This window comes from Rhodococcus sp. PSi06, from assembly GCF_054960675.1.
Window position 1 is genome coordinate 113465 of the sequence record NZ_JBHNYO010000008.1, and the last position, 113793, is coordinate 227257.

108 protein-coding genes and 1 tRNA gene (2 of these 109 only partly in view) are annotated in these 113793 nt (G+C 64.4%); 56 read left to right on the top strand and 53 right to left on the bottom strand.

Going from position 1 to position 113793, the window contains the following annotated elements; translation table 11 throughout:
* Both ACFI9K_RS12340 and ACFI9K_RS12345 read left to right on the top strand, forming a co-directional pair.
* A protein-coding gene (locus ACFI9K_RS12340) for an ABC transporter substrate-binding protein (protein ID WP_462663761.1) crosses the window boundary here: on the top strand, nucleotides 1-295 show its end. 767 nt of this gene lie to the left of the window's left edge; only the last 295 of its 1062 coding nucleotides appear in the window; the start codon falls outside the window, past its left edge; it ends in the stop codon at nucleotides 293-295.
* Nucleotides 296-304: 9 nt separating this feature from the next.
* Nucleotides 305-1192 carry a siderophore-interacting protein gene (locus ACFI9K_RS12345; protein ID WP_462663762.1) on the top strand — a complete coding sequence of 296 codons (888 nt, stop codon included), beginning with the start codon at nucleotides 305-307 and terminating at the stop codon, nucleotides 1190-1192.
* Between the two features lie 15 nt (nucleotides 1193-1207).
* Here the strand turns inward: ACFI9K_RS12345 and ACFI9K_RS12350 are convergent, their stop codons facing one another.
* Nucleotides 1208-1819: a TetR/AcrR family transcriptional regulator gene (locus ACFI9K_RS12350; RefSeq protein ID WP_462663763.1), complete on the bottom strand. Its 612-nt coding sequence runs from the start codon at nucleotides 1817-1819 to the stop codon at nucleotides 1208-1210.
* 137 nt (nucleotides 1820-1956) lie between these two features.
* On the opposite strand from ACFI9K_RS12350, the gene ACFI9K_RS12355 reads away from it, so the two are divergent.
* The 4 genes from ACFI9K_RS12355 to ACFI9K_RS12370 are packed head-to-tail and all read left to right on the top strand — an operon-like array spanning nucleotide 1957 to nucleotide 5439.
* The gene (locus tag ACFI9K_RS12355; RefSeq protein ID WP_462663764.1) at nucleotides 1957-3384 is read left to right on the top strand and encodes a flavin monoamine oxidase family protein; all 1428 of its coding nucleotides are present in this window, start codon (nucleotides 1957-1959) and stop codon (nucleotides 3382-3384) included.
* Nucleotides 3366-3845 (top strand): SRPBCC family protein, encoded by a 480-nt coding sequence (locus ACFI9K_RS12360; RefSeq protein ID WP_462663765.1) that lies wholly within the window; start codon nucleotides 3366-3368, stop codon nucleotides 3843-3845. The genes ACFI9K_RS12355 and ACFI9K_RS12360 overlap by 19 nt, the downstream gene beginning before the upstream one ends.
* Nucleotides 3842-4777 carry a carbohydrate kinase family protein gene (locus tag ACFI9K_RS12365; protein ID WP_462663766.1) on the top strand — a complete coding sequence of 312 codons (936 nt, stop codon included), beginning with the start codon at nucleotides 3842-3844 and terminating at the stop codon, nucleotides 4775-4777. The genes ACFI9K_RS12360 and ACFI9K_RS12365 overlap by 4 nt, the downstream gene beginning before the upstream one ends.
* A complete protein-coding gene (locus ACFI9K_RS12370) occupies nucleotides 4777-5439 on the top strand; it encodes a class II aldolase/adducin family protein (protein WP_462663767.1) in 663 nt (220 codons plus the stop codon). The genes ACFI9K_RS12365 and ACFI9K_RS12370 overlap by 1 nt, the downstream gene beginning before the upstream one ends.
* A 91-nt stretch (nucleotides 5440-5530) precedes the next feature.
* Here ACFI9K_RS12370 and ACFI9K_RS12375 read toward each other — a convergent pair whose 3' ends face one another.
* Nucleotides 5531-6271, bottom strand: a complete 741-nt coding sequence (locus tag ACFI9K_RS12375) for an SDR family oxidoreductase (RefSeq protein WP_462663768.1) — start codon at nucleotides 6269-6271, stop codon at nucleotides 5531-5533.
* A gap of 106 nt (nucleotides 6272-6377) precedes the next feature.
* Nucleotides 6378-7241, bottom strand: a complete 864-nt coding sequence (locus tag ACFI9K_RS12380) for an RNA polymerase sigma-70 factor (RefSeq protein WP_462663769.1) — start codon at nucleotides 7239-7241, stop codon at nucleotides 6378-6380.
* A gap of 47 nt (nucleotides 7242-7288) precedes the next feature.
* Here ACFI9K_RS12380 and ACFI9K_RS12385 point away from each other — a divergent pair, with 47 nt between their 5' ends.
* Together ACFI9K_RS12385 and ACFI9K_RS12390 are read left to right on the top strand one after the other, a co-directional pair.
* Complete coding sequence (locus ACFI9K_RS12385; RefSeq protein WP_462663770.1) at nucleotides 7289-8041, top strand: IclR family transcriptional regulator; 753 nt, start codon at nucleotides 7289-7291, stop codon at nucleotides 8039-8041.
* A 66-nt stretch (nucleotides 8042-8107) separates the two neighbouring features.
* Complete coding sequence (locus ACFI9K_RS12390; RefSeq protein WP_462663771.1) at nucleotides 8108-9283, top strand: 4-hydroxybenzoate 3-monooxygenase; 1176 nt, start codon at nucleotides 8108-8110, stop codon at nucleotides 9281-9283.
* Between the two features lie 48 nt (nucleotides 9284-9331).
* On the opposite strand, the gene ACFI9K_RS12395 is transcribed toward ACFI9K_RS12390, so the two are convergent.
* The 6 genes from ACFI9K_RS12395 to benA form a co-directional block, all read right to left on the bottom strand.
* Nucleotides 9332-10591: a benzoate/H(+) symporter BenE family transporter gene (locus ACFI9K_RS12395; protein ID WP_462663772.1), complete on the bottom strand. Its 1260-nt coding sequence runs from the start codon at nucleotides 10589-10591 to the stop codon at nucleotides 9332-9334.
* Nucleotides 10588-11937 (bottom strand): MFS transporter, encoded by a 1350-nt coding sequence (locus ACFI9K_RS12400; protein WP_462663773.1) that lies wholly within the window; start codon nucleotides 11935-11937, stop codon nucleotides 10588-10590. The genes ACFI9K_RS12395 and ACFI9K_RS12400 overlap by 4 nt, the downstream gene beginning before the upstream one ends.
* 153 nt (nucleotides 11938-12090) lie before the next feature.
* The gene (locus ACFI9K_RS12405) at nucleotides 12091-14784 is read right to left on the bottom strand and encodes a helix-turn-helix transcriptional regulator (protein WP_462663774.1); all 2694 of its coding nucleotides are present in this window, start codon (nucleotides 14782-14784) and stop codon (nucleotides 12091-12093) included.
* A 60-nt stretch (nucleotides 14785-14844) separates the two neighbouring features.
* Entirely contained in the window at nucleotides 14845-17541 is a 2697-nt protein-coding gene (gene benC / locus ACFI9K_RS12410) for a benzoate 1,2-dioxygenase electron transfer component BenC (RefSeq protein ID WP_462663775.1), read from the bottom strand.
* A gap of 30 nt (nucleotides 17542-17571) precedes the next feature.
* The gene (gene benB / locus ACFI9K_RS12415; RefSeq protein WP_462663776.1) at nucleotides 17572-18111 is read right to left on the bottom strand and encodes a benzoate 1,2-dioxygenase small subunit; all 540 of its coding nucleotides are present in this window, start codon (nucleotides 18109-18111) and stop codon (nucleotides 17572-17574) included.
* Nucleotide 18112: 1 nt separating this feature from the next.
* The gene (gene benA, locus ACFI9K_RS12420; protein WP_462663777.1) at nucleotides 18113-19498 is read right to left on the bottom strand and encodes a benzoate 1,2-dioxygenase large subunit; all 1386 of its coding nucleotides are present in this window, start codon (nucleotides 19496-19498) and stop codon (nucleotides 18113-18115) included.
* Nucleotides 19499-19705: 207 nt separating this feature from the next.
* Between benA and ACFI9K_RS12425 the strand changes: the two genes are divergently transcribed.
* The 6 genes from ACFI9K_RS12425 to ACFI9K_RS12450 all read left to right on the top strand — a co-directional run bounded on the left by ACFI9K_RS12425 (nucleotide 19706) and on the right by ACFI9K_RS12450 (nucleotide 25799).
* Complete coding sequence (locus tag ACFI9K_RS12425; RefSeq protein ID WP_462663778.1) at nucleotides 19706-20635, top strand: LysR family transcriptional regulator; 930 nt, start codon at nucleotides 19706-19708, stop codon at nucleotides 20633-20635.
* Nucleotides 20632-21735, top strand: a complete 1104-nt coding sequence (locus tag ACFI9K_RS12430) for a mandelate racemase/muconate lactonizing enzyme family protein (RefSeq protein WP_462663779.1) — start codon at nucleotides 20632-20634, stop codon at nucleotides 21733-21735. Before ACFI9K_RS12425 ends, ACFI9K_RS12430 begins: the two co-directional genes overlap by 4 nt.
* Before the next feature lie 38 nt (nucleotides 21736-21773).
* Nucleotides 21774-22640, top strand: a complete 867-nt coding sequence (gene catA / locus ACFI9K_RS12435) for a catechol 1,2-dioxygenase (RefSeq protein ID WP_462663780.1) — start codon at nucleotides 21774-21776, stop codon at nucleotides 22638-22640.
* Nucleotides 22641-22645: 5 nt separating this feature from the next.
* A complete protein-coding gene (catC, locus tag ACFI9K_RS12440; RefSeq protein WP_462663781.1) occupies nucleotides 22646-22930 on the top strand; it encodes a muconolactone Delta-isomerase in 285 nt (94 codons plus the stop codon).
* Nucleotides 22931-23068: 138 nt separating this feature from the next.
* Nucleotides 23069-24271, top strand: a complete 1203-nt coding sequence (locus ACFI9K_RS12445) for an MFS transporter (RefSeq protein WP_462663782.1) — start codon at nucleotides 23069-23071, stop codon at nucleotides 24269-24271.
* A gap of 43 nt (nucleotides 24272-24314) precedes the next feature.
* Complete coding sequence (locus ACFI9K_RS12450) at nucleotides 24315-25799, top strand: amidase (protein ID WP_462663783.1); 1485 nt, start codon at nucleotides 24315-24317, stop codon at nucleotides 25797-25799.
* Here the strand turns inward: ACFI9K_RS12450 and ACFI9K_RS12455 are convergent.
* On the bottom strand, nucleotides 25796-26848 hold the full coding sequence (locus ACFI9K_RS12455; RefSeq protein ID WP_462663784.1) for an NAD(P)H-binding protein: 1053 nt from the start codon (nucleotides 26846-26848) through the stop codon (nucleotides 25796-25798). The genes ACFI9K_RS12450 and ACFI9K_RS12455 overlap by 4 nt on opposite strands.
* A gap of 87 nt (nucleotides 26849-26935) precedes the next feature.
* Between ACFI9K_RS12455 and ACFI9K_RS12460 the strand changes: the two genes are divergently transcribed.
* Both ACFI9K_RS12460 and ACFI9K_RS12465 read left to right on the top strand, forming a co-directional pair.
* On the top strand, nucleotides 26936-27736 hold the full coding sequence (locus ACFI9K_RS12460) for an alpha/beta fold hydrolase (protein WP_462663785.1): 801 nt from the start codon (nucleotides 26936-26938) through the stop codon (nucleotides 27734-27736).
* Nucleotides 27736-28881 (top strand): SpoIIE family protein phosphatase, encoded by a 1146-nt coding sequence (locus tag ACFI9K_RS12465; protein WP_462663882.1) that lies wholly within the window; start codon nucleotides 27736-27738, stop codon nucleotides 28879-28881. The genes ACFI9K_RS12460 and ACFI9K_RS12465 overlap by 1 nt, the downstream gene beginning before the upstream one ends.
* Here the strand turns inward: ACFI9K_RS12465 and ACFI9K_RS12470 are convergent.
* From ACFI9K_RS12470 to ACFI9K_RS12480, 3 genes are all read right to left on the bottom strand, one after another.
* Nucleotides 28858-29214, bottom strand: a complete 357-nt coding sequence (locus ACFI9K_RS12470) for an STAS domain-containing protein (RefSeq protein ID WP_462663786.1) — start codon at nucleotides 29212-29214, stop codon at nucleotides 28858-28860. The genes ACFI9K_RS12465 and ACFI9K_RS12470 overlap by 24 nt on opposite strands.
* Nucleotides 29215-29281: 67 nt before the next feature.
* Nucleotides 29282-30613: an MCE family protein gene (locus ACFI9K_RS12475; RefSeq protein WP_462663787.1), complete on the bottom strand. Its 1332-nt coding sequence runs from the start codon at nucleotides 30611-30613 to the stop codon at nucleotides 29282-29284.
* Between the two features lie 243 nt (nucleotides 30614-30856).
* The gene (locus ACFI9K_RS12480; RefSeq protein ID WP_462663788.1) at nucleotides 30857-31840 is read right to left on the bottom strand and encodes a sugar-binding transcriptional regulator; all 984 of its coding nucleotides are present in this window, start codon (nucleotides 31838-31840) and stop codon (nucleotides 30857-30859) included.
* Between the two features lie 122 nt (nucleotides 31841-31962).
* On the opposite strand from ACFI9K_RS12480, the gene ACFI9K_RS12485 reads away from it, so the two are divergent.
* Genes ACFI9K_RS12485 through ACFI9K_RS12495 form a run of 3 tightly spaced genes read left to right on the top strand, consistent with a single transcriptional unit; the run spans nucleotide 31963 to nucleotide 36034 of the window.
* On the top strand, nucleotides 31963-32817 hold the full coding sequence (locus tag ACFI9K_RS12485; protein WP_462663789.1) for an MIP/aquaporin family protein: 855 nt from the start codon (nucleotides 31963-31965) through the stop codon (nucleotides 32815-32817).
* Nucleotides 32814-34331, top strand: a complete 1518-nt coding sequence (gene glpK, locus ACFI9K_RS12490; RefSeq protein ID WP_462663790.1) for a glycerol kinase GlpK — start codon at nucleotides 32814-32816, stop codon at nucleotides 34329-34331. Before ACFI9K_RS12485 ends, glpK begins: the two co-directional genes overlap by 4 nt.
* Nucleotides 34328-36034, top strand: coding sequence for a glycerol-3-phosphate dehydrogenase/oxidase (locus ACFI9K_RS12495; RefSeq protein WP_462663791.1), 1707 nt, complete (start codon nucleotides 34328-34330; stop codon nucleotides 36032-36034). Before glpK ends, ACFI9K_RS12495 begins: the two co-directional genes overlap by 4 nt.
* A gap of 263 nt (nucleotides 36035-36297) precedes the next feature.
* Here the strand turns inward: ACFI9K_RS12495 and glgX are convergent, their stop codons facing one another.
* On the bottom strand, nucleotides 36298-38340 hold the full coding sequence (gene glgX, locus ACFI9K_RS12500) for a glycogen debranching protein GlgX (protein ID WP_462663792.1): 2043 nt from the start codon (nucleotides 38338-38340) through the stop codon (nucleotides 36298-36300).
* A 123-nt stretch (nucleotides 38341-38463) separates the two neighbouring features.
* On the opposite strand from glgX, the gene ACFI9K_RS12505 reads away from it, so the two are divergent.
* Nucleotides 38464-40845, top strand: a complete 2382-nt coding sequence (locus ACFI9K_RS12505) for a response regulator (RefSeq protein ID WP_462663793.1) — start codon at nucleotides 38464-38466, stop codon at nucleotides 40843-40845.
* Here the strand turns inward: ACFI9K_RS12505 and ACFI9K_RS12510 are convergent.
* Both ACFI9K_RS12510 and ACFI9K_RS12515 read right to left on the bottom strand, forming a co-directional pair.
* Nucleotides 40839-41219 carry a DUF5313 family protein gene (locus ACFI9K_RS12510; RefSeq protein ID WP_462663794.1) on the bottom strand — a complete coding sequence of 127 codons (381 nt, stop codon included), beginning with the start codon at nucleotides 41217-41219 and terminating at the stop codon, nucleotides 40839-40841. The two genes, ACFI9K_RS12505 and ACFI9K_RS12510, sit on opposite strands and share 7 nt — an antisense overlap.
* A complete protein-coding gene (locus ACFI9K_RS12515; RefSeq protein WP_462663795.1) occupies nucleotides 41216-41668 on the bottom strand; it encodes a MarR family winged helix-turn-helix transcriptional regulator in 453 nt (150 codons plus the stop codon). The genes ACFI9K_RS12510 and ACFI9K_RS12515 overlap by 4 nt, the downstream gene beginning before the upstream one ends.
* 246 nt (nucleotides 41669-41914) lie before the next feature.
* On the opposite strand from ACFI9K_RS12515, the gene ACFI9K_RS12520 reads away from it, so the two are divergent.
* Complete coding sequence (locus tag ACFI9K_RS12520) at nucleotides 41915-42889, top strand: alpha/beta hydrolase (protein ID WP_462663796.1); 975 nt, start codon at nucleotides 41915-41917, stop codon at nucleotides 42887-42889.
* A gap of 9 nt (nucleotides 42890-42898) precedes the next feature.
* Here ACFI9K_RS12520 and paaK read toward each other — a convergent pair whose 3' ends face one another.
* The 10 genes from paaK to ACFI9K_RS12570 form a co-directional block, all read right to left on the bottom strand.
* On the bottom strand, nucleotides 42899-44206 hold the full coding sequence (gene paaK, locus ACFI9K_RS12525; protein ID WP_462663797.1) for a phenylacetate--CoA ligase PaaK: 1308 nt from the start codon (nucleotides 44204-44206) through the stop codon (nucleotides 42899-42901).
* Nucleotides 44207-44222: 16 nt separating this feature from the next.
* The gene (gene paaE, locus ACFI9K_RS12530) at nucleotides 44223-45317 is read right to left on the bottom strand and encodes a 1,2-phenylacetyl-CoA epoxidase subunit PaaE (RefSeq protein ID WP_462663798.1); all 1095 of its coding nucleotides are present in this window, start codon (nucleotides 45315-45317) and stop codon (nucleotides 44223-44225) included.
* Complete coding sequence (gene paaD, locus ACFI9K_RS12535) at nucleotides 45317-45814, bottom strand: 1,2-phenylacetyl-CoA epoxidase subunit PaaD (protein ID WP_462663883.1); 498 nt, start codon at nucleotides 45812-45814, stop codon at nucleotides 45317-45319. The genes paaE and paaD overlap by 1 nt, the downstream gene beginning before the upstream one ends.
* Nucleotides 45815-45819: 5 nt before the next feature.
* The gene (gene paaC, locus ACFI9K_RS12540; RefSeq protein WP_462663799.1) at nucleotides 45820-46737 is read right to left on the bottom strand and encodes a 1,2-phenylacetyl-CoA epoxidase subunit PaaC; all 918 of its coding nucleotides are present in this window, start codon (nucleotides 46735-46737) and stop codon (nucleotides 45820-45822) included.
* Nucleotides 46738-46780: 43 nt separating this feature from the next.
* On the bottom strand, nucleotides 46781-47158 hold the full coding sequence (gene paaB / locus ACFI9K_RS12545; RefSeq protein WP_462663800.1) for a 1,2-phenylacetyl-CoA epoxidase subunit PaaB: 378 nt from the start codon (nucleotides 47156-47158) through the stop codon (nucleotides 46781-46783).
* Complete coding sequence (gene paaA, locus ACFI9K_RS12550; RefSeq protein ID WP_462663801.1) at nucleotides 47155-48102, bottom strand: 1,2-phenylacetyl-CoA epoxidase subunit PaaA; 948 nt, start codon at nucleotides 48100-48102, stop codon at nucleotides 47155-47157. The genes paaB and paaA overlap by 4 nt, the downstream gene beginning before the upstream one ends.
* Nucleotides 48103-48255: 153 nt before the next feature.
* Nucleotides 48256-49026, bottom strand: coding sequence for an enoyl-CoA hydratase-related protein (locus tag ACFI9K_RS12555; RefSeq protein WP_462663802.1), 771 nt, complete (start codon nucleotides 49024-49026; stop codon nucleotides 48256-48258).
* Nucleotides 49023-49874, bottom strand: a complete 852-nt coding sequence (locus ACFI9K_RS12560) for a 3-hydroxyacyl-CoA dehydrogenase family protein (RefSeq protein WP_462663803.1) — start codon at nucleotides 49872-49874, stop codon at nucleotides 49023-49025. Before ACFI9K_RS12560 ends, ACFI9K_RS12555 begins: the two co-directional genes overlap by 4 nt.
* Nucleotides 49871-50593: an enoyl-CoA hydratase/isomerase family protein gene (locus tag ACFI9K_RS12565; RefSeq protein ID WP_462663804.1), complete on the bottom strand. Its 723-nt coding sequence runs from the start codon at nucleotides 50591-50593 to the stop codon at nucleotides 49871-49873. The genes ACFI9K_RS12560 and ACFI9K_RS12565 overlap by 4 nt, the downstream gene beginning before the upstream one ends.
* Nucleotides 50590-51789, bottom strand: a complete 1200-nt coding sequence (locus tag ACFI9K_RS12570; protein ID WP_462663805.1) for a thiolase family protein — start codon at nucleotides 51787-51789, stop codon at nucleotides 50590-50592. Before ACFI9K_RS12570 ends, ACFI9K_RS12565 begins: the two co-directional genes overlap by 4 nt.
* Nucleotides 51790-51900: 111 nt before the next feature.
* Here ACFI9K_RS12570 and ACFI9K_RS12575 point away from each other — a divergent pair, with 111 nt between their 5' ends.
* From ACFI9K_RS12575 to ACFI9K_RS12595, 5 genes are all read left to right on the top strand, one after another.
* Nucleotides 51901-52512, top strand: coding sequence for a TetR/AcrR family transcriptional regulator (locus ACFI9K_RS12575; RefSeq protein WP_032380646.1), 612 nt, complete (start codon nucleotides 51901-51903; stop codon nucleotides 52510-52512).
* A gap of 76 nt (nucleotides 52513-52588) precedes the next feature.
* Nucleotides 52589-54616 (top strand): phenylacetic acid degradation bifunctional protein PaaZ, encoded by a 2028-nt coding sequence (gene paaZ, locus ACFI9K_RS12580; RefSeq protein ID WP_462663806.1) that lies wholly within the window; start codon nucleotides 52589-52591, stop codon nucleotides 54614-54616.
* Nucleotides 54613-54930 carry an EthD family reductase gene (locus ACFI9K_RS12585; RefSeq protein WP_462663807.1) on the top strand — a complete coding sequence of 106 codons (318 nt, stop codon included), beginning with the start codon at nucleotides 54613-54615 and terminating at the stop codon, nucleotides 54928-54930. Before paaZ ends, ACFI9K_RS12585 begins: the two co-directional genes overlap by 4 nt.
* A gap of 23 nt (nucleotides 54931-54953) precedes the next feature.
* Complete coding sequence (gene paaI / locus ACFI9K_RS12590) at nucleotides 54954-55322, top strand: hydroxyphenylacetyl-CoA thioesterase PaaI (protein WP_462663884.1); 369 nt, start codon at nucleotides 54954-54956, stop codon at nucleotides 55320-55322.
* A 29-nt stretch (nucleotides 55323-55351) separates the two neighbouring features.
* Nucleotides 55352-56461: a PucR family transcriptional regulator gene (locus tag ACFI9K_RS12595; RefSeq protein ID WP_462663808.1), complete on the top strand. Its 1110-nt coding sequence runs from the start codon at nucleotides 55352-55354 to the stop codon at nucleotides 56459-56461.
* Here ACFI9K_RS12595 and ACFI9K_RS12600 read toward each other — a convergent pair.
* Nucleotides 56445-57854, bottom strand: coding sequence for an FAD-binding oxidoreductase (locus tag ACFI9K_RS12600; RefSeq protein WP_462663809.1), 1410 nt, complete (start codon nucleotides 57852-57854; stop codon nucleotides 56445-56447). The two genes, ACFI9K_RS12595 and ACFI9K_RS12600, sit on opposite strands and share 17 nt — an antisense overlap.
* 283 nt (nucleotides 57855-58137) lie before the next feature.
* Here ACFI9K_RS12600 and ACFI9K_RS12605 point away from each other — a divergent pair, with 283 nt between their 5' ends.
* Together ACFI9K_RS12605 and ACFI9K_RS12610 are read left to right on the top strand one after the other, a co-directional pair.
* Nucleotides 58138-59439 (top strand): MFS transporter, encoded by a 1302-nt coding sequence (locus tag ACFI9K_RS12605; protein ID WP_462663810.1) that lies wholly within the window; start codon nucleotides 58138-58140, stop codon nucleotides 59437-59439.
* A 264-nt stretch (nucleotides 59440-59703) separates the two neighbouring features.
* Nucleotides 59704-61335, top strand: a complete 1632-nt coding sequence (locus ACFI9K_RS12610; protein WP_462663811.1) for a tannase/feruloyl esterase family alpha/beta hydrolase — start codon at nucleotides 59704-59706, stop codon at nucleotides 61333-61335.
* 277 nt (nucleotides 61336-61612) lie between these two features.
* Here the strand turns inward: ACFI9K_RS12610 and lpdA are convergent, their stop codons facing one another.
* The 4 genes from lpdA to pdhA are packed head-to-tail and all read right to left on the bottom strand — an operon-like array spanning nucleotide 61613 to nucleotide 66355.
* Entirely contained in the window at nucleotides 61613-62980 is a 1368-nt protein-coding gene (gene lpdA / locus ACFI9K_RS12615) for a dihydrolipoyl dehydrogenase (RefSeq protein WP_462663812.1), read from the bottom strand.
* Complete coding sequence (locus ACFI9K_RS12620) at nucleotides 62977-64242, bottom strand: dihydrolipoamide acetyltransferase family protein (RefSeq protein WP_462663813.1); 1266 nt, start codon at nucleotides 64240-64242, stop codon at nucleotides 62977-62979. Before ACFI9K_RS12620 ends, lpdA begins: the two co-directional genes overlap by 4 nt.
* Nucleotides 64239-65243, bottom strand: coding sequence for an alpha-ketoacid dehydrogenase subunit beta (locus ACFI9K_RS12625; RefSeq protein ID WP_222095481.1), 1005 nt, complete (start codon nucleotides 65241-65243; stop codon nucleotides 64239-64241). Before ACFI9K_RS12625 ends, ACFI9K_RS12620 begins: the two co-directional genes overlap by 4 nt.
* Entirely contained in the window at nucleotides 65240-66355 is a 1116-nt protein-coding gene (pdhA, locus tag ACFI9K_RS12630; RefSeq protein WP_462663814.1) for a pyruvate dehydrogenase (acetyl-transferring) E1 component subunit alpha, read from the bottom strand. Before pdhA ends, ACFI9K_RS12625 begins: the two co-directional genes overlap by 4 nt.
* Before the next feature lie 158 nt (nucleotides 66356-66513).
* Here pdhA and ACFI9K_RS12635 point away from each other — a divergent pair, with 158 nt between their 5' ends.
* Nucleotides 66514-66999 carry an Lrp/AsnC family transcriptional regulator gene (locus ACFI9K_RS12635; protein ID WP_462663815.1) on the top strand — a complete coding sequence of 162 codons (486 nt, stop codon included), beginning with the start codon at nucleotides 66514-66516 and terminating at the stop codon, nucleotides 66997-66999.
* A 28-nt stretch (nucleotides 67000-67027) separates the two neighbouring features.
* Here ACFI9K_RS12635 and hppD read toward each other — a convergent pair whose 3' ends face one another.
* Nucleotides 67028-68233 (bottom strand): 4-hydroxyphenylpyruvate dioxygenase, encoded by a 1206-nt coding sequence (gene hppD, locus ACFI9K_RS12640; RefSeq protein ID WP_462663816.1) that lies wholly within the window; start codon nucleotides 68231-68233, stop codon nucleotides 67028-67030.
* Nucleotides 68234-68394: 161 nt separating this feature from the next.
* On the opposite strand from hppD, the gene ACFI9K_RS12645 reads away from it, so the two are divergent.
* Complete coding sequence (locus tag ACFI9K_RS12645; protein WP_462663817.1) at nucleotides 68395-68907, top strand: Lrp/AsnC family transcriptional regulator; 513 nt, start codon at nucleotides 68395-68397, stop codon at nucleotides 68905-68907.
* Nucleotides 68908-68913: 6 nt separating this feature from the next.
* On the opposite strand, the gene fahA is transcribed toward ACFI9K_RS12645, so the two are convergent.
* The 3 genes from fahA to ACFI9K_RS12660 are packed head-to-tail and all read right to left on the bottom strand — an operon-like array spanning nucleotide 68914 to nucleotide 72075.
* On the bottom strand, nucleotides 68914-70080 hold the full coding sequence (gene fahA / locus ACFI9K_RS12650; protein WP_462663818.1) for a fumarylacetoacetase: 1167 nt from the start codon (nucleotides 70078-70080) through the stop codon (nucleotides 68914-68916).
* 16 nt (nucleotides 70081-70096) lie between these two features.
* Nucleotides 70097-70885 (bottom strand): hypothetical protein, encoded by a 789-nt coding sequence (locus ACFI9K_RS12655; protein WP_462663819.1) that lies wholly within the window; start codon nucleotides 70883-70885, stop codon nucleotides 70097-70099.
* Entirely contained in the window at nucleotides 70882-72075 is a 1194-nt protein-coding gene (locus ACFI9K_RS12660) for a homogentisate 1,2-dioxygenase (protein WP_462663820.1), read from the bottom strand. Before ACFI9K_RS12660 ends, ACFI9K_RS12655 begins: the two co-directional genes overlap by 4 nt.
* Nucleotides 72076-72220: 145 nt before the next feature.
* Here ACFI9K_RS12660 and ACFI9K_RS12665 point away from each other — a divergent pair, with 145 nt between their 5' ends.
* Nucleotides 72221-72430 (top strand): hypothetical protein, encoded by a 210-nt coding sequence (locus ACFI9K_RS12665; protein ID WP_462663821.1) that lies wholly within the window; start codon nucleotides 72221-72223, stop codon nucleotides 72428-72430.
* On the opposite strand, the gene ACFI9K_RS12670 is transcribed toward ACFI9K_RS12665, so the two are convergent.
* On the bottom strand, nucleotides 72402-72803 hold the full coding sequence (locus ACFI9K_RS12670; RefSeq protein ID WP_462663822.1) for a GAF domain-containing protein: 402 nt from the start codon (nucleotides 72801-72803) through the stop codon (nucleotides 72402-72404). The genes ACFI9K_RS12665 and ACFI9K_RS12670 overlap by 29 nt on opposite strands.
* Before the next feature lie 156 nt (nucleotides 72804-72959).
* On the opposite strand from ACFI9K_RS12670, the gene ACFI9K_RS12675 reads away from it, so the two are divergent.
* Together ACFI9K_RS12675 and ACFI9K_RS12680 are read left to right on the top strand one after the other, a co-directional pair.
* On the top strand, nucleotides 72960-73841 hold the full coding sequence (locus ACFI9K_RS12675) for a dioxygenase family protein (protein ID WP_462663823.1): 882 nt from the start codon (nucleotides 72960-72962) through the stop codon (nucleotides 73839-73841).
* A 23-nt stretch (nucleotides 73842-73864) separates the two neighbouring features.
* Nucleotides 73865-74974 (top strand): CaiB/BaiF CoA transferase family protein, encoded by a 1110-nt coding sequence (locus ACFI9K_RS12680; protein WP_462663824.1) that lies wholly within the window; start codon nucleotides 73865-73867, stop codon nucleotides 74972-74974.
* On the opposite strand, the gene ACFI9K_RS12685 is transcribed toward ACFI9K_RS12680, so the two are convergent.
* Both ACFI9K_RS12685 and ACFI9K_RS12690 read right to left on the bottom strand, forming a co-directional pair.
* Entirely contained in the window at nucleotides 74971-75699 is a 729-nt protein-coding gene (locus ACFI9K_RS12685; RefSeq protein WP_462663825.1) for an SIMPL domain-containing protein, read from the bottom strand. The two genes, ACFI9K_RS12680 and ACFI9K_RS12685, sit on opposite strands and share 4 nt — an antisense overlap.
* Nucleotides 75700-75737: 38 nt before the next feature.
* On the bottom strand, nucleotides 75738-76289 hold the full coding sequence (locus tag ACFI9K_RS12690; RefSeq protein WP_462663826.1) for a YceI family protein: 552 nt from the start codon (nucleotides 76287-76289) through the stop codon (nucleotides 75738-75740).
* Nucleotides 76290-76374: 85 nt separating this feature from the next.
* Here ACFI9K_RS12690 and dhaL point away from each other — a divergent pair, with 85 nt between their 5' ends.
* Nucleotides 76375-78024: a dihydroxyacetone kinase subunit DhaL gene (dhaL, locus tag ACFI9K_RS12695; RefSeq protein ID WP_462663827.1), complete on the top strand. Its 1650-nt coding sequence runs from the start codon at nucleotides 76375-76377 to the stop codon at nucleotides 78022-78024.
* On the opposite strand, the gene ACFI9K_RS12700 is transcribed toward dhaL, so the two are convergent.
* The 5 genes from ACFI9K_RS12700 to ACFI9K_RS12720 form a co-directional block, all read right to left on the bottom strand.
* Nucleotides 78017-78502: a GAF domain-containing protein gene (locus tag ACFI9K_RS12700; RefSeq protein ID WP_222095494.1), complete on the bottom strand. Its 486-nt coding sequence runs from the start codon at nucleotides 78500-78502 to the stop codon at nucleotides 78017-78019. The genes dhaL and ACFI9K_RS12700 overlap by 8 nt on opposite strands.
* Complete coding sequence (locus ACFI9K_RS12705) at nucleotides 78478-79167, bottom strand: DUF998 domain-containing protein (RefSeq protein ID WP_462663828.1); 690 nt, start codon at nucleotides 79165-79167, stop codon at nucleotides 78478-78480. Before ACFI9K_RS12705 ends, ACFI9K_RS12700 begins: the two co-directional genes overlap by 25 nt.
* 9 nt (nucleotides 79168-79176) lie before the next feature.
* Nucleotides 79177-80043 carry a hypothetical protein gene (locus ACFI9K_RS12710; RefSeq protein ID WP_462663829.1) on the bottom strand — a complete coding sequence of 289 codons (867 nt, stop codon included), beginning with the start codon at nucleotides 80041-80043 and terminating at the stop codon, nucleotides 79177-79179.
* Entirely contained in the window at nucleotides 80040-81368 is a 1329-nt protein-coding gene (locus ACFI9K_RS12715) for an ISL3-like element ISPfr2 family transposase (RefSeq protein ID WP_462663830.1), read from the bottom strand. The genes ACFI9K_RS12710 and ACFI9K_RS12715 overlap by 4 nt, the downstream gene beginning before the upstream one ends.
* A gap of 955 nt (nucleotides 81369-82323) precedes the next feature.
* Nucleotides 82324-82635, bottom strand: a complete 312-nt coding sequence (locus ACFI9K_RS12720) for a putative quinol monooxygenase (RefSeq protein ID WP_006247389.1) — start codon at nucleotides 82633-82635, stop codon at nucleotides 82324-82326.
* A 107-nt stretch (nucleotides 82636-82742) separates the two neighbouring features.
* On the opposite strand from ACFI9K_RS12720, the gene ACFI9K_RS12725 reads away from it, so the two are divergent.
* Nucleotides 82743-83684 (top strand): GlxA family transcriptional regulator, encoded by a 942-nt coding sequence (locus tag ACFI9K_RS12725; RefSeq protein ID WP_027504856.1) that lies wholly within the window; start codon nucleotides 82743-82745, stop codon nucleotides 83682-83684.
* Between the two features lie 306 nt (nucleotides 83685-83990).
* Here the strand turns inward: ACFI9K_RS12725 and ACFI9K_RS12730 are convergent, their stop codons facing one another.
* The 3 genes from ACFI9K_RS12730 to ACFI9K_RS12740 form a co-directional block, all read right to left on the bottom strand.
* Nucleotides 83991-84206 carry a hypothetical protein gene (locus ACFI9K_RS12730; protein WP_462663831.1) on the bottom strand — a complete coding sequence of 72 codons (216 nt, stop codon included), beginning with the start codon at nucleotides 84204-84206 and terminating at the stop codon, nucleotides 83991-83993.
* Between the two features lie 130 nt (nucleotides 84207-84336).
* Nucleotides 84337-84753, bottom strand: a complete 417-nt coding sequence (locus ACFI9K_RS12735; protein ID WP_462663832.1) for a very short patch repair endonuclease — start codon at nucleotides 84751-84753, stop codon at nucleotides 84337-84339.
* Complete coding sequence (locus ACFI9K_RS12740) at nucleotides 84750-85898, bottom strand: DNA cytosine methyltransferase (RefSeq protein WP_462663885.1); 1149 nt, start codon at nucleotides 85896-85898, stop codon at nucleotides 84750-84752. The genes ACFI9K_RS12735 and ACFI9K_RS12740 overlap by 4 nt, the downstream gene beginning before the upstream one ends.
* A 176-nt stretch (nucleotides 85899-86074) precedes the next feature.
* Between ACFI9K_RS12740 and ACFI9K_RS12745 the strand changes: the two genes are divergently transcribed.
* The 3 genes from ACFI9K_RS12745 to ACFI9K_RS12755 are packed head-to-tail and all read left to right on the top strand — an operon-like array spanning nucleotide 86075 to nucleotide 90105.
* Nucleotides 86075-87868 (top strand): ABC transporter ATP-binding protein, encoded by a 1794-nt coding sequence (locus tag ACFI9K_RS12745; RefSeq protein WP_462663833.1) that lies wholly within the window; start codon nucleotides 86075-86077, stop codon nucleotides 87866-87868.
* Nucleotides 87861-89684, top strand: a complete 1824-nt coding sequence (locus ACFI9K_RS12750; RefSeq protein ID WP_462663834.1) for an ABC transporter ATP-binding protein — start codon at nucleotides 87861-87863, stop codon at nucleotides 89682-89684. Before ACFI9K_RS12745 ends, ACFI9K_RS12750 begins: the two co-directional genes overlap by 8 nt.
* A gap of 40 nt (nucleotides 89685-89724) precedes the next feature.
* Nucleotides 89725-90105, top strand: coding sequence for a hypothetical protein (locus tag ACFI9K_RS12755; protein WP_462663835.1), 381 nt, complete (start codon nucleotides 89725-89727; stop codon nucleotides 90103-90105).
* Here the strand turns inward: ACFI9K_RS12755 and ACFI9K_RS12760 are convergent, their stop codons facing one another.
* Entirely contained in the window at nucleotides 90106-90447 is a 342-nt protein-coding gene (locus ACFI9K_RS12760) for a hypothetical protein (protein ID WP_462663836.1), read from the bottom strand.
* Nucleotides 90448-90635: 188 nt separating this feature from the next.
* On the opposite strand from ACFI9K_RS12760, the gene ACFI9K_RS12765 reads away from it, so the two are divergent.
* Nucleotides 90636-91151, top strand: coding sequence for a putative glycolipid-binding domain-containing protein (locus ACFI9K_RS12765; protein ID WP_462663886.1), 516 nt, complete (start codon nucleotides 90636-90638; stop codon nucleotides 91149-91151).
* Here ACFI9K_RS12765 and ACFI9K_RS12770 read toward each other — a convergent pair.
* Nucleotides 91124-92095 (bottom strand): prephenate dehydrogenase, encoded by a 972-nt coding sequence (locus ACFI9K_RS12770; protein ID WP_462663887.1) that lies wholly within the window; start codon nucleotides 92093-92095, stop codon nucleotides 91124-91126. The two genes, ACFI9K_RS12765 and ACFI9K_RS12770, sit on opposite strands and share 28 nt — an antisense overlap.
* 63 nt (nucleotides 92096-92158) lie before the next feature.
* Here ACFI9K_RS12770 and ACFI9K_RS12775 point away from each other — a divergent pair, with 63 nt between their 5' ends.
* The 8 genes from ACFI9K_RS12775 to ACFI9K_RS12810 all read left to right on the top strand — a co-directional run bounded on the left by ACFI9K_RS12775 (nucleotide 92159) and on the right by ACFI9K_RS12810 (nucleotide 96816).
* Nucleotides 92159-92698 (top strand): tRNA adenosine deaminase-associated protein, encoded by a 540-nt coding sequence (locus tag ACFI9K_RS12775; protein ID WP_222095501.1) that lies wholly within the window; start codon nucleotides 92159-92161, stop codon nucleotides 92696-92698.
* Nucleotides 92699-92701: 3 nt separating this feature from the next.
* Nucleotides 92702-93157: a nucleoside deaminase gene (locus ACFI9K_RS12780; protein WP_462663837.1), complete on the top strand. Its 456-nt coding sequence runs from the start codon at nucleotides 92702-92704 to the stop codon at nucleotides 93155-93157.
* 92 nt (nucleotides 93158-93249) lie between these two features.
* Entirely contained in the window at nucleotides 93250-93447 is a 198-nt protein-coding gene (locus ACFI9K_RS12785) for a CsbD family protein (protein ID WP_462663838.1), read from the top strand.
* 50 nt (nucleotides 93448-93497) lie between these two features.
* Nucleotides 93498-93588: transfer RNA gene (locus ACFI9K_RS12790), tRNA-Ser, on the top strand.
* A gap of 200 nt (nucleotides 93589-93788) precedes the next feature.
* On the top strand, nucleotides 93789-94085 hold the full coding sequence (locus tag ACFI9K_RS12795; RefSeq protein ID WP_462663839.1) for a hypothetical protein: 297 nt from the start codon (nucleotides 93789-93791) through the stop codon (nucleotides 94083-94085).
* On the top strand, nucleotides 94082-95797 hold the full coding sequence (locus ACFI9K_RS12800) for an alpha/beta hydrolase (RefSeq protein ID WP_462663840.1): 1716 nt from the start codon (nucleotides 94082-94084) through the stop codon (nucleotides 95795-95797). The genes ACFI9K_RS12795 and ACFI9K_RS12800 overlap by 4 nt, the downstream gene beginning before the upstream one ends.
* 95 nt (nucleotides 95798-95892) lie before the next feature.
* On the top strand, nucleotides 95893-96408 hold the full coding sequence (locus ACFI9K_RS12805) for an LppA family lipoprotein (protein WP_462663841.1): 516 nt from the start codon (nucleotides 95893-95895) through the stop codon (nucleotides 96406-96408).
* 30 nt (nucleotides 96409-96438) lie between these two features.
* A complete protein-coding gene (locus ACFI9K_RS12810) occupies nucleotides 96439-96816 on the top strand; it encodes a hypothetical protein (RefSeq protein WP_462663888.1) in 378 nt (125 codons plus the stop codon).
* A 16-nt stretch (nucleotides 96817-96832) separates the two neighbouring features.
* On the opposite strand, the gene ACFI9K_RS12815 is transcribed toward ACFI9K_RS12810, so the two are convergent.
* The 3 genes from ACFI9K_RS12815 to ACFI9K_RS12825 are packed head-to-tail and all read right to left on the bottom strand — an operon-like array spanning nucleotide 96833 to nucleotide 99251.
* Nucleotides 96833-97306, bottom strand: coding sequence for a hypothetical protein (locus tag ACFI9K_RS12815; RefSeq protein WP_462663842.1), 474 nt, complete (start codon nucleotides 97304-97306; stop codon nucleotides 96833-96835).
* Between the two features lie 23 nt (nucleotides 97307-97329).
* Nucleotides 97330-98244: an alpha/beta hydrolase family protein gene (locus tag ACFI9K_RS12820; protein WP_462663843.1), complete on the bottom strand. Its 915-nt coding sequence runs from the start codon at nucleotides 98242-98244 to the stop codon at nucleotides 97330-97332.
* Nucleotides 98241-99251 (bottom strand): PHP domain-containing protein, encoded by a 1011-nt coding sequence (locus ACFI9K_RS12825; protein WP_462663844.1) that lies wholly within the window; start codon nucleotides 99249-99251, stop codon nucleotides 98241-98243. Before ACFI9K_RS12825 ends, ACFI9K_RS12820 begins: the two co-directional genes overlap by 4 nt.
* Nucleotides 99252-99371: 120 nt before the next feature.
* Here ACFI9K_RS12825 and ACFI9K_RS12830 point away from each other — a divergent pair, with 120 nt between their 5' ends.
* Nucleotides 99372-100061 (top strand): YceI family protein, encoded by a 690-nt coding sequence (locus ACFI9K_RS12830; RefSeq protein WP_462663845.1) that lies wholly within the window; start codon nucleotides 99372-99374, stop codon nucleotides 100059-100061.
* Here ACFI9K_RS12830 and ACFI9K_RS12835 read toward each other — a convergent pair.
* The gene (locus ACFI9K_RS12835; RefSeq protein WP_462663846.1) at nucleotides 100042-100947 is read right to left on the bottom strand and encodes a sterol desaturase family protein; all 906 of its coding nucleotides are present in this window, start codon (nucleotides 100945-100947) and stop codon (nucleotides 100042-100044) included. The genes ACFI9K_RS12830 and ACFI9K_RS12835 overlap by 20 nt on opposite strands.
* Nucleotides 100948-101090: 143 nt before the next feature.
* Here ACFI9K_RS12835 and ACFI9K_RS12840 point away from each other — a divergent pair, with 143 nt between their 5' ends.
* The 7 genes from ACFI9K_RS12840 (at nucleotide 101091) to tgt (ending at nucleotide 110397) form a co-directional block, all read left to right on the top strand.
* Nucleotides 101091-101726, top strand: coding sequence for an SOUL family heme-binding protein (locus tag ACFI9K_RS12840; RefSeq protein ID WP_462663847.1), 636 nt, complete (start codon nucleotides 101091-101093; stop codon nucleotides 101724-101726).
* Between the two features lie 61 nt (nucleotides 101727-101787).
* Nucleotides 101788-102246: an RrF2 family transcriptional regulator gene (locus tag ACFI9K_RS12845; protein WP_462663848.1), complete on the top strand. Its 459-nt coding sequence runs from the start codon at nucleotides 101788-101790 to the stop codon at nucleotides 102244-102246.
* Nucleotides 102247-102332: 86 nt separating this feature from the next.
* Complete coding sequence (locus tag ACFI9K_RS12850; protein ID WP_462663849.1) at nucleotides 102333-103001, top strand: acyl-CoA-like ligand-binding transcription factor; 669 nt, start codon at nucleotides 102333-102335, stop codon at nucleotides 102999-103001.
* Nucleotides 103002-103003: 2 nt separating this feature from the next.
* Nucleotides 103004-105292: an MMPL family transporter gene (locus ACFI9K_RS12855; RefSeq protein ID WP_462663850.1), complete on the top strand. Its 2289-nt coding sequence runs from the start codon at nucleotides 103004-103006 to the stop codon at nucleotides 105290-105292.
* Nucleotides 105293-105385: 93 nt separating this feature from the next.
* Nucleotides 105386-107119, top strand: coding sequence for an ABC transporter ATP-binding protein (locus tag ACFI9K_RS12860; protein WP_462663851.1), 1734 nt, complete (start codon nucleotides 105386-105388; stop codon nucleotides 107117-107119).
* A complete protein-coding gene (locus ACFI9K_RS12865; protein ID WP_462663852.1) occupies nucleotides 107116-109071 on the top strand; it encodes an ABC transporter ATP-binding protein in 1956 nt (651 codons plus the stop codon). The genes ACFI9K_RS12860 and ACFI9K_RS12865 overlap by 4 nt, the downstream gene beginning before the upstream one ends.
* An 87-nt stretch (nucleotides 109072-109158) precedes the next feature.
* A complete protein-coding gene (tgt, locus tag ACFI9K_RS12870; RefSeq protein WP_462663853.1) occupies nucleotides 109159-110397 on the top strand; it encodes a tRNA guanosine(34) transglycosylase Tgt in 1239 nt (412 codons plus the stop codon).
* Here the strand turns inward: tgt and ACFI9K_RS12875 are convergent.
* Nucleotides 110351-111007 (bottom strand): pyridoxamine 5'-phosphate oxidase family protein, encoded by a 657-nt coding sequence (locus ACFI9K_RS12875; protein WP_462663889.1) that lies wholly within the window; start codon nucleotides 111005-111007, stop codon nucleotides 110351-110353. The genes tgt and ACFI9K_RS12875 overlap by 47 nt on opposite strands.
* Nucleotides 111008-111191: 184 nt before the next feature.
* Between ACFI9K_RS12875 and ACFI9K_RS12880 the strand changes: the two genes are divergently transcribed.
* On the top strand, nucleotides 111192-113793 hold the 5' portion of the coding sequence (locus ACFI9K_RS12880; RefSeq protein WP_462663854.1) for an amino acid adenylation domain-containing protein. 1727 nt of this gene lie beyond the right edge of the window; 2602 of the gene's 4329 nt are visible here — the first part of the coding sequence; it begins with the start codon at nucleotides 111192-111194; its stop codon lies beyond the right edge, outside the window.

The following is a 113793-nucleotide window of genomic DNA, read 5'->3' on the forward strand; positions in this document are numbered from 1 at the left end:
AATGGCGCAGCCGGAGGGTCAGCAGGATCCGAGTGTGTTCCGCATCGATATCACGGACGAAACACTGAACATTCTGGCGTACGCCGACACCGTGTTCGTCTACACGGACGAGGGGGCAACGGCCGAACGAGACGCGATCAGCAGCGCACCGCTGTGGTCGACACTGCCTGCTGTACAGCAGGATCGGGTGCATTGGGTGTCGGCAAGCGCGTGGAACTCGTCCGATCCCATCGGCCTCGGCCTGATCCTCGACGACATCGAAACGTTGTTCGTCGAGCCGGCCGAGCAGAGCTGACGCCTCGTCATGGCCGGCCGACGTGATGAGGGCGGATACCTCACCGCACGAGTGGTCGAGTCGATTCGATTGTCGCCGTCGCTGATTCGTGTCGTGTTCGATTGTTCCGATGCGCGTGGGTTCGAGTCGAGCGGTGTGCCCGACGAGATAGTGCACCTGTACTTCCCCGCAGACGGAGAGACTGCACCGCCCGAGATGACCCGTCGCAACGGAGTTCTCGCTCATCATGACGGCGTGGGTCGTGAGTGCCGCAATTACACCGTCAGGCGTTGGGACGGGGACCGGATCACGATCGACTTCGTGGATCATGTCGGCGGGGTGGCCGCGGACTGGGCCCGCTCGGCCGAACCGGGTACGGCGCTGGGGATGTGGGGAACTCGGTCGTGGTACGAGCCGCCCGCCGATGCGGAGTGGATGTTGTTCATCGCCGATCTACCAGGTCTACCGGCCCTCTGCCGTGCACTCGAGCAGTTGCCGGCCGGCCTGCGAGCACACGCGATCATCGAGGTGGCTCACGACGGCGACGTGCTGGACGTTCGGTCGGCGGCCTCGGTGACGATGGACTGGCGGGTGGCCGGAAACGGCCGCGCCCCTTCTGCATTGCCCGATGCCGTTCGCGCGTACGAGATACCGGCGGGCAGCGGTTACGTCTGGTTCGGCGGGGAAGCCTCGGCAGGCAGAGCTGTGCGCAAGTACATGCGCGGTGACGTCGGCATACCCGCGAAGCGACTGGCCATCGTCGGCTACTGGCGTGACGACAAAGAGCCATGGCTCGAGCGCTACGAACGCGTCGCCGATTTATTGATAGACGATTACGAGCGAATCGCGGCCACCGGAATGGGTGAGGCCGAGGCCGAGCTCCACTGGGACGAAATTCTCGAGCGCGCCGGTTTGTAGCACCGCGGACGGGAGTCAGGGCGTTCGATCGTACGAATCGAGGACCCGAAACAGTGCGTCGCGCAATGCGGTTCGATTACCGCCCGGTGTGGGCCTGGCGATCTCGTGCAGGGTGTAGCCGTCGATCAAAGCCAGGAAATGTCGAGCCGGTAGATGTGGTTCCGGTATGCCGAATGCCCCGAGTGCGGCCTCGGCCGCCTCCTCGATCATCCGCATGATTCGGTGCACTGAATCCGCCAGCTCGGGCCGTCTGCGCACGGCAAGGTACGCCTCGAACTGGACGAGGGAGTCGTCGTCCTCGGGGGAGGACAGCAGCGAGACCAGGTCCATGATCGCGTCGGCGAGATCGTCGCGAGTGAGCCCACCGGCGTGGGCAACGTCGAGTAGAGCGGTGACCTTTGCCGTCACGTTCTCGGCGATGCGGGTGATCGCTGCGTCGATCAGTTCACCGACCGAGCCGAAGAAATAGCTGGTGGTCGACGGCGGGAAGCCGGCGGCGTCGGCTACGGACCGAAACGAGACGCGTTCGAGTCCGCGTGTTCCGATCACGCCGATGGCGGCGTCGACCAGGGCGTCACGGCGCTCCTGGCCACGTGCGTATCGCGTCTTCCGGCGCTCGTCGGTCATTGCTACAACGTAGCGGGGATGCTCTCGCCGACCGCGATCGCAATGCTGCCCAGCAGGCACTTTCGGTGAAATCTGGCCTATCGGCCAATATTCAGTTACTGTCGCCGCTACATCGAGCAGCCAGGAAAGGGGCACCTATGACCGACATTTCGGAAGCCTCGCGTGTGGACGTGGTGGTCGTCGGCGCAGGACTCGCCGGTCTGACCGCAGCGAGGGAACTGACGGCAGCGGGCCTGACCGTCCAGGTTCTGGAAGCCCGAGATCGGGTGGGCGGGAGGACGGTCAACCATACGATCGGCGGAGACTCCGTGGTGGAGGCCGGTGGGCAGTTCGTCGGCCCGACGCAGGACCATATCCTTCGCCTTGCCGCCTCGGTCGGCGTCGCCACGTTTCCCGCCCACGACATCGGATCGAGCATCTACATCAAGAACGGACGCGCCCGACGCTTCGACGGCGGGGTCCCGCCGGACCTGGCGGCACTTCCGGACGTCGGGATGCTGGTGGCGCGAATCGATCGGGCCGCCGGGCAGATTCCCGTGCACAGGCCGTGGGCGGCACCCCGTGCGATCGAGTGGGACACCCAGACTCTCGCCACCTGGGCCCGGAGGCACGCGGCCACCGACGGTGGAGTGGAGCTACTCGACATCCTGCTCGGTTCGGTGTTCGGTGGCACATCTGCCGACGTGTCGGCGCTCTTCGGCCTGGCGTACATCGCCGGGGCGGGCAACGAGTACACCCCCGGCACCGTCGACCGGTTGATGAGTGTCGCTGGGGGAGCGCAGCAGTGGCGGTTTCTCGGTGGCTCGCAGGCGATCTGCATGGAAATGGCGTCGCGACTCGGTGATTCGGTCCGCCTCGATACTCCCGTGCGCCGCGTGGAGCAGTATCCGGATCGCGTGGTGGTGCACAGTGATACCGAATCGTGGGTGGCCCGATCGGTCGTCGTCGCGATTCCTCCGGTTCTGGCCGTCCGAATCGACTGGAGCCCTGCGCTGCCCGCGCCTCAAGAAGCACTGTTCCAGCGGATGAACTTCGGCGGATTGGCCAAGTGTGAGGCCGTGTATCCCGAACCGTTCTGGCGGGCGAGCGGGTTGTCAGGACAGGCGCTTTTCCGTGACAGCGACGTGCCGGTGTCCTCGATGTTCGACAACTCGCCTCCCGACGGAAGTCAGGGCGTGCTGATGGGATTCGTCGGTACTTGGGGCGCACGCTATCGAGGAGGTCGAAACTGGTCCGAGGGCAATGAATCCGAGCGACGTGGTGAGGTTCTTCGGGCATTCGCGTCCGCGGTCGGGCCGCGTGCACTGGAACCGACCGAATGGATCGAACTGGACTGGACCCGCGAGCAATGGACGTTGGGTGGGCCCACCGCGGTGTTGACTCCCGGCGTCTTGACCGGGCTTGGCCGGTGGCGCGACGCCGCGTTCGGCCGGGTGCGGTGGGCCGGTGCCGAACACTCCGACTATTGGAACGGATACATGGACGGTGCCGTGCGATCGGGTGAAAAGGCCGCAGCAGAAATACTTTCGACCGAAGGAGAACTCTCGTGGAACAACGCTTCGTAGTCTCGGCCCATCGCACGCTGTCGGTGAGCCCGGAGGAGGTCTGGGCGCTGACCAGTGACACCAGTCGCTACGCGGAGTGGGTCACCGACGTTCGGGCCGTCACCACGCATCACGGCACCGCGCGCACGGGCGGTGTCTACACCGAGGAGTTGGCGACGCTCGGTCGCTTCACCAGTCACGCTACATGGACGGTTCGGCACCTGGAACCGAACCGACTGCGGATCGATTCGGGCGAAGGATTCGCCCCTCTAGCCAACGTGACCAACGTATTTCGGTTCGCACCGCTCAGTGGCGCAACCTCCACCGCGATGACCTTCGAGTTCTGGTTCGATGTGGCTCCGGGCTGGCTGGGACGTATTGTCCGGCCGATCGCGACCGCCGGGATGTCCGCACGATTCGACGTCTCGATGTGCAACCTCGAGGCGCTGATCCTTTCCGAGCGAACCGCGTCGATCCGATGAGAGAACCCGCGGAAGTCCTCACTCTCGGGGTGCACGTACTCGACACTCTGGTTCGTCCGGTGACCGAGATACCCGACGGTCAGCAGGCCGTACTGGCGGAGCAGATCGCGATGTCGGCCGCGGGCACCGCCGCGGGAACGGCGCTGGTGCTGTCCCGACTGGGTGCTGCGGTACACACCGCGGGAGTCGTCGGTAATGATTCGGCAGGCGCGTTTCTCCTGCAGCTTCTCGCCGACGACGGAGTGGACGTCTCCCTGGTGCATCGGATGGGCGGGGTGCAGACGTCGGCGTCGGTGTTACCGATTCGCCCGGATGGCTCGCGACCGGCCTTGCATGTGATCGGGGCCAATGGCTATCTGTCTCAGCATGTTCCGTGGAACATGTTTCACAACGTCGATTTCCTTCACCTCGGCGGACCCGAGTTCTTCGGACCGGACACCGCGCGCGACATCGTGCGCCGCGCCCATGAGGACGGCGTCGTCGTCACCGTCGACAGCCTGGCACCGTCCGTTCCCGAGGGACTCGGTGCGTTCGCACCCGCGCTGCCGTACGTCGACTACCTACTGCCGAACGACGAGCAGGTCCTCGGCTGGACCGGCTGTGCGACCCTCGAGGAGGGGTGCCGTCAACTGCTCGAACTGGGTGCGTCCTGCGTCGTTGCCACTGCCGGTGCGTCGCCCACCCTCGTCGTCACGGCCGAGGAAGTCGTCGAGGTCCCCGCGTATTCCGTCGACGTGGTGGACACCAGTGGATGCGGAGATGCGTTCTCGGCGGGCTTCGTTCGTGGCCTGTCCCTGAGCATGAGCGTCGTTGAGTCAGCGGAACTGGGCAATGCGACCGCGGCGCAAGTGGCGCAGGGTCTCGGCACAGATTTCGGCACCTATGACCTCGACTTCGTTCGGAAGTTCGCACGCACGTGCAGGACCATCTGATGCCGGCCGACACCGGCGAACTCCGGGAGTCCGTCGCGGCGATCGCCCGGCAGCTGGGCCGACGGGGTCTGGTTCTCGGAACTGCCGGCAACGTCAGCGCACGTGTGGGTGATGTGGTGGCGGTGACGGCGACCGGTCTGCGGCTGGCCGACGCCACGATCGAGGACATCACGCTCGTCGGGATGGACGGCGTCGTGCGCGCAGGTGCGAGTGAACCGACATCGGAACTGGGCCTGCACCTGGGCATCTACGCGTCGTCCGAGGTTCGGGCGGTGGTTCACGCGCATTCCTCGGCCGCCGTTGCCGTTTCCCTCGTCGCGGACGAATTGCCGCCCGTGCATTACGCGCAGCTGGCACTCGGCGGCAGGGTCCCGGTGGTGCCGTTCGCGCCGTTCGGTACCGCCGAGCTCGCGGACGCGGTGGTGGCGGCGCTGCGTTCGAGGTCGGCGGTGATCATGGCCCACCACGGGTCGGTGACCACCGGACACGATCTCGGTTCGGCGCTGTCGAACATCGAACTGCTCGAATGGCTTTGCGGGGTATACCTATCGGCCGCGTCGGTGGCACGCCCGCGTGCTCTGACCGACGAACAACTCGATGCGACGCTCAACGAGGTGGTGCGTCGAAACTATGGAACCCCGGCACCTGCGCGCACAGACTGACCGAGCGAAGAGGTGACGACAGCCCTGCCGAACTCGAAGTTATGGATGATTCTCGGCTGGAATATGTCCATAACGTCGAGTTCGGCAAGAATCAGGACTCGAGCCAGGCTGCGAAGGTAGTAGTGGACAGCTCGGCCCCATCGCCTGGAACCAGCTCGCGGTCGTGCAACAGTGTGCCGAAGTACTGAGCCTGATCGTCGGCGACGACGGTTCTGCTGTCGCCGCGTGCCTTCAATCCTCGCTCCACGAATTCGTTGAGCCCGAACGCTTCCGGGCCGCCGATTTCGATCGTCTCGTTGCGCGGTGCCTCGAGCGCGACACGAGCGACAACGGTCGACACGTCGTGTGCCGCGATCGGCTGGACGAGACCCGAGCTCAACCGGACTTCGTCGCCCGTCGTCGCGCCCTGTGCGATGGCGGAGAAGAACTCGAAGAACTGCGTTGCGCGCACGAGGGTGTACGGAACCGACGATGCGCGAATCAGGTTCTCTTGGGCCACCTTTGCGCGTAGATAGCCGCTGGCGGGCAAACGGTCGTTGCCGACCACGGACAGTGCAACGTGGTGCTGCACGCCCGCACTCGCTTCGGCTGCGAGGATGTTGGTGGTCGCGCGTGTGAAGAAATCCAACACGGCCGCGTCCTCGAACGAGGGTGAGTTGGACACGTCGACCACGACACTCGCACCGACGAGGACATCGGCCAGGCCCTCACCGGTCAGAGTATTCACACCGGACTTGGGCGACGCCGCTATCGCATCGTGACCGTGCTCGGTCAACATGGTCACAACCGCCGAACCTATGAGGCCGGTTCCGCCGATGACAACGATCTTCATGAGAATCCTCTCTTTGCCGCAGGAAGGGAGCCCGCGAGACGAGCCGGTCAACTCTTGTTTGCTGCCGGTCACAGTGTTGACAGGACAGCGCTCCGATCTGTGACACCTAGCGCGACAGCGCGTTCAGCTTGTCCGGATTCATCACCCACAGGACGGTGCCGATGCCGTGCTCGGATGCGTCGATGGTCATCAGCGTGGTCACCGTCGACTCACGCACGATCAGTACGGCAGCCTTTCCGTTGACCTCGGTGAACGACGTCGTGGCTCCCGTCCAGAAGTGCGAGGAGAACGCCGCGACGAATGCGGCGACTCGGCTGCGTCCGACAATCGGTATTCGGGCTGCAGCCTTCACCTTGCCGCCGCCGTCGGACAAGCTCACCACGTCGTGCGCCAGGATCTTCTCCAGAGCGGCCAGGTCACCTTCCTTGGCTGCGGCGAGAAAGGCGTCGAGCAGTCGACGATGGCGGTCGGAGTCGACAGGCGTCGGACGTGCGTCGGCCAGGTGCTTGCGGGCACGCGTCACCAGTTGACGCGCGTTGGCTTCGGTCGTCTCCACTATGTCGGCAATCTGGCCGTACGGATAGTCGAATGCTTCCCGGAGAACGTAGGCGGCTCGCTCACGGGCCGGAAGCCGTTCCAGCACAACGAGAACAGCGAGCTCGACCGTGGCGTCGTTGTCTGCCACCGTCGCCGGATCGGCTCGGGTGTCGATCGGTTCGGGCAGCCAGGGGCCGACGTACGACTCCCGCCGCACCCGCGCCGACTGCGTGACGTTGATGGCCAAGCGTGTCGTGACGGTGGTGAGGAAGGCGAGTGAATTACGGACGGTGGTGCGGTCGGTGGCGTGCCACTTCAGCCAGACGTCCTGCACCACATCCTCGGCCTCGGCGGCGCTGCCCAGCATGCGATAGGCAATCCCGAACAATCGCGGGCGAGCCAGCTCGAATGCAGCGGTGCCGTCGTCGGTCATCGGCGTGGTCTCACTCTCTGTCTCGTGGGGACACTATCGTCCATGAGGTGGCTGGTAATGCTCGAGACCCCGGAGTCTCGGTGGCCGCGCGGCTGCTGGCCTTGCTCGGTGTGTTCGATGAGACGACCCCTGCACTGACACTGACCGAACTGGCCGACGGTGCCGGTCTGCCCATTGCCACAGCGCATCGGATGGTGCGCGAACTGGTGGAATGGGGCGCACTCGTTCGCGCAGAGGACGGTCGCTACGTCGTCGGTCGGCGGTTGTGGAAACTGGGCATGCTCGCCCCCGATCAGTCCGATCTTCGCGACATCGCGTCACCGTTTCTGCACGACATCTATGGAGCCACGCTCGCGACCGTGCACCTGGCCATCCGCGACGGGGACGAGGTCCTCTATCTCGACCGGTTGGCCGGCCACGCATCGGTTCCGGCAGTCAGTCGCGTCGGTGCTCGGCTGCCCCTGCACGCCACCGGCGTCGGCAAGGTGTTGCTGGCGTACGCGCCGAGGGATGTACAGGAGCGAGTCATGCACTCGCTGAATCGCATCACCGCGTACACGGTGACTCAGCCCGGTCAACTCGAGAACGAACTGCGCCGAGTGCGTCGCGAGGGCTTTGCGCAGACGGTCGAGGAGATGACCCTCGGTGCGTGTTCGGTGGCGGTGCCCGTGCGTGCCGGTGAAGACCGCGTGGTTGCCGCTCTGGGAATCGTGGTCCCGAAGCTGGGCCGCGATCGGGTGAAACTGGTTGCTGCGCTCGCTGTTGCGGCCCGCGGGATCGGACGAAGTCTGGGCGCATAGTTCAACCCTTCCACTCAGTGGAAGGAAAGCCTTGTAAGGGTCGAGATCCCAGGGTCTACTTCCCGCATGCGTACACAGGTTGCCATCATCGGTGCAGGGCCCGCGGGTCTGTTGCTGTCCCACCTGCTCGGCGAGCAGGGAATCGACTCGATCCTGATCGAGTCACGTACCCAGGTATACGTGCTGTCTCGAATTCGAGCCGGAATTCTCGAGCACTCCACGGTTCAGTTGCTCGACGAACACGGACTCGGTGAGCGACTGCACCGCGAGGGCCACGAGCACCGGGGCATCTACCTGCAGTGGCCGGAAGAGCGGCACCACATCGACTTTCGTGAACTGGTCGATCGGACCGTCTGGGTGTACGGGCAGACGGAGGTCACCAAGGATCTCGTGGCAGCACGCGAAAAGGCCGGCCAGCAGATCTACTACGACGTCTCCGACACGGCATTGCACGACGTCGAATCGGACGCACCGTACGTCACCTTCACCGACGCGTCGGGCAATGCGATGCGCATCGACGCGAATGTCATTGCCGGATGCGACGGTTCGTTCGGGCCGAGCCGGGCTGCCATGCCCGATGCGGTGCGTAATACCTGGGAACGTACATACCCCTTCTCCTGGCTCGGTGTGCTCGCGGACGTCGCACCCTCGACCGACGAACTGATCTACGCCTGGCATCAGGACGGATTCGCGATGCACTCGATGCGGTCGTCGACGGTCAGTCGGCTCTACCTGCAGGTGCCGAACGGCACCGACATCGACACGTGGTCCGACGACCGCATCTGGGATGCCTTGGCGGTACGCCTCGGACACGGCCAGGACGGATGGGAGCTGACACCAGGCCCCATCACCGAGAAGAGCGTGCTGCCGATGCGCAGTTACGTGCAGACCCCGATGCGGCACGGAAATCTATTCCTGGCGGGGGATGCCGCGCACATCGTGCCGCCGACCGGAGCGAAGGGCCTCAACCTTGCTGTCGCCGATGTCGCTATGCTCGCACCGGCTATGGCGCAGAAGCTGAAGGGCAACGATTCCCGAGCGGCCGACAGCTACAGCGACACCGCACTTCGACGCGTCTGGCGTTGCACCCACTTCTCGTGGTGGATGACGACAATGCTGCACATCGGCGACGACCCCTTCGACGCGCAACTGCAGCTCTCCCAGCTGAAGTGGGTGGCGTCCAGCGAAGCGGGTGCCATGGGACTGGCGGAGAACTACGCCGGTCTGCCGATCGGGTTCTGACGTAGTGCGCTGCCGAACTCGAAGTTATGGACGCAATCTGCCCGCAATTCATCCACAACTTCGAGTTCGGCGGTCCAGCACGTAGGTGACGGCGACGCCGGCGACCAGTCCCCAGAACGGAGCCCCGAGGCCCCCGACGTCGATGCCCGAGATGGTGACCAGCAACGTGATCAGGGGCGCGAGCACCGGGCGGCCGGTCGAGTCGGAGAACGCAGCAGTGAAGGCACCGCGCAGCGCCTCGAGCATGGCCAGACCTGCGAGGGCGGCAATGAATGTTGCGGGTACCACGGCCACGCCACGTACCAGCAGTGGTGCCAGGAGACCCACCACGACGGCCAGTGCGCCGCAGGTCATTCCGGCCGTGTACTGCCGCGCCCGCTCACCGACGGCAACGAGCAAGGAGTTGGTGGGGCCGGCGAGACACGTCGATACCGCTCCCAGCGGAGCGACGAGAAGCGACCCGATCCCGCACGCGATCGTGACCACGGTCATCGGTGGTCGATGGCCCGCAGCAGTCAGTACCGCAGCACCCTGACCGTTCTGCACCGCGATCACCGTGATGGCGAGCGGTATCACCAACTGCGCCAGTGCCGCGCCACTGAACGTCGGCGCGACGAGCTCCGGCAGACCGATCAGAGGTAGCTCTGCCGCAGGGCCGCTCACTGGGGCGAAACCGCCTGTGACCACGAGCGCGGCGAGACCGGCAACCAATGCCGCGAGCACCGGCGGTATCCGTGTCGACCACCTACCAGATCGGGTCAGCGCAATCCATGCCACGACCATGGCACCTGCCACGATCACGTTGGACGAAACAGACTGCACCAGTCCGGTTCCGAACGACAGGAATGCGCCGGCGACCATCGCCATCACGACGCTGTGCGGCAGGAAAGCCATCAGTTTCGTGACCATCCCGGTGGCTCCCAGAACGATGATGAGGGCTCCGGTAGCGAGGTAGGCCCCGACGACTTCCGGCCAGGTCAGCGTGGCCAACGACTGACCGACCAGAACAGTGCCCGGAATCGTCCAGAAGAAGCTCAGCGGCATCCGGTAGACCCAGCTCGTCAGCACGGTGAGGATGCCGTTGAGCACGAACACCCCGAAGACCCACGACGCGGTCTGCTCGGCAGTGAGTGAACCCGCTGCCGCGGCTCCCATAATGACTGCAACCGGCCCGGTTGCACTGAAGAGCACGCCGGTGGCCCCTGCTCCGACGTACTGCCCGCCGAAGTCGGCGCGCAGATCACGCAGACTCGGCGGGCGATGCTCCGGGAGTTGACTCGACGTCGCGCTCTCGTAAGTATCTGTCATTCAGCCACTTTCATCGGTTCGCTGGATACTGGATCGGACTGGCGCAGGGCCCGAACAGCGGGGACGGCGGTGGTGACGAGAGCGCCGAGCAGCGCTACGACGGCAAAGATGTAGAACGCGGTGGACGACGCGATGCCGGCTCCGAGCAGGATTCCGCCGAGCAGCGGTCCGAGTATGCCGCCGAGCCGGCCGAATCCGGCGCACCAGGCAACGCCGGCCGCGCGAGCGGTGGTGGGGTAGTAGTTGGAGACGAATCCGTAGATCAGCACCTGGGTTCCGATGGCACCGATGCCGGCACCGGCCACGGCGACGAGTAGAACTCCGATCGGGAAGTTCAGCGTGAGCAGTACCAACGACAGCGCGGCGAGGCAGAACGTGACCGCGATGACGCGTTGGGGTCCGGTACGGTCCGCGATGCGCGATGCGATCAAACCACCCACGATGGCACCGCCGTTGAGCACCAACAAGAACGACAGTGATCCCTTGGCGTTGTAGCCGGCCTCGTACATGATCTGTGGCAGCCAGGTGTTGAGGCCGTAGGTCAGCAGCAGCCCGGAGAAACTCATGAGCCCGAGCAGGGCAGTCGGTCGTAGCAGCGGCTTGCGGGCCAATGCTGCGAATCCGACGCGGTCTCCGGCGACGACCGGTTCGGCTTCCGGCATCGGAATGCCGGTCCGTGCGCAGATCTTCTGTGCGTCGGCGACTCGTCCGTGCGCGAGAAGCCACCGCGGTGACTCCGGCATCCGAAGCAGGGCCAGCGGCAGCAGGACGAACAGTGGCAGCGCACCCAGCCAGAACAGTCCGCGCCAACCGATGGAATCCTGCAGGCTGATCGCGGCCAAGGATGCCAGCACACCGCCGGCCGGAATTCCGCTGTAGACGATGGCGTTGAACAGGTTTCGCCGTCCGGGGGGTGCGAATTCGGCAATCATCGCTCCGACGGTGGCGACGAGGCCGCCGACCCCGATACCGGTCAGGAACCGCAGAACGCCGAACATCGTGACGTTCTGTGCGAGGGCGGTGGCCCCCATTCCGATCGAGAACCAGACGATGCACGTCAACATCGTTCTGCGACGACCGATTCGATCACCGAAGGCTCCGGCGGTCAGAGCGCCGACCATGACCCCGATCAGTGCGTAGGAACCCAGCGCACCTGCGGTTTCGGGATCCAGCGCACCCAACTGAGCAGAATCGGCAAGCAGAGTCGGTAGTACGGTGCCGTAGACGACGAGGTCGTAGCCGTCGAAAACGATTGCTGCCGTGGACAGTGCGACGATCCACAACACGCTGCGGCGGTGTCGGTCACTGGCCCAACTGGTGTTGGCGGTGTAGTCCGGGGCATTCATCGGGGATCCTTTTCGGTCAGGGAATACCGCTTCGAGGGACGAATCGGCGCTGACGGCCGGGCGGGTCGACTTACTGTCCCAGGTTGTGTGCTGAGTCACACCAGGGCTTTGCCTAGTGCTTACCTCGGCATTGCGAAAGCCGGCGCGTTTCGATCAGGTTGTGGAGCCGTCGTCGGTGGTTCGCGCCGCGGCCAGCTCGGCTCTCGAACGGACACCCATTTTCGCGTACACCCGGGTCAGGTGAAACTGAACCGTCTTGACCGAGAGGAACAATTCGGCCGCCACCTCACGATTGGTCATGCCGGTGGCGACCAGGCTCGAGACGGCGTCCTCCTGCGGGGTCAGTGCATCGTGCGCTCTGTCCTTCAGAACTGCATGCACGCCACCGGCTTTGAGTTCACGGTCGCACCGCCGTACGTACGTGGTGGCCCCCAGCGCCAGATAGCCTTCACGGGCCGCACTGACGACGGCATCGGCCTCGCGTCGCTTACCGGCTCTACGCAGGGTCTGTCCGTAGGCATAGTTGACCCGGGCGCGGTCGTACGTCAACGGCAGTGGTGCCAACGAAGCGAGTGCATCCTCGAATGATGCTCGGGCAGAATCGAGATCGCCCATTGCGCCGTGCAACCGACCACGAGCACAGGCAAGGCGTGCGCGTGCGGACCGATGCCCACGATCGCGCACTCTCGCCTCGTGCGGACTCAGGAACTCGTCCGCCTCGTGGAGTCGGCCTTCGACTATAAGCGCATTGGCGTACACATCGGGCCACGCCCAGAAGCCGGGTTCGGATACGTCTGCCTGAGCCCACTGCTCGGTCAACGGGGCCAGTGCGCGCAGGACCCCGGCGTAGTCGGCTCGAGCCTCCGCGATGGCTGCCCGACCGAGAGCGGTTGGTACCCGCATGATCTCGTAGTCACGCGCACCGGAGTCGCCTCGGTGTGCGCTGGTGGCTGCGGCCTCCCAGTCGCCGCGGAGCGCGTGTATCTGCGTCGCGGTCCATTGGAGCAGCGGAACGATCAATGCGGCACCGGAGCGGTCGGCGAGGTCGGAACCGGCTCCTACCAACCGAAGCGCCGCATCCCACTCACCGGTGACGAAATATGTGCGCGCCAGCCAACCGTGGGCCCACAACGAGATTCGCGTGGAACCGCCGAGAAAGTCGGTCGGTGCGGCGGCTTCGAGTTCCGAGCGCGCGAGGTCGATGTGGTCCGTTGCGAAGTGGAGCCAGCCTGCACCCATCTGCACCCGTTGTCCGACGGCCCCGGTACTGGCGTGACCCCACAGGTCTCGGTAGCTGGTCAGTGCTTCTGCCACACGGCCCGTGCCGGCCAGGCCGAGACCCCGAATGGACTGGGCTTCCACTGCGGTCGCGTGGTCTGCTCCGACCAGTTCGACTGCGCGATCGGCCCACATCACGAGGTTGGCACCGTCGCACCGGGCCAGATTGTGCAGTACCTGCCGATGACAGATCACGGCTGCGACCTCGGGGTCGTGCCGCGTCCGTACCAGCTGCCATGCCCGAGTGAGCCGAGCGTCGGCCTCGTTGGGGCGGCCGCGCAGAATAGCCAGATAGCCGAGTACTGCATTGCGAGTGGGGGTTTCCCGGAAACTCTCGATCTCGGCGATGTAGTCGGAGGCAGTCCGCATGTCCCCGGCACCGATGAGGGCATCCACCGCACGCACTAGCCGGTCCTCGCGCGCATGCGGGTCCTCGGTCGATCGACTCGACAGCAGATACAGCCGTGCTGCCGTGGCCCATTCGCCGATTCCTGCGCGCGTCGCCGCCAGTACGTCCAGGCGGTCCGATACCAGTGGATCGGGCAACGGCGACGCGTGAACCAGATGAGCGAGCTGATCGGCCGGGTCGGTCTCCGCTGCGGCAGCGGCTCGATGTACCTGCGCCCGCTCGACCCTGCTCATCGTCGCGAGCACCGCAGCGCGGACCATGGGATCGCGAACTTCGAGGATGGTCGCCGCGGAACTGCGTCGAACGGTCACCAGTGCCAGTTGTTCTGCGAGATCGACAGCAGGCCAGGGATCGTCGATGCCGGCGACCTCGCACACCGTGGTCAACGGCCTGCCGTCTTCGAGAACGGTGACGGCCGAGACCAGTGCCCGCGCGTCGTTTGTGCAGAGAGCCAGTGTGGTCCGAACGTGTGCCTCCACGAAGGCGGGCGCAGGTAGGTCGGGGCGAACACCCTTCCAGGTCTCGCGCGGCACCTCGTCCAGTAGCGCCGAGGCGTGTCGCGGACGTCCACCGGTGTGATGCGTCAGGTGAGCAGCCGCGGACGGAGACAGGATGACCCCCTGCAATGCGGCGAGCTCGGCAATCGCCGAGCTCGCCAGCGCCGGTACGGCCAGGGACATGTCTGCAGCGCGATCGAGAACCCGGTGCGATTCGATCGATCCGTCGGGCAACGATTTTCGCGTACAGACGACCATGAGTTTCGCGGCTCGGTGATGCCGAACGGCGGAGGCGAGAGCGCGCAGCGAGTCCGCGTCACAATCGTGTGCGTCGTCGATCAGCAGGATCGTCGTACCGTCCGTCGACAACGCGTCGGCGATGCGGTGTCCCCACTCGACCGGGTCCGTCCCTTCGTTCGACACTTCCGGGACGAGTTGCGTCACCAGGCCGAACGGCAGGTGCGTCTCCCACGGCACAGCACCCGCGCGGCGCACCACCGTGCGCACTCCCTCGCCGCCGACCGTCCGTTCCACTTCACGCAGAATCGACGATGCGCCGATGCCTGCCGGGCCGGTCAGCACCACGAAGATCGCCGAGCCGTCGAGTGCCCGGATCAGGACGTCCAGCAGTTCACCGCGGCCGATCAACGGTGAAGGGGACATGACGTCACCGTATCCGCGTCGCGCGGGTGCGTCCGCCGATCGAACCAACACGGTCATGCCTCAGCCCGGGTCGCCGCCGGCCACCGGAAGCACGGTGCCGGTGATGTACGACGCCTCGTCGGAGGCAAGGAAGCAAATGGCAGCGGCTTGCTCGTCGAGGGTTCCGTAGCGCTTGAGCAACGACGAGTCCACGGTCTGGTCGACTATGGCCTGGTACCAATCCTTCTCCTGCTCCGTCGAAGGTGCGGGCCCACGAGCGACGCGTCGCGGCGGAGCGTCGGTGCCGCCGGGAGCCGTGGCAACCACACGAACCCCGTACGGTGCTGCCTCGAGGGCCAGAGTTGACGTGATGGCGTTGACGCCTCCCTTCGCTGCTGCGTAGGGCACCCGGTGGATGCCGCGGGTGGCGACCGAGGAGACGTTGACGATGGTGCCCCCGCCGCGTTCGATCATGTGCGGAATCACGGCGCGGCAGGACCACAGCGTCGGGAAGAGCGACCGGGATATTTCCTTCTCGATCTGCTCGGGCGGATACTCGGCGAACGGTTTGGCCCAGATGGTGCCGCCGACGACGTGAATCGACACGTCGACGCGGCCGTGCGTGCCGAGCGCGGCGTCCACCACCGACGAAGCGCCCTCCCATGTTTCGAGGTCGGCGATGACGGGAGTGGCTTCGACTCCGTCTTGCCGAAATTCCTCGGTGAGAGATTCGACCAACTCTGACCGGTCGGCCAGAATCAGTGCTCCGCCTTCGGCTCCGATCCGGCGAGCCACGAATTCGCCGATGCCTTGGGCCGCGCCGGTGATCAACACGACCTTGCCTGCGAACCGGCCCGGACTGACGAACTTGGGCCGCTTCTGGGTGCGAGATTCGTGCATGGCGCGTTTCATCGTCGCCTTCGAGCGGTCGGCGTGATCGGCGATCAATGTCCGAGCGCGGTCCCGGTCCCCGGCCTCGAACGCATCGACGATGTCCAGGTGATCCTGGGCGCACAGCGGGTCGCACCACGTCGCGTTGCGTAATACGTCTTCCATCGCGGCCTTGACGCCGAGAGCCCGATAGGCCTGCAGCAGATGCTCGTTGCCCGTCTGGGTGAACAGGTAGTCGTGAAAAGCGGCATTGGTCTCGGTGTATGCCGCGGCATCGACGAACCGATCGCCGTCGACGTAGCGAGTGGTGGTCTCGGCCAACAGCCGATATCCGGAGATTTGCTGCGACGACAGTCGGCCGATCACGAGTTCGAGAGCACCGAGTTCGAGGGCGCGCCTGGCCTCGAACACTGCATCCGATTCGTGTACCGAGGGGTGCTCCTCGCCGATCTCGTATTCCGAGGTCGGAGCAGAAGAGGGTTCGGGACTGCGCACAACGAGCGGCTGGATATCTCGCGACGACCAGATACGCTGCGCTGCAACCGAATGTGCCTCCGGTGTCTGCAGCAGATCGGAGTCCTCGTCCAATCCGACCCGGTGGGCCGTCGACCCGGCCACGGCGACGCGCTGACCGGCGATCGCACGCATGGTGTCGACCTCCTCGGTTACCGAAATGCCGGTGCCGTGCGAGTGCAGAGGTTCCGCCGAACTACTCCCGAACACCGCTCTCCCGAAGATGGTCCTGCCGTCCGAACTGGGCTCGACGCCCCGCTGTGGCGAAGGAAGAACGGCAGGCTCGGCTACATCGTCCACTGCGGCCGGCTCGTCATCGACCAGAACCTCAGGGGCCGGTTCTTCGTCGAGACTGTCCTTCGCAGCTGCCGAGGACGGTGCGAACTTCTCGTAATAGAAGCCGGTCGGTTCTATGCCGGCCTCGGTGAAGTGCGTTCGGACGGCCTCGACCATGGGAGGGGGACCGCACAGGTAGACCGCGACGTCTCCGTCGTTGAGGTGTGCATCGGTCAACAGGGCGGTGACGTATCCCTTGTTCGCGGCGGTGGTCGAGGGGTCCGACACACAGTGATCCCACGTGAATGCATCCAACGACGAGGCCAGGTCGGCGAGCTCGTCCAGCTGAACGACATCGTCGTCGGTGCTGGCACCGTAGACGAGATGCACGGAACGAGTACTCGATTCGGCCGCCATGGTGCGCAGGATCGACAGGATGGGAGCCAACCCGGTGCCGCCGGCCAGCAGAAGTGCCGGTCGCTGAGCTTCGCGTAGGAAGAAGCTGCCGTGTGGGCCGGTGAACGAGATCTTGTCGCCCACGGCGGCGGTATCGCTCAGGTAGGTGGACATCAGTCCGCCCGGGGTGAGTTTGACCAGGAATTCCAACTCGTCCGAACCCGACACACAGCTGAAGGAGTAGGACCGGGTTTCCTCGGAACCGGGGACGGTGATGTTGACGTACTGGCCGGGGAGGAAGGCAAGCGTGCCACCTGCGGGTGCCTCGACGGCGAGTCTGACCGTTGTGGGAGAGAGCTTTTCCACCGCGGTCACCACCGTGTCGTGAGTTGCCGCTCGAGTTTTTGCGACCGCCGAGGTGCTGGCGATCTGCAGCACCAGATCGGAGGAGGGCTTCATGCTGCAGGGCAGACAGTATCCCTCGTCCGATTCTGACTGCGAGAGTGCGTCGTCGAGGTACGTGCCGCCGTCGTACTCACCCGATTCGCACAAAGCCTTGCAGGTTCCGCATGCACCGTCCCGGCAATCGAGGGGAATGTTGATGCGCGCACGGTAGGCGGCGTCGGCGACGGTCTGATCGTCCTCGCAGGTGATGAAGCGGGTGACGCCGTCCTCGAAGGACAGTGCGACGGAATGGCTCACGATGAAACTCCTCGGATTACGGCAGGTCGATCAGAAGTGATAGATGTCGACGACGTGGTGGATGTAGTCGTTCTTGAGCACCACGGTCTTGCGCCGGATGAGCGGCGAGTCGCCGGAGAAGTCGATCGTGTAGAACGAGGTTCCGTAGTACGGATCTATCGTCTTGTAGCGGAAGTACATCGTGTGCCAATTGAATCGTATGTCGACGATGTCTCCCCGGCGCTCGATGACCTCGACATTGCTGATGTTGTGACTGGTCCGCGGTTCGGGTATCGATGTGGCACTGGAACGTTCGGTCCGGATGCGGAAAACGCGATCTTCCAGCCCACCCTTGTTCTCGTAGTAGATGAGCGAGATGTCGGTCTGTGGATCCTCGGTGAGCAGATCGTTGTCGTCCCAGCAGGGCATCCAGTATTCGACGTCGTCCGCGTAGCACGTGAGCCACTTCTCGAACTCACGATCGTCGAGGTAGCGCGCTTCGCGGTACAGGAACTGCTCGATGGACGACTGGGTGATCAGGCGAGCCGGGGCGCTCTGCCGGTTATCGGTGTTGTCGACGGTGGCAGTCATGTCAGACCTCCTGTGCTGCAGCGGATGCGGTGTCGGTTGCGCGCTGTTTGTCGAGGGCAGCAAGCAGAGTCTTGCGCCAGTAGCCGTGCTGAACGGGGAACAGGCCCTCGTCCTCGTTCTTGACTCCCGCCGAGATGACACCGGGCATGTCCAGTGCCTCGGCCACCGGATCGGGTCCGGTGAGCCAGTGCTCCGCGCCGCGGCTCATGTCGTTCCACGGCGCGTTGGTCGCCTGGAACGTCAGCTGGCACGAGCGGAACTCCTCCAGGTCGTCGGGTGTTGCCATGCCGGAGGCGTTGAAGAAGTCCTCGTACTGCCGGATTCTGTGTGAGCGAGCCTCTTTGCTTTCGCCCTTGGGCGCGATGCAGTAGATGGTGACCTCGGTCTTGTCAGGCGCGATCGGCCGGAAGTGCCGGATCTGGGTGCTGAACTGGTCCATCAGGTAGACGTTCGGGTACAGGCACAGGTTGCGCGAACCCTTCACCATGAATTCGCCCTTGGCGTCGCCGAATTTCTCCTTCAGCGCGTCCATCTGGTCCCAGAGCGGGCGGTCCTGCGGGTTGGCCGCCCAGGTCCACAGGCAGAGATGACCGTTGGGGTAGGACCAGTAGCCGCCGCCGGACTTGCCCCAGCCGCCGGCGTCGAGCGCCTTGGTCGTGTTGGTGGATTCGCCGTTGTTGCGGCGCGAGGTGGTCGCGGCGTAGTTCCAGTGCACCGCGCTGACGTGATATCCGTCGGCTCCGTTCTCCGCCTGCACTTTCCAGTTTCCGTCGAAGGTGTACGACGAGGATCCGCGCAGAACTTCCAGGCCTTCGGGAGACTGGTCGACGAGCATGTCGATGACCTTCGTGGTGTCACCGAGATGCTCGGCGAGGGTCGAGACATCGTCGTTCAGGCTCGCGAAGAGAAAACCGCGGTAGCTCTCGAAGCGAGGGACCTTGGTGAGGTTGTGCGATCCGTCGACGTCGAACGTGTCGGGGTAGCCGGCTCCGTCGGGATCCTTGACCTTGAGCAACGTGCCGTCGTTTCGGAACGTCCAGCCGTGGAAGGGGCAGGTGAGCGTGGTGCGGTTGTCCGTCTTGCGCCGGCACAGCATCGCACCGCGGTGGGCGCAGGCATTGATGAGGCAATGCAGCTCACCGTCCTTGTCACGGGTGATGACAACGGGCTGACGACCCATGTGCACCGTGAAGTAGTCGCCGTTGTTCGGCAGCTGACTTTCGTGGGCGAGGTATATCCAATTCCCCTCGAAGATGTGCTTCATCTCGAGCTCGAAGACCTCTTCGTCGGTGAAAATGCTGCGGTTGGCGCGGTAGATGCCCGCAGCCGCGTCGTCGATCACGGCTCTGTCGATCGTGTTCTGTACCTGATCCAGCATGTCGGTCATATCGGGTTCCTCCAGGCGCTTCGAGTTCGATTACAAGCGACTGTGTCAGGGAGTGGCCGTCGTCACACCAGGGCTTTGCCTAGGCCCAACCTGGATGCGCATTGATCGTTTCTGCTTATCAATCGGCGGCAAATAGGTCTTTGTCAACGATGGATTCCCGCCCTACTGTGGTCAGGGTCACCCACCGACGTACAGAAAGGCTCGGTCATGGAACTTCGTCACCTGTACCACTTCGTGGCCGTGGCCGAGACTCGTCACTTCGGGCAAGCCGCTACGCGGCTGCACCTGGCTCAGCCGGCGCTGTCGCAATCGGTTCGCCAGTTGGAGGCCGAGTTGGGTGTGACGCTGTTGGCCAGAACGACCCGTCAGGTGAGCCTGACTCCGGCGGGCGAGTTCTTTTATCGAGAGACGCTTCGCAACCTGGACAATCTCGAGCAGAGTGCGCGGGGAGTACGACGGATTGCCGACGGCCGATACGGATTGGTGCGCATCGGCTTCACCGGTACGGCGGCCTTCGATCAACTGCCGCCGATCGCTCGGGCGATCAAGCAGCGACTGCCCGGTATTGCGCTCGAAATCCATGGAGATCTACTGACCCCGGCCCAGGTTGAGGGTCTGCGCTCGGAGCATCTGGACGTTGCGGTGCTGCGGCCACCCGTAGCGGGTGACGACCTGGTGCTACGGAAGATCACCACGGAATCGTTGGTGCTCGCGTTGCCCGTCGATCACCGTTTCTCCACCGAACCGGCGCTCGACGTCGCCGATCTCGCGTACGAGGACTTCGTCATGTACGCCGACACGCATTCGGTGGTCAACGAAGCCGTGGTGACCAGCGCTCGCGCCGCCGGCTTTACTCCGAGGCGCGAACACGAAGCTCCGGACACCTCGGTATTGCTCGCGCTGGTCGCGGCCGGTTTGGGCGTTGCCTTGGTTCCCGAATCCGTCCGCGCCCTGCAATTGAACGGCGTCGTGTTTCGCGACATCGCCGGCGCGAGCACCATCGATCTCGCATTGGCCTGGCACCGCGATCGGCCGTCGGCATTGGTCGACGCGCTCGTCGGTGCCCTCGAGGACGCGGGAGTGCTCCCGCCGCTCGAATCATCCGTACCGTCTGCTCAGCTGAAGGAACTGTCATGAAAATCGTTGCAGTCGAGGCTGTTCCGTACTCGATCCCGTACCGAAAGCCGTTGAGGTTCGCCAGCGGCGAGGTCAGCGCCGCCGAACATGTTCTCGTACGGGTTCACACCGACGACGGGGTCGTCGGAGTCGCCGATGCTCCGCCTCGGCCGTTCACGTACGGCGAGACTCAGCGCGGGGTGGTGGCGGCGATCGAAACCCTGTTCGCGCCTGCTGTGATCGGGCTTCCGCTGACCTCGCGTGAGGTGGTCGACGCCAAGCTTGCTCGCACAGTGGGCAATCCGGTTGCGAAGTCCGCTATCGACATGGCGATCTGGGACGCTCTGGGGCAGAGCCTGGACCTGCCGGTGACCGAACTTCTCGGCGGCTACACCGACCGGATGCGGGTGAGCCACATGCTCGGGTTCGACACGCCGGCTGCGATGGTCGACGAAGCAACCAAGATGCGGGAGACGTACGGCATCGAGGTCTTCAAGGTCAAGGTCGGCCGTCGGCCGGTCGACCTCGACACCGCAGTCGTACGTGCTCTTCGAGAAGGGCTGGGCGAGAGCGTCGAACTGTACGTCGACGGCAATCGCGGATGGACCGCAGCCGAATCGGCGCGCGCCATGAAAAGCATGGCAGATCTGGGCCTGACCCTCGCCGAGGAACTGTGCCCGGCCGACGACGTTCTCGGACGTCGCTGGCTGGTACAGCAACTCGACGTCCCGTTCGTCGCCGACGAATCGGCGACCACCCCCGCCGAAGTCACTCGCGAGATACTCGGCGGTTCCGCGACGGCAGTGAGCATCAAGACCGCTCGCACCGGGTTCACTCGCTCGCTCCGAACTCACCACCTGTGCGAAGGTCTCGGCGTCGACGTGGTGATGGGAAACCAGATCGACGGCCAACTCGGCACAGCCTGCACCGTTGCCTTCGGTGCAGCCTTCGATCTCACCTCACGCCGAGCCGGCGAACTGTCGAACTTCCTCGACATGAGCGACGACCTACTGACCGAAAGCCTCGTCATCCGCGACGGCGAACTGCACGTGCTGCCGGGCTCCGGTCTCGGCGTCCGAATCGACCCGGACAAACTCGCGAGATACCGCACCGATCACTGATTTCAGCCCGAATTCACCCTTAAACCAAGGAGTTCTTCATGAGCATCGACCACGCACCCTCGACGGAATCCGGCACCGAGGTGGCAACCGCCGCCGCGACAGGCGCGAATGCTACCGAGCGATTTTCCGCCGACAAGCAGTTGGCCGCCGACACTCCGCCCGAGCGTGTGAGTCTGCTTGCTCGCCAGGTTCTTTCGGCCGTGCACGATACGATTCGCGAACACAAGGTCACCTACGACGAGTACAACGCACTCAAGGCCTGGCTGATCAACGTGGGACAGACCGGTGAGTGGCCGCTGTTCCTCGATGTCTGGGTAGAGCACGTCGTCGAGGAAGTTGCCGGCGAATCACGTGAGGGCAGCAAGGGCACTATCGAAGGCCCCTTCTACGTCCCCAATGCCCCCGAGCTCGGATCGGCTGCGATCGTGCCCACCCGCGACGGTGAGCAGGGCACCCCGTTGCTGTTTCAGGGGCAGATATCGAGCGTCGACGGCAGCCCACTGCCGCACGCGGTGATCGAGATCTGGCATGCCGATTCCGATGGCTTCTACTCCCAGTTCGCGCCAGGAATTCCGGAGTGGAACCTGCGTGGCACGGTGACCTCCGACGATCAGGGCCAGTTCTGGATTCACACCATGAAGCCTGCGCCGTATCAGATCCCGACCGACGGTGCGTGCGGCAATCTCATCTCCGCCGCCGGGTGGCACCCGTGGCGGCCGGCGCACCTGCACCTCAAGGTCGCGGCCGATGGCTACCAGCAGATCACCACTCAGCTCTACTTCCCGGGCGACGCCCACAACGACGACGACGTCGCGAATGCCGTCAAGCCGGAACTGATTCTCGACCCTCGGGAAGTCGACGGCGGCCAAGAAGTGACGTACAACTTCGTACTCGACAAGGCCTGAGCCGCATGCTCTTTGCAGTGAAAATGGCCGTCGCGCTGCCGCAGGACCTCGATGCCGACGTACGAGCCGACACCCTCGCGAGGGAGAAGGCGTACGCGCAGCAACTGCAGCGCGACGGGGAATGGGTCAGCATCTGGCGGATCGTCGGCCAGTACTCCAACCTCAGCATTTTCGACGTCCGGGACAACGAGCGGCTCCACGAGATCCTGTGGAATCTACCGCTGTTCCAGCACATGACGATCGAGGTGACACCGCTCGCGCAACACCCGTCGGACATAGCCGCGGGGTGAGAGCGGCACGCCCAATTCGAGGTTATGGACGAGATCCGGCCGGAATTCATCCATAGCTTCGAGTTCGGCGGCCACCGAGGCATCGACCCTGTCGTTCGTTACCCTTGCAGCTACAGCGAGAGAACAGGGTAGTTCACAGTGTCTGATATCGGTGCCACCTCGGCGCGGACGGCCGTCGCGGTGCGCGCGACCTATATCGCGTTCATCGGGGCAGGGTTCGCCTTCGCCAGTTGGGCGTCTCGTATCCCGCAGGTTCGCGATCGACTCGAACTGACCTCGTCGCAACTCGGAATCGTGTTGCTCGCCATTGCGGTCGGATCTCTTCTTGCGCTGCCGATGTCCGGAATCATCATCAACCGCTTCGGGTCTCGGCTCACGGTCACCGTGATGTCTCTCGTGCTCGCGGCCGGTCTGACGATCATCGCCACCGGTTACCTCGTGGGTGTGGTGCCGTTGCTCGTCGGACTGTTCGTGCTCGGATTCGCCAACGGTGCATGGGATGTCGCGATGAATGTGCACGGCGCGGTGGCCGAACGTCGGCTCGGGCGTTCGATCATGCCGCGGTTTCATGCGGGGTTCAGTGCAGGCACTGTGGCCGGAGCCCTGATCGGCACCGCGATGGTGGCGCTGAACATCTCGGTCACGGTGCATCTGCTGACGGTCGCAGCCGTGATAGTCGGGGCAATCCCGTGGGGAGTGCGCCACTTCTTGAACGAATCCGACGTCGAACCCGAAGAATCGACCACCGACACCTCACAGCCGCACGCTCTGGCACGCTGGAAGGAACCGCGCACCCTGCTCATCGGCGTCGTTGCGTTGTCCTTCGCGTTCGCCGAAGGCAGCGGAAACGATTGGCTCAACATCGCTTTGATCGACGGGTACGACGCGTCGGCTGTGGCCGGCACCCTCGCGTTCACCACGTTCCTGGTCGCCATGACCGCGGTGCGGTGGTTCGGTAACGGCCTGCTCGATCGCTACGGCAGAGTGGTGGTACTGCGAGGATTGGCAGGCGTCTCGGTGGTCGGAGTGCTGTTGTTCGTGCTCAGTCCGGTTGTGCCGCTGGCATTTCTGGGTGCATTCCTGTGGGGATCGGGCGTATCGCTCGGGTTCCCCGTTGCCATGAGCGCAGCCGCCGACGAGCCTGCCGCGGCAGCGGCGCGCGTGAGTGTGGTGGCCTCCATCGGCTACTTCGCCTTTCTCGGCGGCCCACCCTTGATCGGATTCCTGGGCGGACACGGTGATGTTCTCCATGCACTGCTCGTCGTCGCGGCGTTGTTCGTGTGTTCGCTGCTCGTGATGGGAGCGCTGCGACCTCTCGCCGGGTCCAACTCTCGGCACTAGATTCGCAGTCACGGCGCGGGTGTTCTCGGATAATGTGGCCGGCATGCGTATCGACGAGTATCGACAGTACGACGGGCTCGGGCTGGCGGAATTGGTGGTCCAGGGTGACGTCACGCCCCGAGAACTACTCGATTGCGCATCGACACATGCGAAGTCGGTGAATCCAGCGCTCAACGCCATCGTCCGGCCGATGCGTGAGGAAGCCGAGCGTCGGGTGTCTGGAACATTGGCCGGCCCGTTCGCCGGGGTGCCGTTCCTGATCAAGGACCTGTCCCAGGACTATGCGGGCCTGCCCACGTCGAGTGGATCGCGTGCGTTGACGGACCTGCCGATGCCCGAGCATTCCACGGTGGTGCAGCGCTGGCTCGATGCCGGCCTCGTCATCTTCGGAAAGACCAACACTCCGGAATTCGGTGCGAAGGGGATCACCGAGCCGACAGTGTTCGGTCCCGCTCGAAATCCGTGGGACCACAGCAGAACTCCCGGTGGTTCGTCGGGTGGGTCGGCCGCCGCGGTTGCGGCCGGAATCGTCCCGGTGGCCGGGGCGAACGACGGCGGAGGGTCCATCCGCATTCCGGCGGGGTGCTGCGGATTGGTCGGGCTCAAGCCGGGACGTGGACTGGTGCCGTCCGGCCCCACATTCGGTGAAGCCATGCACGGGGCAGCGGTACAGGGCGTCGTATCGCGATCGGTACGAGACACCGCAGCGATGCTGGACGTGCTGGCGGGCGGCGAGGCCACGTCCGGCTATTCGCCCGCGCGACCGGAGGGCACCTTTCTTTCTCGAACGCAGCAGGACCCCAAGCCTTTACGAATCGGGATGTATGCGGTCACCTCGGTGAATCCAGCGCCGGACCCGCAGGCGGTCGCGGCGATGGAACAGGCAGCGAAGGTTCTGACCGAGCTGGGCCATACCGTCGAACTTCTCGACGCCGCGCCGTACGACGACACAGCCCTCAATCGCGAATTTTTGCTGGCCTGGTTCACCTACCTGGCCTGGGAGATGGACGAGGTGAAGCGCAGAACCGGGTGCGGCGACGACGCGTTCGAGCGAGATACCCGAATCATGGCAGCTCTGGGCAGATCGGCCAGCGGCGTCGACTACCTCGAAGCGGTGGAAGGCCGCCACGTCCACGTGCGTGCGCTGGCCACCTACTTCGAGAGCTACGACCTCCTGCTCACGCCGACCCTTGCCAAGCTACCGCCTAAGATCGGGGCCTTCGATCTGGCCAAGCCGTTGCAGTTGGCGTCGGAGTTGTTGCTGCGCACCAGAACTGCGTCGATTCTGCGGCACACCGGCATAGTCGATCAGATGATCGACGACAACATCTCGTGGATCCCGTACACGCAGTTGGCCAACGTCACCGGACGGCCGGCGCTGACCCTTCCCATGTACTGGACACCCGGGGGGCTACCGATGGGCGCACACTTCACCGCGCCGTTGGGCGGTGAGGCGCTGCTCGTTCAACTCGCCGGACAGGTCGAACGCGCAGCGCCCTGGGCGCATCGCTACGAGTCCCTCGGCTAGCGGGTAGCTCCGAGCTGGACCTTGCCGATGATGCCCGACGGCCGCTGCCGCACCTGACCATCGACGATATCGACGACTCCACCGGCCCAGTCGGGATCGGTGTCGGCGGAGGCCTGCGGATCGGCGTGGGCGTCGGTACCCTCGTCGGCCACCACTGTGATGGAACGTTGCAGGGCTTCTCGGACGCTCATCAGCGTGGTATTCGGGTCGGCGAATACCTCCGTTGCGGCGTTGCCTCGACGCACCACCATGTCGTGAGTGAGACTGTCCACCAACGAGATCACGGTGCCGGGAGGCATACCGGTGATGACCGCGACGGCGCGGCCCACCAATCCGGTCGGCAACAGCGGGACCGGGATCTGGGCGCGGCGCAGGCCGGCGACGCTGCCGTACGCCTGTAGAAGTTCCGGGTAACTCATCGTCTCGGTGCCGCCGATGTCGAACGAACCCGGACGCGCGGTCTCGCCGAGCGCGCGAGCGATGATGGCGACCACATCGACGACGGCGATGGGCTGGACCTGCCTGCGCATCCACGTCGGTATCGGAGTGAGCGGTAGACGCTCGGTCATGCGCCGTACCAGCTCGAACGAGGTCGATCCGGAACCGAGGATGATCGCCGCGCGCAATACGGTGGCGTCGACGGAACTGTCGATGAATGTCTCCTCGACCTGAAGTCGCGAGCGCAGATGATCGGACAGGGGCGTGTCGTCGTCGGGAATGAGACCGGACAGGTAAACGATCCTTTGCAGACCGTTCCGTTCTGCCGCCGCGGCCATGGACTGAGCTGCACGTCGATCTTTCTCGACGAAGTCTCCCTCGTCCATCGAGTGCACCAAGTAGACGACGGCGTCGACGTCGGCGGTCGCGGTGTCGAAGGTCTCGTGGTCGTCGAGGTCGAAGTGCACAGCGGTGACGTGGGCACCCCACGCGAACCGCGACTTCTTGGCGGGATCGCGCATGGCCGCATGAACGTCGTGGCCCTGCTCGAGGAGCACGGGGATCAGCCGAGACCCGATGTATCCGGTTGCGCCGGTGACCAGCACTCGCATGATATTTCTCGTTTCTGTAGGCAGAGTGCATACCCGGTCGAAGCAGTCTCACTCCACGCACTCGGACGCAGATGACAGACTGTGCGGGTGAACGCTAGAACCAGGAACAACGTCAGGGTGGTCGGGGCTCCCGGCGGACCGGTGGTGATGCTGGCGCACGGGTTCGGGTGCGACCAGACGCTGTGGCGTTCGGTGACCGAAATCCTGGCCCCACGCTTCCGCATAGTTCTCTTCGATCACGTGGGCGCCGGTGCGGCGGACCCGGCGGCCTGGGACGCGGAGAAGTACTCGCATATGAGCGCCTTCGCCGCCGACATGGTCGACATCGCTCGGGAGCTCGAGCTGAAGGACGTCACGTTGGTCGGTCACTCGGTGGCGTCGATGATGGGCGTGCTTGCTGCCACCGCCGCGCCCGAGGTGTTCACCAAGCTGATCCTGCTGACTCCGTCTCCGCGCTACATCGACGACGGCGACTATCGCGGCGGCTTCACTGCCGAGGACATCGACGAACTGCTCGAGTCGCTGGACAGCAACTACCTCGGCTGGTCTGCGTCGATGGCATCGGTGGTCGTGAACTCACCGGATCGACCTGACCTCGAGAATTTGTGGACCGCGAGTGTGTGCCGAACCGATCCCGCCTGCGCTCGGGTATTCGCGCGCACCACCTTTCTGTCCGACAATCGCGCAGATCTGCCGGGGGTGCAGGTGCCCACGCTGATCATCGACAGTGCGCGCGACACACTGGCCCCACCGCAGGTCGGCCGATACGTGCACGAGCACATCGCGGGGAGCGTGCGGGTGACGCTCGACGTCAGTGGCCATTGCCCGCAGATCACCGCACCCGAGGTGACCGCTCGGACCATTGCGGACTTCGTGGAACCCTCGTGATCGACGACCTCGATGTCGAGGATCTGTACGAGAACGCACCGTGTGGGTATTTGTCCGTGCGTCCGGACATGCGTATTGCGCGGTTGAACTGCACGCTGGCAACCTGGCTGGGCTACGAGGTCGACGGTCTGCTCGGTACCGATTTCGGTGAGCTGCTCACGGTGGGGGGCCGCATCCATTACGAGACGCACTTCGGTCCGATGCTGCTGATGAACGGCAAGCTCGACGGCATTGCGCTCGATCTGGTGACGTCGGATCGTCGCCGTCTGCCGGTCTTCATGACGGCGAACGTCAAGACCGACGATGCGGGTAAACCGGTGCTGATTCGCATCACAGCGCTCGATGCCCGCGATCGGCGCACCTACGAGCGTGAACTGCTCGAATCCCGCACGCGAGCGGAGCTACTCGCCAAGACACTGCAGCGATCGCTGCTGCCGCCGAGTCTGCTGCCGCCGTCGGGAATGACCGCGGCTGCTCACTATCACGCGGCGTCGAGTGACGAGGTGGGCGGCGATTTCTACGATCTGTTCCCACTCTCGGACGACCGGTGGGGATTCTTCCTCGGTGACGTGTGCGGAAAAGGGGCATCGGCCGCAGCCGTCACATCGCTGACGCGGTACACCTTACGTGCGGCAGCGGTATACGACCACGACCCGGTTGCAGTGCTGCACAACCTCGATTCGGTTCTGCGTCAAGAGTTTCGCGAGAACGACGCGCAATTCTGCACGGCGGTGTTCGGTGTTCTGAGCCGCTGCGCCGAGGGATTCGAGGTGTGCATGGCCAGTGGTGGCCATCCGCCGCCGTTGGTGATTCGTGCCGACGGCAGTGCGGACTACGTGCACATGATCGGTGGGCAGCTGGTGGGCATACTCCGCAACGCTCGCTTCGTATCGGCCACGGTGACGCTCGGTGCCGGGGACACCCTGATGCTCTACACCGACGGCCTGACCGAGGCGCGAGTGGGAACGGGCCGTTACGACGACGACGGTGCCCTGTTGGAGTTCGCGACCGAGCACGCTCCCGCGGCGCCGGCCGACTTGATCGACCATCTGCGGAGGTTGCTGACCGGCTTCGGCGACGGCCTGGTGGACGACGCGGCGGTCATGGCGCTCGGGGTGTCGTCAGTCGAGAGCGGCGCGCGCTGACTCCAGATCGGCGTGCAGTGCGAATTCCTGGTCGAGCCCCATCAGCTTGATCGGGCGGCTGGTGGTCGGTCCGTCGGCGACAACCGAGAACGACAGCGTGTCTCCGTGATCCTTCTGCGTCGTCGCCAGCACGGTCATCGCGGCGGAAGCCAGGAACGAAACGGCCGACAGGTCGATGATCAACGCCGAGGGCGCGGACTCGACCTGCGCTTCGACAGCGGTGGCGAGAGCCGGTGCGGTGGTGACATCGAGCTCGCCGGACACCGCAATGACGGCCACTCGGCCATCGTTGCTGGACTGAATCGAAAACCCGGCGTTCGTATCGGCAGACATATGTACTCCTGAATCGTTACCCGCCGCGCTCGTCGACGGGGGATGCGCCCTATTCAATCAGTAGGGGCTAATGGAAGGTGACCTGCGTTCCTCTGAGTGCAGGAGCGCCGACCGTCGTGGTCCAGGACGGCACCGCATCGGGTTCGATTCCGGAGGCCCCACCGTAGATGACGGCCAACGTCTGCTGCTCGGTGATCGACCCGGCGTAGGAGGCGGGCACGGGGGAGAGCTGTGGTGCAGGCAGGACGGGAACGTTCTGCGGACCCGGGTTTCTGGTCGGCACCTGGTACGAGCCGTCGTTGGGTGAACCACCCGGGTACTGAGGGAAGTACTCGCCGGCGTAGCGATCGAGGGACGAGTAGCAGCTCGGGCCTCGGTTCTGCTCGAACAGCCTCGGTTCGTCCTGGTTGGGCAGGTAACGCCCCTTCGGATTGACCAACGGCATCGACACGTTGATGCCGGGGTACTCGTCACCGTCGCCGAGCAGAATCTTGCCGCGCCTGGCACCCTCGGCGAACTGTGAGACGGTGCAGCCGAGGGCCGGGGAGAATTCGGCGAACACCTCGAGCGCCTCGCGTGAGTTCGCGGCCAGGCCGATCAACTGTGCGGAGTTCGCCGCCAGGAAATCGGCCGTCGTGTTCGAGGCCGACGTGAGCGAGGAGTACAAACTCTCGAGGGCCGGACGTTTCTCGACGACGGTGTTGCCGGTGGTCCGCAGATTGTCCAGCGCGTTGATCAACTCCGGGGCGGCATCGGAGTACGTCTGCGAGACATCGGCGAGGCCACGTAGATCCTGCTGGATCGCGGGGAGTTCGGTGTTGAGCCCGGCAAAGATGTTCTCCAGGCGGTCGATGGTGAGGCCGAGTTCCTCGCCCCGACCGCTCAGACCCTGGGCCAGCGCGCCGAGCGTGTTCGACAGGTCCTGCGGCGGCACAGCGCGAAGCAACGGCAACAAGCCGTCGAGCAGCTGCCCGACCTCGATGGCGTTGCCGCTGCGATCCTGCTTCAGGACGGTTCCGTCACCGATGGGCGAGGCCGGAGCCCCGTCCGGAAGGATCAGCGACACGTACCGCTCGCCGAACAATGTCTTGGGGAGCAGCCGCGCGGTGACGTTGGACGGGATCATCGCGGCCATGTCCGGCTCGATCGCCAGCTCGGAGGTGACGACCCCGTCGGTCGTCGTCGCCGATCGAACTTCGCCGACAATCATGCCGCGCACCTTGACATCGGCATTGCGGGGGAGCGCGTTGCCGACGCTGTCGGTCTCCAGGGAAACGGTGACGACGTCATGAAACGTCTTGTTGTACGAGGTGACGCTCCACCCGACGAACACGACGATGAGTACGACGAGAGCAATTCCGAGGAGCCGGTTCTGTATCGGCGAGGGGGCGCCGGTCACGGGAGGTGCGGATCGAGAGCGTCAACCATGCCGCGAACTTTAGTGGTACATGACGTCACACTTACTACTTCACGGCTGCTTGTGAGATGCACATATCACCACCAGAAATATGAGACGCAGCTCACTCATGGGGGCAGGAGCAGATTGCGAGTGCGCGCCCTATTTGCCGAGTGCGCGCCCGTGTTCAGACTCGAGAACATGCGCGCACCCGACAAAAAGGGTGATCGGTTCCGGTCGTCAAGCTCAGATTCGCGTGCGCAACACCAGGTTCGCGGCGCTGATGTCGTCGATCACCAGATCGGTGATCAGTCCACCGCGCAGGGCCGCGGTGAGGGCCTCGAGCTTGGACTCCCCGGCCACGATGGCGACTCGTCGCGGGACGGCTTTGAGTCGGTCGAGGCTCGGCCCACTGGACCTGTCGTTCAGCGCGATGCGGTCGTAACTGCCGTCCGAACGTAGGAACACCGTGGCGATGTCTCCGACGACGCCGTCGCGTCGAAGTTCGGCACCGTCGTCGGGTTCGAGATAGCCGGCGCTGTAGACGTGGCTCGGTACGGGTCCGCTCATGACGCCGATGCCGAACACCGCCAGATTCATCCGATCCTGCAGTTCGAGTACTCGTTTGATACTTCGTTCACGCCACAGGTGTCGGCGGGTCTCGGGGTAATCGAAGAAGGCGGGAACCGGAAAGCCTTGTGCTACCGCGCCATAGGCGTCGGCGAACGTCTTGATGATGTCGCTTGCGTAGGAGACGCCGGTGGTACGGGTGTTGGCTGCTCCGTTGAGCTGCACGACCGTCGAGTTGTGGGTCCTCTTGGGTGCCAGCTTGCGGCTGACGGCGCTGACGGTCGTTCCCCAGGCGACGCCCATCACCATGTCGGACTCGAAGAACGACGTCAACAATCGGCCGGCGAATGTGGCCACCCGATCGAGGCGTTGCAACTCGTCCACCGTCTCCGACACGGGGACGACGTGTGCACGGATGTCGTACAGATCGGCGAACGCACGCTCGATTCGCGGAGCCTGTCCGAGCGGTGTCGAGATCTTGATCTCCACCAGTCCCGACGCCCGCGCGAAGGTGATCAGTCGTGAGACCGTCGACCGAGAGACCCCCAGCTCACGACCGATCGCCGCCATCGTCATGTCCTGGAAGTAGTACAGGCGGGCCGCCTGGGTGGCGTGGCCGGTACGAAGGTCGGATTCGAGAGTGATGTCGGAGTCTGTCACCGACCCCAGTGTACGACCGAATTGCACATATGTGCATCAGCTGTGCAACGCAGTGCAGCGCGTCTACCGTGGCGAACAGCACGCAATGTGGCGTGCATCACCAACTTTGCGGAGGCTACACAATGGCTCGTAAGGAACCGGAATGGGGACTGCCGGCGCACATGGCTGCCGAGTTCGCCGGAACCATGATTCTTATTCTTTTCGGCGTCGGCGTCGTCGCGCAGGTCGTCTCGGGCGGTGAATCGGGCAGCCTCGGCGGCCACGACGCCATCGCCTGGTCGTGGGGTCTGGGCGTGATGTTCGGTATCTACGTCGCCGGTCGCATCACCGGCGCACACCTCAACCCGGCGGTGACGATAACCTTCGCGCTCTTCCGCGGATTCAGCTGGAAGATGGTTGCGCCCTACATCCTCGCGCAGACCGCAGGCGCCTTCGTGGCCGCTCTGCTGGTGCGCTGGAACTACAACGACATGATCAACGCAGTGGACCCGGGGCACACCACGGCTACTCAGACGATCTTCTCCACCCTGCCCGGTAACGGCACGCTCCCGGTCAGTGTGAGCTCGGCGTTGATCGACCAGATCATCGGTACGGCGATCCTGCTGTTCCTCATCGTGGCCGTGACCGATTCGCTCGGCACCGCGCCGATGGCCAACATGGCTCCGTTGATCGTCGGTCTCATCGTCGTCGGCATCGGTTTCGCCTGGGCGACCAATGCCGGATACGCGATCAATCCGGCCCGAGATTTCGGACCTCGCCTGGCGTCGTACGTCACCGGATACGGTGGAGCGTGGCGTGATCAATACGGCGGCCTGTACTTCTGGGTCCCGATCGTCGGACCTCTCGTAGGCGGACCGATAGGAGTGTTCCTGTACGACCTGCTGATCGGAAAGAACCTACGCAAACAAGAAGGTTCGACGCCCGAGGCGCCGTCACGACTCCCAGCCGACACCCAGACCACAGGAGAAAAGTCATGAGCGAGTTCGAAGGAAAGTACGTCGCCGCGATCGATCAGGGAACCACATCTTCGCGTTGCATGATCTTCGATCACGCGGGCACCGTCGTCGCCGTAGATCAGAAGGAACACAAACAGATTTTTCCGCAGGCGGGCTGGGTCGAGCACGACGCGTCGGAGATCTGGGACAACGTGCGCGCCGTCGCGGCCGGTGCCATGGCCGCTGCGGATCTGACCCGCGAGGACATCGCTGCGGTGGGCATCACCAACCAGCGTGAGACGGCGTTGGTGTGGGAGCGTGAGACCGGCAAGCCGATCTACAACGCCATCGTCTGGCAGGACACCCGTACCGATCGCATCGCCACTGCGCTGGGCGGCGGCGATGCGAACAAGTACACCGCCAAGACCGGGCTACCGCTGGCCACCTACTTCTCCGGCCCGAAGATCAAGTGGATCCTCGACAACGTCGACGGTGCACGCGCGAAAGCCGAAGCAGGAGAACTGTGTTTCGGCAACATGGACACCTGGGTGCTGTGGAACATGACCGGCGGTACCGACGGCGGGTTGCACTTCACCGATCCGACCAACGCCTCGCGCACGCTGTTGATGGATCTCGATACCCTGCAGTGGGACGAGAGCATCTGTGCAGACATGGGCATCCCGACGTCGATGCTGCCCGAGATCCGCTCGAGCTCCGAGGTGTACGGCACCGGCCGCGAGCGCGGGCCGTTCCGCGGAGTGCCGATCTCCGGAATCCTCGGCGATCAGCAGGCCGCCACCTTCGGGCAGGCCTGCCTGTCTCCCGGTGAGGCCAAGAATACTTACGGCACAGGCAACTTCGTGCTGCTCAACACCGGCACCGAAAAGGTCATGAGCAAGAACGGATTGCTCACCACGGTCTGCTACAAGATCGGCGAGCAGCCGACGGTGTACGCGCTCGAAGGTTCCATCGCGGTGACGGGCTCGCTGGTGCAGTGGCTGCGGGACAACCTCGGCATGATCTCCTCGGCCGCGGACATCGAAACCGACGCACGGTCGGTGGACGACAACGGTGGCGCGTACTTCGTCCCTGCGTTCTCCGGACTCTTCGCCCCGCACTGGCGCGCGGACGCACGCGGTGCCATCGTGGGATTGACGCGGTTCGTCAACAAGGGGCATCTGGCCCGTGCCGTGCTCGAAGCCACCGCCTATCAGACGCGCGAGGTGATCGAGGCGATGAACGCCGACTCCGGTGTCGATCTCGAAGTACTGAAGGTAGACGGCGGAATGGTGGTCAACGAGCTGCTCATGCAGTTCCAGTCCGACATCCTCAACGTCGACGTGGTGCGTCCCGTCGTGGCCGAAACCACCGCTCTCGGAGCGGCATACGCGGCCGGCCTCGCCGTCGGATACTGGGAGAGCGAGGACGACATCCGTCAGAACTGGGCGGAGGACAAGACATGGACCCCGTCCATGGACGAAGACCAGCGCGCGAAGCTCTACGCCGGCTGGAAGAAAGCAGTGACACGTACTCTCGATTGGGTTGATGAAGAATGAGTTCCACCACAACAGCTTTGAGTCCCACCGCGCGCACTGATGCGATCGCGCGGATGGAAGCCGAAGAGCTGGACATCCTGGTGATCGGCGGCGGCGTCGTCGGCGCAGGAACGGCACTCGACGCGGTGACCCGCGGATTGAAGGTGGGTCTGCTCGAAGCGCGCGACTATGCAGCCGGTACGTCCAGCCGCTCCAGCAAGCTCTTCCACGGCGGTCTGCGCTACCTCGAACAGTTCAACTTCTCGCTGGTGTTCGAGGCCCTCAAAGAGCGGTCGCTGGTCCTGAACACGCTGTGCCCGCACCTTGCTCGTCCAGTGCCGTTCATCTATCCGCTGGAAAAGGTGATCGATCGGCCGTACGTCGGGCTCGGCATCGGCGTGTACGACGTCATGGGGGCCGGCCGCGGCGTGCCGAGTCACCACAAGCACCTCGGCAAGAAGAAGACACTCGAGTCCTTCCCCTCGGGTAAGAGGTCGGCGATTCGTGGTGCCGTGAAGTTCTACGAGGGTCAGGTCGACGACGCTCGGCACACGATGATGATCGCGCGCACCGCGGCTGCATATGGGGCACTGTGCGCCAACAGCACTCGTGTCACCGGCTTCCTCCGGGAGGACGACAAGGTTGTCGGTGTCGTGGCCAGCGACCTCGAAACGGGCCGCTCCTTCGAGGTCCGGGCCAAGCAGGTCATCAACGCTGCGGGTGTCTGGACCGACGAGGTGCAGCAGATGGTCGGTGGCCGTGGGCAATTCCAGGTCCGCGCGTCCAAGGGTGTGCACCTGGTGGTGCCGCGCAACCGCATCAACAGTGCGACCGGCATCATCACGCGCACCGAGAAGAGCCTGCTCTTCGTCATCCCGTGGGGCAGTCACTGGATCATCGGCACCACCGATACCGACTGGAAGCTCGATCTGGCGCACCCTGCGGCGAGCCAGAGCGATATCGACTACATCCTCGGTCACGTGAACAAGCTGCTGGCCGATCCGCTGGATCGGGCCGACGTGGTGGGGGTGTACGCGGGTCTCCGGCCGCTGCTGTACGGCGAATCCGATTCCACCAGCACCCTTTCGAGGGAGCATGCGGTGTCCAGTCCGGTTCGTGGGCTGACCGTGATCGCGGGCGGCAAGTACACCACCTACCGCGTGATGGCCAAGGACGCAGTCGATTCCGCGGTACACGGACTCGAGCGCACAGTACCGAAGTGCGTTACCGAGAACATTCCGCTCGTCGGTGCCGACGGCTACCTCGGCGCGTTCAACTCCCGTGCGCTCACGGCCGAACGTACCGGTATGCGCGTCTCACGCGTCGAGCATCTGCTCGGTCGGTACGGCACTCTGATGGGCGAACTCATCAACCTGATCGATGCCGATCCGGAGCTCGGTAAGCCTCTCGAGAGCGCACCGGAGTACCTGAAGGCCGAGGTGGTCTATGCCGCGAGTCACGAAGGTGCGCAGCATCTCGAGGACATCCTCACCCGGCGTACCCGCATCTCCATCGAGGTACCCGATCGCGGTGAAGCGGCCGCCGAAGAGGTGGCCCGGCTGGTGGCACCCATCCTGGGATGGGACGAGACGCACGTTGCCGAGGAAATCGAGCACTATCGGCTTCGGGTTCTGGCAGAACGGGATTCGCAGCAGCAGCCCGACGACGACACCGCCGATGCCGCCCGCCTCGGGGCACCGGACGTGCGCGCCGGGGTGAGCTGAGCGTCTCAGTCGAGTGGTTCGGTGAGGTAGCGCCGCAGCGTCGGTGCTACCTCACCGGGTCGACCCAATCGAAGTGCGCGCCCCCATTACAGAGTGCGCGCCCGTTCTCGCCTCCGAGAGCATGCGCTCACCCGGCAAAAAGGGTGTGAGGTCCCCGGGCGCATGGCTCGGGGAACCGGACGTACGCGCCGGAGTGAGCTGAACCGAGCAATGGCGGCGGTCTTCGTGATGAGGACCGCCGCCATTGCATTGTCGGTGCTGTATCAGCCCTGCAGCAACGTGAACGAATGTTCGCGGATCAGGATCGACGGCCCGCCCGCCTCGTAGGCCTGATCCGGATCGCTGGAGATGGACTGAGTCCAATGCCCCTCCGGCAACGTGAATTCGACGGTTGCCGGGGAGGCGTTGACCATCCACGCGAACGACGCGTCGCCTTCACCGGCGCGCATGAGGATCAGAATGCTGTGTGCATTGCCGTCGGACCAGTCGTCGTCGGACAACTTCTCGCCGTCGGCGCGATAGAAGTCGACGGTGTCCGGTCCGGCACCCTCCTCGGCAGAATCGCTGTCGTGGCGGAACCATGTGGGGCGCAGTGCCGGGTGCTCGTCGCGCAGAGCAATCAGCTGGGTGGTGAAGTCGATGAGATCCTGGTCTGCCGTGCTCCAGTCGAACCACGAGACCTCGTTGTCCTGGCAGTACGCATTGTTGTTGCCGTTCTGCGTCCGGCCCAGCTCGTCGCCGCCGAGAATCATCGGGACACCGGCCGAAAGAAGCAGGGTCGCAAGGTGATTTCGCTGCTGCCGGGCCCGCAGGGCGTTGATGCCCTCGTCGTCGGTCGGCCCCTCGGCACCGCAACCCCAGGAACGGTTGTCCGACTCGCCGTCCTGACTGTCCTCGCCGTTCTCCTCGTTGTGCTTCTCGTCGTACGAATTGAGGTCGGCCAACGTGAAGCCGTCGTGGGCAGTGATGAAGTTGACGCTCGCCAACGTCGGTCGCCTGGTGCTCTCGTAGACGTCGGGGCTGCCGGTGACGCGCTGCGCGAGTGCCGACAGTGCGCCGCTCTCGCCACGCCAGAAGTCACGTACGTCGTCGCGGAACTTGCCGTTCCACTCCGACCAACGGGCTGGGAAGCCGCCCACCTGGTATCCCTGGGTGTCCCACGGCTCGGCGATGAGTTTGACCGGAGCGAGCGTCGGGTCCTGATGCACGAGGCTGAGGAACGCGCTGTGTACGTCCAGATCGGAATCCTGACGCGTCAAGGTGCTGGCGAGGTCGAAGCGGAATCCGTCGACGTGCATTTCCGTGACCCAGTACCGGAGCGAGTCCAAGATCAGCGCCAGCGCGGCGGGATGGCCGACGTTGAGGCTGTTGCCGGTGCCGGTGGTGTCGTAGTACGCGCTCCGGTCGTCGTCGACGAGGCGGTAGTGCGAGCCGTTGTCGATTCCCTTGAGCGAGAGCGTCGGTCCGAGATGGTTGCCCTCGGCCGTGTGGTTGTAGACGACGTCGAGGATGACCTCGATACCGTTCTCGTGCATGGCCTTGACCAGAGCCTTGAACTCGTCGACCTGGCCACCGGTGTCGCCGCTGCTGCTGTACTCGTTGTGCGGGGCGAAGAAACCGATGGAGTTGTAGCCCCAGTAGTTACGACGGCCTTCCTCGAGGAGATGAGAATCCTGAACGAACTGGTGGATCGGCAGCAACTCCACCGCCGTGACTCCGATGCGCTTGAGATGCGCGATCGCGGCCGGGTGTGCCAGACCTGCGTAGGTGCCTCGAATATCCTCGGGCACATCCGGATTGGTAGCAGTGAAGCCCTTGACATGCACCTCGTAGACGACTGTTCGATCCAGCGGGGTACGTGGCGCTTCATCGCCGGACCAGTCGAAGTTCGATTGCACGGCAACGGAATACGGCATGAACGGAGCCGAATCCGCGTCGTTGCGGGTCTCCGGCTCGGCATGCAGGTGCGAGAACACCGCTTCGTTCCAATCGACCTGGCCGGTGACGGCGGTGGCGTACGGGTCGAGAAGCAGCTTCGCCGGGTTGTGCCGCAGGCCCGAGGCAGGGTCCCAGGGGCCGTCGACACGCAGGCCGTAGCGAACTCCGGGCTTCAGATCGGGCACGAGATCGTGGAACACATGGCCGGTTCGTAGCGCCAATTGTGTTGTACTGCGTTCTGTTCCGTCGTCGTTCAGTACGACCACGGACACCGAGTCCGCTGTTTCGGAGTAGACGGCGAAGTTGGCACCGTCGTCGGACAGACGCGAGACTCCCAAGGGGTAGGGGAGACTGGATGAGGAGGGCATGCTCGGCCCAGTACCCCCGCTGCACGCACACGAAACGCCTGCACATCTCGCGTTCGGCTAGGGTAGACGTCGAGATTGCGCCCGCCGTGTGCCTGTGGGACGCAGGCAGCGAAGGACGATGCGATGGATTCCCCCTACATGCAGAACGGTTCTGCTCGGTTGGAAGAGCTGTTTCCGGGAGACAACACGACCGACCGTCGGTTCCGAGAGCTCGACTGGGCCGCGACCGCACTCGGTCCGGTGGAGCAGTGGCCGTCAGAGCTGGTGACGGCCATTCGCACTGTCATGCCGTCGACGATTCCGATGCTGATCTGGTGGGGGCCCCGCCTGGTACAGATTTTCAATCACACCTACACCGATTTTCTCGGCGACAAGTTTCCGGACGCTGTCGGGCAGCCGGCACACGAATGTTGGTCCGAGATGTGGGACTACGTCGGCGGCCTGTGCGCGCAGGTGATGGACGGTCGTGAGGCAGTGCACGGCGTTCGGCAGCTGTTCGTCATGGAGCGCTACGGCTACCCGGAGGAGACGTACTGGACCTTCTCGTACAGCCCGATCTTCGGGCCCGGTGACGCCGTGCTCGGCGTCTTCGTGGCCACGACCGAGGTGACGATGCAGGTGCTCGGTGAGCGCCGTATGCACGCGCTTCTCGCCCTGGGATCGCTGACCGGCGACGACAGCGGCGGTCCGGTCGGAATCTGCCGCGCCGCGGTCGACGCACTCGGCGAGGAACCCCGAGAGTTCCCGCTGGTGGCTGCGTACCTGCGACGCGATCTCGCCGACGACGGAGAACTCGACCACATCGCGACATCGGGTGCCCCCGGCTGTGAGGCAGCGACCTGGGATCTCGCCGCCGTGACCGAGGTCTCGGACGGGCGGGCGCACCTTGCGAGCGTCGACGTGGACGGAACGGTCGCGAATGCGGTGATCGTTCCACTGACGCTCGCCGGTCGCGTCCGGCCCATCGGAGCCTTGTTGGTCGGAGTCGACTCACTACGGGCCCGCGACGACTCCGCCACCTCGTTCTTCGTAGCGGTGGCCGAGCGGATGTCCACGGCACTGACCGCCTCGCACGCGTTCGAGATGGAACGACGCCGGGTGGCGGCGCTGGCCGAGGCGGACGAGGCCAAGACTCGACTGCTCGAGAACGTGGGGCACGAGTTTCGCACTCCCCTCACCCTGCTCGCCGGCCCGTTGGACTCCGTGCGCCAGAGCACGACCTCGACCCTGACCGATTCCGACAGGGACGCACTCGACGTGGTGCATCGCGCGTCCGCTCGGCTCCGGCGTCTCGTCGACGATCTGCTCGACATCGTCAGTGCCGACGCCGGGCGGCTGCGCGCTGACCTCGAACCCACGGACTTGGCGGCCGTGACACGGGACTGCGCGTCGATGTTCGCGGCGGTCGCGTCGGATCAGGGCCTCGAGCTCGCGATCGACGCGGCCGAGAGCGGCGTGGTTCTCACCGACGGCGAGATGTGGTCGAAGGTGGTGTTCAACCTGGTCGCGAACGCCGTCAAATACACCCCGACAGGCCGCGTCTCCGTTCGCCTCGTCACCGACGCGGACTCGATTCGATTGGTCGTCGCAGACACCGGTCTGGGCATTCCCGAGGCCGATCTGTCTCGGATATTCGATCGGTTCCACCGGGTCGAGCGGTCCGGTGCGCACAGCATCGAGGGGTCCGGAATAGGCCTTGCCCTCGTATCGGATCTGATCACGGCCCTGGACGGGCGGATCGACGTGGACAGCGAGGTGGGCATCGGCAGCACCTTCACAGTGGTGGTACCACGACGGCCGGTGGAATCGACCGAATCAGTGGATCGACCGGTCACCACCGCCGATTCGGTATCGGCGATCTTCGCCCCGGCCGAGTCGGCATCGGCCGCCGTCGACCGCGCGGACGTCCTGCTCGTCGAAGACAACATCGACATGCGTAACTACCTCGTCCGGCTCCTGACGGACGAAGGCTGGACCGTCACGACCGCGGGGGACGTGGAGTCCGCGCTCGATCGCGCGCGCTCGTCGGCACCGGGACTGGTGCTCACCGACGTCATGTTGCCCGGCCGCAGCGGACTGGAACTCGTCGACGACATTCGCCGCGATACCGTACTGCAGCGAGTGCCGGTGATCCTGCTGACTGCGCGCGCGGGAACCGACTTCGTGCTCGACGGCTTGGGCCGCGGTGCCGACGACTACATCGTCAAACCGTTCCACGATCGTGAGCTGGTGGCTCGGGTTCGGGTGCACCTCGAACTCTCCCGCATGCGGGAGCAGTTGATCGAAGAAAGCGACAACCAGACCGCGACGCTACGCACTGCTCTCGATACCCGCGCAGCCATCGGTCGGGCCGTGGGAATCTTGATGTCGGTGTATCGCATCGATGCGGACGCGGCTTTCGCGCGGCTGACCGAGCTGTCGCAGAACACCAACCGCAAAACCCGCGACCTGGCAAAGATGATCGCCGACGATTTCACTGCCGGGCTGGGCCGCGAGGGTCAGTGATTGCGGCGGTAGTTCTCGCGCTCGCGTTCCATTTCGGCCGTCTTCTTCGCACTCTTCAGATCAGCTGGTAGACCGTGGATTTCGAGGCGACGAGCGCGATTTTGGTCCATGTATGCGGCGGTGTAGAACAGTGCGAGCAGCAAACTGAGCAGCACCATCGAGGCGCGTAGCCAGATCGCTCCGGGGAACAGGACGAAAAATCCGATGAAGATCGGCAGGAAGGGAATCATCGACCGCAGGATGTGACGCGGCGTGGCACCGGGTCCGACGAGGTCGCGTCGCACCCAATCCTGTTGTGAGTCCGGCAGTTTGCGGCCGAGGACGGCGTAACCCAGCCACTGGCCGAAGGAGGGACGGTTGCGGTTGTCGTTCATGACAGTGCTCCTGCTGCGATGGCCGCGTCGTTGACTCGGGTGAGAACGCGTCGAAGATCGTCCAGCTCGGCCAACGAGGCGCCGAGCTTCTTCACGACGGCGGGCGGGATCTTCTCGGCCTTGCTTCTCAGGGCGGCCCCGGCCGGGGTGAGCGCGACGAGGAGAACGCGTTCGTCCTCCGGACTTCGCGTGCGGGACAGCAAGCCCATCGATTCCAGACGCTTGAGCAGCGGTGAGAGCGTAGGGGAGTCGAGCTGCAACGCCGATCCGATGGCCTTGACCGACAACGGCGACTCGCCCCATAGTGCCAGCATCACCAGATACTGCGGATGCGTGAGACCCATCGGCTCGAGTAGTGGCCGGTACACCGACAGAACGGCACGGTTGGCGACGGCGAGCGCAAAACAGACTTGCCGATCGAGCGCCAGTGGATCCTCGGTGGTGGTCACGAAATCCAGGCTACCAGATTTGCTTCGTACCCTAATGGTTAGTGCACTAACTGTTGGGGTCGAACCCGATGCCGGGCTCGAAAGTTGCTGCTGAAAAGGGAGAATGGACCGGTTCTGCGGCGTGAACAAAGTTCCGGTCGGTCCGATTCGGAGAACTTCGCGTTCGACGTTCTATCCCGTCCGAACCTGTGCGATGCTCCGTGTCGATTCGCTGTTTCCCCGCAAACACATCCCGAGAGGATCGCCATGCGTCGTCGACGCATCTTCACCCCGTTCGTCGTCGCCGCGGCGTTGTCGTTGTCGTCCATCGGCGTAGCTGCTGCGGAGCCTGTCGCCACTGCTCGCATCGTGGGCACCGCCATCGCGTCGGACACCTTGCGCACGCTCAGTGTGGACTCGCCTGCCATGGGCGGCGTCGTCGAGGTGCAGGTGCTGACTCCTGCCGTGAAGGCCGGACCTCGTCCGACGCTGTACATGCTCAGCGGCATCGGCGAGGAAGATCCGCACAACAGCATGTGGCTCCGCAAGGGCGGCGCGGCAGAGTTCTTCGCAGACAAGAACGTCAACGTGGTGCTGCCGTTGGCCGGCCCCGGGAGCTTCTACACCGACTGGCAGCGCGACGATCCCAAACTCGGCCGGTATCAGTGGGAGACGTTCCTGACCGAGGAACTGCCGCCGCTGATCGACGCGGCAGTGGACGGCAACGGGCGCAATGCCATTGCGGGACTGTCGATGGGCGCTCAGTCGGCCATGATGCTGGCCGCGCGCAATCCGGACGTCTACTCCGGGGTGGCGTCGTACAGTGGATGCTTCGCGTCCTCGGAACCGTTGGGCCAGGCCAGCATTCGGGCAATCGTCGGAGCCTTCGGTGGCAATGCCGACAACATGTGGGGTGGTCCCTTCGATCCTGAGTGGGCAGAACACGATTCGGTCGTCGATGCCGAGAGTCTGCGCGGCACCGACGTGTACGTGTCGGTGGGAACCGGCGCACCGGGACCGCACGAGAGCTTCGACAGCCCATCGGCATTGGACGTCGTCGTGGTCGGCGGCCTCATCGAGGTGGGCGCGAACTACTGCACCCACCGACTCGCGGACCGGCTCGGTCAGTTGAACATCCCGGCGACATTCGACTTCACCGAGACCGGAACCCACTCGTGGCCGTACTGGGTGGACCAGTTGCCCAAGAGCTGGCCGACACTGGCGGGTTCGCTGGGGATCTGATCTGGAGGTTCAGACAGCCGGTCTGTTATCGATCAAACGTCGTGCCTTGCCGATGGAACGCTCCAGCGCAGCCGGGGCGACGACGTCGACTCCGATGCTGACTCCGATGCGATCCTTGACCAACTTCTTCAGTGTCGCTGCCGCAATCGGATGTGCGTCGAGCGGGGCGTCGGGACGGGCCTCCACCAGAACGGTCATCGAGTCCATGCGGCCGGCGCGTTCGAGGACGCACTGAAACTGCGGTGCCAGAACGGGAACGGTGAGAATCAGCTCCTCGATCTGCGTCGGGAAGAGGTTCACGCCTCGCAGAATGATCATGTCGTCGGTGCGGCCGGTGACCTTCTGCATGCGGCGCATGGTGCGGGCCGTGCCGGGCAGCAGTCGCGTCAGATCGCGCGTGCGGTACCGGATGATCGGCATCGCTTCCTTCGACAAGGATGTGAACACCAATTCACCCTCCTCGCCGTCGGGCAGGACTTCGCCGGTCACCGGATCGATGACCTCCGGGTAGAAGTGATCCTCCCAGATGTGTAATCCGTCCTTGGTTTCGACGCATTCCATCGCGACGCCCGGCCCCATCACCTCGGACAGGCCGTAGATGTCGACGGCGTCCATGTCGAGGGTCTTCTCGATCTCCTTGCGCATCTCCTCGGTCCAGGGCTCCGCACCGAAGACGCCCGTCTTCAGCGACGTCTTCGCCGGATCGATGCCCTTCTTGACCATTGCATCGACGATGGTCAGCATGTACGACGGCGTCACCATGATGGCGTCGGGCTCGAAGTCTTCGATCAGCTGGATCTGGCGGTCGGTCATACCACCGGACATCGGGATGACGGTGCAGCCCAGCCGTTCTGCCCCGTAGTGCGCGCCGAGGCCGCCGGTGAACAGCCCGTATCCGTAGGCCACGTGCACCTTGTCCGACGGCTTCACGCCACCGGCACGCAGGCTGCGGGCTATCAGGTCGGCCCAGTTGCTGATGTCGTTCGCGGTGTAGCCGACGACCGTGGCTTTGCCGGTGGTGCCCGAGGACGCGTGGATGCGCGACACCTGGTTCTGCGGCACCGCGAACATCCCGAACGGGTAGTTCTCCCTCAGGTCCTTCTTGGCGGTGAACGGGAACTTCGACAGATCCGACAGATCCTTCAGATCGCTGGGGTGCACCCCGGCGTCGTCGAAGGCCTTCGTGTAGTGCGGAACGTTGTCGTACGCGTGCTGCAGCGACCATCGCAGGCGCTCCAACTGCAGCGTGGAAATGCGGTCCCGAGAGGCGAACTCGATGTCGGGGGTGTCTGTGGGGGCGGACAGCACACTGGTCATGATGGTTCTCTCGGTCTCAGGCGTCGAAGTCGACGGTCACGGTGTCGCTGACGGGGAAGGTCTGGCAGGTGAGAACGAAGCCGGCGTCGACCTCGTTGTCCTCGAGGGCGTAGTTGCGGCGCATGTCGACGTCGCCGACGGTCACCTTCGCGCGGCAGGTGCCGCACACGCCGCCCTTGCACGCAAAGGGAAGATCGGAGCGCAGCTGCTCGGCCGAATCCAAGATCGATTCGTTCTGCGGCAGAGCGCCTTTCACCTCCCGGCCATCGAGGATGATCGTGACCTCACTGCTGGGTCCGGTGATACCGGGCTCGCGGTGTTTCTCCTGCGGCGGAGGTACGTCGTCGACGTAGAAGAGTTCGGCGTGAATGCTGGTCTTCTCCACACCGAGGTCTCCGAGAACCTGTTGGGCATCGGTGACCATGCCGAACGGACCGCACAACCAGAAATGATCGATGTCCGGGGTCGCGACGACGGTGTTCAGGATCTCGCGCAGTCGATCCGCGTCGAGCCTGCCGCTGAAGAGTTCGACCTCGCGGGGCTCTCGGGACAGCACATGGATGACGTCGAATCGGCTGCCGTACTGGTCTTTGAGGTCCGCGATCTCCTCGGCGAACATCACCGTGCGTGTCCGCCGATTTCCATACAGCAGAACCACTTCTGCGTCGGGGTTGGCGAGAACGGAGGCGGCGATCGACAGCATCGGGGTGATGCCGGAACCGGCGGCAATGAGTACGTGCCTGCCCGCCTGAGCGGGATCGGCGTGGAAGTTACCGGTCGGACCTTGCACGTCGATGCGGTCACCGGCCTTGACCTCGTGGACGAGCCAGGACGAGAACAAGCCGTCGGAGACTTCGCGTACGCCGACGCGGGGACGGGCACCGGCCGGGGCGCAGATGGAGTAGGAGCGGCGATGTTCGACGCCGTCGACGGTGCGGCTGAGCATCAGTGACTGGCCAGGCCGGAAGTCGAACTCCTCCGTCAGGTGTTCGGGCACATCGAAGGTGACGGCCACTGCGTCGTCGCACAGTGACTCTACGTCGGCGACGGTCAGCGTGTGAAAAGGCTTGTTGCGCACGTTCTTCTGTACGGGCTCGGCGGTGACGGTCATCAGATTTCCTTGACGTGGTCGAAGGGTTCGAGGCAGTCGTCGCACCGGTACTGCGCTTTGCACAGGGTGGCACCGAATTCGGACGTGAGCCGAGTGTTCGCGGAACTGCATTGCGGGCAGGCGATCTGCCGTGGTTTCACGGTGAGGGTCAGCGGTACCGGTCCGCTCGTGCGCGCCGGCGCGGGACCTGGCACGGAGTAACCGGATTCGCGAAGCTTGCGCAGGCCGTCCTCGGAGATCCAGTCGGTACTCCAGGCGGGGGTCAGACTCGTGACGATCTCGACATTCGAGTAGCCGTGATCGGTGAGCTTGTGCGCGATGTCGTCCCGCATCGTTGCCATGGCCGGGCATCCGGAGTACGTCGGCGTGATGGTGACGAGCACGCTGCCGTCCTCGCGCACCTCGACGTCGCGCAGGACGCCGAGGTCGTCGAGAGTGAGCAGTGGCATCTCGGGGTCCATGACGGTGGCGGCGATCTCGCGAGCCGACAGTTCCATCGTTGTCACCAGACCCCCTCCGGATGCGCGCGGGCCACGACCTGCATCTCGGCGATGAGGGGGCCGAAGGCTTCGGTGTGAATGCCGCGACGACCACCGCGGCCGCCGATGGTGCCGACCGACTTGCCCTCGGGTGCTTCCAGTTCGGCTGCGTGCAGCACCTGTGCCAGAACGGAATCGAACTCCTCGCGCACATCACGGGGATCGACGGCAACGCCGACCTTCGCCAGGGCGATCTCCTCGTCCGTGGGAAGGAACAGCTCGGAGACGTACGGCCAGATTCGAGTGACGGCATCGCGGACGCGTCGCTTCGATTCGTCGGTACCGCAGCCCAGAGTGACGACCCAGCGAGCCGAGTAATCACGGTGGTAGGTCAGTTCTTTGACGCCCTTGTTCGCCACCGCCGCGAGGACCGGATCGCGGGAATCCTGCAGACGAGTGAACACGGCGAGTCGCCACGTCGAGAACACCAGCAGGCGAACCAGCGATTTCGCGAAGTCGCCGTTGTCGAGCTCGGTGAGCCGGACGTTGCGGAAATCGGCCTCGTCGCGGAAGAACGCCAGTGCATCCTCGGCCGGTGCGGGTGAGGTGTCCGAGATGAACGGCACGGTTGCAGAATCCGCCGCTGCGGCACGGGCCAGGAGTAGGCGTGCCTGCCCGAGCAGGTCGAGGCCGACGTTGGCCAGCGCCACTTCCTCTTCGAGCTCGGGCGCACGGGTGCTCCACTGGGCTAGGCGCTGCGAGCTGATCAGCGCGTCATCACCGAGCATGAGGCAGTACGCGGCAAGGGCTTCGAGGTCGACGTCGTCGGGAACGGTGGTGTCGACCCCGGCCAGTGGGTCGTCGAAACTGGTACCGAATGCCCACTGCCCGTGCGAGTCCTCGTCGACGAGGCCCTCATAGGCGTTGTCGTGATCGGTCATGAGTGCGTGTCCTCGGATCGATGGTGGTGCAGCGGAGTGGGTCTCACATGTGGGGGACATTGTCGGGGATCTCGTAGAACGTCGGGTGGCGGTACACCTTGTCGCCGCTCGGGGCGAAGAACGGATCCTTTTCCGACGGCGACGACGCGACGATCGAATTGGACGGAACCACCCAGATGCTGACGCCCTCGTTGCGGCGGGTGTAGACGTCGCGAGCGTGCCGTAGGGCCATGTGGTCGTCGGCGGCGTGGAGTGATCCGACGTGGACGTGGTTCAGGCCGCGCTTGCCGCGCAGGAACACCTCGTACAACGGCCAATCAGCTTTGACTGCTTCCCTTTTCGGCTCGACCGGCACGTTCTCGGTGGGTACTGCGCCGTGGCCGCCCTCTGCGGTGAACTGGGCTTCTTCAGGGCGTGTCATGATGCTGCGTTCCTTTCGGCAAATGCGGTCGCGGCCTCGCGGACCCAGGCTCCGCCGTCGTGGGCTGCGCGCCGGTTCGCGACGCGCTCGATGTTGGAGGCTCCGTTGCCCTTGATGACCTGCATGAACTCGGACCAGTCGGGCTCACCGAAATCGTGCGACTTGCGCTCCTCGTTCCACTTCAGATCCGGGTCCGGGAACGTGACGCCCAGTGCCTTCGCCTGCGGAATCGACATGTCGACGAAGCGTTGGCGCAGTTCGTCGTTGGTGTGGCGCTTGATGCCCCACTTCATGGACTGCTCGGTGTTGGGCGACTCGTCGTCCGGCGGACCGAACATCATCAGTGCCGGCCACCACCAGCGGTTCACCGACTCCTGGACCATGGAGCGCTGTTCGTCGGTGCCGCGCATCATCGTCGCGAGCAGTTCGTAGCCCTGGCGCTGGTGGAAGGACTCTTCTTTGCACACGCGGATCATGGCGCGGGCATACGGTCCGAAGCTGCTGCGGCACAGAGGAACCTGATTGCAGATCGCTGCGCCGTCGACCAGCCAGCCGATGGTGCCGACGTCGGCATACGTCAGGGTGGGGTAGTTGAAGATCGAGGAGTACTTCTGCTTGCCCTCGATGAGCTTGACCGTCAGGTCGGCACGGTCTGCTCCGAGCGTCTCGGCCGCCGAGTAGAGGTAGAGACCGTGGCCGGCTTCGTCCTGCACCTTGGCCATCAGGATCGCCTTGCGGCGCAGCGACGGTGCGCGGGTGAGCCAGTTGCCCTCCGGCTGCATGCCGATGATCTCGGAGTGAGCATGTTGGGCAATCTGACGGATGAGTGACTTGCGATAGGCGTCGGGCATCCAGTCGCGAGGCTCGACGCGCTGCTCGCGGGCGATGGTCTCGTCGAACCCGTCCTGCAGCGTTTCGGCGGACAGAGTGTTTGACGTGGTCATAAGTCCTACTTTCATTACCGAATGATCGGTTGGTAACCAGTATGCCTGGAAGTGACCCCGTGCACAAGAGCGGCTACGCCGCACGTGCGTGAAACTTCGTAGCAGGGGTCGAGTTTCTGTTCACATGGGTCGTTCCGCAGGCTCCACTCCCGCTCACCTGCCGACGAAGGAGGCTCTCGTCTTGTTCAGGAACGCGTCGACGGCAGCTTTGTGGTCGACGGTCTGTCCCAGTGCGGTCTGAGCCGCAGCCTCGCGGTCCAGGGCATCGGACAGTCCGGATCGAGCGATCAGCGACTTGACCTGCTTGTAGGCCAGAGTGGGGCCGGCCGCGAGGGAGGCGGCCAGCGTGCGTGCGGTCTCCAGGACGTCGGCGTCGTCGACGACCCGGTGCACCAGACCCCAGTCGAGGGCCTGGGCGGCGGTGACCTTGTCGCCGAGCAGCATCAGCCCCGCGGCACGGCTGGAGCCCAGCGCCTCGACCAGTGCATAGCTCAGTCCCGAATCGCTGGCCAGACCGATGCCGGTGAACGCTGTCGCGAACGAGGACTTGGTGCCCGCAACCCGGATGTCGCCGGCCAGTGCGATCCCGAGCCCGGCACCGACACATGCGCCGGGGATGGCGACGACGATCGGAACCTCGAGCGCTGCCAGTCCTCGGATCACCGGGTTGTAGTGTTCGCCGACGGTATCCATCGCTGTCGCGGGATCGGCCTCGAGCGCGGCGACGTGCTCACCGAGATCCTGGCCCACGCAGAAGTTCTTGCCTTCCGCGGTGATCAGCACGGCGCGCACGCTGGGGGCGGCGGCGTTCTGCACTGCCGACAACAGCCCGACTTTCGTCATGACGTCGAGAGCATTGTGTGCGTCGGGGCGCGCGAGGGTGATGGTCGCCAAGCCGTCGGCGACGTCGAACCGTACCGTCATGCGTTCGTCCAATCGTGAAAGCCGCGACCGGACTTGCGCCCGATGTCGCCGCGAGCAACCATGTCTCGCAACAACTGCGGGGGAGTGAACCTGTCGCCGAGGGTCGACGCCAGGTGTTCTGCGATCGCGAGCCGCACGTCCAATCCGACGAGGTCGGTGGAACGCAACGGGCCCATCGGATGCTTGTAGCCGAGTTCCATGGCGCGGTCGATGGATTCCGCGTCGGCGACGCCTTCTTCGAGCATCCGGATGGCTTCGAGGCCCAGGCAGACGCCGAGACGCGAGGTAGCAAAACCGGGGGAGTCGTTCACGAGCACTTCGGTCTTGCCGAGCAGCGACACCCACTGCTGCACTCGCTCCACCACATCTGCGGAGGTGGCGGGAGCTCGCACGATCTCGACCAGAGTCGACGCCGGGACCGGGTTGAAGAAGTGCATCCCGATGAAGCGGCTCGGATCGCTCAGTGCTGCGCCGAGTTCTGCGATGGAAATCGAGCTCGTGTTCGACGCGATAATCGTCTCGTTCGACACGGCCTTGTCGATGAGAGCCAGTACCTCGACCTTGAGCGACGGGATCTCGGGTACCGCTTCGACCACAAGATCCAAGTCAGCGGGCAGAGCATCCGGCCCGGCGACGGTGGTCACCCGAGCGAGGATTGTCGCGGGGTCCTCGCTGAGCTTGCCGCGTTCGTGTGCCCGAGCCAAGCCCGTCTCGACGCGGCCCAGCGCGGCCTGTTGGTCGGCTGCTTCGGCGATGATGACGATGGAGCCGAGGGCCGCGAAGATCTGCGCGATGCCCGCACCCATGCGTCCGCCACCGACGACACCTACTGAGTGAGGAGCTGTCATTTATTCTTCTCCAGAAATGCCGTCATCCGGCGTTGTTTGTCTTCGGTCTCGAACAGCACGGCCTGAGCGATGTCGTCGGCCCACGGGTGTGAGCCGGGCGCATCGAGGATCTTCTTGGTCAGTGTCAGCGCCAGAGGTGCCTGTCTCGCAATGCGATCCGCCAGGGCGTGCGCAGCGGCCAATGGCTCGTCGACGACCTCGAGCACCAGGCCGGACCGGAGGGCAGTATCGGCGTCGAGAGTGCGGCCACCGAGGAGCACCTGCTTCGCGACGGAGACCCCTACCAGGGTCGGCAGTCGGTAGCTGGCTCCGGCGGCTGCCATGATGCCCAGTCCTGGTTCGGGATTGCCGAACATCGCAGTCGACGACGCGATGCGGATATCGCACGCGTACGAGAGTTCGGCTCCACCGCCGAGGGCGTAGCCGCGGACGGCTGCGATCGTCGGTAGGGGCAGTGCAGCGATGCGGTCGAACAGGTTTCGGTTGATGCCACGTAATGCGTCGTCGCGGGTACGGGCCCGCAGCTGATTGATGTCGGCACCCCCGGCGAAATGCTCGCCCGCTCCGGTCAGGACGACGATCTTGGGATCCTGCTCCACCAGCGCGCACACCTCGTGCAGCTCGCCGATCATCTCGGAATCGATTGCATTGCGGTGCTTCTCGCGGTTCAGGATGACGACAACGCGGTCGGTCAGCTCCTCCACGGTCAGCGTGTTCATGGTGCCTCGATCAGCATCGACACGCCTTGCCCGACGCCGACGCAGAGCGTCGCAAGACCACGGGAGGCTTTCTCGCGTTCCATCCGGCCCAACAGCGTCAATAGGATTCGGGCACCCGACGAGCCGAGGGGGTGGCCCAGTGCGATGGCACCACCGTCGGCATTGACGATGTTCTCGTCGAGTTTCAGCTGACGGATGACGCCGAGGGACTGCGCCGCGAAGGCCTCGTTGAGTTCGACGGCTCCGAGGTCGTCGATCGACCATCCGGCGCGAGTGAGTGCCTTCTGCGTGGAGGGCACCGGTCCAAGCCCCATGATGTGCGGTGCGATACCGGCGCTCGCGCTGGTGACGATGCGGCCGCGGACCTCGAGGCCGTACTTGTGCACGGCCTCCTCCGAGGCCACCACCAATGCCGACGCACCGTCGGTGAACGGAGACGACGTGCCGGCGGTGACGATGCCGTCCTTACGGAACACGGTCTTCAGGGTGCCGAGCTTCTCGAGTGTGGTTCCGCGCCGCGGCGTCTCGTCCTCGGTGACGTCTCCGTTTTTGGTCATGACAGGCACGATTTCGTCGGCGAAGCGTCCGGCGTCCTGGGCGGCGATGGCACGCTGCTGGCTGCGGAAGGCGAAGGCGTCGGACTCCTCGCGAGTGATGCCCTCACTGAGCGCGACCTCCTCGGCGGTCTCGCCCATCGACAACGTGATCTTGGGGTCGGTTCCCGCATCGTGGGAGGCGAAGGTCGGATTGGTGAATCGCCAGCCGAGGGAGGTGTCGAAGACATCTCCGGGCTTGGCCCATGCGGTCGCCGGCTTGGCCATGACCCAGGGCGCGCGTGTCATGGACTCGACGCCGCCGGCCACGATGATGTCGGCCTCACCGCTGCGAATGGTGCTGGCGGCGTTGGCCACTGCGGTCAGTCCGCTCGCGCATAGGCGGTTGACGGTGTAGCCCGGCACCGATTGAGGCAGACCTGCGAGCAGAACCGCCATTCGGGCCACATCGCGATTATCCTCGCCTGCCTGGTTCGCGGCACCCAGAATCACCTCGTCGATTCGATCGACGGGCACACCCGCTCGGCGGACGGCCTCGGCGACGACCAGCCCGGCGAGATCGTCGGGTCGCACCGACGCCAGGGCCCCGCCGTACCGCCCGTGCGGGGTACGCGCGCCGGTCACGAGAAATACTTCGCCCACTTCGGTCTCCTTCGTACGATTACCTCAATTAATAACCGAACATTCGGTCGTTTGGCAAGGTTTGATGTCCGCAGTGCTGTGGAATCGGCCGTCGACTGCGAAGATGTGGCAATGACAACCGCACGCGCGCCGCGCAAGACCGGACAGCCTGGGCGGCCGGGATACGACCTGGATTCGCTCTTGGCCGTGGCGGTCAAGGTCTTCAACGACCGGGGATACGACGGCACCAGCATGGAAGTTCTGGCGAAGCGGCTCGGCATCACCAAGTCCTCGATCTACCACCACGTATCGGGCAAGTCCGAGCTGCTCGAACTCGCACTGTCGCGGGCGCTCAATGCGCTGTTCGCCGTCACCACCGAGGATCGGGCGACCACCGGTCGCTACATCGACCGCCTCGAATACCTGGTCCGGCGAAGCGTGGACATCCTGTGCGCGGAACTGCCCTACGTGACGCTGCTGCTGCGCGTGCGGGGCAACACCGACGTCGAGCGACGGGCCCTCGCCCGTAGGCGTGAATTCGACTCGTTCGTCACCGGGCTCGTCGTGGCTGCGGCCGAGGAAGGTGACCTGCGACCCGGCGTCGACCCCGCATTGGCGTCCAAGCTGGTCTTCGGCACGGTCAACTCGCTCATCGAGTGGTACCGCCCGCGCACCGGGGGTTCTGTCGAGGAATTGGCCGATGCCGTGGTGGCCCTGACCTTCGATGGGTTGCGTCGCACCTAGAAGCGCAAGTCTTGACATCTCGGCGTCCGACGGCGATGGTAATTACCGACCGAACGTACGGTGAGATGGAGGCGTTGTGAGCAGACTTCTGGAAAGCTATGCCCAGGGCACGTGGTATTCCGCGTCCGACGAGGGAACGCCGCTGCTGAGCGCCGTCGACGGCAGCGAGATCGCCCGGGTGTCGTCCAGCGGCCTCGACGTCGCCGGCATGATCGACTACGCCCGCACCGTCGGCGGTCCAGCGCTCGCTGCCCTGACGTTCCACGAGCGCGCAGCCCTGCTCAAGCAGCTGGGCCTGACGCTGATGGCCGGCAAGGAGGAGTTCTACCAACTGTCGCGTCATACCGGAGCCACCACCCGCGATTCCGGCGTGGACATCGACGGCGGCTTCGGCACCGTGCTGAGCTACGCGAGCAAGGCCCGACGCGAGCTCCCCAACGAGACGGTCTACCTCGACGGTGCCATCGAGCAGCTCGGCAAGAAGGGCACCTTCCTCGGTCAGCACATCTACACCTCGCGCCGCGGTGTCGCCGTCCAGATCAACGCGTTCAACTTCCCCGTGTGGGGCTTCCTCGAGAAGCTGGCCCCGGCGTTCATCGCCGGCGTGCCCTCGATCGTCAAGCCCGCCAGCCAAACTGCATACCTCACCGAGCTGGTGTTCCGGCGGATCATCGAGTCCGGTCTGCTGCCCGAGGGCTCGCTACAGCTGCTGTGCGGCAGTGCGCGCGGCGTTCTCGACCACCTCGGCGGTCAGGACTCGGTGGCGTTCACCGGTTCTGCCGATACCGCAGCGACCCTGCGTTCACACCCCAACGTCGTCGGCGAGGGACTTCGCTTCACGGCGGAGGCCGACTCGCTCAACGCGTCGATCCTGGCTTCCGATGTGACACAGGATGATCCAGAGTTCGATTTGTTCGTCAAGGGTGTCTTCACCGAGATGACCTCGAAGGCCGGTCAGAAGTGCACGGCTATTCGGCGTGTGTTGGTGCCGCAGGACTCGGTCGAGCCCGTCATCGAGGCGCTGAAGGCCAAGCTGGGCAAGGTCGTCGTCGGTGATCCGGCAGACGACGGCGTCACCATGGGCGCACTCGCCAGCGTCGACCAGCGCGACGAAGTGCTGAAATCGATTCGCGGACTGACCAAATCGGCCACCGTCGTCTTCGGTGATCCCGACGCCGTGGATTCTCGGCCGGGTGCATTCATGGCACCGGTGCTGCTGAAGGCCGGCGACAAGAGCGCACCCGAACCGCACGAGATCGAAGCATTCGGGCCGGTGTCGACCGTTATCGGCTACGACGGAAGCGCAGATCTGCTCGACCTCGTCGCCCGCGGAAAGGGCTCTCTGGTCGCGTCTCTGGTGACCAAGGACTCCGCGATCGCGCGTGAGATCGTCCTGGGCAGCGCTCCGTACCACGGGCGCATCCTGGTGCTGAACTCCGAGGACGCCAAGGAATCGACCGGCCACGGATCACCGCTGCCGGTTCTGGTGCACGGTGGACCCGGCCGAGCAGGTGGCGGTGAAGAACTCGGTGGTATCCGCGGCGTGCTGCACCATATGCAGCGCACGGCAATTCAGGGAACACCGGACGTCCTGACGGCCATCGGCAACAAGTGGGTGACCGGGGCGAAGCAGACGACCGGCGACATTCATCCGTTCCGCAAGAACCTGGGCGAACTCAAGCTGGGCGACACCATCGTCGGTGGGCCGCGACAGGTGACCCGCGCGGACATCGATCACTTTGCCGAATTCACCGGCGATACGTTCTACGCACACACCGATCCCGAAGCGGCGGCAGCCAATCCACTGTTCGGCGGCATCGTGGCTCACGGCTACCTGGTGGTCTCGCTGGCCGCAGGGCTGTTCGTCGACCCGGCACCGGGCCCCGTGCTCGCCAACTTCGGCGTCGACAGCCTGCGCTTCCTGACCCCGGTCAAGGCCGAGGATTCCTTGACGGTCACGCTGACGGCCAAGCTGATCACCCCGCGTCAGAGCGCCGATTACGGCGAGGTGCGATGGGACGCAGTGGTCGTCAACCAGGACGGTGACCCCGTCGCCACCTACGACGTGCTCACTCTCGTCGCAAAGCCAGAGGCTGCGTCATGAGCATGCGAGTAGCCGTTTGTTACGGAATGCCCGAGGACACCGCCGCATTCGATCGTCACTACGCCGAGGTGCACGTTCCTCTCGCTCGCGCCGTCCCCGGGCTGATCGACTTCACCTGGGGCACGCTGAATTCACTCGACGAGTCACCGCCGCCGTACTACGCCATCGCGAGCCTGTACTTCGCGGACGAGGCATCACTGAAAGCAGGATTGGCCTCGCCGGAGATGAAGGCCGCAGGCAAGGATCTGCGCAATTTCGCGACCGGCGGCGTCACGATGTTCACCCAGAACGAGCGATCGGTGTTGCAGTCGTGACGGATTCGCCTATCGCCCGCGAGATGTTCGAGGTCGACGCAGCGTCCCGCAAGCTGGGCATCGAACTCATCGAGTTGTCACCCGGCCACGCGAGAATGTCGATGGTCGTCACCGAAGACATGGTCAACGGCTACGCCATCACACACGGCGGTTACGTCTTCCTGCTGGCGGACACCACCTTCGCGATGGCCTGCAACTCGCACGAGGACTCGGCCGTCGCGGCACGATGCGACATCCGCTACCTGCGTCCGACGAAGGCGGGAGACGTGCTGATAGCCGACGCCGTCGAGCGCGCGAGATTCGGCCGTAACGGTCTCTACGACGTGTCCGTGACGTGCCGAGGCGAGCTGATTGCCGAATTTCGGGGCGACAGCCGCACTGTGGCCAGATAGTCCGACCTCGTCGGAAGTACGGTGAGTCGATGACCACTGCCGATCTGTCTGCGTTGGCCGACGCCACGGCGGCTGCTGTGGGCGGCGCGGTATCGGTGATGGACCCCGCCGGCTACGTCGTGGCCTACTCGTCGCTGCCCGGGCAGCCGATCGACGACGTTCGGCGCGACGGAATTCTCGGCAAGCAGGTGCCGGCCGAGTACATGGCGCACCACACCGACGAGGAATTCCGGCGCAGTTCCGCGGTGCGGGTCGTCGCCGTTGCCGGCGTGCTGCCTCGCCTGGCCGTCCCGGTAGCCGGTGACGACGAGTACCTCGGTTCGATCTGGTGCATTGTCCCCACCGCGGGGGTGTCGCCGCCCGAGCCGACCGCTGTGGCCGCATTGCAACGGGCAGCAGCGGATGCAGCGCCATTGCTGAGCCAGCGCGCGCAGGCGGCCGGCATCGAACGCCCCAGGGCGCGTGAGTTACTGGCCGACCCAGCTGCCGTCACACCCGATGGGCAGCTGTACACGGTAGTGGCGGCCAGGACGGCGTCGGACCGGCCGGAAGCCGCCGCGTCACGACTACGAGGGATGCTCGAGCTGACATGCGGGCAGCAGCAGGACTCGGGTGCTGTCGTGATCGACGGCACCGTGTACCTCGTGATGAGGTCCGAGAACTCCGTCACAATAGGCGAATTGGAGCATCTACGCCTCCGGGCCGTCTCGTCTCTCGGCATTCCGGTGACGTTCGCGATCGGTGGACCGGACGAGCGCCCGTCGACTGCTCGAATGCATGCGCAGTGGGCGCTCGACGCGTGCGAGGACGGGTGTCCGACCATCGTGTTCGACGACGTCCGAGTCGGCGCCACGCTGCGTAGGGCGGGGGTAGCGCTGTCGGAGGTGCCGTTGGCGATGCCTGCCGTCGAACGCATGCTCGCCTGCGATGCCGCGGAAGGCACCGAGTACGCCGCGACGGTGCTGGCACTGTTGGCACACGAATCCAATGTCGCTGCCGCATCTGCATCGCTGTATCTGCACCCCAACACCTTCCGCTATCGGCTGCGGCGGACCAAGGAGTTGTTCGGTCTCGATCTCGACGACGCGGACACGCGGTTGCTCGTGTGGATGTCGCTCCGGCTCAGGGCCGAGCCGTGAGAACCTTTCCGGGGTTGAGCAGGTAATGCGGGTCGAGCAATTCCTTGATGCCGCGCTGCAGTTCCGCTGCAACCGGATCGAGTTCGGTCTCGAGTAACTCGCGTTTGAGCAGTCCGACGCCGTGCTCACCGGTGATGGTTCCGCCGAGTGAGAGAGCGAAAGCTGCGATCTCGTCGAATGCTAGGTGCGCCTTGGCCAATGACGCCGGATCGAGGGGGTCGACGATCACCGTCGGATGAATGTTCCCGTCACCGGCGTGGCCGACGACGCCGATGACGATGCCCAGCCGGTCTGCAACCCGGCCCACCTCGTCGATCATCGCGGCCAGCTGCGAGATGGGAACGGAGACATCGTCGACCAACGGTGAACCGAGACGCTCGAGCGCCGGGTACGCCAGACGACGGGCCTGCACGAGTTGCTCGGATTCGACCTCGTCCTCGGCGACGGCCACATCGGTCGCACCGGATTCGGTGCACAGTGCGGCAATCGCCTCGAGCTCCTCCACCGCGCCTGCGCCGATGTCGGATTGGGCGATCAACACGGCCGCTGCGTCGGTGCCGAAGTCCATCCGCGCGTAGGCGTCGATCGCGGCGAGGGTGGTGCGGTCCAACAACTCGAACAGGCTCGGAGTGATACCAGCGGCACGTATACGTGACACCGCCTCTCCCGCCGCGACGGTGGACGGGAAGGTCGCTGCCATGGTCAAAGGGGTCGCAGCGGGAAAGTCGAGGCCGACGGTCGCCTCGGTGATGATGCCGAGTGTGCCCTCGGATCCGACGAACAGCTCCGCCAGAGAGAGACCGGCCACGCCCTTGACGGTGCGTCGGCCGACGAACGTCGCCCGGCCGTCGGCGAGTACGACTCGCAGGCCACGGACGAATCGTGCTGTGACGCCGTATTTCACGCAGCACAGGCCGCCGGCGTTGGTGGCGATGTTGCCCCCGATCGTCGAGGCCTCCCAACTGGATGGATCAGGGAGGTACGTCAGTCCTTGTTGTAGGGCGGCATCTTTCAACTCTTTGTTGGTGACGCCGGGTTGCACGACGGCAGTGCGGTTGACGACGTCCAATTCGACGATTCTGTTCATCCGGCGGGTGTTGAGGGCAATGGCCCCGACGCTCGCATTCGCCGCTCCGCTCAGACCCGTCAACGCTCCCTGTGGCACCACGGGAATGCGATGTGCCGAAGCGATTCCCATGATTGCCTGCACGTCAGCTTCGGTGCTCGGCAGTACCGCCGCCAGCGGAAGGGCTGATTCGCAGAGGGCGGCTGCGTCGTGTCGAAAGCTCTCGAGGATATCCGGGTCGGTGACCACCGCATCCGTACCCAGAGCGCGCATCAGGTCGTCGATGATCGGTGAGTGATGAACGAGAGTCGACGTGGGTGCGGCCATGAGTTCGAGTATGACCGGCGTCACTGTCGATGTCTGCGTCGTTTCGGACGAAGCGAGGGGCTCGGATCGGTAATTCCCAACGAAGTGGGTCGATTGTGCTGTCGAGAGCGCGACCACCTTGACAAACTACGGTGGCGCCGGTCACAGTAATTACCGACCGAATGGACGGTGAGTTTTATCCGGTTCGTCGGTTGCCGAGTCCGCCGCTGTTCCTACCCCACGACACTCCGAACTGCCGCTTCCTCTCACGAGCGCCGGAGCCCGAACGAAACGAGACAAGTCGATGTCAACACAGGTCGAGACGCCCGCCGGGGTGTCGCGCGAGCATCGTCGCGCCGCCATGGCGTCCATGGTGGGTACCACCGTCGAGTGGTACGACTTCTTCATCTACGCGCAGGCAGCGTCGCTCATCTTCGCCAACCTGTTCTTCGCACCGATGGGGACCGCGGGCCAGCTGGTCGCCTACGTCACCATCGGCATCAGCTTCATCTTCCGTCCTCTCGGCGCCATCGTGGCGGGCTACTTCGGTGACAAGATCGGCCGCAAGAAAGTCCTCATCGCCACCCTGACGATGATGGGTGCCGCTACCGTCGGCATGGGACTGCTGCCCACCTACGCGACCATCGGCATCTGGGCTCCGATCATCCTGATCGTGCTGCGCATCCTCCAGGGCTTCTCCACCGGCGGTGAATGGGGTGGCGCTGCGCTGATGACCGTCGAGCATGCGCCGAAGGGCAAGCGCGGAATCTACGGTGCGGCAACTCAGATGGGTGTTCCGCTCGGCATGCTCATCGCGGTCGGCACCTTGGCGCTGTGCACCGGCTTGCTGAGCGAAGAGCAGTTCGAGGCCTGGGGCTGGCGTATTCCGTTCCTCATCAGCTTCGTGCTGATCCTCGTCGGCTTCTACATCCGCCGCCGCGTCGAGGAGACCCCGGTGTTCAAGGAGCTCGCAGAACGCAAGGAGCGCAACCACACTCCCGTTCGTGCACTGTGGCGCACCAACAAGAAGCAGGTCATGCTGGCCGCTCTGTCGTTCATCGGCACCAACGGCAACGGGTACATCATCGTCGGCGGTTTCATCGTGGCGTACTCGACGCGTGAGCACGGACTCGCTCGGGTGGACGTGTTGGTGGCCAGCCTGTTCGCTGCCATGGTCTGGGGAGTGTTCACACTTCTCGGTGCGTATCTGTCCGATCGCTACGCTCGCACCACCATCATGAACGTCGGAAACGCGGCAATGGTGTTGTGCGCCATCCCGTTCTTCCTGCTCGTCGACACCGGTGAGTTGCACTGGATCTACGTGGCCCTCGGTCTCTTCGCCGTCGGACTCGGACTCTCCTACGGTCCGCAGCCGGCTCTGTACGCCGAGATGTTCCCGGCAGCAGTCCGATTCAGTGGAGCATCGATCGGCTACGCCATCGGCACCGTGCTCGGTGGAGCCTTCGTCCCGACGATCTCCGAGGCTCTGTTCAACGGCACGGGTACCTCGATGTCCATCTCGATCTACCTGATGATCCTGGCGGCCGTCTCCTTCATTGCGACCTCACGGATCAAAAACCGTCGAGACGAGGATTTGAACGTCTGACGCAGCAACGACGAATGCCCCTGAACCATTGCGGTTCAGGGGCATTCGTCGTTCGCTCGTCGGCATACACCACATCGCGATTGATACGTGAGGTGCATAAAGCAATACTTAAATGATGTTGGACCGCATGAGTGACGGGCATAACAATCGTGGTGACAGATGACGGGCATCACGCCGAAGGTCGTCACCAAGTGCATAGCTGACCTCCGTGTCCGCCCTGCCAATGTCGAGCCCGGTGCTCGACGCCGAGAGAGAGAGAGATCGATGCTGGGGTTCAACAGAACGTCGAAGTTTGTGGCCATCGTCGGCGTCGTCGTCGTTCTCGGGTCTTGTTCGCAACCCGATGCCGAGATGGAACAGAGTGGTGAGGCCGGCGTCGAATGTGATTCTCTGACATCGGTTTCGCTCACCGATGCCATGGTCGAATCCGGCGAGATGGTGCAGGCCGGCACCGAATTGTCACTTCCTGGAGTAGACGAGCCCCTGGCGAGCCCCGAGACGTTCTGTCGGGTCAGAGGACAGGCAACGCCGGTCCCGGGTTCCCTGATCAACTTCGAGGTCTGGCTACCCACGGCGTGGAACGGTCGCGCTCACATGGTCGGTAATGGGGGCTACAGCTCCGCGATCAGGTACGAGTTGCTGGCAGACCGAGTCGGGCGAGGGGACGCGGCTATCGCCACCGACACGGGGCACACCGGCGACAGCGAAGCGTTCGGAAACGACAACGTCGAGGCGCAGAACGATTGGGGGCACCGAGCCGTGCACGAAACCGTTACTGCGGCGAAGGCGACGATCGCAGCTCACTACGGGCGCTCGGCCGACTATTCCTATTTCAGCGGATGTTCGACGGGCGGCCAGCAGGCTCTGATGGAGGCGCAACGCTATCCGGAGGACTTCGACGGAGTAATCGCTGGAGCACCCGGAAACAACCGCACCAATCTGAATCTGGCCTTCATGTGGCAATTTCTTCGGAACCACAATCCCGGAGACAATGAGACGGAAGTTCTCGACGAGGCGGATCTGGAGAACGTCAACCGAAGGTTCGTCGAGCGATTCGACAAGGTCGACGGAGTTGTCGACGGCATCGTGAACGACCCCTCTCGGGTGTCGTTCGATGTTACCGAACTTTCGACGCCCGACGAGACGGGATGGTCGTTGACCGATCGCCAGATCGAGGCATTGCAGTCGATGTACGCGGGTCCCGTTCGCTCGGGATCCGGCGAGGTGCTTTACCAAGGATGGCCGGCGGGCAGCGAATGGGTCGACGATGAGCAGGATGGACCATCTGGTTGGCACGATTACTGGGCCAACCCAAAGAAGCCGACGGAACCACAACGCGCAGACTTCTTTCGGCACTGGGCGTTCGAGGACCCGAATTGGGACTGGTGGTCCTTCGACTGGGACTCCGACGTCGACGCAGCACGAGCCGAGATGGGTCCGATCGTCGACGCGATAGACCCCGACCTGAGTCGGTTCGAAGCCGGCGGGGGACGGCTGTTGATGTTCAACGGTTGGCAGGACCCGGTCGTTTCTGCCCGAGACACAATTGCCTACTACGAGAGAGTGGCTGCATCGTCCGGATCGCTCGGAGCAGCGCAAGAGTTCGTTCGGCTCTTTCCGGTGCCGGGGATGGGCCATTGCTCCGGTGGTCCTGGCGCAACCAATTTCTCCTCCTCGATACGAGATTCATCCCCGCTGCAGGACGACGCAGAGCACGACATGAGTCGGGCAATGGAACGGTGGGTCGAAGAGGGTATCGCGCCGGATCGAATCGTCGCTGCACATTACGACGGTGACGGCGAGGCAACGTTCACCCGTCCACTGTGTGTGTACCCTCGGACGGCAACTTTCGTAGCGGGAGATACCGCTGACGACAACAGTTTCGAGTGCAACTGAGCCACATCGTGTCGATTGCTGCCCTACCGGTAGACCTGACAACAGGAAGCCGAAACTAGGCTATACGGGCCGAAGTCCCGAATAATGTAATGCCGGCACTGCAGTCAACGTTGGCTAGGTACATACTCCCACAACGAATCTCAGCTATCGGTCGCACCCGACTTGATTGCGAGGTCGGCAACGTCCAATTGTCCAGGGTTTATCAGCGCTCCTACGTTTTCAGGAGACACGGCCTCGGTCTATAGGAACGATCCGGAACGGCCTACGCGGAACGTCGTCAGCTGTGCGCGTGCAACGGCCGCCCCGACAACACCATCATGGCCTCTCCGAGAGCCTCGTTCTGGGTGGGGTGAGCGTGCACGAAGCTGCCGACCTCCGACGGCAATGCTTCCCATGCCACCGCGAGTTGGGCCTCACCGATCAATTCACCAACACGGTCACCGACGAGGTGGACGCCGACAATCGGACCGTCATCGCGAGCCCGGATCACCTTCACCCCACCCGCGGTGGCGAGAATGCGGCTCTTGCCATTGCCACCGAGGTCGTAGACCACGGCCGTCACGGTGCCGTACTTTTGTTCCGCGGCCTTCTCGGTGAGCCCGACCGATGCCACCTCGGGATGCGAATAGGTCACGCGTGGAACCAGATCGCCGTCGATGCGTGCGGGCGAAAGACCGGCGATGTGCTCGGCGACGAACATACCGTGCTGAAAGCCGCGATGAGCCAACTGATATCCCGCTACGATGTCGCCGACGGCATATACGCCGTCTGCGGTCGTGAGGAGGTTGTCGTCGACAGTGACGAAGCCGCGTTCGGTAGCGACGCCCTGCTCGGCCAGACCGAGACCGTCGGTGCGGGGGCCGCGTCCGACGGATATCAGGACGACATCGGCCGAGAGGGTGTCGCCGGATGACAGTGTCACGGCGACGGCTTCTGTAGATTCGGTGACGGTCTCGACCTTGGTACCGGTACGAATGTCGATGCCGCGCTTGCGCAATGCCTTGGTGAGCTGCTTGGAAGACCACTCGTCTTCGCCGGGAACGATACGATCGAGGGCCTCGACGACGGTGACCTTGGCACCGAACGATGCCCAAATGCTGGCGAATTCGATACCTATAACGCCGCCGCCGAGTACGACGACAGACTCCGGGACCCGATCCAGGGATAACGCCCCGTCGCTGGTGAGCACCCGCGGACCCAGCTCGATACCTGGAATGGTGCGTGAATACGACCCGGTCGCGAGAATCAGCGATGCCCCGGTGATGCGTCGACCCTCGACCTCCACGGTACGAGGACCGACCACCTGGCCACGACCGGACACGATCTCGATTCCCGGACGCTTCAACAAGCCCTGCAGTCCGGAGTACAAGCCTGCGACCACGCTGCGCTGATAGTCCAGTGCCGCAGGCATATCCACACCCGTCAACGATGCCGTGACGCCGACGTGCGCCGAGCCGCGAACCGCATCGGCGACCTCGGCGGTGTGCAGCAAAGCCTTGGTGGGAATGCATCCGCGATGCAGACAGGTGCCTCCGAGCTTGTCCTCCTCGACCAGCGCGACCGACAAGCCGAGCTGTTTGGCCCGCAACGCACACGAGTACCCGCCAGATCCGCCGCCGAGGATGAGAACGTCGACGTCGCTCATCGGACGGATCCCAGTGCCACGACGGGGTTCTCGACGAAATCGGCCACGGTGCGCAAGAACCCGCCGGCCACTCCGCCGTCGCACACGCGGTGATCGAAGGCCAATGACAACTGCGCAACCTTGCGTACGGCCAGTTGGCCGTCGACCACCCATGGTCGGTCGATGATGCGTCCGATACCCAGAATCGCCGCCTCGGGGTGATTGATGATCGCGGCCGAGCCGTCGACGCCGAACACTCCGTAGTTGTTCAGCGTGAATGTTCCGCCGCTCAGCCGTGCTGCGGGCAGGGAGCCGGTCCGTGCGAGTTCGGTCAGCTCGGCCAACCGCTCGGCGAGTTCCTTCAGATCGGCCTTGTCGGCCTGCGGTACAACGGGAACCATCAGTCCACGATCGGTCTGCGCGGCAATGCCGAGTCCGACGTTCTCGTATCGCAGGATCTCGCCGGCTGCGGTGTCGACCGTGCTGTTGAGCTCCGGGAACTTAGCGAGAGCGATCATCGTCAGTTTCGCAAGAACCGCCAACAGCGTCACCTTGACTCCGTCGATGGAGGCGTCGAGGTCGCGTCGGGCCTGCAGAAGAGCCGTCGCGTCGACGTCGACCCAGACAGTGGCCTCGGGAATCTCTGCGCGACTGCGGGAGAGCTTGTCCGCAATGGTCTTACGAATCCCGGTGATGGGGATTCGAGTGACGCCCTCCGACGAGGAAGCAACGGGCGAACCGGCCAAGGCTCGCTCGACGTCCGCGCGGGTGATGACGCCATGGCCGCCTGCGGTGTCGATAGACGCCAGATCGAGCCCGCCCTGCAGCGCCATGCTCCGAACGATGGGGGAGAGCACCTTCGGTGCAGTGGTGCGGTTAAGTGCCTCAGGGGGCACGTTTTCACTCCACTGCGGCGCAGCCGCACTACGCTTCCGACGGCCGGTGGGGCCGTGGCCGGTGCCGTAGCCGATCAGCACATTGCCCGAGCCGGCGCGTTCCTCTTCGCGGTAGCGCTCGTGGGCCGCAGGCGTATCGGCGACGGCACCGCCGGTGATGCTGATGAGCGGCGCGCCGACGGCGAGTGACGTCCCCTCGGCCGCATGGAGTTCGCCGACGACACCCTCGAAGGGGCAGGGCACCTCGACAGACGCTTTTGCTGTCTCGACCTCGACCACGACCTGATCGATGGTGACGGTGTCGCCGGGCTTGACCTTCCATTCCACGATCTCGGCCTCGGTCAGTCCTTCGCCGAGGTCGGGCAGCAGAAATACCTGGGCACTCATACCGTGACCGCCTTGCTGAGGTCAGGTGCATCGTTCCACTGCAGCCGGTCCATCGCGTCGAGGACGCGGTCGGCGGACGGCAGGTGGAAGTGCTCGAGTTTCGGTGCGGGGTAGGGAATGTCGAGACCAGTCACACGCAGTACCGGGGCGTGCAGGTGATGGAAGCAGCGCTCGGATACCCGCGAGGCGATCTCCGCGGCCACACCGGAGAAGCCCTGGGCCTCCTGAATCACGATGCACCGTCCGGTTTTCCGTACCGACGCCGCGACCGTCACGTCGTCGAACGGATTGAGTGAACGCAGATCGATCACCTCGACGCTTCGGCCGTCCTCGGCCGCGAATTCTGCGGCCTGCATTGCAACGGACACGGTGGGTCCGTAGGCAAGCAGAGTGACGTCGGTACCGGCACGACGCACGACGGCGGTGCCGATCGGTTCGGTCTTTTTCAGCTCGATGTCGTCCTTGGAGAAGTACAGCCGCTTGGGCTCCAGAAAGATCACGGGATCCGGATCTGCAATGGCGTCGCGCATCAGTGAGTACGCGTCGGCGACAGTGGACGGGGAGACGACCTTGAGGCCCGGCGTGTGGGCGTAGTAGGCCTCGGACGAATCGCAGTGATGCTCGACGCCGCCGATACCGCCTGCGAACGGGATGCGAATGACCATCGGGGCGGTGAGCGAGCCGCGAGTTCTGTTGCGCAGCTTGGCCACGTGGGACACGATCTGCTCGAACGCCGGGTAGGCGAAGGCGTCGAACTGCATCTCGACGACGGGCTTGTAGCCAGACATCGCCATACCGATTGCGAATCCCACGATGCCGGACTCCGCGAGCGGGGTGTCGAAACAACGGTCGTCGCCGAAGTCGCGGGTCAGTCCGTCGGTGACGCGGAAGACGCCGCCGAGTGTGCCGACGTCCTCACCGAAGACGACGACCTTCTCGTCCTCGGTCAACGCGTCGCGCAGGGCGGCGTTGAGGGCTCCGGCCATGGTCATCGTCGTCATGACAGTTCTCCTGCTGCGATTTCGGCGGCGACCTGATCGCGCTGTTCGTTCAGGCCGGGGGTGGGGGAGGAGTAGACGAACCGGAACAGATCCTCCGGGTCGACGTCTTGCTCGACGTTCATGCCTGCGCGAAGGGCCGCGGCGTCGGCGTCGGCCGATACCGTCATCTGCTCGCGCAGTTCGTCGGTGAGCAGACCCTGTGCTTCGAGGTAGGAATCGAGGCGCGTCAGCGGATCTCGGGCCAACCATCCCTCGACCTCGTCGGCCTTGCGGTATCGCGTGGCGTCGTCGGCATTGGTGTGGGCGTCCATGCGATAGGTGTGTGCCTCGACGACCACGGGTCCTTTGCCTGCTCGGACGTACTTCACGGCCTCGTCCATCACGGCCATCATCGCAATCGGGTCGTTGCCGTCGACCTGCTCGCTGCCGATGCCGTAACCGACTCCCTTGTGCGACAACGAGGGAGCCGCAGTCTGGCGAGCCAGGGGCACGCTGATGGCGAAGCCGTTGTTCTGCACCAGGAAGATAACCGGGGCGCGGAACACAGCGGCGAAGTTCAGGGCCTCGTGAAAGTCGCCTTCGCTGGTGGCACCGTCGCCGCAGAATGCGAGGGCGATGGTGTCTCGTCCCTGCTTGGCCTCGGCGTAGGCGAAGCCGGTTGCGTGTAGCAATTGTGTTGCCAGAGGAGTGCATTGGGGCGCGACCTTGTAGGCTTTCGGGTCGTAACCGCAGTGCCAATACCCGGCGAGCATGCCGAGCAACTCCACCTGGTCGACGCCTCGCGCGGCGAGAGCCATCGAGTCGCGGTACGTCGGGAACATCCAGTCCTGCTCGCCCAGGCACAGGGCGGCGGCAATCTGGCAGGCCTCCTGTCCGCGGGAGGATGGGTAAACCGCGAGCCGGCCCTGCTTGGTCAATGCCGTTGCCTGTTGGTCGAATCGGCGGCCGTGCACCATCGAGCGGTACATCTCGAGCAGTCGCTCGTTGGATGGGTGCGCGTAGCGGGCGGCGCTGTTCACGCTCGTCCCATCGGGTGCGAGGTACTGCACGGGACGGTCGGCAGGCATGAACTGTTGGTAGGACGTTGCCGGAACCTTCTCGACGGTCGTCATGGGGCATTCTCCTGAGATCGGCTTGTACGGCGATTCTGGCCGATAGCGTGAGGAGGAAGTCCTATGGTCGTAAAATGGCAGACATATGGCTGCCAGTCGCGACGCAATAGTGAAATGTGTCCGATCGGCGTAGCGAACCACGAGTGAGGAGCGGACGAATGGACGGCGTCTCGAGACGTGTGGAACTGGACGACACGGATCGCCGCATCCTCGCCGAGTTGAATGTCGACGGCCGGGTCTCGATGCGGGTGCTGGCAGACCGTCTCAACCTCTCTCGTGCGCATACCTATACGCGCGTCGACCGGTTGAAAGATTCAGGTGTGATCGAGCGATTCACCGTGCATGTCGACCATGCAGCATCCGGACTCGGGACGTCTGCGTTCATCGCGCTGTCGATCCGTCAGGACTCGTGGCGGACCGTGTCCGAGGGGCTGCGGGCAATGGAGTTCGTCGACCACTTCAGTTTGCTGGGCGGCGATTTCGACGTGCTGGTACTCATCCGAACTCCCGACAACGAGAGCCTGCGGCAAGTGGTGCTGGAGGGGTTGCAATCGCTCGACGGCGTCCGGGCCACCCGCACGTGGCTGATCTTCGACGAGGACCGAGGTGGTCTGGGACGAACAATGCCGCCCACCGAACGCTGACAGTCGGCGGCACCGGACAGGTCAGGAGTCAGAAGTTGCCGCGAGCGTCCTGTTCGCGCTCGATGGCCTCGAACAGGGCCTTGAAGTTGCCGATGCCGAAGCCGAGCGAACCGTGGCGTTCGATCAGCTCGAAGAACACCGTCGGGCGATCGACCAACGGCTTGGTGAAGATCTGCAGCAGGTATCCGTCCTCGTCTCGGTCAACGAGGATTCCGCGCTGCTGCAGCTCTTCGATCGGCACTCGGACGTTACCGATACGGGCGCGCAGTGCGGGATCCTCGTAGTACGAATCCGGGGTGGCGAGAAATTCGACGCCGGCGGCGCGGAGTGCGTCGACCGAGGACAGGATGTCGTTGGTGGCGAGTGCCAGATGCTGGGCTCCGGGGCCGCGGTAGAAGTCGAGGTACTCGTCGATCTGTGAGCGCTTCTTGGCGATGGCCGGCTCGTTCAGCGGGAACTTCACCCGGTGGTTGCCGTTGGAGACGACCTTGCTCATCAGCGCCGAGTAGTCGGTGGCGATATCGGCCCCGACGAACTCGGCCATGTTCGTGAAACCCATGACGCGGTGGTAGAAGTCGACCCACTCGTCCATCTTGCCCAGCTCGACGTTGCCGACCACGTGATCGAGGGCCTGAAAGATGCGCTTGGGAGCGCCCTCGGGACGTTGCAGCGTCGACGTCCGCGGTACGTAGCCGGGCAGGTAGGTGCCGGTGTAGCGCGAGCGGTCGACCAACGTGTGTCGGGTGTCCCCGTAGGTCGCGATGGCCGCGGTGCGGACCGTGCCGTGCTCGTCGGAGACATCGGTGGGTTCCTGCAGTACTCGCGCGCCCTGGGCTCGCGCATGCGCGATGCATCGGTCCACGTCCGGCACGGCCAGAGCGATATCGACGACGCCGTCGCCGTGGCGCGTGTGGTGGGCAACCAAGTCACTGTCGGGGTCGACGGCACCCTTGATGACGAAACGGACAGCACCGGAGGTCAGTACGTACGCGTGATGGTCGCGTTGGCCGGTCGTCGGGCCCGAATACGCGACGAGCTCCATGCCGAACGCGGACTGGAAGAAGTGGGTGGTCTGCGTCGCGTTACCGACGACCCACACGATCGCGTCCCAGCCACTGACGGGAAAGGGATCTCGCTCGTCGTCGTACTCGACCAAACCGACGAGCTGACGCAACTGATCGGCGTCGAGATCGGCCAGCTTCTCGTCGTCGTTGAGGATGATGTCGAGGCTCATGAGGTCTCCCGCTGGTTCCGAGTGAGGCGCACTGTTCTGCCCAGCCCAGCATCGCGGCCCAGGGGAGTCAATCGACCCATGAACTGCTATCCGTGCTGTACAGATAGGGCAGATCTCCGCGCGATTTGCTATACGATCTGTGCAGCAAACGGAGGTGCGCTGTGGAATCGACGTTGGACGAACTGGACCGAGCAATGCTCGCTGCGCTGCATGACAATTCGAGAATCGGCGTGCTCGAGCTATCGCGCGTCCTCGGGGTGGCGCGTGCGACGGTGACAGCGAGATTGCAGCGGCTCGAGGACACCGGCGTCATCACCGGCTATCGGCCGAAAATCGGTTTGGCAGCAGCTGGTTACGGCGTACAGGCGTTCGTCACGCTGGAGATCGCGCAAGGCGCCCTCGGCGACGTCGTCGACGTTCTGGAACAGATCCCGGGCGTACTGGAAGCGTTCGCAACGACCGGTTCCGGTGACGTGTTGTGCCGAGTCGCCGCGGCGTCGCACGACGATCTGCAGCGAACGCTGATCGTGCTCAACCAGTCTCGGACTATCGCGCGGTCCACCAGTGTGGTTGTGCTCTCTGAGCTCGTCGAGTTCCGGGCAATGCCACTGCTCAACAGCGCGGATCCCGATCGAACCCCCAGAGCCCCCGCATACCGACGGCCGCGCGAGTGATCGACCTCAGGCCGGAACGATGCGGCCACGGACGTCCCCGAAGCCGATGCGCGAACCGTTCGGCCCTGGAGCGCTGGCTGCAATGACCACCTCGTCGCCGTCTCCGAGGAAGGTTCGAGTCTCCGAGCCGATGGTCACGGGTTCTGCACCGTTCCAGGTCAATTCGATGAATGCGCCGCGCTGATTCTTCTCCGGCCCCGAGATGGTGCCCGAGGCGAACAGGTCACCGGTTCGCGACGTTGCACCATTGCTGGTCTCGTGGGCGAGCATCTGAGCGGGTGACCAGTACATCGAACTGTACGGCGGACGCGAGACGACGTGGCCGTTCCACGCGACGGTCAGATCGATATCGAGAGCCCAGGAACGAGATTCGCGCAGATGCTCGAGCGGCTGGGGATCCTGAACCGGCGTCGACATTCGCGCGTGTTCCAGAGCGAGCAGCGGTACCACCCAGGGCGAGATGGACGTTGCGAAACTCTTCCCGAGGTTCGGACCCAGCGGCACGTACTCCCAGGCCTGGATGTCGCGGGCCGACCAGTCGTTGACGACGACGGCACCGAACACGTGCTCGGAGAACTGATCCGGCAAAATGGGACCATTCGCGGGTACGCCCACGACGAAGCCCATCTCTGCTTCGATGTCGAGGCGTCGACTCGGGCCGAAGGTGGGTAACGCCTCGTCGGGAGCCTTCCGTTGACCGCTCGGGCGTACGACGTCGGTACCGGAGACGACGACTGTGCCTGCCCGTCCGTGATACGCGACGGGCAGGTGCTTCCAATTCGGTAGCAGCGGTTCGGCATCGGGCCGGAAGAGTCGGCCGAGATTGGACGCGTGGTGCTCGGAGGCATAGAAGTCCACGTAGTCGGCCACCTCGAACGGCAGGTGCATCGTCACCTCGGACACCGGCAGGATCGCCTCTGCTGGAGTCGTGCCACCGACAAGCATATTGGTCAGCGACTCGCGCACCTCCACCCAGCGAGTGCGTCCACGCGCCATGAAGGCGTTCAAGCTGGACGATGAGAAATCGGCGTCTTCCAGCGCTGCGTGTAGGCCGATCACGTTGTTGCCGTAGCGAACTCCGGCGCGAGCGGCCGTGCCCGGAATGCTGAAGATGCCGTAGGGAAGGTTGTCGATTCCGAACTCGGAATCGGCGGGGATGTCGATGTGCGTCACGAACGGCGCTCCTTCGTCACTGCGGCGGGACGAGGCCCAGGGCAACGAGTTCGTCGAGTGGTTCGCGGATGCCGCCTGTGCCGAACGAGGCGACGACGCGCTGCCCCTCGATCCCGGCTACCAGCCCGGCCAGGACGTCCGCATCCCGAATCGCCAGTATCTTTTCCAGCTCGCCGACGCGAGCGCCGCTGTGCGCGGCCTGCGCCGCGAGAATGACGTTCAGAAATCCGTGGTGCTCGAAACCGGTGTGCGGATCGGTGTTACGGGCCGCGTGATGCGTGCCGGCGGTGGCCTTGAAGAGGACTTCGCGTTGTGCGGCCTCGTAGATGGATGCGGCGAGTTCGTGCTCGCTCGGGTAGTCCTCCGCGGCGGTGCCACCGGTCCGGAACTGTGCGCGGTACCCGAACTCGTCCACTGCGTCGAAGACGTCGTCCCGTCGATCGTCGCGAGGAATGTCGACGAAGATCTCGAGGTCCTGAGTGATGGTGCGCAGCGCATCGATGTTCGTGCCGTCGGGTACTGCCACTTCGATGGCGACAACCGTCACCCCTGCCGTACGGTCGGCGGCGCGCAGCCCCGCCCCGACGCTGCCCGGGCCGGCAGGTGCGGTCAACGCCACCTCCATGCGAACACCCAGGTCGAGTTCGCTCACCCGGTCCATCGGAACGACCAACGGGCCGACGAGGTCTACGAATGAACTGGCCCGGTACTCGAGGTGTTGTGCCACAGCGACATCGAGCGACGCGTTACCGGGCGGAAAGATGGAGGCGTCGTCGAACAGTCGACGGAAGAACGGAGGAATCATCGGTTCGGCCCTCGGCCGGCCCACGTCCATGCGTACCCGGTGTCCTCGCACGCGAGGCCACCTTCGCCGAGTTCGAGCGGCCGGAACGTATCGACCATGACAGCCAGCTCGTCGAAGAATTCGGCTCCGATACTGCGTTCGTACGCGCCGGGTTGTGGTCCGTGAGCATGACCGCCCGGATGCACCGAGATCGACCCCTGGCCGATTCCGGACCCCTTACGCGCCTCGTAGTCGCCACCGACGTAGAACATGATCTCGTCGGAGTCGACGTTGGAGTGGTAGTACGGCACGGGGATTGCCAGCGGGTGGTAATCGACCTTGCGCGGAACGAAATTGCAGATCACGAAATTGGACCCCTCGAATGCCTGGTGTGCCGGCGGTGGTTGATGCACGCGCCCAGTGATCGGTTCGTAGTCGGAGATGTTGAACGTGTACGGGTACAGGCAGCCGTCCCACCCCACCACGTCGAACGGGTGCTGCGGATAGACGAACCGGGTTCCGACGATCCCCGTCGAACCTCGGTGCTTGACAAGCACTTCCACGTCCTCGCCGTCGACGAGCAGAGGCTCGGTGGGACCGTGTAGATCGCGCTCGCAGTAGGGAGCGTTCTCGAGCAGCTGGCCGTACTTCGACAGAAACCGCTTCGGTGGCGCGATGTGACTGTTGGCTTCGATCGCATACGCGCGGAGTGGACCGTCGGGAATCCACCGATGCGTCGTCGAGCGTGGAATGAGCACGTAGTCGCCCTGCTGCGCAGCGAGAGCGCCGAACACCGTTTCGACGGTGGCGGAACCGGATTCGATGTAGACCATCTCATCGCCGATCGAATTGCGATACAGCGGGGAAGTTTTCGATGCGACGACGTAGGACAGTCTGACATCGGCATTGCCGAGGACGACGCGTCGACCGGTGACCACATCGGTGTCGGCGACGACGGAGTCCGGAAACAGCTCGTGCAACTTCAGGTGCCGGGGAACCAGTGGATGGTTGGGCGTCGTCGATTGATCGGCGAGTTCCCACACGGTGGCGTCGACGATGGCCGACGGTATGTGGCGGTGATAAAGCAGGGAGGAGTCCGAGGAGAATCCCTCTTCGCCCATCAGCTCCTCGAAGTAGAGGTTGCCGTCTGGGGTTCGATGCTGGGTGTGCCGCTTCGGCGGTATCGATCCGAGCTGCCGGTAGTAGGCCACGCATCCTCCCGTTCGCTGCTGTTCGACTCGTCGGGGTCCAGGCGAGTATCAGGGGCAACTCTAGTCACGGGTGGTTCGATCGAAACCGGGATCGAAGTCAGCACCACGCGGCTCGGTCCATTTCGGTGTGGGCCATGATGGACCCATGAGCTCGAAGAACCTGTTCGGCGGCCCCCGCACCCTGTTGATTGTTGCCGCGGTGGTCGTCGCGATCGCACTCGTCGCTGCCGCCGCGACGCTGATCGTTCGCGCCGTGCTCGGACCACCCGAGGGCGAGAACAAGTTCGAGATCAAGGGATACTCGGTTGTTCAGGTCGATCCCCAGGTCAGCGACCTCGCGCTCGCCACACGCTAGCCGACTCTGCGGCGACTCGAGGGTCGTGTGTCTGCTGAAAGTTTCTCCCGCCGCGGGCGAATGTGCGGAGTGTGGCGGCCGGTACCTCCGACTCGGGAACGGGTTCGGTCGTCCACACGCAGGCTCGTACGAAAATCATGTTCGACGCCACAGCGTCGGCGCTTCGATCCTCTCGCAGCGGCCCGGAAATCCGGCCGAGAAAGTACTCGCCGCGCAAAGTTCGCGTCCAGACAAAAGATCCGTCCGGAATCTGCTCGAAGCGCTCGACCCGTCGTAGCGATCGTTCGTCGTCGGCCGCCATTCCGCAGAGTCCATAGGTGAGGGCGCGCTCGACGCCGTCCGGCATCGGTGCGCGATAGACAGCATCGGGCATGCACCCGAGCTTAAGGCGAGGGGTTATATCCCACTCGGTCCGTTGCACGACGTTCCAGTTCCCAACCTGCCCGGCGATGAACGCGTCGTCGGAGTGGCTGAACCGGCCGTTCAGTGCTAAGTTGAAGGTTCAACCTAAGCACTCGAAGGACCCGCCATGACATCCGTGATCAACCCGCCCGTCGCGGGAGCAGCGTTCGACGCATTCCTTGCCGACACCGCTCCGGCGAGCCGGTCGCAGCAGATGTGGACCCCGAATGACGGGCCGATGCCGGCCCTCTACATCAGCCATGGCGCGCCCCCGGTATTCGACGACGCACTCTGGATGGACCAGTTGTTCAGCTGGTCGCAGTCGATGCCCAAGCCCAAGGCGATTCTGATCGTCAGCGCGCACTGGGAAGAGGCTCCACTGAGTCTGTCCGCTTCGGCGGCCGCGACCCCGCTGGTCTACGACTTCGGCGGCTTCGCCCAGCGGTACTTTTCGATGGAATACCGCACACCCGACGCCGAGGCTCTGGCCGCTCGCGTTGCCGCGGCAATTCCGGCCTCGGAAAATCTGCACCGCCACACCTCTCGCGGACTCGATCACGGTGCCTGGGTTCCGCTGAAGGTGATGTACCCGTATGCCGACGTCCCCGTTCTGCAATTGAGCCTGCCGACCCACGCGCCCGACCGGCTGATGGCCATCGGCGCGGCGCTCAAAGAGCTGCGCGCCGAGGGAGTATTGGTCATCGGGTCCGGATTCATGACGCACGGGTTGCCGTTCCTGTCCCGCGAGAACTTCGCTAGCAATACCGTCCCGACGTGGTCCGAGGATTTCGACCTCTGGGCGGCCGACGCGTTGGCGCGCGGCGACGTCGGAACACTGGCGGATTTCCGCAGCGCCGCACCGGGAATGCCCTATGCCCATCCGACCGTCGAACACTTCACGCCGTTGTTCGTCACCCTCGGTGCCGCAGAGAATCCGGAAGCTCCGGTGACCACGGCGATCACCGGCTTCCAGTTCGGTTTGGCGAAGCGGTCTTTCGCGGTCGCTTGAGGACAGAGCCGTACAGTGGACCGATGACACTTGCCACCGGTCCACTCGCCGGCCTCGTGGTCGCAGACTTCTCTCGCGTACTTGCCGGTCCGTACGCGACCATGATGCTCGGTGACATGGGCGCAGACGTGATCAAGATCGAGCGACCCGGAACCGGTGACGACACCCGATCCTGGGGTCCACCGCATGATTCCGCTGGTACGGCAACCTATTTCAACTCTGTGAACCGCAACAAGACGTCGAGATTCATCGACTTGCAGTCCGAGAGCGGTGTAGCCGAGGCGCACGAGATCGTCGCGGGCGCGGACATCGTGATCGAGAACTTCCGCGCCGGCACGATGGACCGTCTCGGGCTCGGCTATTCGACTCTGTCGCAATCGAACCCCGGTCTGATCTACTGCTCGATCTCTGGCTTCGGCACCGGCGGGGGAGCAGCATTACCCGGGTACGATCTGGTGGTTCAAGCGGTCGGCGGACTGATGAGTGTCACCGGACCCGACGCGTCGACGCCCACGAAAGTGGGTGTGGCCATGGTCGATATCGTCACCGGTCTGCATGCACTGAGCGGAGTCCTTGCCGCACTGCATCACCGAACGAAGACCGGCCGAGGTCAGCAGGTGCACACCTCGCTGATGGCGTCGGTACTGTCCGCACTGAGCAATCAGTCCGCGGCGTACCTCGGGGCCGGCGTCGTGTCCGTCCCGATGGGCAACAAGCATCCCTCGCTTGTGCCGTACGAGGTGTTCGAGACCGCCGACCGACCGTTGGCACTGGCAGTGGGCAACGACCGTCAGTTCTCGGCCCTGACAGAGGTGCTGGGTACCCCGAAACTGGGTGCAGATGAACGATTTTCGTCCAACTCGTTGCGCGTCGAGAATCGAGATGAGCTGGTCGACATCCTGAACACGGCATTGCAGACGCGTACTGCGGACGAGTGGTACCGAGAACTGATGGCGCGCAACGTTCCCGCCGGCCCGGTCAATTCCATCGAGGAGGCCTTCGCGTTCGCGGACTCACTCGGACTCGAGCCGCGGGTCCAGGTGCCGGGTGCCGCGTCCGACGGCGTCCGAAACCCCGTGGACTTCTCGGCGACGCCGGTGGACTATCGCTTGCCACCGCCCGCCGGGATCTAGTTCAACGCCCACTTGACCGACACGGACACACTGACGGTCTGCTGACCCGGTTCGATGGGCACTGCCGTGTCGAACGAAGCGGAGTCGCGAAGGGACGTCGGCTGCTCCTGGCCGGTGATCGACTCGGTGATCGACAGAACGTCACCGAGTTCCCCGCCTGCGAGCTCGGCGTACTGCTCGGCGCGATCGCGAGCATCGGCGAACGCCCTCGACCGAGCATCGGTGATCAGTGCGGAATCGTCGTCGATCTTGAACGAGACTCCGGAGATCCGGGTCGCGTTCCCACCGGCCGAGGTGGCGTCGCCCAGGACAGCGGATGCCTTCGAGAGGTCGCGAACCGTGACCTGCAAGGTATTGGTGGCCTGATATCCGGAGATGCCCGAGGTGCCACCCGGCAACGCTCCGGAGTACTGCGGATCGATCGACACCTGCTGAGTCTGGATGTCCTCCCGCGCGACACCGGCAGCAATCACAGCATCGGTGACGTCGGCGACTGCGGAATTGGCCTGTTCGATCGCGGCGGTGACATCCTCGGCTGTGGCCTGAACACCGATCTGGGTGGTCAACGTATCCGGCGCACCCTGCACTTCTCCCACGCCGTTGACGTTCACACCGGGAGGCCCATCGGAGGACGTAGTGGCTGGACCGCTGCAGCCCGCGGTCGCGGCCACGATCAGTACCAGGGCCGACAAGCAGGATCCGATCGTCCATCGATTTCGGTTCACCGCCGTAGTGTCCACCATGACAGGCGAATTGAAAAGGCTCAGGGTGTGCGGTACTCGGCGTCGAACGTCACGGTCACCTCGTCCACGACCTTCATGGCTCCGAACATCTGAGAGTACGGGGTTATCTTGTAATCCGATTGGCGCACACTGGTTTCGGACGCGATGTGCCACCTGTCCCCAAGGTCGGTGGTGGTCACATCCACGGCGACATCCCTCGTCACACCGTGAATTTCCACCGTGCCGGCCAACCGGAATCCGGAGTCACCGGCGGTGATGTCCTCCGAGACGAATCGAATCGATGGATATCGCTCGGCGTCGAAACTCTTGAGCGCGTTCGCCTTCGCGACTATTTTCTCCGGCCCGATCAAGGGTGTCAGTCCACCCTCGCCGTGGACCACCTCGAGCGAACCCACCTCGGCGACGAGGGAGACGGCGGTGGGTGCGTCCCCCGACCACTCGACTGTCGCGGTCCAGGACGTCACCGCAATCGTGAGGCGATGGCCCATCTTGGACGCTCGCCCGGTGACGTCGGTCTTCACGGCCAACTGCCCACCGTCCGATGCGTCGAATGTCCAGGTCGAGGTAGTCATCCCCCGACTGTATCCGTCCCGCAGACGCGGTATCGGTCCCGCAGAACCGAGAAGGTGACGCGGCACCGGTGGTTAGGGTGGAGTGATGTTCTCCAATTCCCCTCGAACATTCGTTGCCGACGCCCTCCGCGGCTTCGTTGCCGCCACGGACGACGTCACTTGGCATGCCGATCCAGGATTTCTCACTCGTCGCTATCGCATCTCCGAAGGTCAGGTTGCGCTGCTGTCCGGTGGGGGCTCCGGCCACGAGCCGATGCATGCCGGATTCATCGGCCGAGGCATGCTCACCGGAGCGTGCCCTGGTTTGGTGTTCACATCACCGAATGCGCTGCAGGTGCACGAGGCATCCAAGGCTGTGGACTCCGGCGGTGGCGTGCTGCACATCGTGAAGAACTACACCGGCGACGTGATGAACTTCAAGATCGCGCGAGAGTTGTTGCAGGAGGACGGCATCGTCGCGGATGTCGTTCTCGTCGACGACGACGTGGCCAGTGAGAGCGAGGACGGCCCGGGCCGTCGCGGCACGGCGGCAACCATCGTCGTCGAAAAGGTCTGCGGTGCAGCGGCCGAACGCGGCGACAGCCTGCAAGCCGTGGTGGCGCTGGGGCGTCGAACAGCGGAGAACGCACGCAGCATGGCGGTGGCTCTGCACCCGCCGACACTACCGGGTGCCGACAGCCCGTCGTTCGAGTTGCCCCAGGGCGACATCGAACTCGGCATCGGTATCCACGGCGAACGCGGCACCGACCGCGTGCCCCAGATGCCCGCACAGGAGATCGTGAAGAAGCTGACCGAGCCCATCGTCGAGTCGCTCGGCTTGAACGCGGGTGAATCAGTGATCGCGATCGTCAACGGACTCGGCGCAACGCATCCACTCGAACTGCATCTGCTGTTCGGTGAACTTTCGGAGTATCTGTCGGGCAGGGGAATCGAGATTGCTCGATCGCTGGTCGGCAGTTTCGTCACCGCACTGAACATGGGCGGCGCGTCCATCACGTTGGTGCGGGCCGACGAGGAGATGCTCGCACTCTGGGACGCCCCCACCGATGCGCCCGGTTGGCCCAACGCCTCCAGTCGTGGTGCGAAGGCGGTGGGAGAACGCGGTGATTTCGGGCCGTCCTACGAGCCCACCGATTCGGGCGAGAATTCAACCTACGTTTCCGAGTGGATCGGGTCATGGGCGCAGCGCGTGCTCGACGAGGAGCCAGCCCTGACCGAGTTGGATCGCAAGGCCGGCGACGGCGATTTCGGAACCAACATGGTGGCCGCACTCGAGCACCTCGACCTCGACGCAGTCAAGGAAACGTACTCGGCAGCAACAGTATTCGAAGCCGTGAGCGAGGCCTACCTCGGCCACGCAGGCGGTACGTCGGGTGCACTGTTCGGTATCTGGTTCCGGCAGTTCTACAGGACGCTGCTCGAGTCGGAGCCGGACACCGCGGCCATCGGAAAGGCGGCCCGGGCAGGACTGGACAGCATCACCGAACTCGGTGGAGCCCGGGTGGGCGACAAAACCATGGTCGACGCCATCGCCCCGGCCGTCGAGGCGCTCGAGAAGGACGGCGGCACTCTGCAGAAGGCCGCCGACGCTGCGAAGACCGGAGCCGAATCGACCAAGGACATCACCGCCAACCGCGGCCGAGCCAGTTACGTCGGTGAGGCCGCGCGAGGCGTCGTCGATCCCGGCGCGTTGGTCATGGCCTGGTTCTTCGAGGCGGCGAGCTCCGCTAGCTGAGCGAGCCGAGGAACACCGCTGCGATCGCTTCGAGGCCGGCCTGATCGTCGGCGTCGAAGCGGTCGGGGACAGGGCTGTCCAGATCGAACACACCGATCAGCTTCTCGCCCTGGTACAGCGGAACGACGACCTCGGAGCGAGTGTTGGCATCGCACGCGATGTGGCCAGGGAAGGCATGGACGTCGGCCACTCGCTGTGTCTCGCGGGTGGTGGCGGCCGCACCGCACACGCCTTTGCTCAGGGCGATGCGCACACAGGCGGGCTGACCTTGAAAAGGTCCGACGACCAGCTCGGTGCCGTCGAACAGGTAGAAGCCGACCCAATTGACCTCGGGCAGCGCGTGATACACGAGCGCGGAGAGATTGGCGGCGTTGGCGATCAGGTTCGACTCGTCGTACACCAGGCCCTTGGCCTGCTCGGCGAGCTGCTGATACTGCTCGACCTTGGACCCGTTCAGTTCGGTCGCTGTGAAGGACATCCGCCGAGTCTAAGCGCACAACCCAGCACCACCAGATACGCCGACATTCCGCCGACCTGAACCCGCTGGGCAACACCGAGGCCATGGTCGCCAGGGAGATTGTCGGCGATCAACAGCCACGCCGTTGCCAGGGTCGTGACAGCCAGCACCGCGACACCGAGCGTCCGAAGCAGGGGGAACGCCCGATACCGGAAGGCGGCGAGCGTGAAGGCGATCATGACCGTGAAGATCGCGAACACCGCAATGGTGCTGGTGAGTGCATGCAGGTGATGGAGTTGTGGAAACAATCCGCTGGGCTCGATCGGACAACTCGGATCGTCGGCGGCCACACACTCGAGGGGGAGTTTCGCGTCGGCGATGGTGGCGATCCCGAAGATGCTCGACGCCACCCAGCCGGTGACGACGAGCCGTCGACGCGCAGTGGCGAGGAAGCCGAGGATCGCAGCGACGACCATCAGTGATCCCGTGACGACGTCTGCGGTGGAGAAGAACTCTCGGTACGGCTGATCGCGGGCATCGAGTTCGCTGAGAAACGAGGTGGTGGGGTCCAGACCGGTGTCCAGAAAGAATTCGGCTACCCACGCGGAATACAGCAGTCCGGCGATGATCGAGCAGATCGCCACAACGACGCGGCGAACATCCACACCTTCAGTTCTCGAACGCACCGACCAAGGCTAGCCAGTGAGATGGTCGGCAGCTGCTACCGCCAAGTCGACGGCCGAATCACAGTCGTCTGCCGTGACGGACAGCCTCGGCATCGTACGGGCATAGGTAGCGAGATTGTCGTCGGAATCAGGCATTCCGAGTACCGGGTTACCCACGGTGACATCAGCGGCGCACGAGGATCCCGAGTCGCGGGTGTAGACGGTGTGGCCACCTTGACGGACGGCGGCGGTATCGGTCGAGTCTTTGTCGATGTCGGTGTAGACCAACGAGATGATAATCATGACGAAGCTCTGCTCGAGAGTTTCAGAGGACGCCGTGAAGGCACAATTGTAGGGATCCGAGTCAGGATCCCAGGTGTCCACCGTCCACGTGGCGGGTAGGTGCTCCAAGACGTTGCAAGGATCGTTCGCGGCGAGGGGAAGGTTGTACTTGGAATCTGCCCGCAGCGGTGGGTCTTCCAACAGACCGAGTGCGGTTTCGGTGATGTGCTCCGCCGCCGTGCACGAGTATCCGTCCGTTCGATAGACGTCGATCGTGGCGAAGCTACGACCGTGCTCGGTGCGGAATCCGTCCATCATCTTCGAGTTGGTACCTGCGAATTCCTTGCGCAGCGGGAAAGTAATGCGACATGAGGAACCACCCATGTTGTCGCGGTAAACCTGCTGGTTGTCGATCGTAATCTTCTCGAACTCCGAGTCCTCGGACGAGGGCTCGTACCTGTCCAGGTCGACCGTCACGGAGTCGGTGAAATTCGGTCGCCCTGATGCCGTGGTGCGAGCCAGCTCGGCCGTGCAGGTGCTCAACTCACCGTCGGGCCGCAACTGGACCACAGTGCCGAGGGCGGCGAGATCCTTCTCGACGAGAAACCGGCTCATCCCAATCGGGGGTGTAGGAGTTGGGGTCTGAAGCCGCCGGTCTCGAGCAGGCTTCGGGCGATGTAGTTGGTCAGGTTGCGGAACCCGAGTGCGGAGCCGCGCAGGTGTTCGAGCCGTCCGTTGAGCGCCTCGGTCGGCCCGTTGCTGGTGCCGGGTCGTTCGAAGTAGGCGAGCACGTCGGCGGCTCGCTTCTTCAGGGTCCGGCCCAGGGTGGTGAGCTCGGTGAGCACCTTGGGGACGCCGGCGCTGAGGTCGGTGATCAGCTTCTCCATGAGCTCGCGGCCACGTTGCCGGTCCTCGTGGCGATAGGCGGCGATCATGCGCTGGTAGACACCCCAGGTCGCCTCGACCTCGACGTGAGCGTCATCAACGAACAGCGCGCGTAGCCTGTCGCTCTGCTTGTCGGTAAGCAGGTCCGCGCCGGTGTGCAGCGTGCGCCGCGACTTGTAGAGCGGGTCGTCCCTGAACCCACGGTGCCCGTGGATCGCGAGTTGGACCCGGCGCCGACACCTGTCGAGGGCGTCACCGGCCAGGCGCACGACGTGGAAGGGATCCATCACCGTGACCGCGTCCGGGATCTCCTCCGCAGCGGCGGTCTTGAACCCGGTGAAGCCGTCCATCGCGACCACCTCGACCGCGTCACGGAAGGCGTCGTCGCGGTCGGCGAGCCAGGTCTTGAACGCCGCCTTCGACCGGCCCTCGACCATGTCCAGCAGCCTTGCTGGGCCGGCGTCATCGCGGACCGGGGTGAGGTCGATGATCACGGTGACGTACTTGTCGCCACGCCTGGTGTGGCGTCGCCAGACGTGCTCATCGACGCCAATGACCTTCACGCCCTCGAACCGCGTGGGGTCGTTGATCAGCAGCCGATTGCCTTCGGCCAGGACCGCGTTGTTGGCGGTGTCCCACGCGACCCCGAGTCCCTCGGCGACACGGGCGACGGTGAGGTGTGCGACCACGATCCCTTCCAGCGCCCACCGCAACCCGGTGCGCGAGAGCTTCGCGCGTGGCTCCGCCGCGGCGCTGGTGTCTTGGCGCCACACGTGTCCGCAGTCGGCACAGCGGTAGCGGCGCACTACAACTTCCAGCACGGTCGGTCGCCAGCACAGCGGCTCGTGGGCCAACCGCTGGATCACGGTGTCACGAGCAGCGCCTTCGCTGCCGCACCGTCGGCACCACTGATCTGGTTCCACCACGCGGCACGCGAGGACCGCACGATCCGGTTCAAGTCGTTGCCCGGTCACGCTCAGACCGAGGCCGTCGAGTCGAGCGAAGGCGGTCAGGTCAGGGCGGCCGAAGCCGGCCGGCGGGGTAGCGTCGGACACGTCGAGGTCTTTCGGATGGATGGCGTAGGAACCTCCATCGTCGGGAGACCTCGACGTCTATCTGCGGACCGACGCGCCCGGCCGACCTACACCCTCATCTGGGAAGAGCCCTGAAACGTCTTCGACGACGACGGGACCGGCGAGGAGCAAGGCGCGGTGAGCTAAAGAATGGAGCTTGCTCGGCTTCGACGCCGCCGCGAGCTCCGGTGAAACTCCGGTAAAACGGTCGGTACTGGTCGGTCGTCGTCGGTCACCACCGGATGGCAGCGTCCCCCACGCTCGGCGTTTGTGCAGGTCAGCGGCTCGTTCACCCAGTGGGCGCATCAAGCGATAGACGCAGAGCCGACGTGATTAGGTCGTCGGTTCGATTCCGACAGGCGGTTCGGTTCTGGTGGTCGCGCGATGCGCTGGCCTCACGGCTCTGCCCGACACCGACGTCGCTCTCCTCTGCGACGGACCCCTCGCCGGCTGAGCGCTCGCGGCCGGCATCCTGTCCGTGTGCCGATAGGCCTCGCTCCGCTCGGCAACGCAGCGTGGCGTTGTGTCGCGACCTGGACGTGCGAGGTGTCAACGGTGCGTCGGCGCAACGATCGTTGTGTGCGCAGCGAGATGCTCCATGCCGCACGCGCGGCGCGCACGAACGCAACGCCCCGGAACGCCAACGACCCGTCATCGCTGCGACGCGCAACGCGTCTCCCGTCACGGCAACGGATCGCAACCACGACCCCCCCAAGGCGCCTCGCGGGACGGAGGGCAAGTTGACACAGTTGCGCTGCCATGGAACCGCGCTGGCTCTCTCGATGACCACCGGTGAAACAGTGCCGCTCCAGGCTTGCGCCTGGTGTTGCCTGGCCTCCTCGTGATCGGCCCGTCGGGGATCGTCAACGTGGTGCGGGTGTCGAGGCGGTCGGGTCCGACGGATCGACGGGGCGCGATCGTCTCGTGCGTTGGCGGACTACGGGAGCTTGGACGCGAGGACGTCGGCCGCCAGGATCTCGGGTGCTGCGCCGAGGAGGTGCTGGTTGGCCATCAGGGCTGCGACGATGGCGCCGTTGGCGTGGGCGTCGCGAGCGGCCTCGTCGGGGAATGCATCGAAGATCCAGAAGGTGTCGGCGTGGGTCCTAGCCGCGAACCAGACAATCGTTCCTACTTCTTCGTTGGCGAGTGCGACAGCGCCGGCGAGCAGATCGGCGAGCGCGTCGTGCTGTCCATCGGCCGCGACGATCTTGGCGACGAAGGCATACGGAAGTGATGCGGGTGTGGACATGAGGGGTTCTCCTTGAAGTCGGTTTTCTTCGTGGGGCGAGTTCAGCGTATGACGAGCGAGGGCCGGTGGGGAGTGGCGTATACGACAGTATTGCTATTGTTCGCGCCATGCGTATCGGACTGATCGCGATCGACGGCTGCTTCGGTTCGGCTGTCGCGTCGGTCATCGACATCGTGCGGGTGGCCGACGGAGCCCGCGGCGATGTCGACCCGCGGATCGACCCGATCGAACTCGCCATCCTCGGACCGAAACGGCGAGTGACCACGACGGCATCGATGACCCTGTCGGTAGACCACCCGCTGTCGGAGTCCGGAGAGTTCGACGTGGTCGTCGTCCCTGCGCTTGGAACCCTCACGGCCGCCGCTACCAACGACGCCCTCCAGAGCCGAGATGCACGTTCGGTCATCGCCTCACTCGGGCGCCTCGACGACGCGACCACCCGGATCGCCGCGGCGTGCACCGGCGTGTTCGCCGTCGCCGAGACTGGACGGATGCATCATCGGCGGGCGACGACCAGCTGGTTCCTGGGGCCGGAGTTCCTGAAGCGCTATCCGACCGTCGCCCTCGATCTCGACACCATGGTCGTGGTCGACGGGAACCTCGTCACCGCCGGCGCCGCGTTCGCCCACATCGACCTCGCGCTCTCACTCGTGCGATCGATCAGCCCCGACCTGGCCCAACATGTCGCCAAGCTCCTCATCATCGACGAGCGTCCGTCGCAGGCGGCCTTCGTCGCCTACGAACATCTCCGGCACGAGGACCCGATCGTCGTCGAGTTCGAACGCTTCGTGCGCGCCCGTCTGGACGAACCGTTCAACGTCGCCTTCGTCGCGCAGTCGCTCGGCACCAGCCGGCGCACCCTCGAACGACGAGTCCGTGCGGCGCTCAACCTCACTCCGCTCGGCTTCGTCCAACGGCTTCGCATCGAACGAGCTCGGCACCTCTCAGCAACCACGGACCTCACCTCCGCCGAGATCGCGCTACGGGTCGGCTACGCGAACGCCGAGACTCTGCGCTCCCTCCTGCGCAGGGAGCGACGCCGTTCCTGACCTATCGCCATGCCTGTAGCCGGTGTCCTAGCGCTCGGTTGGAACCACCTCTCAGCACGTCGCGTCGACGCTCCTGCGTCGCCCCTGGACGACCCACTCGACACGCCCGCAGCACAGGCCATGTGACGTGCCCCGGCTTCCCGGGCGGTCGGGGTTGGGTGGCTGTGATGTCGCTGCGTTCTCGTCGAGGTGGTCAGCAGACCCGATCAGGGTCGATTGGGATGAGCCGCGAAGGCGGTCAGGTCAGGGCGGCCGAAGCCCGCCGGCGGGGTAGCGTCTATCTGCGGACCGACGCGCCCGGCCGACCTACACCGTCATCTGGGAAGAGCCGAGAAACCCACACGGATCGAGGCTGCGAACGAAGTTGGCCGAGTCCACGAGGTACTGATCCGCTTGTGACATCTCGTACCCGTATCGCTCCTGCTCAGCGGGGGACGGGTTGCCCTGGAGCGTTACCGCACATCCGCTCGTCGATACCGACATCGCCAGCGCTCCCGCCGCGAGCATCCAGTTCCTACGCACAGTCTTTTCTCCCCGAACTCGAACCAACCGATCATGGGGTTGGACGCGCGGGAAGGGCAAAAGGTTGCATCCGGAGTGGAGCCCGCGGAATGACCCACATTCCGGGAGTGGAGCCTGCGGAATGGGCTGATTATTCGGCGGTAATTTCGTCGACAACGCGGTCCGCTGCGATATCAGGATCCTCGTGTTCCCAGATGCGCACGACGCGCCAGCCCTCGTCCAACAGTCGGCGGTCGGTATCGCGATCTCGGGCGACGTTGGCCGCCAATTTGTCGGCCCACCACTGAGCGTTGTTGCGAGGCTTGGTGGCATGTATCGGGCAGCTGTGCCAGAAGCAGCCGTCGACGTAGACCGCTACCTTGCGTCTGGGGAACACCAGGTCTGCCCGACGGCGCATCCCCTTCAGCGGTGCGCGATCGACGAAATAGCGCAGGCCCCGGCTGTGCAGTGCTCGGCGCAGGGCCACCTCGGGTTTGGTGTCGCGGCGTCGTTGCTTGCTCAGTCGCGCACTGGTCTTCGCGTCTGTCGTGGGTCGATCTGCGCTCACACCGGAACCCGCTCGACGTAACCGCCCATGCGCTCGAGGTGAGCGTCGAGATCGTCGAGGAATCCCGGAGCGAAACGTAGGCTGCCGGCCCGGGCGCGCTTGAGGAATCCGGCGGTCGCGCGCGCGGACAGCAGCTTCGAATCGTCCAGAAAGCCGATCAGGTCCTCGTAGGGTTCGTGCACCGGCATGGTCGATACCGCCACCTTGAACGTTGTCCTGTCCCGTCCCCAGGCTGCTGTCGGCCAGGCTTGACCCGGCAGCACAGCCACGTCGTTCGACTCGTCGTACGGCTTCGGGTCGTCCAAGGCTTGCGCGGCCCATGACGCCATCCGCACGCTGACGGCATTGCCGACCAGCTTCCAGCGATGCCCACTCCGAACGCCGGGATGCGCAGTGGCAGGCAGCGTCCACTCCGGGTCGAATCCCTGTAGGCGCTCGGCCCCGATGATGCCGGGCGTCACGATCTCCCCGGACGGCAATCGCACGGCCGGGGGACTGGCAATGCCGAGCGAGGACCCGCCCTTGAGCGTCGGGACCGCGTTGACGGCCCAGCCCAGTCCGCGGATCCCCTCGGTCCAGTAGAACCCGCACGGCTGGGTGCTCGGATCGCCGTCGGGCAACGGGCCGGCGTCCTGGGAGAACAGCACCTCCCGCGGATCGTCGGTACGCGAGGCCAGCATCACCACCCGCTGCCGGCGCTGAGGCAATCCGAACGCTCGGGCGTCGACCACGCGGTAAGCCCACATGTAACCGAGGTCCTCGAGCGCGTCGGTGATGTGCCGCATGGCGGCCCCGCGGCCGAGTTGCAGCATGAACGGCACGTTCTCGATGAGCAGCCAGCGCGGGCCGCGCCTGCGCGCGACCAGCCGGAACACCTCGTCGACCAGGCCGGAGCGGGCACCGGTGATGCCTGCGGTGCGTCCGGCCTGAGACAGGTCCTGGCAGGGAAAACCCGCCGCGACCAGTTCGGTGTCGGCGGGCAGGCTGCGGAGTGTGGTGACATCGCTGTGCAGAGGGACGTCGGGCATGCGGGCGGTGAGGACGGCCTGCGCTCCTGGATCGACCTCGCACAGCAGCTGCGTCGACCAGCCCGCCTCGGCCAGCCCCAGCTCGAGCCCGCCGATCCCCGCGAACAACCCGACCATCGACCGTGCGCTCACGTATGCCCTTCTCTCGCCCGACGGTCTTACGGTACTCGAGCGGCAGCTCTTGACCTCTACCGAACTCGAGGTTTCACACTGGAATGCACGCGGCCGAAAATCGGTTGGAAACTGAGCCTGTGTAATGAAATCATCCGGGCACAGCAAAAGGAGAACAACACGTGTCCACGGGTGTGCTCGACCCCGAAGTCCGAACTGTCGATCAGCCGAACCCGAAAGTTGCGCGTACACCCTCCTCGCTGCAGCGCTTCGCGCCGTTCCTGGCCCCGTACAAGTGGTTCTACATCGGCTCCATCGTGGTCTCGCTCATCGCGACCCTGACAGGTCTGGTCATTCCGTTGGTGATGCAGCGCGTCATCGACGGCCCCATCACCGACCGGAATTTCTCGGCGGTGTGGTGGCCCGCGGCGTTGATTCTGCTGTTGGGCACCATCGACGCCGCCGGAATCTGGGTGCGACGCTATTTGGTGTCCAGGCCGTCTAGTCAGTTCGAAATTACTGCTCGCGCAACGGTATTCGACAAGCTGCAGCGACTCTCGGTCGCGGCGCACGAAAGCTGGGAATCGGGTCAGCTGCTCTCTCGCGCCATCGCAGACCTCGGTTCGCTGCGGCGTTTCATGGCATTCATCGGTCCGTTCATCATCATCAATGCCGTCACACTCGTCGTGGGTATCGGCGTATTACTGGTCCAATCCTGGCAATTGGGCCTGATCATGCTCGTGACGTCGATTCCGCTGGTGATCGCCTGCACCAAGTTCGAGACGCTGTATCGCGTCGTCGCCCGTGATGCTCAGGATCAGGCGGGCGATGTTACGACGACCGTCGAGGAATCCATCCAGGGCATTCGCGTCCTGAAGGCCTTCGGTCGCAGTGCGCACTTGGGCAAGCAGTTTCTCCGGCAGGCTCGTACTCTGCGCGGTACCGAGCTGAAAAAGGTGCGCTACCTCGCGATCATCTGGGCCGTCATCGTCGGATTGCAACCGATCACCATCGGCGCGATTCTGGCCGTCGGAACGTACTCGATAGTGCAGGGCACGATGACGGTCGGCACGCTCGTAGCCGCCATCGCCATCGTCACGTTCCTGCTGTGGCCGATCGAATCCTTCGGCTACCTGCTGGCCGAGCTGAACAATGCACGGACGGCCGCGGATCGGTACTGGGAAATCATGGACACTCCCGAAACCGTCACCGATCCGGACAATCCCGTCGAACTACCGGAAAAGATCCGTGGCCGAGTGCAATTCGACCGAGTCGGATTCACCTTTCCCGACGCGTCCTCGCCGCTTCTCACCGATGTCAGCTTCGTCATCGAGCCGGGTGAGACCGTCGCGCTCGTCGGCAACACCGGTAGCGGAAAGACTGCGCTGACCAACCTGGTTCCTCGTCTGTTCGACGTGACCGAGGGGTCCATCACGATCGACGGCATCGATGTGGCGTCGATGCGGTTGTCGGACTTGCGTTCCATCGTGTCGGTGGCCTTCGAGGACCCGGTGCTGTTCTCGGCCAGCGCGCGCGAGAACATCGCGCTCGGTTCTCCCGGCGCATCCGACGCCGAGATCGCGGAGGCGTTGGAGATCGCGCACGCAACGGATTTCGTCGAGCAACTGCCGTGGGGTCTGGCCACGCGCATCGGCGAGCAGGGTATGAGCCTGTCCGGCGGCCAGCGTCAGCGGCTCGCGTTGGCACGCGCCGTACTGGGCAAGCCGCGGGTGCTGGTGCTCGACGACCCGTTGTCCGCGCTCGACGTGGACACCGAAGCGAAAGTACAGAAGGAGTTGCGGCGCGTGCTGGCGCATTCGACGACAGTGCTGGTGGCACACCGGCCGTCGACCGCTGCATTGGCCGATCGCGTGCTCTATCTCGAGAACGGAACAATTGTGGAGCAGGGAACGCACGAGGGACTGTTGGCGTCGTCGCCGCGGTACCGCGAGGTGATGGGGTCGATTCATGAGTGATCAGAGCTCCACCGAGGATTGGCGGGGCGTCGGCGGTGAGGAATCCGAGGTAGACGCCACCGGAAACCTGGTGCTGGCCGGGCGTTCTCGTCGACTGCTCGCCTCACTGGTGCGCCCGTACAAGAAGCAGGCTCTGCTCTCGTTCCTGATCATTCTGGTAGACAACATCACCTACGTGGCGGGCCCGCTGTTCATCGCCTATGCGCTGGACAACGGCGTCGGCGCTGCGGGTCAGGGTGATTGGGGTCCGCTGCTGTGGGCCGTCGGCGGCTACACCGGCTTCGGTCTGCTCGGAATGTTCACCACCTATGCGTTTCTGACGGTATCGGGACGCCTGAGCCAGAACATCCTGTACGACCTACGTGGCCGGGTGTTCGATCACGCGCAGAAGCTGAGCCTGTCGTTCCATGAGAAGTACACCTCGGGACGGTTGATCTCACGACTGACCAGCGATGTCGAGTCGCTGCAAACACTCCTCGAGAGCGCACTCAACGACGCGCTGACGGCCATCCTCTCGATGGTGTCTATCGCGATCATCCTGGTGTATCTCGATGTGCCGATGGCAATGATCGTGCTGGCCGGCTTCGTACCATTGGTGCTCGTCACCCGGTGGTCGCAGCGGCGTCAACGCCAGGGATACCGTCGAACACGGGTGGCGATCGCGCGCGTGGTGGTGCATTTCGTCGAGTCGATGGGCGGAATCCGTGCCGTGCAGGTGTTTCGGCGCGAGGGTCGTAACGATGCGATTCTGAGCACCGAGGATTCGGAGTACCGCGACGCCACCACTGCGGCGTTGCGCGGCATGGCCAGCTACACCGGCATCGTGCGCTGGATCGGCAACGTCACGCTCGCGATCATCCTGGTGTTCGGTAGCTGGCGAGTGATCAACGGCCACATGGACATCGGTGTGCTCGCCGCGTACGTGCTGTATCTGCGACGGTTCTACGGCCCGCTCGACGAGCTGGCGATGGTGTTCAACGCGTACCAGTCCGCCGCGGCCGCGCTGGAGAAGATCTCCGGTGTGCTCGAGGAGGAGCCGTCGGTGAAAGCGCCGAAGAACCCGGTGACGATCGGAACGGTGAAGGGCGACATCACGTTCGACGACGTGCACTTCTCCTACGGCACCGAGCGCATCGTGCTGCCGGAGTTCTCGCTGCACGTGCCCGCTGGACAGGTGGTGGCGATGGTCGGCGCGACCGGTGCAGGCAAATCGACATTGGCGAAGCTGTTGGCGCGCTTCTACGATCCGACCGCCGGGGCCGTGCGACTCGACGGCATCGACATGCGAGACATTGCCGACGAGGACCTGCGTCGCAACGTCGTCATGGTGACGCAGGAATCGTTCCTGTTCTCCGGTTCGGTGGCCGACAATATTCGACTCGGACGTCCCGACGCGACGGACGCCGAGGTGCGGGCCGCGGCCGACGCCGTCGGACTGACCGAGTTCATCGCGTCGCTGCCCGAGGGCATCGACACCGACGTACGCAAGCGCGGCGGGCGATTGTCCTCGGGCCAAAGGCAATTGGTGGCCTTCGCGCGGGTGTTCCTCGCCGCGCCGTCGGTCATCGTGTTGGACGAGGCAACCTCGAGCCTGGACATCCCGAGCGAGCGGCTGGTGCAGCGCGCTCTCGAGACCATCCTGCAGGGCCGAACGGCGTTGATCATCGCGCACCGTCTGTCGACGGTGGCCATCGCCGATCGCGTTCTCGTCATGTCCGACGGCGACATCGTCGAGGACGGAACTCCCGAGGATCTGATCGCAGGGGAGGGACGCTTCGCGCACCTGCACGAGGCGTGGGAAGACTCGCTGGTCTGATTTGCGTAACGGCCTGTCGGTCCCCGGCGAAAAGACCTGTATGAGAAGAACATTTGTAGCGGCAACACGAGTTGCCACCGTCGTCGTCTCAGGTCTGGCCTTTACCGCAATCATCGGCGCAGGCGTTTCCCATGCTGACACTCAGGATTGCTCCGTCGCACACGATGCCTTCGGCGCGTCGGCAACGTGTCATGACACCGCTGCTCCGCCGGGGCGGGAGTACGTACTCATCACCGAGTGCTGGGGATTCCACTTCGTCCCCAATCGCTTTCCGGTCCCGGCGCTCGGCCCGTACACCTCGTCGAGCCGATCCTTCGTACCGACCGGTCAGGCGTCGGGTAATTGCGGTTCGAGCTGGGATCAGCCCACCTCGACTCTCGGTGTGGTCACCGGTGCCCACGTGGAGATCTATCGCCAGTGATCAGGTCCACGGGGTGATCGGCGGCTTGACCCACATGATCTTCTCGTCGGCATGTTGGGGCGTCGCACCGTCGTGAACGGGGTGTTCGGCCGCCCACGCGGATTTACGGTCGAGCAGTTCGGCCACGATGGTCCACGTCTCCATCGTGCTCGGCGGATGCAGATCGGCGGCACGAGCGAGCTTTCTGCGCACGGCGTCGGTGAGGTCGAGGAGTTCGGCACCGGTGATGCCGCGATCCCAGACGTAGCGCGCCAAGGCCGTCGCCTTGTCCTGCCGACTCTTCGCGGCCTGCTCGGAATGCGCGAAATCGAACTGCCCGCCGCCTGAGTTCTCTGTCGTCACGGCCATCACCTTAGTAAAATGCAGGAAAAGGCACGTCCGCTTGTTCTCGAGGGGGGTCCGTCGCCTACCGTAGATGGGTGATCACTCAAGCATCGGGTGCAGAGCACGTCTCCGTCCTCGCAACCGGCACCACCGACGCGAAAACCTGGCCCTCGATCCTGACGTGGCGAGCGCACGACGTTCCCCGCATGGAGTCCGTACGCGTTCAGCTATCCGGCAACCGCATCAAGGCTGCCGGGCGCATCATCGGTGCTGCGTGCAGTGATCATCCCGCGTTCAGCGCGTCCTACGACCTGGTCACCGACGAGTACGGCGTCACCAAGCGCCTGTCGGTACGCACGTCGCTGGCGTCCGGTGATCGACAGGCATCGGTGAGCCGAGACGACGAGGGCTACTGGATGGTGGAGAACAGCGCCAGCCACCAGCGCTCGACATACAGCGGCGCACTCGACGTTGACATGGTGCTCAGCCCGTTCTTCAACACCCTGCCGATCCGTCGCTTGGGGCTGCACACCCAGGTCCAGGACCTCGAGGTGCCGACGGTGTACGTGAACCTGCTCGATCTCAGCATCCAGGAAGCCACGCTGACCTACAGCAGCGGTTCCGAGGGCATCCACGTCATCTCACCGGTGTCCACGTCGTCGATCACTGTCGATGCCGACGGATTCGTTCTCGACTACCCGGGACTGGCCGAACGGATCTGACGCACGACGCCTCCGCGTCGACCCGCGTCCAAGAGCTTCTCTCGCCAGCCCGGCTCGCCCGGGGTGACGTCGGTGATATCGAATCTCTCGTGCTGCTCGTACTGCAGCCGCGCTGCGTGTCCGGCGTCGACCAGCTTCTCGGTCGAGCCACTGCCCAATTCCGCGCGCGCCGAGGTGAGGGCCTGCAGCGCCTCGTCGAGCGCGGTCCGTAAGGCGTCCGCGTTGCCCTCGGTCATCGCGCGGACGAGACTCGGAGCGGACGACGCCACTCGCGTCCCGTCCCGGAACGAGCCCGCGGCCAGGCCCAAGGCCAGCGGCCCGCCGGCAGCTCCCACGATCGCCAGCGCCTCGGCCAGCAGATGCGGCAGATGCGAGATCCGGGCCACGGCGCGATCGTGCTCGCCGCTCTCGGCCGGCACCACCACCGAACCGCAGTCCAGGGCGAGCCGCGCCACGCGGACCCACACGTCGGCGTCGACTCCCGGGTCCGTTGCCACCACCCACACCGCGTCGGCGAACAAAGAGGGGTCCGTGGCCGACCAGCCCGAGTGATTGGTGCCCGCCATCGGATGGCCGCCGACGAACCGGGCCTGCAGCCCGCGAGCAGTCACGGCGGCGGCAACCTCGGCCTTGACGCTCACGACATCGGTCAGCGGAGCGGTCGGTGCATGCTCGGCAATCGCGCTCAGGATCGAGTCGACGGCAGGCATCGGAACGGCGATGACGATCAACGCGTCCTCGGCGGATGCCCTGGTCAAAGCGGCCACCAGATCAGTGCCGACGTCGTATCCGTCGGCTGTTGCACCGGCGATCGCATCGGCCGATCGGTTCCACCCCCAGACAGGACGGCCGGCACCGTGCGCCGCACGCAGAATCGACCCACCGATCAGTCCGAGGCCGAGAACGCACACCGAGGAAGAAGTCACCCGATCAGATTGGCACAGGTGGGTGCCGTCGGCGGGAGGTGGACTTCGAATACCGACCCATACCGGACTACCGTTGCGCGCATGGCCGCACAGCGCGCGAAAGACAATCGTGCATCCGCATCGGAGTACGACGACCTCGAAGGATTCGGCGTTGCAGTTGTCCGAGAGGACGGCAAGTGGACTGTGACGCCACTGTCCGACGACGCACTGACCAGCTTGTCGGCGGCAGAGACCGAATTACGTGAGCTGCGCAGCTCGGGCGCGGTGTTCGGACTGCTCGACGTCGACGAGGAATTCTTCGTCATCCTGCGTCCAGCACCGAACGGCACGCGCCTGCTGCTGTCCGACGCGGTCGCCGCAGTGGACTACGACATCGCAGCGGACGTCCTCGATGCGCTCAACATCGAGATCCCCGACGTCGACCCCGACGAACTCGACGACATCGAACCCTACGAAGAAGGCGACCTCGCCCTGCTCGCCGACCTCGGACTGCCCGAGGCCGTGCTGGGCATCATCGTCGCCGAGACCGACGACTACCCGGACGAGCAATTGCAATCCATCGCCGAACGCCTGGGCTTCGAGGACGAGTTCGCCGCAGCGGTGAACAAGCTGCGGCGGTAGCAGATGGTGGTGTCCGACGCGGACATGATCCGCGCAGCGCTGTCGGCCGCAGCCGAGGCATCGGACGCCGATGTACCCGTCGGAGCAGTCGTGTTCGACGCCTCCGGACGCGAGATCGCCCGGGCCTGCAACGCCCGGGAAGCGTCGGGCGACCCCACCGGGCATGCGGAAGTGATTGCATTGCGTCGAGCAGCGGCCGTCCACGGTGATGGGTGGCGACTCGAAGGCTGCACCCTGGCCGTCACGTTGGAGCCCTGCACGATGTGCGCCGGTGCGCTGGTGCTGGCCCGCGTCGGTGCTGTGGTCTTCGGGGCGTGGGAACCGAAGACCGGAGCCGTCGGCTCGCTGTGGGACGTTGTCCGCGACCGCCGCCTGACCCACCGACCGCAGGTCCGCGGGGGCGTGTTGGAAGCAGAATGTGCCGAAGTGTTGACCACGTTCTTCGCTCGGCAGAGATAACGATCTCGTCACACGGTGGCCGCGAAGTCCGATTTTATGGAGGGTGGAGGCAGGGCGCGACGCTGCGCTCCGAACTTGCGAAGGAGACATTCATGGGACTCGACGACAAGATCTCGAACAAGGCCGAAGACCTCGGCGGCAAGGCAAAAGAAGCCGCAGGTTCGGCCACGAACGACAGGGACCTCGAAGCCGAGGGCAAGGGCGATCAGACTTCGGCCGCATTCAAGGACGGTGCCGAGAAGGTCAAGGACGCAGCCTCGAACATCAAGGACAAGCTCACCGGCAACTAGCCTGAGCTGGCGATTTAGCCTCAGGCCGTCATTCCGGTACAGTCTTCTGCGGTGGCGTGTCCGAGCGGCCTAAGGAGCACGCCTCGAAAGCGTGTGACGGGTAATCCCCGTCCGAGGGTTCAAATCCCTCCGCCACCGCCAAGAACTCCCCACCCGATCCGTCGGGTGGGGAGTTTTTTTTGATCGAGATATCTTCGTCCGCCTCGGGCACTTCTTGGGCGAAGTCGCCGGTGTGTAGGCCGACTTCCTGGACGACGGCCCAACGAAATTGGGGTGAGGTCTCCCAGCACTGGGCGTGTTAACCTCCTCGCGTTATTTCGATTCGCTGGGGGGCGAGGATAGTGGGCGAACTGCTAGCAGTCGATCTCGAGGAGCTTCGAGCGCTCGGCAGAACACTCGCCGATGCAGCAAGCACGATGAACGGAATCTGCGTGACGGCCACGGCCACCATGCCGGGCTCGCCCATTGCCGCGGACTCCGAGCAGAGCACGAAATCGACAGCGGAGGCGTACGCACGTATCGCCCTCAACGTCAACGAAATGTCGGCAACGTGTGAGTGGAGCGCGACGAGCTACGAGGACGTCGACGAGGCGTTCAGCTCTCAGTTGCTGCGCTACGAAGCCGGCGCCCCTCGGTGACCACGATCTCGCACGTGCGAGGCTGCCAACCGAGTTCGATGCTGGAGTACGCCACGTCTCTACTGGCGTCGAACAGCACGTTCACCGATCAGATCCACCGGATGGACCGTGCGGTCGACGCGGCGATGGACAAGTGGCAGGGGGAGGCGGCGGCAGCCGCGTCGGCGCGCGGTCTGTCGGAAAGCCTGGCCGCCTCGCACATCGACACGGCCGTCATCGCCATCGCCGAAGCGCACTCCTCCCACGGAGGTGTACTCGACGGCATACGCACGTCCTTGTTGGCCATCGTGGACCTCGAGGCACCCGGTGCCGGCATGACAGTGTCCGACAACGGCACAGTGACGGCCCCGACGGTTCCGGTGGGAGGCGCTGTAGTAGTTGCGGCGCTTCTGCAGAGTCGACTCGACAGGCAGGCCGACGACATTGAGTTGCGCATCAAGGCCCTCCTCATCGAGTTCGGTGGCGGTGAAGTTCAAGCTGCGCAGGCTATTCGAACTGCGCAGCAGCAGCTCGACGCGACCGGATCGCCCGAGGCCGCAAACATCAGCCGTGTCGTATCGGACATCATCAACGGCGCGGCGTCGCTACCGACGGACCCGGCGCAGTTGCACGAGTTGTGGTCCACACTGTCCCCGGCCGACAAGGATGCACTGTTCGCTCACGACAACTACATCGGGAACCGCGACGGCCTCCCCGTCGTCGATCGTGATCACTACAACCGCATCAAGCTCGACGACGAGTTGACCCGCGCCGAGGCTTGCGATCCGACCGTGTCGAATCGGCTCACCGACCTACAGGCCGTGCGGGACACCATCGACGAGGACCCGAACCGGATGCTGATGCTGCTCGATACTCAGTCGGGTGCACAGACTCACGCGGCGGTAGCCGTCGGCAACCCGGACACCGCAGATCACGTGTCCGTCACCACGCCGGGTTTGAACACGACCGTCGGCGGCGCGATCGGGGCCATGACCGATGAGGGCGACACGATGAAGTCGACAGCCGAGGCACAGCTGGACAGGACGGCCGGTCATCAGGGCGAGACGGTGTCGACCATTGCGTGGATCGGTTACGACGCACCGCAACTCGACAAGGACGACTACCTCTCCGAGGAGAGCCTGAAGGGGGCGATGCAGGTGGCGCAGCCGTGGAACGGGCAGGCCGCAGCACCGAACCTGTCGCAGTTCTACGAGGGCATCGACGCGTCCAACCACGACGGCGACCCGCACCTCACCGCAGTCGGGCATTCGTACGGGTCGTTCACCACCGGGCTTGCGCTGCAACAGACTCCCGAGGGAATTGTCGATGACGTGATGGTCTACGGGTCACCCGGGCTGGGCACCGGCCACGACTTCGACAGCAGCCTCGACAAGCTCAACATCGCACCCGGGCACGCGTACGAGATGACCGCGCACGACGATCCCGTCGCGCACATGAACCGTTTCGGATGGAGTCCCGGTTACATGTCCGAGTTCACCCACCTCGATACCGATGCGACGACAACCGACGACGGAGTTACGCGCCAAGGCGCGTCGGGGCACAGTGAGTACCCGAGGTCGGGCGACGACGGCGAATTGCGTACGTCGGGTTACAACACGGCCGTCGTCATCGCCGGTCTGGCCGATGTGCCCGGCTTGCTCGTCACCGGTGACTCGGCAATCCAGACCGGCGGCATCGATTTATTGAACCAACTCACAGAGCTAGGGCGATGATGCGAGTGAGACAACCGACCGACACACGACCACGAGGGTGGTCGACGGCAGTTGCCGTCGTCGCAGTCCTCACGTTGACAGGATGTGGATCAGACGTGCTCGACGATCCGTACGAAAAGCCCAGCCCCACAGTAACGGCGGACTCAGCCGCGGCCCTGGAATCGCTACCGTCGCTCGAAGACACCGAGGTGCAGATGACGAGCGCCGTCGAGCAGATCGGTGCCTTCGTCGCCACTCTCGTACCGGGCATGGAGTGGACCTGGATACGAGACCGAAGAGGCGGCGGATGCTTGGGGCGATACGAAGACACGGATGGGAAACTCGTCTACTCGAAGAACTACGTGTCGCCGGGGCCGATCCCGGATGCGTTGTGGCCGGCCGTGTTCGAGCAGGCTCGCACTCTTGCCGCGGCGGTGGGCGCGACCGAGTACGAAACCTTCCACGATGATCCGGGCAACCACGAGGTTCGGTTCTACAGCCCGGAGGCCACATTCATCACAGTCGGAAGTTTGACTGCCTCAGTGATCTCCAGCAGCACGGGATGCCGACTGCCCCAAGCTAAAATGCCGGGCCCAAAGGCTCCGCAGCCTTCCTCCACGCCGAACCCATGACTATCCCTGCATTGAAAGGTTCCGGTGACGATGTTCAACAGCGCGTTCGACGAGCTGGGCGCGAAAGTGCAACGCGCTCAATCGATTGTGCGCGAGATTCGTGGCGTCGGAAGGGCCGGCGGTATCGCGGTCGAGATCGACGCCGAGAACCGGTTGGTCGCACTGCATCATGCGGATGCCGACCTCATCATGGCGGCCTATCGAGCAGCGCTACTGGACAAGCAACCGCAAGTGGACGAGGCGATGCGGGATGTTCTCAGCCATCCTGACGCACAGGCAGTGACCTCGTTCGTCGGTACTCACAATCCCGGCGGCCAAGCGGATCCGGTGCAATCGGGGCAGTCCGTCGAGGATGGCGACCTGATTTTTCAGAGAATCCGACAGGACCCGCTCGGTCGGCATCGTTGAACAGCAACTCAGAACCTCAGCACTGTCCCGCCCCGGCGGCGTCGAGTCCGCGCAGAATTTCGCTCTGGTCACTCGGCGGCACGGTGTTCCAACTCGGCGCGGTGGTCATTTCGTTGCGCAGACCCTCGACCGACTTGGCGCGGTCGGAGATTCCGGTTTGTTCCAGCGCATCGATGGACGGCAGGAACTGGGTGCAGGTCTGCTGGTAGAGCTGTTCACCGGTGACGCCCGAGGTCGGGGCAGCGGGGTCGGCCTCGGGCTGAGCCTCTGGGATCGGAGCCTCGGGGATCGGAGCGTCGGCAGAGGCCGGCGTAGGTGCCGGGGCGTCGACCGTGGTGCCGGCGGGGACCGTCGTGGAGGCCGCAGCGGAGGTGGTCGTGGCCTCAGCGGGAGTGCTCGACGCGGCATCGGTCGACTCGTCGCCGCTGCAGCCGGCCACCGAGACAGCCACGATCAATCCGAGCAGTCCGGTCGCAATTTTTCGGTTCATCGCAAATGTGTACCACCCGCTGCTCAGAGCAGTGTCTGCGCACGTCCGGTGATGGTGCTCAGTGCCGTCGCCCAGGCGCGGTTCTCCGGGTCGAGAAACGCACCGTGTCCGGCTCCGGGCAGTACGACGAGTTCGGTGTCGGAGCTGCCGGCTTTGGTTGCCGCATCGACGTAGACGCGGCTCTGATTGACCGACACCGTCTGATCCGCATCACCGTGCAGGGCAGTCAGTGGAATGTCGAGGGGCAGGTACTCGATGGGCGACGCGATCTTGTAGCGGCCGGGTACCTCGTTCGGCATGCCGCCGAGGAAGACCGGCACGAACTTGTCGTTTCCGATTGTGGCTGCCCGCTTCATGTCGAACACACCGGCCATGATGGTGGCGCTACGCGGCCTGATTCTCGGTTCCGCTCCCGGCGCGTCGACGGGCATCAGGTGCCGAGCAGCGACCCATGCTGCGAGTTGGCCGCCGGCCGAGTGTCCGGCGACGTGGACGCGATCGAGATCGAGTCTGCCGTCGGCCGCGTCCTGTACGACGGTGGCCAGCGCTTCGGTGGCGTCGTCGACGTCGGTGAGGGTGTTGGCCCAGTTGTTCGGCCCGCGCCGATATTCGACGTTCCACACCGCGATGCCCTCGTCGGCGATGGCTGTCGACATCTGCTGGAAGTACGACAGGTCGAGCCCTTCCTGCCACCCGCCACCGTGAATCAGCACCACCACCGGTAGTGACGTGGCGTCGTTGGCGGGGAGGTAGAGATCGCCGATGTTGTCCGGCTGATAGCCGTACTTCAGACGGACCGGATCGCCGGTCGGGCTCGAAACTGGATGCAGCGCAGCCGAATACGTCTCGGCTGTACTCGGTGAGGAGTCGTCCTCGGTGGTGCTGCAACCTACCAGCGTCACGGCCAACAGACCGGACAGGAAGTGACGACGGTTCACGCGCGCTGGGCCGTCCAATCGAGCAGGTCGTCGAGCGCCCAGGTGTTGATCACGCGCTCGGCCGGTACGCCCTGCGCCTCGGCGCGGACGCAGCCGTAGCCCTGCCAGTCGAGTTGGCCGGGCGCGTGCGCATCGGTGTCGATGGAGAACAGGCATCCACGTTCGAGGGCGATGTCGATGAGGCGCTCGGGTGGATCCTGCCGTTCGGGCCGGGCGTTGATCTCCACCGCGGTGCCGAACTGGCGGCACCCCTCGAACACCACCGGGGCGTCGAACGTCGATTCGGGCCTGGTGCCGCGGCCGCCCTCGACGAGCCGCCCGGTGCAGTGGCCGAGGACGTCGACGTGTGGGTTGGCGATGGCGGTGACCATCCGTTTGGTCATCGTCTTCGAGTCGGCTCGCAGGTTGGAGTGCACGCTCGCCACCACCACGTCCAGTTCGGCGAGCAGGCCCTCGTCCTGATCGAGCGAACCGTCGTCGAGGATGTCCACCTCGATTCCGGTGAGGATGCGAAACGGTGCAAGCCGCTCGTTGAGCTCGGCGACGATGTCGAGTTGGGCGCGCAGACGCTCGGCCGTGAGACCGTTCGCGACCTTCAGGCGCGGGGAATGATCGGTCAGCGCGCAGTACTCGTGGCCGAGCCCGGCAGCGGTGCGCATCATCTCCTCGATGGGGCTACCGCCGTCGGACCAGTTGGAATGGGTGTGCAGATCACCCTTCAGCGCAGCGCGAAGGTCGTTGTTGCCAATGGGTTCGGCAGCGTTTCGTTGCTCGAGAAGATAATCCGGAACGTCCTGCGTCAGTGCCTGGCGGATGATGAGCGACGTCTTGGCCCCGATTCCGGCCAAGGATGACCAGCTGTCGGCCTTCTCGTGCTCGGATCGTTGTGCGGGATCCAGAGATTCGACGACATCGGCAGCTCGCCGATATGCCTTGACTCGATGGGTGTCCGAACGGGAACGCTCGAGCCAGAAGCCGATCTCTCGAAGTGCGTCCACCGGATCCATGCGGTCCATTGTGCCTGCCTGTACCGAGACGTGTGCACGGGGTAAACGGACAAAACTCTCAGGTAGTTGCCAGGTCGCTCGCACCCCACGGGCTTGAAGCTGCAACTACCATCAGCAGTCATGACCAAGAAATGGTGGATCGTAGGCGTGGTTGTCGTTGTGCTCGTGGCGCTCGGGTTGTACTTTGGACCCAAGATCTACGCCTCGTTCCAGGAGGACGACGCACCGGCGGCGACGGTATCCACCTCCGGTGCCCAGGCAGCGACCGTGGTGGACATCGACGGACGATGGATCGTCACCCCGGGAGACGAAACCAACACCACGGCCGCGGGCTACACCGTCGACGAACTGCTCAACGGTTCCGACGTGACGGTGGTCGGATCGACCACCGAGGTTGCCGGCAACGTGACCATCGCCGACGACACCCTGACCGACGGACAGATCGTGGTCCTGACGAACTCGATCAGCACCGACAGCGACCGCCGCGACAGCCAGTTCCGCGGCAACATCTTCGACACGGCCACCTATCCGACGGCGACGTTCACGATCGACTCGCCGATCGACCTCTCCGCACTGCCCAAGGACGGCACCACCGAAACCGTCACGGCCCAGGGCACATTGACGCTCAAGGATCAGACCCGTCCGATCTCGGTCGAGATGGAGGTGCTCCTGTCCGGAGACACGCTCATCGCGTCGGGTGCCATTCCGACGACGTGGACCGACTACGAGATCGAGCCACCGTCGCTCGGTTTCGTCACGGTGGATCCCTCGGGAACCATCGACTTCCTGGTCAATCTGAGCCGGCAGTAGCCGGTTCTCGCTCGGCCGCAGGCTTCCACCCCGGCGGTCCGACGAGGTATCCGAGCCGGTCCTTCCATGACCGCGATGCCGCAACATCCCGCGCGATGTTGCGGTATTCGTGTGTCTGGAGGGTCCAGATGTTGAACGTGTCGACTGGCTTGGTCAAACCGTAGTTCGGCCGCTCGACCTCCTCGGCGTAGCTGCCGAACAGGCGATCCCAGACGATGAGGATGCCGCCGTAGTTCTTGTCGAGATACTGCGGATCGCGGCCGTGGTGGACGCGGTGGTGGGAGGGAGTGTTGAAGACGAACTCGAACGGGCGCGGCAGACGATCGATGCGCTCGGTGTGAACCCAGAACTGGTACACGAGGTTGATCGAGAATCCGACGAACACCATCCACGGCGGCATTCCGAGCAGTGGCAGGGGCAGCCACATGATGACCTCGCCGCTGTTGTTCCACTTCTGGCGCAACGCCGCGGCGAAGTTGAAGTACTCGCTCGAATGATGGGATTGATGCGTCGCCCAGATGATTCGAGTTCGATGCGCGATGCGGTGGTAGCCGTAGAACAACAGGTCGACGCCCAGGATCAGAATCACCCAGGTGTACCAGGCGTCGGCGGGCAGATGCCACGGCGCGACGTAGACATAGATGGCCGTGTAGCCGACCAGTGCCAGCGCCTTCCAGGCCGTGGTGGTCGCGATCGACACCAGGCCCATGCTCAGGCTGGCTCGCGCGTCCCTGCCGGAGTAACCGCCGCGTTGACCGTCCTCGAGCTTCGCGGCCGCTACCCATTCGATGGCCAGTAGCAGCGCGAACGCGGGGACGGCCAGTGCGACCGGATCGCGCAGCGGCTCAGGCAGTGCATTCCACGCCGAACCGATCCACTCGCTCATCGAACCTCCAGTGCGTGACATCCAGGGCAGAAGTGTAACTCTACCGTCCGAGTTTTCCCATGGCTGCAGCTCGGATGGACCGCAGCGATGCGGCTCGTACTGTGGAGACGAGGCACTGAGCTGCCAAGAGAACGGAGTCGGACTTGCTGAAGAAAATTACGTCCACGATCGGGCAGGTAGGCGAGTCCGTGTTGGGAGTCGTCGGGATTCGGGTGGGAACCGAGGAGCCGGCGCACACGAGTCGCTCATTGACCGAGGCGGTGGAAATCCGTCGTTACGAACCGCGCATCGCCGCGCAGACCACCGTCGACGCCGACGAGGAAGAGGCGCGCCGCGAGGGTTTCCGTCGCCTGGCCGGGTACATCTTCGGTGGAAACGGGGGCAAGCAGAAGGTCGCCATGACTGCTCCGGTCAGTCAGGCGTCCGCAGGCTCGCAGAAGATAGCGATGACGGCCCCCGTGTCCAGCACGCCCGGCAGCGACGGCTGGGTCGTCCGGTTCTTCATGCCGTCCAAGTGGACGATGGACACGCTGCCCACGCCGAACGACGACCGCGTCACGCTGACGACGGTTCCGGCGGAGACGGTGGCCGTGTTGCGTTTCAGTGGCGGACGCGGCCGCGACAACATCGAACCGCAGATGGCGGCGTTGACCGCTGCGCTGCGCGCACACGGGATCGAGATGCTGGGCGAGCCGATGACCTGGTTCTACGACCCGCCCTGGACCTTGGCACCGTTCCGTCGCAACGAGGTGGTGGTGGCGGTACCGGAAGGATCCTGACGGGTCTGCTCGACCGACCGACTGCTCGCTAATTTCCTACTGAAATGATAGGAATTGAACCGTGCACATCACGGCGAGGGCGGACTATGCGGTGCGGACGCTCGTCGAACTGGCCGCCGTCGGCGGGCAGGGCCCCGCGAAAGCCGAGGCGTTGGCCACCGCGCAAGGCATTCCGCACAAATTCCTCGAGTCGGTGCTCTCGGATCTGCGTCGCGCAGACTTGGTCTGCAGCCGGCGGGGTCCCGACGGCGGCTACTGGTTGGCGCGGGACGCGTCGAACATTTCCGTTGCCGATGTGATCAGGGCCGTCGAGGGGCCGCTGGCGTCCGTGCGTGGTCAACGGCCCGAGGATGCGGAGTATGCAGGCCCCGCCGAGCCGCTCACGCGGGTATGGCTCGCGGTGCGCGTCAATCTGCGTGCGGTGCTCGAGGCGGTGTCGCTCGCGGACATCGTCGAGGACGATTTGCCGGGATTCGTGAAAGACCTGGTCAGTGAGCCGACGGCATGGGCTCGCCGATGACCTGAGTCACACATGCAGGAAGGTGTGGCGCGATCGACAAAATTGCACGTCTCTGCAAACTTGCAGAACTGTGCAAGTTCCGTACGTTGGTAATCGTGACTTCTCCGACGGGCCTTCGTGATCTGAAGAAGGCCGCCACCCGCGACGCCCTGGGGCTGGCGGCCGTGCGTTTGGGAAAGCTGCACGGCTTCGACGCGGTCACTGCCGACGCCATCGCGCACGAGGCCGGTGTCTCCACTCGCACGTTCCACAACTACTTCTCCAACAAAGAAGAAGCGGTTCTGCACCACATCGAGGTCTCTGCCCTCGAATGGTTCGAGTTGCTGCGTGCGCGGCCTTCGACGGAACCCATCTGGGACTCGTTGCGGCACATAGCAATCGACCTTGTCGCTGACCCCGGCAGGGATTTGGAGGATACCTTCGCTGCGGCCCGCCTCATCGAGGCCAACCCCGCATTGATGGCCCGCAAACTCGAAATGCACCAGTCGTTGACCCGCAAACTCGGCGAGGCCATCGCCGAGCGAACCGGAACGAACATCGACACCGACCTGTACCCGAACCTGCTGCAAATGGCAGTCGGTGGAGCCGTGACATCCGCACTGAACATCTGGATCACCGACCCCGCAGGTGCGTCGACACCCAGGGCCCTCATCGAGGACGCCTTCGACCAACTCCGAGCAGGACTGCCCGAACCCAAGGGTCATTCCGCGCGCTCCACTCCCGAACCCCGCCCCGAACACAACCGAGGAGCTTGACAGTGGCCACCTATCTCTACCGAATCGGAAGATTCGCGTACCGACGCAAGGGCATCGTCCTCGGACTGTGGCTGGCGGTTCTGATCGCTGCCGGAGTGGGCGCAGCAACGCTGTCCGCACCGACGGTCAACTCGTTCAGCATACCCGGAACCCCCGCCCAGGCTGCACTCGATCTGCAGAAGGAGCGATTCGGCGGCGCTGAGGATCCGCTGCAAGCGGTCAATGCCGAGTACGTGTTCCAAGCGCCGGACGGGCAGTCGCTCGATACCCCGCAGTACACCTCGGCCATCGACGCGACCATCGCCGAGATCCAGAAGGTCGATGCGGCAAAGCCTGCGGAAGGTGCACCGCCACTTGCCAATCCGGTCGCGGCGAATCAGTCGATCATCGATCAGTACACCAAGGCAGCCACCGAGGCCGGCACCCCGGCCGACAAGGTGGCGGCAGACGCCGCGGCAACCTCGCCGCTGAGCCCGAACGGCAACGTCGGCACCGTCACTGCGCCGGTCAACGTCGATCTCGCCGACGTCACCGACCAAATTCGTAGCGATCTCGACGCAGCCGCACAGCCGGCCCGCGATGCCGGCCTGAACGTCATCCTCGGCGGCACCGTCGCGCAGGAGAACCCGTCGCCCGGTGGCAGTTCGGAGATCGTCGGTCTGGCCGTCGCCGCCGTCGTTCTGCTCATCATGTTCGGCTCGGCCGCAGCGGCCAGCCTGCCGCTCATCACCGCGATCGTCGGTATCGGCATCTCCAGCTTGGCGATCACCACCGCCTCCGGCTTCGCGAGCCTGTCTTCGTTCACCCCGATTCTCGCGATCATGATCGGCCTCGCCGTCGCGATCGACTACTCGCTGTTCATCCTGGCGCGCTACCGACACGAGCTCACTCTCACCGACAACCGTGAAGAGGCCGTCGGGCGGTCGGTCGGAACCGCCGGCTCCGCCGTCGTGTTCGCAGGTGCAACAGTGCTGATCGCGCTCGTAGCACTCCGCGTGGTCGGTATCCCGTTCCTGTCGCAGATGGGTCTGGCCGCCGGCTTCGCGGTGTTCATCGCCGTCCTGATCGCGTTGACCTTCTTGCCGGCCATGCTCGGCGTCTACAAGGGCAAGGCATTCGCCGGCAAGATCAAGTTCGTCAACACCACCGACCCGGAAGACCCCAAGGCGACTCCCACCAACGGTCTTCGGTGGGCGCGGTTCCTGGTCAAGAAACCGATCCTCGGACTGGTGGGAGGCATCGTTCTCCTCGGCGTCATCGCTGGGCCGACCACCGGGTTGTCTCTCGCACTTCCGTCCATCGCCACCTCGGACCCGTCCACGCCTGCCCGCCAGGCCTACGACATCACCGAAGAGGCATTCGGGCCGGGCCGCAACGGTCCGCTGCTCGTCATCGCCGACGCATCGGGCGTCGCAGAAGCCGATCGCACTGCGTCGTTCGGCAAGGTCATCGAGACCATCACCGGGCAGTCCGACGTCACCAATGCACAGATCGTCGCTGTCAATCCCGCCGGTGACACGGCCCAGATTCTCGTCACCCCGTCCAGCACACCCAACAGCGACCAGACGAAGGCACTGGTCACCAACCTGCGCGATGCCGAAAGCGGATTGCAGGAGAGCGCGGGCGTGTCCTACGGCGTGACCGGTGAGACCGCGATCGGCATCGATATCTCCGAGCGGTTGCAGAGCGCGCTGATTCCGTACCTGGCTGTGGTCGTCGGACTGGCGTTCGTGCTGCTGATGCTGGTGTTCCGCTCGATTCTGGTGCCGCTCACCGCAACGGTCGGGTTCCTGCTCAGCGTCCTTGCCACCTTCGGTGCCACGGTGTTCATCTTCCAAGAGGGCGGGCTCGGGCTGATCTCCAACCCGCAGCCGATCGTCAGCTTCATGCCGATCTTCCTGATCGGTGTGGTGTTCGGTCTCGCGATGGACTACCAGGTGTTCCTCGTCTCGCGTATGCGTGAAGAGTTCGTCCACGGAGCGGCTGCCAAGGATGCCGTGGTCAACGGCTTCAAGTACGGCGCACGCGTGGTGACGTCGGCCGCGGTCATCATGATCTCGGTGTTCGCCGCGTTCATCGCCGAGCCGGACTCGTTCATCAAGTCCATCGGCTTCGCGCTCGCAGCGGCGGTGTTCTTCGACGCGTTCGTCGTGCGCATGGTGCTGATTCCCTCGGTGATGGCGCTACTGGGAGACAAGGCCTGGTGGCTGCCGAAGTGGCTGGACAAGATCCTGCCCAACGTCGACATCGAAGGTGCCAAGCTGAAGACGGCTCCGGAGAAGGCCCTCTAGATTCCAGCGTCGTGGCCGACATGGCCGAAGATTGCTCGTAAAACTCGAAACGGAGAGACTGTCATCCATGTGCACGAGTAATCTTCGGTCATCATGCTGATTCCCCTACTTCGCACGTATCTGGCTCCCTACAAGCTGCCGATCGTCGCGTTGATCCTGCTACAACTCGTCAGCACGCTGGCTGCGCTGTTCCTGCCCAGCCTCAATGCCGACATCATCGACAAGGGCGTCACCACCGGCGATACGGGTTACATCCTGTCCGCCGGTGGAGTGATGCTGCTGGTGTCGGCGGTGCAGATCGTCAGCTCGGTGGCCGCGGTGTTCCTCGGTGCTCGCACGGCCATGTCCGTCGGACGTGACCTGCGCGGTTCGATCCTGCATCGAGTCGGTACGTTTTCCGCTCGCGAGGTAGGCCAGTTCGGTGCGCCGTCGTTGATCACCCGCAACACCAACGATGTTCAGCAGGTGCAGTTGGTGATCGTCATGGGGTTCACCATCGTGGTGATGGCTCCGATCATGTGCGTCGGTGGCATCGTCATGTCGTTGCGAGAGGACCTGGGCCTGTCCTGGATCCTGTTGATCGCCGTGCCGGGGCTGGCGATCTCGATGGGCTTGATCATCGTCAAGATGGTGCCCGCTTTCCGTTCGATGCAGAAGCGGATCGACGCCGTCAATCGTGTTCTGCGTGAGCAGATCACCGGCATTCGCGTGGTGCGAGCGTTCGTCCGAGAGAACTTCGAGATAGACCGGTTCGGAGAGGCCAACGCCTCGCTCACCGGAACCGCACTCCGCGTCGGACGCTTGATGGCCCTGATGTTTCCGACGGTCATGCTCATCAGCAACGTCACCAGCGTTGCGGTCATCTGGTTCGGTGGCCATGCCATCGACCGAGGAACCATGCAGATCGGCTCTCTCACAGCTCTTCTGAGCTACATCATGCTCATTCTGATGTCGGTGATGATGGCATCGTTCATCGCGATGATGGTGCCCCGCGCGTCGGTGTGCGCCGATCGCATCAGTGAAGTACTCGCCACCGAATCGTCGGTCGTGTTGCCGGACAAGCCCAAGATGTTCGCGTCCTCGCCGGGAACGGTCGAGCTCGTCAACGCCGAATTCTCCTTCCCCGGTGCCGAATATCCGGTGCTGTGCGGGGTGAACCTGAGGGCCGAGGCAGGCAAGGTCACCGCGATCATCGGTGGCACCGGCTCCGGAAAATCGACCCTGGTCAACCTGATTCCGCGACTGATCGACGTCACCGGCGGGGAGGTACGCGTCGGGGGAGTCGACATCCGTGAGCTCGATCTGGACTTGTTGCGCTCCGAGATCGGATTGATCCCGCAGAAGCCGTACCTGTTCTCGGGCACCATCGCGAGCAATCTGCGCTACGGCAAATCCGACGCCACCGACGCGGAACTGTGGGAAGCACTCGAGATCGCGCAGGGTGCGGACTTCGTTCGGGCCATGCCCGATGGGCTGGAGACTCGCGTCGCGCAGGGTGGCACGACGGTCTCCGGTGGTCAGCGTCAACGCCTCGCCATCGCACGTGCACTCGTACGCAAACCCAGCATCTACCTGTTCGACGACTCGTTCTCCGCACTGGATCTGACGACCGACGCCAACCTGCGCGCGGCACTGAAGCCGGTGACGCGCGATGCCTGCATGATCGTTGTCGCCCAACGCGTCTCGACCATCATCGATGCCGACCAGATACTCGTACTCGACGACGGAAAGCCGGTAGGTGTGGGTACCCACGACCAGTTGATGGCCGACTGCCCCACCTACGCCGAGATCGTCGACTCGCAGCGCGCCGTGGTCGGTGCCCTGTGACCGCGCAGGTGGAGAAGACGGAAGAGAAGGACGACGCTCCCGTCGCCAAAACCGTGGCACCGGGAACCAAGGCCCGTAACTTCAAGGGTTCGTTCAAACGACTGGTCGGCCTGCTTGCCCCCGAGAAGGTCTTCCTGTCGTTGATGCTGGCCTTCGGTATCGCGAGCACCGTGCTCACTGTCGCCGCGCCGACCGTGCTCGGCCACGCAACCGACCTGATCTTCAACGGCGTCGTGGGCCGAGAGCTCGACCCCGGTCAGACCAAAGAGCAAGCGATCGAGAGCCTGCGGGCGGACGGAAACGACTCGGTGGCCGATCTGCTGTCCGGCACCGACGTCACCCCCGGAGCCGGGATCGACTTCGGTGCAGTCGGAACCGTCCTGATGTGGGTTCTCGTGCTGTACGTCCTCTCGGCACTACTGGCTTGGGCGCAGGGCTACATTCTCAACATCGCGCTCCAGCGCCGAATCCTGCTGCTGCGCGGCAGCGTCGAAGCCAAGGTGCATCGACTGCCGCTGAAGTACTTCGACAACAATGCCCGCGGTGAAACGCTCAGCCGCGTCACCAACGACATCGACAACGTCTCGACCAGCTTGCAGCAAACGCTCAGTCAGCTGATCACCGGCATTCTCACCGTGCTCGGCATCCTCGGCGTGATGATCTGGATCTCGCCGCTGCTGGCTCTCGTTGCGGTGCTGACCATTCCGGCGTCGTTCGCGGTGACTGCCGTCATCGCCAAGCGCTCGCAGCCGCACTTCGTCGCGCAGTGGAAGCTCACGGGAAAGCTCAACGCCCAGATCGAGGAGACCTACACCGGCCACGAGATCGTCAAGGCCTTCGGTCGACAGGAAGAGGTGGAGCGCGAGTTCGGCGAGCGCAACCAAAAACTGTTCCAGTCCAGCTTCCGAGCTCAGTTCATCTCCGGCATGATCATGCCCGTCATCATGTTCCTCGGAAACATCAACTACGTGGTCATCGCCGTCGTCGGTGGGCTTCGGGTTGCGTCGGGCACTCTCACCCTCGGTGAAGTGCAGGCCTTCATTCAGTACTCGCGTCAGTTCACTCAGCCGCTCACCCAGGTCGGTGCGATGGTGAACTTGATCCAGTCCGGCGTCGCCTCCGCCGAGCGCATCTTCGAGGTGCTCGACGCCGAGGAAGAAGAGCCGGATCCGGTCGATGCGGTGCGACCCGTCGAGCGTCGGGGACGCGTCGAGTTCGAGAACGTGTCGTTCGGCTACTCGGCCGACCGTCCGCTGATCGAGAACCTCTCTCTGGTGGCCGATCCCGGGCACCTGGTGGCGATCGTCGGTCCGACCGGTGCGGGCAAGACCACGCTGGTCAACCTCATCATGCGGTTCTACGAAATCGACTCCGGTCGGATCACGCTCGACGGCGTCGACACTCGCACGATGACGCGCGAGGAACTCCGTGCGCGTACCGGAATGGTGCTGCAGGACACCTGGCTGTTCGGCGGAACCATTCGCGACAACATTGCCTACGGCGACCCGAGTGCCAGCGAAGAAGAGATTCTCGAGGCCGCGCGGGTGAGCTACGTCGACCGTTTCGTGCATTCTCTGCCCGACGGCTACGACACGGTCATCGACGAGGAAGGCAACAACGTGAGCGCCGGTGAGAAGCAGCTCATCACCATCGCGCGCGCCTTCCTGGCCAAGCCGCTGATCCTCATCCTCGACGAGGCCACCAGCTCCGTCGACACTCGAACCGAACTGCTGGTGCAGAAGGCCACCGCGAAACTGCGCAGCGATCGCACCAGTTTCGTTATCGCGCACCGCCTCTCGACCATCCGGGACGCGGACACCATCGTGGTGATGGAGAACGGCAGCATCGTCGAGCAGGGCAATCACGAGGAACTGCTCGAGGCTCGGGGTGCGTACTTCCGCTTGAATGCGGCGGGAGCGGCTGGAGCGGCTGCGCCGCATGTGAGTGGCTGAGTCACCGGTCGTTCCGCAGGCTCCACTCCTGCCTCGTAGTGGGCTACGAATTTCCGCTCTCGAGGGACGAAGCCGCATACTGACGCGGTGAGTTCCTCCAGTTTCGGCTTCGATATCGGCACCCGGCTCGACGGCGAGTTGGGACGCACCGGCACCATCCACACTCCGCACGGCGATATCGCCACCCCCGCGTTCATCGCGGTGGGAACCAAGGCGACCGTGAAAGCAGTGCTGCCGGAGGCGATGAAGGAACTCGGCGCGCAGGCGCTGCTCGCCAACGCGTATCACCTGTACCTGCAGCCGGGCTCGGACGTCGTCGACGAAGCCGGTGGGCTGGGTAAGTTCATGAACTGGGACGGGCCCACGTTCACCGACAGCGGCGGATTTCAGGTCATGTCGCTCGGTGTGGGCTTCAAGAAGGTCATCTCGATGGACGCCACCCGGGTGCAGTCCGACGACGTGATCGCCGAGGGCAAGGAGCGGTTGGCGCACGTCGACGACGACGGCGTGACCTTCAAATCGCATCTCGATGGCTCCAAGCATCGATTCACTCCCGAGGTGTCGATGCAGATTCAGCATCGCCTCGGTGCCGACATCATGTTCGCCTTCGACGAGCTGACGACGCTGATGAATACCCGCGGCTATCAAGAGAAGTCGGTCGACCGGACTCAGGCGTGGGCCGAGCGATGCGTGCTCGAACACGAACGACTGACCGTCGAGCGCGCAGACAAGCCGTATCAGGCATTGTTCGGAGTGGTGCAGGGCGCGCAGTACGAGGATCTACGACGCAAGGCCGCGCACGATCTCGAGACGATCACCGGTGATACGGGCCGCGGCTTCGACGGATACGGAATCGGCGGTGCGCTCGAGAAGCAGAACCTCGGCACCATCACCCGCTGGGTCAACGAGGAACTGCCCGAACACAAGCCGCGTCACATGCTCGGCATCAGCGAGCCGGACGACTTCTTCACCGCCATCGAGAACGGTGCCGACACGTTCGACTGCGTCAATCCCTCACGGGTGGCGCGCAATGCGGCGATCTACGTGCCGACGGGCCGTTTCAACATCAACACCGCCAAGCATCGACGCGACTTCACCCCGATCGACGAGAACTGCGACTGCTACACCTGCGCGCACTACACCAAGGCGTACATCCATCACCTGTTCAAGGCAAAGGAAATGCTCGCCTCGACACTGTGCACCATCCACAACGAGCGATTCACGGTCAAGCTGGTCGACGATATTCGCGCTTCGATCGAGCAGGGACGTTTCGCAGAATTCAAGACGGAGTTTCTGGGCCGGTTCTATGCGTCGAAGACTGCGTGAGTTGATCTTCCAACGCCGAAATGCGCTGCAGTAGTTCGTTTTCTCGCTCGGCGGCCTTGCGCTGGTACACCTCGGACAGGTCCGCCAGGTATGCCGCGTCGTAGCGGGGGATGATGCTGCGGGTGCAGTTCCAGTCGAACGCCTCGACGTCGATGACGACGCTGCGCTCGCACGTCGCGGCGACGGTCAGGTCGCCGATCTTTTTCAGTCGATCCAGTAGTTCGGGATCGACCGCGGCTTCGACGGTACGAGCGCGTCCGTACAGCTTGAGTCGTTGACGCAGAGGGTAATTCACCAAGAAGATCGCGACACGGTCGTCGTGATCGAGATTGGCCGCGGTCACGTACTGATGGTTGCCGGCGAAATCGGCGAAACCCAACGTGTGATCGTCGAGAACCTGGAGGAAGCCTTTCGGCCCGCTGCGGTACTGGATGTAGGGCCAGCCGGTCTCGGCGACGGTGGCGATCTGGAACTGATCGATCGCACGAATCATCGCCTTCTCGCGAGTGTCGAGAGGCGTCGGACCGTCGTCGGGCCGCTCGGTCTGTGACCCGTAGGCGGTGTAACTGCCGTCGACCTGCTGCCGCGCAATCGCGGCAGGGCCGAACATCAGGTGATGGTAGTGATTGTTCGGCGGCACGGGTGCCACCCTAGGGCAATCGCTGCGTTTCGAGACCCCACGGCCGTACACGTCGTACGCGACGGTGCTCACCGGACTGACGAGTACTCTGGTACTACCGAGTGTGTAGTAGCAGCATTGCCGTGGGGGGACCACAATGTTCGACGCCTTACCTGTGACTTCGTCCCAGGCCGATATCTGGCTGGCGCAACTGTTCATGCCCGATGTGCCCTTCGTCATCGCGTATTACGTCGACATCGTCGGTGCACTCGACGTCGACGTGTTGGCCGCCTGCGGTAGCAGAGCACATCGTGAGTTCTCGTCGTCGACGATGCGGATTGTCGAGGTCGACGGCACTCCGATGCAGCGGTTCGCGGAGACCGAGGCGGAAGCAGCGGAGATTCTGGACTTCCGCGGACACGATCGTCCGGAGGAAGCGGCCACGCAGTGGATGAACCGGGATTGCCGGACGCCCTTGTCGATGAACGGTCGGTTGGTTCGACTGCGTGTCCTGCGCATCAGGGACGATCGCGTCTTCTGGTACACCCGAGCCCATCACATCGCGCTCGACGGTTTTGCGTCGATGAAGGTGCTCGAGCGGGCGGCTGCGCTGTACGCCGCGGCGCAGGATGGCGTCGAGCCACCTCCGATCGATCCGACGACCCCGGCGGCACTTCTCGCCGAGGACGAGCGTTACCACGCATCTGCCCGCGCACGGCGTGATCGGGCGCACTGGGAGTCCGCCGAGACGGCCTGTGCCGCGCCTCGTGGCCCCGATGTCGCGCCTGCGTCCATGCCGATCATCGCCTCGGGCGGGGCCCACCGTGCCACCTCGGCTGTCGTGATCGCGGCCTTCGCCGCGTACCTCGCACGCATCGAGGACGCCGACGACGTGGAACTGTCGCTGCCGGTCTCGGCGCGTCCGACAGCACTGCTGCGCGCGGCCGGATCGTCGTTGTCTCATGTGGTGCCGCTGCGGTTGCCCGGCGTCGGATCGGCGACGGTGAACAATGTGGTCAAATCGGCCGAAATGGCGATCGGGGCGGTGCTGAGGCATCAGCGCAGCAGGCCACCGATACCCGAGAACGGAAATGCATTGCGCGCCGGTCGGTTCGGACCGACCGTCAATGTGATGATGTTCGCGAACACTGTGGCCATCGGCGACTTCGACGGTGAGATCAAGATTCTGACCACAGGTCCGGTGTCCAGTCTTGCCGTCAACATCTACCCCGGGCGACGTGGAGTGTGCCCTCGCATCGACTTCGAGGCCAATCCTGCCGCCTACACGCCGAGCGACCTCGCTCGCCACCACGAACGATTCCTACACTTTCTCGACCGATTCGCCGATCCCGGCTCCGGCGACACGGCCGTGGCCGACCTCGACCTGTTTCTGCCCGACGAACCTCGCACCACGCCCGCGTCGGTCGGAGCGACAGTGATCGAGCACGGATCACTGAACGAGACTTTCGCCGCGGCAGTGACGAAGCACGGCAACCGAATTGCGATCCAGGATGCAGAGCGTTCGGTGACCTACACCGAATTGTCCGACAGGGTCGACGCACTCGCATCCACCCTCGAGGCGCGCGGAATCGGCACGGAAGACCGAGTCGCCGTTCGCATCGGCCGTTCCGTCGAAGGGGTCGTCGCGTTCTGGGCGATCGCACGAGTGGGTGCGGTGTACGTGCCGGTCGATCCGAATCACCCCCGCGATCGGGCACAGTTCCTGGTGCGGAACAGCCGTGCGGTGTTGGGCCTGGGCACGGGCCTGGACACGGGCGACGGCCTGACGGGCGAGGTGGAATGGCTGGATCTCGATGACGTTGTCGCGAAGCGTGAACCGACCGGCAGTGCCTGGACTTCAGCACCCAACTACGCGGCCTACGTCATCTACACCTCCGGATCCACCGGAACTCCCAAGGGCGTCGTCGTCACCCACGATGGTATCGGCCCTCTGGTGCAGCAGATCAGGAGCAGTTACGACCTCGACGCCCGGTCGCGCGTCTGCCATCTCGCCTCACCCGGATTCGACACCGCAATCGTCGAGATGCTGGCCGCAGCAACCGCAGGCGCGGCAGTGGTGATCGCACCGCCAGATAGTTACGGCGGAGCAGAACTGTCGGAACTGATTGTCGATCAACGGATTACCCACCTTCTGATCACGCCGTCGGCACTCGCGACACTGGCCCCCGCAGAGCTGGGGGGTGTCGGAACGATCATCATCGGCGGAGAGGCCGCCCCGAGCGACATGGTCGACCGCTGGTCGACGGGTCGACGACTGCTCAACGCCTACGGCCCCACCGAAACGACCTGCAGTGTGACGATGACCGCGCCCCTGAGTCCGAGCAGCACCGAGGGAATCGGTCGAGCCATGGTGGGGGCGGTGATCCATCTCCTCGATCGGACTCTGCGGCCAGTCCCGTCCGGTGCGGACGGCGAGATCTACATCGAGACTCCCGGCGTCGCGCGGGAGTACCTCGGGCGTACCGCGGATACAGCAGCCCGCTTCGTCGCGAACCCGTTCGACAGCAGCGGAATTCGCATGTTCCGCAGCGGAGATCGGGCGCGGCGACGCGGCGACGGCACGCTGGAGTTCCTCAGCCGCACCGATGATCAGATCAAGATTCGGGGAAATCGCGTCGAACTGGGTGAGGTCGACGCTGCGTTGCGGGCCCACCCTGGCGTCTCCTCGGCATCATCGGCATTGCACCGCAGTCACTCTGGAGATCTACGGATCGACGGGTATGTCGTTCCCGTATGTGTCGGGGACGTGCTCGACA

Excerpts from the sequence above, each read along its gene's own strand:
- ACFI9K_RS12345 (WP_462663762.1), top strand. The coding sequence starts at position 305 with ATGGCCGGCCGACGTGATGAGGGCGGATACCTCACCGCACGAGTGGTC.
- ACFI9K_RS12350 (WP_462663763.1), bottom strand. The coding sequence starts at position 1,819 with ATGACCGACGAGCGCCGGAAGACGCGATACGCACGTGGCCAGGAGCGC.
- ACFI9K_RS12355 (WP_462663764.1), top strand. The coding sequence starts at position 1,957 with ATGACCGACATTTCGGAAGCCTCGCGTGTGGACGTGGTGGTCGTCGGC.
- ACFI9K_RS12365 (WP_462663766.1), top strand. The coding sequence starts at position 3,842 with ATGAGAGAACCCGCGGAAGTCCTCACTCTCGGGGTGCACGTACTCGAC.
- ACFI9K_RS12370 (WP_462663767.1), top strand. The coding sequence starts at position 4,777 with ATGCCGGCCGACACCGGCGAACTCCGGGAGTCCGTCGCGGCGATCGCC.
- ACFI9K_RS12375 (WP_462663768.1), bottom strand. The coding sequence starts at position 6,271 with ATGAAGATCGTTGTCATCGGCGGAACCGGCCTCATAGGTTCGGCGGTT.
- ACFI9K_RS12380 (WP_462663769.1), bottom strand. The coding sequence starts at position 7,241 with ATGACCGACGACGGCACCGCTGCATTCGAGCTGGCTCGCCCGCGATTG.
- ACFI9K_RS12390 (WP_462663771.1), top strand. The coding sequence starts at position 8,108 with ATGCGTACACAGGTTGCCATCATCGGTGCAGGGCCCGCGGGTCTGTTG.
- ACFI9K_RS12395 (WP_462663772.1), bottom strand. The coding sequence starts at position 10,591 with ATGACAGATACTTACGAGAGCGCGACGTCGAGTCAACTCCCGGAGCAT.
- ACFI9K_RS12400 (WP_462663773.1), bottom strand. The coding sequence starts at position 11,937 with ATGAATGCCCCGGACTACACCGCCAACACCAGTTGGGCCAGTGACCGA.
- ACFI9K_RS12405 (WP_462663774.1), bottom strand. The coding sequence starts at position 14,784 with ATGTCCCCTTCACCGTTGATCGGCCGCGGTGAACTGCTGGACGTCCTG.
- benB (WP_462663776.1), bottom strand. The coding sequence starts at position 18,111 with ATGACTGCCACCGTCGACAACACCGATAACCGGCAGAGCGCCCCGGCT.
- benA (WP_462663777.1), bottom strand. The coding sequence starts at position 19,498 with ATGACCGACATGCTGGATCAGGTACAGAACACGATCGACAGAGCCGTG.
- ACFI9K_RS12425 (WP_462663778.1), top strand. The coding sequence starts at position 19,706 with ATGGAACTTCGTCACCTGTACCACTTCGTGGCCGTGGCCGAGACTCGT.
- ACFI9K_RS12430 (WP_462663779.1), top strand. The coding sequence starts at position 20,632 with ATGAAAATCGTTGCAGTCGAGGCTGTTCCGTACTCGATCCCGTACCGA.
- catA (WP_462663780.1), top strand. The coding sequence starts at position 21,774 with ATGAGCATCGACCACGCACCCTCGACGGAATCCGGCACCGAGGTGGCA.
- catC (WP_462663781.1), top strand. The coding sequence starts at position 22,646 with ATGCTCTTTGCAGTGAAAATGGCCGTCGCGCTGCCGCAGGACCTCGAT.
- ACFI9K_RS12450 (WP_462663783.1), top strand. The coding sequence starts at position 24,315 with ATGCGTATCGACGAGTATCGACAGTACGACGGGCTCGGGCTGGCGGAA.
- ACFI9K_RS12455 (WP_462663784.1), bottom strand. The coding sequence starts at position 26,848 with ATGCGAGTGCTGGTCACCGGCGCAACCGGATACATCGGGTCTCGGCTG.
- ACFI9K_RS12470 (WP_462663786.1), bottom strand. The coding sequence starts at position 29,214 with ATGTCTGCCGATACGAACGCCGGGTTTTCGATTCAGTCCAGCAACGAT.
- ACFI9K_RS12485 (WP_462663789.1), top strand. The coding sequence starts at position 31,963 with ATGGCTCGTAAGGAACCGGAATGGGGACTGCCGGCGCACATGGCTGCC.
- glpK (WP_462663790.1), top strand. The coding sequence starts at position 32,814 with ATGAGCGAGTTCGAAGGAAAGTACGTCGCCGCGATCGATCAGGGAACC.
- ACFI9K_RS12495 (WP_462663791.1), top strand. The coding sequence starts at position 34,328 with ATGAGTTCCACCACAACAGCTTTGAGTCCCACCGCGCGCACTGATGCG.
- glgX (WP_462663792.1), bottom strand. The coding sequence starts at position 38,340 with ATGCCCTCCTCATCCAGTCTCCCCTACCCCTTGGGAGTCTCGCGTCTG.
- ACFI9K_RS12505 (WP_462663793.1), top strand. The coding sequence starts at position 38,464 with ATGGATTCCCCCTACATGCAGAACGGTTCTGCTCGGTTGGAAGAGCTG.
- ACFI9K_RS12510 (WP_462663794.1), bottom strand. The coding sequence starts at position 41,219 with ATGAACGACAACCGCAACCGTCCCTCCTTCGGCCAGTGGCTGGGTTAC.
- ACFI9K_RS12520 (WP_462663796.1), top strand. The coding sequence starts at position 41,915 with ATGCGTCGTCGACGCATCTTCACCCCGTTCGTCGTCGCCGCGGCGTTG.
- paaK (WP_462663797.1), bottom strand. The coding sequence starts at position 44,206 with ATGACCAGTGTGCTGTCCGCCCCCACAGACACCCCCGACATCGAGTTC.
- paaE (WP_462663798.1), bottom strand. The coding sequence starts at position 45,317 with ATGACCGTCACCGCCGAGCCCGTACAGAAGAACGTGCGCAACAAGCCT.
- paaD (WP_462663883.1), bottom strand. The coding sequence starts at position 45,814 with ATGGAACTGTCGGCTCGCGAGATCGCCGCCACCGTCATGGACCCCGAG.
- paaC (WP_462663799.1), bottom strand. The coding sequence starts at position 46,737 with ATGACCGATCACGACAACGCCTATGAGGGCCTCGTCGACGAGGACTCG.
- paaB (WP_462663800.1), bottom strand. The coding sequence starts at position 47,158 with ATGACACGCCCTGAAGAAGCCCAGTTCACCGCAGAGGGCGGCCACGGC.
- paaA (WP_462663801.1), bottom strand. The coding sequence starts at position 48,102 with ATGACCACGTCAAACACTCTGTCCGCCGAAACGCTGCAGGACGGGTTC.
- ACFI9K_RS12555 (WP_462663802.1), bottom strand. The coding sequence starts at position 49,026 with ATGACGGTACGGTTCGACGTCGCCGACGGCTTGGCGACCATCACCCTC.
- ACFI9K_RS12560 (WP_462663803.1), bottom strand. The coding sequence starts at position 49,874 with ATGACAGCTCCTCACTCAGTAGGTGTCGTCGGTGGCGGACGCATGGGT.
- ACFI9K_RS12565 (WP_462663804.1), bottom strand. The coding sequence starts at position 50,593 with ATGAACACGCTGACCGTGGAGGAGCTGACCGACCGCGTTGTCGTCATC.
- ACFI9K_RS12575 (WP_032380646.1), top strand. The coding sequence starts at position 51,901 with ATGACAACCGCACGCGCGCCGCGCAAGACCGGACAGCCTGGGCGGCCG.
- ACFI9K_RS12585 (WP_462663807.1), top strand. The coding sequence starts at position 54,613 with ATGAGCATGCGAGTAGCCGTTTGTTACGGAATGCCCGAGGACACCGCC.
- paaI (WP_462663884.1), top strand. The coding sequence starts at position 54,954 with ATGTTCGAGGTCGACGCAGCGTCCCGCAAGCTGGGCATCGAACTCATC.
- ACFI9K_RS12595 (WP_462663808.1), top strand. The coding sequence starts at position 55,352 with ATGACCACTGCCGATCTGTCTGCGTTGGCCGACGCCACGGCGGCTGCT.
- ACFI9K_RS12600 (WP_462663809.1), bottom strand. The coding sequence starts at position 57,854 with ATGGCCGCACCCACGTCGACTCTCGTTCATCACTCACCGATCATCGAC.
- ACFI9K_RS12605 (WP_462663810.1), top strand. The coding sequence starts at position 58,138 with ATGTCAACACAGGTCGAGACGCCCGCCGGGGTGTCGCGCGAGCATCGT.
- ACFI9K_RS12610 (WP_462663811.1), top strand. The coding sequence starts at position 59,704 with ATGCTGGGGTTCAACAGAACGTCGAAGTTTGTGGCCATCGTCGGCGTC.
- lpdA (WP_462663812.1), bottom strand. The coding sequence starts at position 62,980 with ATGAGCGACGTCGACGTTCTCATCCTCGGCGGCGGATCTGGCGGGTAC.
- ACFI9K_RS12620 (WP_462663813.1), bottom strand. The coding sequence starts at position 64,242 with ATGAGTGCCCAGGTATTTCTGCTGCCCGACCTCGGCGAAGGACTGACC.
- ACFI9K_RS12625 (WP_222095481.1), bottom strand. The coding sequence starts at position 65,243 with ATGACGACGATGACCATGGCCGGAGCCCTCAACGCCGCCCTGCGCGAC.
- pdhA (WP_462663814.1), bottom strand. The coding sequence starts at position 66,355 with ATGACGACCGTCGAGAAGGTTCCGGCAACGTCCTACCAACAGTTCATG.
- ACFI9K_RS12635 (WP_462663815.1), top strand. The coding sequence starts at position 66,514 with ATGGACGGCGTCTCGAGACGTGTGGAACTGGACGACACGGATCGCCGC.
- hppD (WP_462663816.1), bottom strand. The coding sequence starts at position 68,233 with ATGAGCCTCGACATCATCCTCAACGACGACGAGAAGCTGGCCGATCTC.
- ACFI9K_RS12655 (WP_462663819.1), bottom strand. The coding sequence starts at position 70,885 with ATGATTCCTCCGTTCTTCCGTCGACTGTTCGACGACGCCTCCATCTTT.
- ACFI9K_RS12665 (WP_462663821.1), top strand. The coding sequence starts at position 72,221 with ATGAGCTCGAAGAACCTGTTCGGCGGCCCCCGCACCCTGTTGATTGTT.
- ACFI9K_RS12670 (WP_462663822.1), bottom strand. The coding sequence starts at position 72,803 with ATGCCCGATGCTGTCTATCGCGCACCGATGCCGGACGGCGTCGAGCGC.
- ACFI9K_RS12675 (WP_462663823.1), top strand. The coding sequence starts at position 72,960 with ATGACATCCGTGATCAACCCGCCCGTCGCGGGAGCAGCGTTCGACGCA.
- ACFI9K_RS12680 (WP_462663824.1), top strand. The coding sequence starts at position 73,865 with ATGACACTTGCCACCGGTCCACTCGCCGGCCTCGTGGTCGCAGACTTC.
- ACFI9K_RS12690 (WP_462663826.1), bottom strand. The coding sequence starts at position 76,289 with ATGACTACCTCGACCTGGACATTCGACGCATCGGACGGTGGGCAGTTG.
- dhaL (WP_462663827.1), top strand. The coding sequence starts at position 76,375 with ATGTTCTCCAATTCCCCTCGAACATTCGTTGCCGACGCCCTCCGCGGC.
- ACFI9K_RS12700 (WP_222095494.1), bottom strand. The coding sequence starts at position 78,502 with ATGTCCTTCACAGCGACCGAACTGAACGGGTCCAAGGTCGAGCAGTAT.
- ACFI9K_RS12710 (WP_462663829.1), bottom strand. The coding sequence starts at position 80,043 with ATGAGCCGGTTTCTCGTCGAGAAGGATCTCGCCGCCCTCGGCACTGTG.
- ACFI9K_RS12720 (WP_006247389.1), bottom strand. The coding sequence starts at position 82,635 with ATGTCCACACCCGCATCACTTCCGTATGCCTTCGTCGCCAAGATCGTC.
- ACFI9K_RS12725 (WP_027504856.1), top strand. The coding sequence starts at position 82,743 with ATGCGTATCGGACTGATCGCGATCGACGGCTGCTTCGGTTCGGCTGTC.
- ACFI9K_RS12740 (WP_462663885.1), bottom strand. The coding sequence starts at position 85,898 with ATGGTCGGGTTGTTCGCGGGGATCGGCGGGCTCGAGCTGGGGCTGGCC.
- ACFI9K_RS12750 (WP_462663834.1), top strand. The coding sequence starts at position 87,861 with ATGAGTGATCAGAGCTCCACCGAGGATTGGCGGGGCGTCGGCGGTGAG.
- ACFI9K_RS12755 (WP_462663835.1), top strand. The coding sequence starts at position 89,725 with ATGAGAAGAACATTTGTAGCGGCAACACGAGTTGCCACCGTCGTCGTC.
- ACFI9K_RS12765 (WP_462663886.1), top strand. The coding sequence starts at position 90,636 with ATGGAGTCCGTACGCGTTCAGCTATCCGGCAACCGCATCAAGGCTGCC.
- ACFI9K_RS12775 (WP_222095501.1), top strand. The coding sequence starts at position 92,159 with ATGGCCGCACAGCGCGCGAAAGACAATCGTGCATCCGCATCGGAGTAC.
- ACFI9K_RS12780 (WP_462663837.1), top strand. The coding sequence starts at position 92,702 with ATGGTGGTGTCCGACGCGGACATGATCCGCGCAGCGCTGTCGGCCGCA.
- ACFI9K_RS12785 (WP_462663838.1), top strand. The coding sequence starts at position 93,250 with ATGGGACTCGACGACAAGATCTCGAACAAGGCCGAAGACCTCGGCGGC.
- ACFI9K_RS12810 (WP_462663888.1), top strand. The coding sequence starts at position 96,439 with ATGTTCAACAGCGCGTTCGACGAGCTGGGCGCGAAAGTGCAACGCGCT.
- ACFI9K_RS12815 (WP_462663842.1), bottom strand. The coding sequence starts at position 97,306 with ATGAACCGAAAAATTGCGACCGGACTGCTCGGATTGATCGTGGCTGTC.
- ACFI9K_RS12825 (WP_462663844.1), bottom strand. The coding sequence starts at position 99,251 with ATGGATCCGGTGGACGCACTTCGAGAGATCGGCTTCTGGCTCGAGCGT.
- ACFI9K_RS12830 (WP_462663845.1), top strand. The coding sequence starts at position 99,372 with ATGACCAAGAAATGGTGGATCGTAGGCGTGGTTGTCGTTGTGCTCGTG.
- ACFI9K_RS12835 (WP_462663846.1), bottom strand. The coding sequence starts at position 100,947 with ATGAGCGAGTGGATCGGTTCGGCGTGGAATGCACTGCCTGAGCCGCTG.
- ACFI9K_RS12860 (WP_462663851.1), top strand. The coding sequence starts at position 105,386 with ATGCTGATTCCCCTACTTCGCACGTATCTGGCTCCCTACAAGCTGCCG.
- ACFI9K_RS12875 (WP_462663889.1), bottom strand. The coding sequence starts at position 111,007 with ATGTTCGGCCCTGCCGCGATTGCGCGGCAGCAGGTCGACGGCAGTTAC.